Here is a 115,343-nt window from a genome sequence, read left to right as displayed (position 1 = left end):
GAACAGGCTATTCAAATCTGAAACCATCCCCCGCGTTTAATTTCCGGATTTTACCCGGCAATGTGGCCTACGTGCAGCTCAACAACTTCGAAAATAACCAGGCGCTAAACGGTTTCAAAGCTGCATTTGACTCTATTGCCACGACCAATGCGCTCATTCTCGATATCCGGCAGAACGGCGGAGGAGATAGTGGGTACGGCTGGAATGTGTTGGGTTATCTGACTGATAAACCGATGAAAACGGGTTCGTATTCGTCGCGGCTATACAGTCCATTACGGCGAGTACGTGGCGAATCCGTCGTTTTTGAACCCGTTGAAGATGATGGCGACGGTTGGCCTGCCAATGGCAAAAATCTCTACACAAAACCAGTCGTTGTGCTCACCAGCGGCCAAACCTTTTCGGCCGCCGAAGATTTCGCCGTCGTATTCGACGCCATGAAACGGGGTACAATTATCGGCGAGCCTACCGGTGGCAGTACGGGCCAGCCGTTAGCCTTCTCACTTCCCGGTGGGGTAATGGCCCGTGTTTGCACCAAGCGAGACATGTATCCCGACGGTACCGAATGGAATGGAAAAGGTATTCAGCCAGCGATTCTGGTAAAACCCTCAGCCGCCGACTGGCAGGCCGGTCGTGACACGGTGCTGGAAGCGGCTCTGAATCATCTGGGTGTGAAGAAGCCGGTGGCTGCACCTAAAAAGAAAAAATAACTACCTCACCCCCAACCCCTCTCCTGAAAAACAGGAGAGGGGGGCAGTTTAGTCTGGAATCTAATTGAGAAGGTAATGAGGCCCCCTCTATCGCCTTTTAGCCCCTCCCCTGCTTTCAGGGGAGGGGTTGGGGTGGGGTTACGCTGTCCACCAGCGAACAGCTATTGTCCGTTGACGGACAATCCCCACAAGCATCAAGAAATATAGACAACTGACTACTAATCATTTACCTCACTGGCACACCGCTTGCTACCCTACTATTACATCTGTATCCGTTGCTAAAAGCAGAAGAAATTCAACCTCATGCAACCTTCGTATCCAGACTAGCATCTTTGCTGTATAAACAAGACAAATCGTATGAAACGCAATCAGTTCTTCCTAACTCTACTGGGCGTAGCCACTTTCTCGCTGACAGCCCTTGCCAATAATCCTAAAGACGACCGGGATACACCCTACCAAGTCAAAACGTTCTCGGGCAATATTAACTCAGTACGCGCCGAAACCTCTGGCGGTAGCTTAACCATTGAAGGCGGTACCGATATGAACGCCAAAGTGGAAATGTACGTCCGTGGCAACAATGGAAACGGCAACCTCGACAAAGCCGAAATCGAAGATCGGCTGAAGGATTACGATATTACGATTGCTCAGGAAGGCGGCACCATCGTTGCCACGGCCAAACGCCACAATAATCTTAACAACTGGAAAAACAGCTTAAGTATCAGCTTCAAATTCTACACACCTCGCAAAGTAACTACTGATCTCCGCACCTCGGGTGGCAGCATCCATCTGGCCTCTCTGAGCGGCAACCAGAAATTCCGTACCAGCGGGGGTAGCCTGCACATGAACGATGTAGACGGCGATATTAACGGACAAACTTCAGGCGGCTCTATCCACTTCGATGGTTGCCAGGCGGGTAATTCAGGACGGCTGGATCTACAAACTTCAGGCGGATCGATTGAAGGTAAATCCTCAACAGGCAACATGCGTCTGCATACCTCGGGTGGCAGCATCCGGCTTGCAGATTTGAAAGGCGATATCGACGCACAAACCAGTGGTGGCAGCATCAACGGCGAAAGCCTTGAAGGCGATATTAAAGCAGGCACGTCGGGTGGATCAGTACGGATTGCCAATATTGTTGGCAGTATCGACGCCAGCACCAGCGCAGGTGGTGTTGACGTGAGCATCTCGAAATTGACCGGTCCCGTTCGGTTATCGACCAGCGCCGGCAGCGTTCGCGTAAAAATGCCTCTCGATAAAGGCATCACGCTGAATCTGAGCGGCAACAGCATCAAGATCCCGCTGAACAACTTCAATGGTGACACCGAAAAAGACCGCATCAGAGGAACCCTGAACGGTGGTGGCATTCCTGTAACACTCACCGCCAGCAGCGGAAGCGTTTACGTGAACCAATAAAAGATGTATGATGTAGGATATATGGCGTATGATCGAAAATACATCATATATCCTACATCATACATTTTAACATGGCCACTCCCTTTTTTGACCGACGGCTATTTCTCAATAGTATCCTGACCTTACTCGGCAGCGCCCTTATTTTATACTGCATACGCGTTGCCATTGCTGCCCATCTCCCCTATCTGGTAGCCACTATTCTAGCCACAACCCTCGGTTTTCTAGAGCCTCGCAAAGGTTGGTTTCTAGCTTTGATTCAGGCCGGTTCGATCTGGATCGTTTACATGTTCTTTCTTGAACACCCCACCAATTCCTTTCACATTGAACTCGAAAACTTCGGTCTCTACGGTTCCATGATTTTGTCATTTGTCGGTAGTTTCGTTGGTGGGCGATTAAAACGAATCCTAGATAGTGGCAAATCGGGCAGAAGGAAGTCATAGGGGTATGAAGACATCTGCAAGTCCCTACGAGCGTAATGCAAATCGCCTGACGATCTTCCTGCTTATTACGTTAGTTGGTGTATCTGTCACTGGCTCAATCTTACTTACCGGCCCTATACCAACCCATTTCAATGGAAACGGGCAGGCTGATCATTTCGGCAGTCCTGACACTTTATTAATACTTCCTATTGTTTGCCTATGTATAGTTGGAGTCTTATGGGCAATTCGGTATACACCTACTGAACTGATGAATTTCCCTGGCCCACGTACGCCTGACAATACAGTCCATCAGCGGCAGAATTTCGATCAGTTATTTGCTACGATTCGGTTTTTAGTAGCAGGATTATTTTTGTGCATTGCGGGTCAAATAAGCTGGGCCAGTATCCATCACCAGAAGCAAGTCAGTCTCTGGCCATCCTTTCTTTTTATCGCCTTGGTTGGTGTCAGTACAGTAATTAGCGTGATTAGAGCCTATAAGTTGTCGGCCAGATAATACGGCGGCACTTTCAAAAACACAGTATCTCGTATCGACGAGTCACCCATGAAAATTCGCTCGTAATAACTCAGCATGCGTTGCTCATTCGCGCTAAGATCAGATACGAATAAATAAGGCAGGTTTTCGGCAAGTTTGAGTTCTTTCAACGCATTAGCAACATTCCCGAAGGTAGCCAACGAAGTAGGTTTTATAACAATAGCCACGTCATTGTCCTCAGCCGATTTCCCAACCGTTGCTAACAGTTTACGGATGCCTTCTGGCCTGAAATCCGTTTGCTGTAATTCAACCATATCGTCGCCATGCCAGTACTGCATAAACCCAATTCGGTTGTCGCCCATCAAAAATAACGTGACAATCTTTTTTGGGTAGGTTGGCAACTCATATTTACGGCAACCAGCGGGTACCGTAACGCCCATAATTACAGGACGCCGAATCGCTTTCGTGAACACAAAAAATACAATCAACAATAGGGCTACGCCCACGAAAGGAGCGAAATCAAAGCGTACGGGCGAGTAGGTTCGGCGTGTTGTCATGGCAGTAAATGGTTTTTGCAGATTGATGGCGGGAATAGCTTATTTCCACAAACGCACTTCGGTTTTTGTATCTTTATGGCCTGTTTGATGCCTACTCTGCTATGTTCCTGATAACCCCTAAAATCCCTTTCGCAACCTTACTTCCCTCCTTTGAGGGTGATTTGTATTTCGATGAATCGCCTGAACATACCGCCCAGCGAATTTTGTATGCAACTGATGCCTCCGTGTATCAGGAAATGCCAGTGGCGGTAGCGCTGCCCAAGTCCGTTGCCGACATCAAGCGGCTCCTTCGCTTTGCCCAACAGCATAACATCGGTCTGATTCCCCGAGCGGCTGGCACGTCGCTCGCCGGGCAGGTAGTGGGCAGTGGAATTGTCGTTGATATATCTAAGTATTTTGGAAAAATTCAGGAAGTCAATGCCGACGAAAAATGGGTTCGTGTGCAACCGGGCGTCATTCGCGACGATCTGAATGCCTTCCTGAAACCGCACGGTTTGCTATTCGGTCCCGAAACCTCTACGGCCAGTCGGGCGATGATTGGTGGCATGATTGGCAACAACTCTTGTGGTCTACACTCCATCATCTGGGGCACCACCCGCGATCACCTGCTCGAAGTACGGGTGGTATTGAGCGATGGTGCCGAAGTAACGTTCGGTTCGCTCAATCAGGCACAATTCGATGCAAAATGCAGAGGAGAAAATGTAGTAAGCCCGCTAGAACAGCGCCTATACGTTCAATTCCGCGACTGGCTCTCAAAACCCGACGTTCGCCAGCACATACGGGAAGGCTACCCTAAACCAACCGTTACACGGCGGAATACGGGGTATGCGCTGGATGCGATGGTGAAATTTTGGGAGGAGAAGGAGGAAAGGGACGAGTGGGAGAAAAGGGAGAATAATCAGACTGCCTCTACCGTTTCCTCCCCTTCGTCCATCTCCTCCCTTTCTTCCCCCCAATTCAACTTCGCCCAACTCATCGCTGGTTCAGAAGGGACGCTTTGCTTTATCACCGAAGCCAAACTTAACTTACTCCCGCTGCCACCGAAAGAAACGGCGCTGGTTTGCGCGCATTTCCCAACCATTCGGCAGTCGCTTGAAGCGAATTTAGTGGCGCTGGCGCATAACTGTTCGGCATCGGAACTGGTGGATGATTACATTTTGCAACTGACGAAAACCAACATCGAGCAACTCAAAAATAGGGAGTTCGTAGAAGGTGATCCGAAGGCGATTCTAATGGTCGAGTTTTTCGACGATACGAAGGAAGGCGTAGGAAAGAGGGCAGAGGGTTTTGTTACTGCTTTGAAACAAAAGGGTTTAGGTTACACCTATCCCATTCTGTTCGACGAAGACACCAAAAAGCCGTGGGCGCTCCGAAAAGCGGGGTTGAGTATCATGTACAACATCCCCGGCGATGAGAAACCGGCCAACGTCATTGAAGATACCGCTGTGGATGTTCATGATCTCCCTGACTACATCGACGAACTGGACAAAATGGCCTGGGAGAACCACGGCCTGAAACTGGAATATTCGGCTCATGCTGGTGCGGGCGAGATTCACGTTCTACCGCTTATCAATCTTAAATCCTCAAAAGGTCGGGCCAATTTCCGGGCGTTATTGCTGGATACGGCAGCACTCGTCAAAAAATACGGAGGTTCGCTCTCCGGCGAACATGGCGATGGGCGATTACGGGGCGAGTGCATCGCCTTTATGCTCGGCCCCGAAAACTTCCAGTTGTGCAAGGATGTCAAAGACCTTTGGGACCCGCACAATACGTTCAATCCGGGCAAGGTGGTCAATACGCCACCCATGAACGAGTCGCTGCGGTCGGAGGCCGATGTGATCATTCCGCAACCAAAGACCATTTTCGACTTCTCGAAGGATGGCGGGATGCTCGAACTGGCCGAAAAATGCTCCGGCTCCGGCGATTGCCGCAAGACCGAAATTTCGGGCGGAACGATGTGTCCTAGCTACATGGCTACCCGACGCGAGCACGACACCACACGCGCCCGAGCTAATATTCTGCGGCATTTCTACAGCAATCAGTCCACGCCTACGGAACAGGATTTCGAAGCCGTTAAAGACGTGCTGGATTTATGTCTGTCGTGCAAAGCCTGCAAAGCCGAGTGTCCATCGAGCGTAGACATGGCACGTATGAAAGCCGAATTCACGCAGCAGAAATACAACGAAAGTGGCATTCCGATGAGGGCGCGTCTGATCGGCAATTTCACCCGGCTGATGAAGATGGCCAGTCTCGTTCCCTGGGCCTACAATGGATTCTATGAAACCGCGTCCCTACGTCGAATCGCAAACCGTATTGTTGGTTTTCACCCCGACCGTACGATGCCAGAAATGGCAAAGACGACGTTGCGAAAATGGTGGTGGGAGCAGAAAAAGGAAGAAAACGAACGAATCGGACGCGAGAACCGGAATAACTATACTCCCGCTCTCCTCGCAGATTCGCCAGAACTAAAATCGGGTACTGTTCTGCTTTTTGCCGATGAGTTCACGAATTACAACGACGTAGAAGTAGGGCAAAAAGCGATTCAGCTACTGGAGCGATTAGGGTATACCGTCGCGCTCCCCGATCACGCTGAAAGCGGGCGAACCTATTTGTCCAAAGGGCTGGTAGATGAAGCCAAAAAATTAGCGATACGCAATGTTACAATCTTCAAAGATCTCATTACCGACGAAACACCGTTGATTGGTCTGGAACCGTCGGCCATTCTGGCTTTCCGGGATGAATACCCCGACCTTGTACCAGCAGAGTTAAAAGCGGACGCTCAGCGTATTGCCAAAAACGTCTTTCTGTTTGAAGAATGGCTCGCCCGTGAAGCCGACGCCGGTCGCATTGACCGGAGTTTGTTCACAGCTAAAACCGAATTGGTGAAGGTTCACGGCCATTGCCACCAAAAGGCGTTGTCCTCAATGATTCCGGTCAAGAAAGTATTATCGTTACCTCAAAATTATAACGTTCAGCTAATTCCATCAGGTTGTTGTGGCATGGCGGGTTCGTTTGGCTTTGAAGAAGAACATTACGAATTGTCGATGCAGATTGGCGAGTTAGTCTTGTTCCCAGCCGTTCGCAAGGCCGAAGATGCCATTATCTCAGCCGCAGGCACCAGCTGCCGCCATCAGATCAAAGACGGCACTGGTCGTAAAGCCCAACACCCCGCCGAGATTTTATTCGATGCGTTAAAGTAACGCGGACATCTTGTCCGCATAGCCCAATTGTAGCGCGGGTGGGTTGGCGTCCCAGCATCCTGTCCGCAATTAAACTATGCGGATAAGATGCTGGGACGCCAACCCACCCGCGCTACTTCAAAAACCTTTTGCGTTCCCAGTAGTTCTTTATATACCTCAAACATTCACAGTTATCATGGAAAATTCAAATTCATCAGCCCTTAGCGACGGCGCGCAACAAGCCAATCTGGTTTCCAACGAAAATGCGGAAGCGATGTTCGGTGCCGACCAGGCCGAAACAAATATGGTTAAACTCGTGGATGGCAAATTGACGCCTATTGGCGATACCGACGACGATGTAGTAGATGGTCAGCTTGCCAATCGGTACAGTTCCGACGAAGAGCGCAGCTTGCAGGGAGACCAATTGCGAGGAAAAACCTACGAAAATTCAGACTCAGCCCAATACGCTGATGCGGGAATCGACGACGAAGCCATCCCACATGCATCAAATACAACAGCAGACATTGCCGAAGCAGACATCACGGGTAATCCTGATGCTGGCGCAACGGCCAATACGGGTTTACCCTCTGAAGATTAACTCAACAAAACCATGAAGACCACATCAACAAATTCATTCGGTGGCTGGAGTGTCATTTCGGGAAGTACGCCAATGGGCGACATGATTCCTGAAACACCAGGTACCATTCCAGAAACGCCACAAGTACCTGGCCCAACGCAGCCTGGTGTTCCAGAAACACCACCTGGCCCACCAGTGCCCGGTCCTGAAATTCCTGATCTGCCAAGTACGCCGAAACCGACGATACCTGACATTCGAGATAATCAGTCGACGGGATTAACTACGTTTACAACGGCGACTCCCGGTGTTGTGCCCAGCAATGGTCCCAAGCCAGAAAAAAAGGTAGGCGAAACAAAGTACGAGGGCTTGCCGGAGGCAGCAAAAGCTGTTCCTGGAAGCGAGGAAGGCATGGAAGACGAGCCTGATACCGGCGACTCAGCCCGTCCTTACGACGTAAATGCGAAAGACTCCGCCGAAAATCAGCCAGGAGAGCGGCCAGAAGAAGCTAAAGAAGCGCAAAAATTTCCCCGCGAAATGGCCGACGAAAGTAGTATAGCCGCTCAGGATATGATTTCAGGAACGGATCGTTCCGACCAGAAATCAACCGAGGGCCTCGACCGGAAATACAATGACCCGGAAGCCGCCCGCGAAATGGCAAGTTAATATTTTTTAAACCGCAGAGAGCGCAAAGGATAGCGCAAAGACCGCTGAGAAAAAACTCTTTGCGACCTTTGTTTCTCCTTTGCGCTCTTTGCGTTTAAAACATACCTTTAACTGAAAATTCTAAACTCGATGAAAAAATTACTTTTACTAGAGTTGGTGTATTGCCTGTTTGCATTCATCGCTCCTCCAAAATGGACATCCTTGTTCGATGGGAAGACTATAAAAGGCTGGCACAGCTGGCACAAAGATGGCGTTGTGGGCTGGTACGTTGAAGACGGTGCCCTGACTCCCGACGGTACGGGTGGCGATCTGGTAACCGATAAAGAATACGAAAACTTTGAGTTGGAGTTCGAATTCAAAATTCCGAAAGGCAGCAACAGTGGCGTTGTCTATAAAATCATCGACAGCCCCGATATTAAATCGACTTACATGTCGGGACCCGAATATCAGGTGATCGACGACAAAGGCTATCTGGATGGAGATGGCAAGCCTTACAAATTGAAAGACACACAGTTGTCGGGTGCCAATTACGACATGATTCCACCATCGGATATGAACGCTATAAAGCCAGCGGGCGAGTGGAATAAAGGCCGGATTGTGGTGAACAATAACCATGTTGAGCATTTCCTGAACGGCAAAAAAGTATCCGATTACGAATACGGTTCCGATGCCTGGAAAGCCTTGGTTGCCAAGAGCAAATTTGCCAACTGGCCCTACGCAACCCCACATGCGAAAGGAAAAATCGCCCTGCAAAACCACAGTCCCAAAGAGCGCGTCTGGTACAAGAACATCCAGATTCGGGAGTTGTAGTTTATCTGAATTCCAATAAAAAATCCGCCATGACTCTATTCATGGCGGATTTTTTATTAAGAAGCTGTTTAAATTTCTCATTTTATAGAAAAGTTAGGCTGTTTTTCTGTCATCCCGACGTCAGGAGGGATCTCAAGCTTGACTAATACGGAAGCTTGAGATTTCTCCTCCGTCGAAATGACAAAAAAGCAATTCGGTTTTAACAGAATTTGGAAAGTTAAAACAGCTTTCACATAGCACACCAAGGCTTCATTAAGTATTTTTCCAGTTATTGATTTCTGCCGCAAAGCATTGGTAAGATTCAGGCAATAGGGTAACAAGACGGGCGTCTTCTCTTTTGTTGTCATGATCACTATCGTACAGCAAGCGCATCGCCATCCGACGAATACGGCGATTCTATCTGGTGGGCAAACCCATACGTACGCCCAACTATTGGCTTATTCGGAGCAATTCGGGCAACAATTATTGACTGGTCGGACTGACCTGGCCGAAGCTCGCGTCGCGTTTATGGTAGAACCAGGATTCGACTATGTGATGGTTCAATGGGGAATCTGGCGGTCGGGTGGCATTGCCGTTCCGCTCTGCACGACCTACCCGCCCGCTTCGCTGCAATATGTCATCGACGATACGGCGGCTGAGATCATTGTAACGTCAAGTCGATATGCGTCCATTCTTCAGCCCATCGCCGAAACCCGAACGATTCGGTTTATTGAACTGGGGTTATCTGATGATCATTCCTCCAGCGTTTTGCCCGATGTCGATCCGGCACGGGGAGCCATGATCCTGTATACCAGCGGGACAACGAATCTGCCAAAAGGGGTTGTCAGTACACACGCCAACCTTGACGCGCAAATGTCGACGCTCATTGCGGCCTGGGAATGGCAATCGACCGATCATATTCTTTGCGTATTACCGCTGCACCACGTTCATGGCATTGTCAACGTAATATGCTGTGCGCTCTGGGCCGGAGCCTGTTGCGAATTTCTGCCCGAATTTTCGGCAGGTGCCGTGTTTGCCGCTTTCCAACGGGGCGCAATCAACCTGTTCATGGCGGTACCGACCATTTATTTCAAACTGATCGCCCATTGGGAATCCCTGCCCGAAACTGAACAACAGACACTTACGGATACCATGCGCACTTTCCGGTTGATGGTGTCCGGTTCGGCGGCTTTACCCGTAACGGTTATGGAAAAATGGGAACGTGTCAGCGGACACACCTTACTCGAACGCTACGGCATGACTGAAATCGGCATGGCAATCAGCAATCCATACCGGGGTAAACGGGTTCCGGGCCACATTGGCCAACCACTGCCGGGCGTTGGTGTTCGATTGGTTGATGAGCAGGATGAGCCAGTCGATGAGGGACAGCCGGGTGAAATTCAGGTGAAAGCAGCCACGGTGTTTCGGGAGTACTGGCAACGTCCGCAGGCTACACAGGATGCCTTTACAGACGATGGCTGGTTCCGTACGGGCGATGTGGCTGTACTGGATGAAGGGAGCTACAAAATTCTGGGTCGCAGTTCAATCGATATCATCAAGTCGGGAGGCTACAAACTGTCGGCGCTTGAAATTGAAGAAGTCCTCCGAACGCATCCGGCTATCGGCGATTGCGGTGTAATCGGATTGGCCGATGAAGAGTGGGGTGAAATTGTAGGCGCTGTTCTGGTAGCAAGCGAGACAGTTGATCTGGCCGAACTCAACCAATGGATGCGCACCCAGATGGCCGCCTACAAAGTGCCCCGCCATTACCGCATTGTTACCGAACTCCCCCGAAACGCAATGGGTAAGGTGACGAAAAATGACCTAAAAAAACTCTTCTAACCGCCGACCTATGGACTTCCTGACCGCTTTCCCCTACTGGTTCATCATCGTCATCATGATCCTGAACGCCATCGCCGTACAATTCATGAACATCGACGTCCGGGATGAAGAGAAAAGGGAGTAAGGGGAAGAGAGGGAGGAAGGAGGAAAGGGTTTGACATTCCTTTACCCCCACTCTTCCCACTCTTCTCTTTACTCCCTCTTCTCCCACTCTTCCCCCTAATCCCTTTCCTCCTTCCCTATGTCCTACTTCTCCGAACATGCTACTGTGCTGCTTTGCATGGTTGTGTATCTAATCCTACTGATTACGTTTGGCTGGTATCTGCAACGACAGGCTAGTAAAACTGTCGGCGAATATTACGTGGCTAACCGACGGATACCCGGCTGGGTAGTTTCGCTGGCCTTCTTTTCTACGTTTGTCAGCACGAATACCTACATCGGGCAAGCGGGCGAGTCGTTTCGGTATGGGTTATCCTGGACGTGGGTGGGCGTATTCTGGGCTGTTTTCTGCATCATTTCCTGGCAGATTTTGGGGCCCCGAATGCGTAATCAGAGTATCCGGCTCAAGTCGTTTACCGTGCCCGATTATTTCCAGTTGCGCTACCAGAGCCAGCTTTCGCGGAGTATTCGGGTCTTGTCGGCCGTGATTATTCTGTTTGCCACGGTCTGGTACATGACCGGCATTGCCAAAGGATGCGCCCATTTGCTTCACACACTTTTAGACATCCCTTATGCCTACGGAGCGGCATTTATGCTCTTCTTCACCTGCTTTTACACCATTGCGGGCGGCATGTACGGCATCATGTGGACCGACGCGGTTCAGGGTATTCTGATGTTTATCGTTGCGATTGTGATGATCTCCCTCCCCTTCGTGTATGTGGGTGGATACGACGTCCTGATGGCCAAAATCGCGTTGGTCGACCATGTTTCTAAAAAGGGGACGCCTATTGGTAACGGCCTGGTTACGTTCGGTCAACTGACATCGTTTACCTATATCGTCGGCATTGGCCTGTCGATAGGAATGAAACAGATCTCCGAACCCAAACTACTGATTCGTTTCTATACGGTCAAAGACAAAGCGGGCATGAAATTCGCCATGACCTGGACACCCATTTTCATGGGGGTTTCGCTGGTGTGCGTAATGGGATTGGGTGCACTGGTACACGGGATGGTAACCACCGAAGAAGCCGCGCAACTCATCAATAACACCGACGAAGTGGTGGGCTTCATGCTTAAAAAATTCAATAATCCACTTATCAGCGGCATCTGTCTGATGGGACTTTTTGCTGCGGGCATGGCCGCACTGGCGTCAGTAACGCTAGTGGTTGGGACTACACTCGTTAAAGACATGTGGAATGTCTGGAAACCCATGCCAACCGAACGGATCATTCCTCGAACGAAGGTTGTGATGCTGCTCTATTGCGTTATCGTCTACTATTTCACGATTTTTCCACCTGCCGATGTTGTCGAACTGTCGGCCTTTGCCGGCTCGGTTTACGTCGCCAGTTTCTTCCCGACCATCTTCGGGGGATTGTATTTTCGCTGGGGCACTGATCTGGGCGCGATAGCCTCTATGGTAGCGGGCATCGTCGTCAATATCATTTGGCGATTCGGTGTCCGAACCCGTTACGAAAGCCTTGGTGATATTCATGAGGTTTTCCCAGCTTTTATCGCTTCATTTATCGCCTATGTGCTGGTGAGTAAGCTCACCGCTCAACGCAAACCTAGCCCCGATCATCTAACCACGGTTTTCGGTACTGAGCCGACAGTTGACTATGTAAAGGGGTAGTTGATTGAGCTGGCATTTCATTCTCGCCGGGTTAAAACCCGGCGCAACACACAAAATGAATGAACTGCGCCGGGTTTTAACCCGGCGAGAATGAAAAATAAAAAGAGGTATTTCTTCAATTAACGGCGCATTGATTTTTACCATATTGTTAGCATCGGCCCGTGTCCATAACATGTTATGGACACGGGCTATTTTTCGTACAAAATAGCCTGTTCGTACCCGAATCCGGTATATCAAAAAGAGGCTACTAAACTCATAATCACCGTTTTCTTGTATGAAAAATAAATCCCTTTCCTTTGCCATGCTCATGGTGGGCTTGTCGCTCGGAACAGCCTGGGCCATTCGCGGGCAATTTGGCCATGAATACGGTGCTGCCTGGGCGGGTGCCATTGGTTCACTGAGCGTTTTGCTTGTCGCCAAACGCACCGATTGGTACGCCAAGGTGTTTGCGGTCACCCTGGCTGGCGCTATTGGCTGGGGCCTGGGTGGACTGGCAAGCTATGGCATTGTGGTAGGGTATGGTCGAGATACCGAATTTATTAATGTGTTCTACGGGCTGACGATGCTGTTTGTCATCGGAGGATTGTATGGTTTTCTGGGTGGGGGGTTATTTGGGTTAGCCCTAACCGACTCGGCGAACAAACCCGTGACGTGGTCTCAAGTAATCGTTGAAATGGTTGTCGGCGCAGTGGTGTTTTACTTTTTCATCATTGAAGAATTCGACTGGCGCATGACCCCACCCCGTTCCGAAACGTGGGCAGCCTGCTTCGGAGGGGCAGTGGCACTGACCTGGTATCTGGTACGTCAACGATCCTATTCAGCTTTGCGCGTAGCCGTATTTGCCGGTTTAGGCGGGGGTTTTGGTTTTGCTTTCGGTAATTTTCTCCAGGTTCTTGGTCATCTGACCGAAATCAAATTCAATTTCTGGAACGTTATGGAATATTCGCTGGGCTTTTTCGGTGGCCTGGGTATGGCGTACGGAACCCTTACCTCCGAATGGGAACCGAACGAACCGACACAGCCAAAAATACAGGTCTGGTTTCCTTTGTTGATGGTGATGCTGGTGATCCCTTACGTCGTGTGGCAACAATCATTTGATTTAGAACGCCTTCAGGGGATTTTCAGCAAAATCGAAGTAGCCCCGGAAAGTCCCATTCTTTGGGGTGTTCAATTGGTATCGATTGGCATGGTGCTCTCCATGACGGTCTGGTGTTGGTTCCATTTTTATCAGAATAGATCTAGTCCGGTCTCTTACTCACAAAATGATGTTTTTGCCCTCTTTCTTGGCCATTGGGGTCTGTACATCCTATTCAGTTTGTTGATTACGGGTGCCTTTATGAGCGGCTATCGAATTGAGCAATACCTATACATCGCCAACTGGCTAGTAGTCGCCTTTTTGATCGGTAAAACCCAATCCATCTTTACACCGAAGCCCCTTGCGCCTAAAAAATGGGCGATCAATTTTGGTGGACTACTGGCGTTTTTCGCCTTGCTTACGTTTCTCCTTATCCATTCGCACGGAGAGTTGAAGGGTTCACAAAAGCGATTCGGTGTGCCCTCTCCTACTGAAAGTTCGCAGTAGGGTGCTTACAAACCTATAAGGTCTTTGAGACCTTATAGGTTTAAACGGTGTGATCACTTCACCTCAAACTGATACGTTCCCGCCTGCAATTGTTGAGCAGCCGACGCCCCCGGCAGTTTGAGCGTAGCGGTCGAGTTGGGTGGAACAGTTACGGAATACGAGACGCCCTGCCCTACCCGTTTCCAGGACGACCGAATGGTACCGAACGGACTGTTGTGTGTAGCCTCAAAATGATCGAGACCTGCTACGAAATGGGGTTCCAGCAGTACGTTTTTGAATCCCGGATGCGCGGGATCAGGTTTAATACCACCAAGAGCTTTATAATACCAGGCGCCGATTTCGCCAAACATGATGTGATTCATCGAAATATCGCTTTTCGCGTCAATTGGCCAGTTTTCATAGAGCGTTGTAGCGCCATTGGCAATCCACCAACCCCAGGATGGAAACGTTTCCTGCGAAGCCACTTTATACGCCAGATCGGCATGACCGTTTTCGCTGAGGGCGTTCAGAATTGCTTTGGTCCCTAAAAGGCCAACATCGATGTGCGAATTGTCGGCTTCGACCCGTTTGGCGAGATTGGCCGCTACTTTGGCTTTCAGTTCATCCGGTACTATGCCCCACTGCAAAGGCACGCTCAGTTCGGTTTGCAAACCTGTTCCGTAACTTCCCGTCTCCTTATTCAGATATTTCGAATTGACCGCTTTTTTGATCTTCGTCGCCAATGCCGAATATAGATCCGCATCGCTTTGTTTGCCCAGCAGCTTCGCCGTCTTCGCCAGAATCGAAGCATCGGTGAAGTAGTAAATGGACGATGTAAACTCTACCGGCGATTTCGATTTCACGGGCACCCAATCACCTAACCCCCAGGATGTCAGGCCCGACGGACTTTGCTCGTTGATATGATCGACGTACCGTTTGATGTTGTCGTAGTTGTCGGCCAGTATCTTTTTGTCGCCGTAGAACAGGTAAATATTCCAGGGAATAATGGCGATGGTGCTTGTCCAGTCAGGGCCGTTGGCCCATTCGTAACCCCAACCACCGGTTGGGATGATGGCCGGAAGCACACCATTCGGCTGTTGTTCATCACGGTGATCGGCCAGCCATTTTTCGTAGATCGTGATGCCGTCAAAATTATACAGACCCGTTTCAATGGCAATTTGTCCATCGCCCGTCCAGCCGTTTTTCTCCCGTTGCGGGCAGTCCGTTGGGTAACCAAACAGATTAGACAAATACGAATTATTAGTAGCCCACCAGATTTTGTCCAGCGTTGGGTTGGCCGACTTCACCTGCCCCACAACCGGCACATCGCTATGCATGAAATAACCCGTCAGGTTTTCTTTAACTAAATTAATGGGGGTATTGCTGGTTACCTCTACATACTGAAAGCCTTTATAATTGAAGTGTGGTATAAACGTTTCTTCACCTTTGCCACTCAGGATAAAGATGTCAGTCTGGAACGGATCGCTGGTACCAACCGGGCGGTAGTGCGCATCTATATTCGACTGATCGACATGACCATCTTTATGCAATCGTTCAGCGTGTTTCAGGCGCAAGATTGTACCCGCCGAACCTTTCACCCGAAACTGACTCACTCCCGAAATGTTCCGGCCTAAGTCATAAACAAAGGTGGTGTCGTTGAGTTTGGTGATGCTTTTCGTCGGAATTGTCTCCACGTTTCGAATTGGATGGACGGCCTGTGTGACGATGTTCGTTGACGGAGCAGCCCGCATAATGGGTTCCTTCCATTTCGAATCATCAAAATTCGCCGTGTTCCAACCGGGTTGTTCCAGTCGGGCATCGTAATGTTCTGCCGTGTAGATACTGTTGAAAATGATCGGGCTCAGGGCCGTTTTCCAGTCTTTTCCTGAGGTAATTGTTTCGACAGAGCCATCCTCATACGTAACACGCAGATCCAGACAGAACGTAGGGCGTGCCCGCCAGGGAGCTTTGTCAAAAAACCAGACCGCTGTTGATTGGTGATTATACCAACCGTTTCCAAGCAAAATACCAATTGCATTTTTGCCGCTTTGCAGCTGGTTCGTCACATCGTAAGTAACGTACAGCGTCCGGCGGTCGAAACGGGTGTACATAGGATCGAGCCGGTGATTCCCGATTTTCTGCCCGTTTAGATACAACTCATACAAACCGCCAGCCGCAATGTAGGCTCGCGCCGATTTGATTTTCTTTTTCGCATCGAAGGCTTTCCGAAAATAGGGCGCCGGTTTCAGATCCACATCACTAATATCACTAATCCACGCCCCCTGCCAGTTTTTGCTATGCATCAAACCCGTTTCAAAACTCGCCACCGACGAAGCCGACGGTTTGCCATCTTTATCCCAAACCTCCACCTTCCAGTAGTATTTGGTGAAGGGTTGTAGAGCTTTTCCTTCATAGGCAATAAGCTGACTATCTGACTGTAACTTGGCCGTTTGCCAGCTACTACCCTTACCCTGACTCACCGCCATCGAATCGGTACCAACGTATATTTGATGGGCTGTTTGCTTCGCTCCTTTCCGGGTATCGTCCAGCCGCCACATTAGTCGGGGAGCCGGAGCATCGATGCCCAATGGGTTAACTAAATGCTCGCATTGAAGGCCAACGGGTGTGCAGGGTGCTGCGAAGATTGGTAAGGATCGTAATAGAACAAGTAGTAAAGGTAGGATTCGGAGGAAAGGCCGTTGGGTCATGAGGTCTCTATTAATTCGCAGCAATTTCTGTATTTATCATCGAATAAGAATCCTATACTTTCCTGTATCGATAGCACGCGGATTCTTATGACTAGGTTATGATTAGACAAAGAATCCGTTTGACATTTCATCATAACTAATCCATCATATCATAAAAATCAGCGTTCTATCCTTTTCAGTGCGGAACGGGATAACTATAAAACTCCCGGCAGAAATCCTACCGGGGCTTTACGAACCAACCTTAACCTATTGTAAAAAGCTCTTTGTTTTTCGCTAAATCGATAAAAAGCCGAGCCACGGTTCTTACATGGCGTTTAAATAAACCGTGGCACGGCTTTTTATCGATTTTAGGGCAGGGCAAAGGCAACGTAACTATCGCCTTTACTAGTGCCTAATTTTGTTCCTCCACAAGCGACTACAACGTATTGTTTCCCATTCACGTCATAGGTGCTGGGCGTCGCAAAACCGGCTGCTGGCAGTTGTGTCTGCCAGAGTAACTGTCCGGTTTTCTTGTCGTAAGCCCGGAACATCCCATCTTTAGTGGCCGCAATAAATAACAGCCCACCCTTTGTAATCACCGGACCTCCGTAGTTCTCCGTTCCGGTTGGCAGAATTCCTTGCCGGGTTAGTTCAGTGAACTCGCCCAACGTTTTTTGCCAAACCTGCCGCCCTGTATTGAGATTGATAGCGGTTAATGTGCCCCAGGGTGGCTGAATAGCCGGAAACCCTTTACTGTCTAAAAATTTCGTGTACCCGTTGAAGCGGTACGGAACGTAAGTTCCCTGTTTAGCCGTCGGTCCGGGCGTTGTAGCAACGGTTTCCACTTTCTCATCGTTAAACAAAAAAGCCAGGAGTGCCTGCTTCTGCTCGGCTGTAATACCCGCGAAACCGGGCATCATTCCCTTCCCACTTGTAATCAGTTTGGCTACATACTCCCGATCGCGCCGTTGACCGATGTTTACCAACGATGGATAGCCACTTGATGGATTCCCTTTTCGATCAGTACCATGACAGGCGACACAATAACTCGTATACAGTCGATTACCGGGACTTAAATGCGCCAATGCGTCTGCTTTAGGGGTAGCACTAAGACTGAACATCCAGGCCATTTCATTGGCATTGACATACATAATACCCTCGGGATCAACGGCAGCACCACCCCATTCCGGGCCGCCATCGGCCCCTGGCAGCAGCAGCGTTGGCGTTTTACTCAGTGGTTGAAACTGGCCTTTTCCCGCCCGGCGATATTGAGCAGTCAACGAATCACGATTTGTAGCATAAGGACTTAACTCCGTTTCGGCAATGGTTTGCCGGGCAAAAGGCGCGGGTAAAGTCGGAACGGGTTGCGTTGGCCAGGCCGCTTCATCGGGCAAAGGCGATTTAGGAACAGGCACCTCCCTGATTGGAAAAAGCGGCCTACCGGTTACACGATCAAAAATAAAAACATGGGCACTCTTGGTTACCTGAGCTACTGCATCGATTACTTTACCATTCATTTGAAGGGTAATCAAATTTGGTGGAGCGGGTAAATCACGGTCCCAGATGTCATGATGAACCAGTTGGTAATGCCAGATACGCTTTCCGATTCGGGCATCCAGCGCTAGTAAACAATTGGCGAACAGATTTTGACCTTTGCGATTCCCGCCATAAAAATCAAACCCAGCCGAGCCCGTCGGCACGTAGAGAATCCCGCGTTTGCGATCAATTGCCATACCCGCCCAGTTATTAGCCGCGCCTACTTCGGTATTTTTATAGACCTCTTTGGGCCAGGTTTCATAGCCGTACTCACCCGGATGAGGAATCGTGTGAAATACCCACGCCAGTTTGCCCGTTCGCACATTAAAGGCCTGAATAGAACCAGGGGCACCATCCGCTCCTTCCGAAACACGTAAAGGCATGAACAGTAAATCCTCGAAGAGTGTACCCGGCGTGTTCGAAATAACAAATTTGTCTTTGGCCGACTCCCCTAACCCGGCTTTGAGGCTAACCCGACCGTTCTCTCCAAAGCTGGAGATCGGTTGCCCGGTTTGCGCATTGATCGCGTAAAGCCAGGAGCCGTACGCATACAGGATACGCGCTGGCTCGTTATCATCCGCTCTAGTACTTTTCCAATACGTAACGCCCCGATTCGTGTTGAACGTTTTGGTACCTGGCTCTACGTAGCGCCACTTCTGCTGACCCGTAGCGGCATCGAGCGCAAAAATCTGATTCGATGCCGTCACTCCGTAGAGTGTGCCATCAACAATAATCGGGTTACACTGTATCTGGCCTGAGTCGCGGGAGTGGTATTCCCAGGCTACTGTAAGTTGGCTAACATTACCTGTGTTGATCTGAGTTAATGTTGAATAATGATTGCGATCTGGCCCGCCTAAATACTCGGACCATTCGGTACTCGAATCAGATTTCCGATCTGTATACGTCAGTTGAGCAGCCATTAAGATAACGGCTGACAGGAAAAGAAGAGGAAGAATAGTACGTTTCATTAGGTCTGACGTTTTTTTGTGGTGTCGGTTTTGAGAAACCGACACCACAAAAAAACTCTCGATTAATAGCCCGGATTCTGTTTTAGTGTTGGCTGGCCACCTACAAAACTCTGCGTGATGGCATAGTCTGGAATGGGCTGATATTCGCTCTTGTTCTTCGTAAACTTAACCCCGCCACCTAGCGCCAGCGAACGACGCACGCTTTCTTTGGGTAAATACTCGGAGTTGATAACCTGATCGGCAATTCCCCAACGAACCAGATCGAAGAAGCGGTGACCTTCCATCCCTAATTCGATTCTCCGTTCAAAACGAACGGCCTGACGGGCAACTGCCTGACTCGCCCAGGCGGTTGTATAGGGATTAACCACATACTTGGCGGCATTGGCAGTTCCGTCTATTGTTTTGATAGGTGAAGCCGCAGCTCTGGCCCGAACCCGATTGACGTATTCACGCGCTTTATCCAAACTACCGACTTCTACTTCGCATTCAGCCGCCATCAACAGCACATCGGCAAAACGCATCAGGTCATAATTCAGCGCACTGGCAATGCCAAAACTGGCACGAACCACTTGCCCCGAACTATACTCGGTCGATGAAAAAACATGCTTCTTACCCGTAAATGGACCTCCATTCGTGATCGACTCGCCCGGAGGAGCCGTAAAGGCTAACCCACTCATCAGGCCCCAATCCAGATACGGTATGCCCCGGCGACCTACTGTGTGATCTAAGCGCGGGTCCAGATTGCCAGCATAAGGTGTAAACGGGCTGGCATCTGGCACCGTTTCATTCGATGTAACATCCACATCGTTATAGGTATCGAGCAGGGGCAGACCATTTTCGTCGGTGCGGAACGCATTGACCAGATTTTGAGAAGGTCGATAAAACCAGGAGTTTGTACCCCCTGCAATACCGTTGGGATAACACAGAATCGCTTCCCGAAATCCGTTCGTATTGTCGCTGGCACCATCGCCAATGGCACTTTGCACTTCCAGCATCGCTTCCTTACTATTCTGCGTTGCGATACGGAAATTCTCCCCAAAGCTCGTGGTTAAGTCCAGTTTTATCCCCTGACTGGTTTTGCCCTGGCCGATAATAACGTCAAAGAGCGCTTTGGCCTCGGCGAATTTATTTTGATACAAATAGGCTTTTGCCAGATAAGCCCCGGCAGTCCATTTATTGACCCGGCCTTTACCCGTTTTCACTTCGTCCAGATTATCGTAAGCGAATTTGAAGTCTGTTTCCAGCTGGGGCCAGATATTGAGGTAATTGCCACTCGCATCTGTATTGGGGATTTTATAGTCGGTGGCTTTCTCATCCACAAACGGAATGTTGCCAAAGATTTTCTTTCCCTCAAAATGGTGGAAGGCCCGCAGAAAACGAGCTTCGGCAGCTACCTGTTTTTTCAAGGCATCGGTTAAGGCCGGATCGGTTGTTTTGGCCAACTCCTGCAACACGATATTGGCACGCCCAATGCCATCGAAAATGCCATTCCAGCGGGCGAGTAACTGCGAATTTGTGGTGGGCGTGGCATACTGCATCACCTGGTTAATTTCGCTTTGATCGGTGAAGTTGGTACCTCCCTTGTACGCATCGCCCCCCGCGATACTCCCCCATATCCAGTTATAGGTGCCACTGAGGCCCAGAAAATTGGCCGATAAATTCCCATCCAGCGTAGCATAGGCATCGATCAAAAACCCATCGATACCCTTTTTACTAAGTAAATCGCTTTCTTTATAAACACCCTGGGGTGCCAGGTCAAGAAATTGTTGCTTACAGGCCGAAAGCGTAACCGCCGAAAGCAGCAAGGTAAATGCAGTATGTTTTAGGATTGGTTTCATAGCAGAAAAGCGGGGTTAGAAGGATACATTTAAACCCAGTAAGAACTGGCGTGGATTGGGGTAACCTGAGTAATCGACGCCCAGATTCTGGTCGCTGCTGGCTGTTTGTTCAACCGATGCCCCCGATACTAAGCCTAAATCGGGGTCGGCTCCGCTGTATTTCGTAATGGTGAAGAAATTCTGTGCCTGCGCATAAACCCGCAGGTTGCTCATTTTAATTGTTTTCAGCCACGCCTTGGGAAAGCTATAGCCCAGCTGAATGGTTTTGCCCCGCAGATAAGACCCATTTTCCACGTAAAACGAACTCGAATTGCCCGTCACAAAAGCCGTATAGCCATTGGCGGCACCTACGCCCAATTGAGGTGTTTTAGCAGTAGCCGCCGTTTCGGGAGTCCAGGCGTCGTATAATTTACCGGAAGCAACAGAGCCGCCTAACACGCCCATGTAGGTAAAGTACTTGGTGTAGTTATAGAGTTGATTCCCCTGATTCCAGAATACAAAGCTGCTGAGATCGAAGCCCTTCCAGCGGAAACCAAGGTTCAATCCCATCTGAAACTTAGGATGGGGTGACCCCAGTACGGTTCGGTCGGCAGTGGTGATGTTACCATCGCCGTTGATATCTTTATATTTCCAGGACCCAACCACACCGGCTGCCCCGTTGATTTTAGGCCCCGCATCAACCTCCGCCTGATTGTTGTAAAATCCATCGATTTGATACCCATAAAAGGACGAAACGGCCTGTCCCTGCGTCGTAATCAGGGCATTGGTTATCCGACTGGCCGCTACCAGTTGCGCCGTGTTTTCGTTGTTTAGCTTGGTCAGCTGGTTTTTGTAGTGGGTAAAGGTCAGAGTTGCATCGTATTTCAAATCGGAGGTGATCTGGCCCTGATTCGTGATTTGCAGGTCAATGCCTGTATTCCGCATCGTTCCCAGATTGACCAATGGTTTGGTCACCAACAGTTCAAGTCCATTGCGTAGGCTGGGAACCAACAAATCGCGTGTGTTTTTGGTGTACACATCGACGGCTACACTCCATTTTCCTTGCAGAATGCTGGCGTCCAGACCAATATTAGTCGTTTCGGTAGTTTCCCATTTGGTTTGTAGATTCCCTTGAGAACTAGCGCCATAGCCCTGCGTTGAGCCAACATTAACCCCGTTGATGTCGTAGTAATTACTACCCGGCGCAGCGCTGTACGTTGAGTACTGATTGAAGGCGGGCACATTAGAAATGCTGCCCATTTGCCCCCACCCTGCTCGTAATTTTAACTCATTAAGCCAGCTAAACGATTTCATGAACGCTTCGTCGGAAATACGCCAGCCGACGCCCAGCGACGGGAAATTGGCATAACGTACGTCAGGACCGAACAGCGATGAACCATCCCGGCGAAACGTAGCATTAAACAAATACTTGTCTTTCAGGATGTAATCGAGCCGACCGAAATAAGAAAAAAGCGAGTTGCTGAATAGCAGTGCATTCCGGTTAATATCGGCATCGTTGGCACTCACATCGCCCAACGACTGCGGCAAACCCGTATTAAGTGACAGGAAACTATTGGATTCAAAATCATAGTTGCTCTTGGCCCCAAACAAACCTCGCCCGGTATTTTTAATCGCTTCGGTGCCCACCAAAACCTTTAGATCATGAATCTGCCCAATCTTTTTCTGGTACGTCAGCGTATTACTCCACGTCCAGCTCAGGTAATTATTTGAGGCTTCGGTCAACTGGGTTACTCGCCGGGACTGACTGGCTTCGTATTCTTTTAAAAAAGCGCGCTGAAGTGTTCCGTTGCGGGCATCAATACCGATGGATGTTCGTAGCGCCAGGTCTTTGCTGATGTTCACCTGCGCAAAAACATTCCCGAACGCCCGCAGATTTTGATTAACCCAGTCTTTCCGCCGTTCCAGATACGATACTGGATTATACCCTACCCCGGCAGTGCCGCCCACCAGAGAGCCGCCGTAGCCCCCTTTAATGTCGTAAACGGGTATAAACGACGCACTCCGAAGAGCATACGCCCAGGCACTGGTTTCGCCAATTACGGTGGCATCACCCCACCGATTGTCGTACGATACCTGAAGATTTTCGCCTATCGTCAAAAAATCGGTGGCCTTAAAGCTTGAGTTAAGCCGCATCGAGTACCGATCATAACCCGTGTATTTGAAGGTGCCCTGCTGGTTAAAATAATTCAGGCCCAGCGAAAAAGTCGATTTGTCGTTGCCTCCGCTAGCGGTAAGCTGATGACTCTGAATAATGCCCTTTTGCGACATGGCATCGAACCAGTTGGTGCCCGGACTGGTCTGAAAAATCTGGTATGGATTGGTGTAGTCGGCAATGGTGTATAGATCAGGATTCGCGCGGGGATCACTCGCCGAAACGCCCCCTTTGAAGCTATTACTGACGATATAGCGCTCGGGAATGGCAAACGAACCATGCTGTCCGAAAATTGGGTCCACAAACGTGCTCGCGGTCGTTTTATCTAGGTACGTCAGTAACTCACTCGTGTTTAACAACTTAGGAATTCGGTTGAGCGGGGTCGACTGGATACCATAATACGTATCGTAGGTTAGCGTCGTTTTTCCCGTTTTACCACCTTTGGTTGTTATGATAATGACTCCATTGGCGGCTCTGGCTCCATAAATAGAGGCCGAAGAGGCATCTTTCAGTACCTGAATTGACTCTACATCCTGCGGATTAATGCGCGAGGCATCGGTTGTTGGAACACCATCGATTACATACAGTGGATTGTTGTTTCCATACGACGCAAACCCCCGAATACGAATGGATGCCGAGCTACCGGGATCGCCGGTGCTACTAACGGTAACCCCCGCTGCCCGCCCCTGTAACTGAGCAACCAGATTGGCCGATGGCGTAACATTCAGGTCGCTGGCTTTCACGACGGATACGGCCCCGATGATGTCTTTTTTCTGCTGGGAGGTATAACCCGTTACCACAACTTCGGTAAGTTGGTTATTACTCGCTTCCAGCTGAACATTGATTTCTGACCGATTGCCCACCGTAACGTCTTTCGCGTTATAACCGACGAAGCTGAACGTTAAAATGGTGTTCGCATCAGGAACCCCAATTCGGTATACACCCTGCGCATCGGTTGTTGTACCACGGGTAGTTCCTTTAATCACCACCGTAACGCCCGGCAATACTTCACCCGTCTCGCCTTTGACTATACCAGAAATTGGTTGCTCTGCCACAACGGGTACAGTTGCAGCGGGTGTTCCAACATCGCCAACATCATCGGAAGTTGGACCTCGCACAATGGCGATCTGGCTGCCCGTAACCACATACCGAAGTTGTAAGGGTTTCAGCAGCCGTTCAAGCACATCGGCTAGTTTTTCTTCGGTGGCCGATAAGGATATCTTCCGGTCGATCTGAACAATCTGACGGCTGTAAACAAATTTGACATGCGCCGTTTTTTCCAACGTCAGCAACGCCTGTCGAATAGTGTGATTATCCAGTCGCACACTTACCCGCTGGTCGAGGAGTTCCTGCCCCTTAGCAGCCAACGCACCATTGACCAGCACAACCGTAAGTAACAATTGGAGTAGCGAGATTCGCATAAGTACCCGAATCGTTTCGTGGTTAATAAACTTGTACATAACTTGTGGTAGGTTTAGTTATTCCGGGCAAAGGAGTAGCTACACCGATCGGCGATGGCCCGAAACTGCCGCCTGATCGGTCAATTGTTCCCGCTATGTTCGCAGCATAGCGGGCTTTTTTTTTAGAAATTAATAATGTAAAATGGAGAATGAATAATGAGGATCGAGGCAGCTCGTTCGGCAAAATGGAGGCTGAATAACGGAGAATTTGGAGCGCCCGTTCGGCAAAACAGGAACCAGATTACATACTGATAGCCAAACACTTACCCATTATCCATTTTACATTATTCATTACCCATTATCCATTCACTTACGAGCAGCCCTTACTGCTGATGATGATTCGTGTATCGATCACCTCGTAGGAGGCACCAATAGACGCACACAGCAACTGGAGTTGATCGAATAAGGAAACACCTGCCAGCGATGCCGTGAGCGTACAATGCTGCAAGGCCGACGCATCATAGATGATTTCTACCCCATAGGCTTTTTTTAATCGCTCGAAAACAGTTGGGGCGGGTGTATCCTCAAAACTGAAGCTTTCCGAATTTTCTGATGACGGTATAAGGAGGGGTTTTGGTACGAGTTCTTTCTGGTAGCTGTTCTCGCTGGCATTGTAAACTACCTGCTGGTTGGCCGTTAATACGACGCCCGCTTTAGACACACTGAGCGATTTTCGGAACGAAATCCAATCCTTCTGATCCATGACCGATACTTTCCCGGAAATCACCGACACCATCATCCGGGCATCCCCTGGGCGAGCCTGAACCCGAAACTGGGTACCCAGTACACGCGTGACCAATGTGCCACTATAGACCAAAAAAGGCCGCTTTCCTTCATGAACAACTGAAAACAGCGCATCACCTTTCAAGTAAATTTCCCGCTTATCGGCGTCGAATGCTTTGGGATACGATGCCTGGCTATGCGGCATCAGCGTCATCTGGCTCCCATCCGGCAACGACAGACGAACCGGTTGTGAGGTGCCATTCACCTGGTTTACCCAGCGCTCACTCGAAGAGTTGTCCGGACTAAATGGTTGGTTTAGTTGGGCAACAGACGATCCTGACTTCTGGCTTGCCACAAACCACCAGCCTGCTCCCACAAACAAGGCCACTAAAGCCGCAGCCAGCCAGTGATACTGATGCAACGAAGACTTAAGAACCACCCAGCGCGACGGCGAGGCTACGTGGCGGGTTAGTTTAACAATCCGTTCCACTTCCAGAAGCTCCTGCTCTACGGATAGGGCATGCGGGCGATTCCGAAGTGCTTCGGCCATATCCTTAGCCAATAGCAATGTATCTCGTTGTTGCGGATTCTGTTGTTGCCATTCTTCCCAGAACTGGCGCGCTTCGGGCTGGTTGTGTTTTACCCAGGCCAGAAACCAGTTATCGGTAAGAAAGTCTTCGACGGTGTAGTGTTGATACGTTTTCATAGCGCGTACGAGCAATATCAGTTCGGTCGTTAATAGGCGTGTTGGCGGAAAGTCATACTCAGCGCAAAAGAATTATTTCGTAAACGTTTCGTTCAGCAGCCAGCTTCCAATCAACGATAGCAGCGATGGCCAGCTTTCCCGTAGTCGGGTTAATCCCCGATGCAACAGGTTTGCTACCGATTGTTTATTGACCGCCAGTACGTCGGCAATTTCATCGTTGGATAGTTCGGCGTAGAATTTAAGGTGGATAGCCTCCCGCTGGCGATCAGACAGTTGTGCTAATAATGCATTCAAACGTGCTGTCTGATACTCAGACAATTCGGTGCGAATCAAGGCTTGTTCGGCGGTAATTTCTTCCGAACTAACATCATCGAACACCATACTTTCCTCGCTCATCGTTGCCGAATGGCGCAGTACTTCCCGGTGGATTTTCCGACGTAACGATTTGTAGAGATAAGGCCGGATATAGGGCGTCTGGACAATCTTGTGCCGGTACGTCCATAAGTCCAGAAAAAGATCTTGCAGGCAATCTTTTAACAGATCAGAATCACGCGTAAAACGCCCGCCATAAAAGTGTAATTCCCGATAAAAATGCTGGACCAGCTCCTGAAAAGCATCTTGTTGCCCTTCTCTGAATTGTTGCCAGAGTAAGGTCTCATCGGTTTTCTCCCAGATGCTTTGTGGCTGATGGTTTATGTCGGGCTTCAGCATTGTCTCCTACGATTTACCAGCGATTGAACTAAGTAGCCTCACAAGTACGGATGCTTGTGGGCACGCTGATTAATAGGGGAGATAATTCAAATAATACTCAGTATTATACAAATTTATTTAAACGACTATTTTCTCTTGTGACTTTCACTTAAAGCCGTGCCACGGTTTGTTTGAGCTGCATTAGTAACCGTGGCACGGCTTTAAGTGAAAGTCACAAGAGAAAATAGTCGGTCGTTATCCTGCAAAGCTTCTACTGATCTAACCAGACTACTTTCTGTTGGGACGCATGCTCCTGCCCCAAAATATCTTTATACAACTGTGGTCGCCGAGCATTTCGGTAGCGATACCCGCCGGCCTGCTGTAGTTTTTCGGGTGTACAAGTTGCTATAACAACATCATCATTCAGGTTCCGGCATTCGGCCAGAATATCCCCAAACGGGTCAATAATCATTGAACAGCCGTTTTTGAGCTGATCATCGTCCATGCCAATTGGGTTGGCAAACACTACGTAAATGCCATTGTCGTAAGCGCGGGCGGGCAGCCATTTCATTAACCAGGAACGGCCTTTCATGCCATCAAACTCTAATCGTAAGGACGTCGGATCGTTCAGCCGATTATACCAAAGTGCCGGATCGACAAAGCCAGCGCCTGGTCGCGTCGAAGGCGTCAACATCGTCACATGAGGCATAAAAATAATGTCGGCTCCGAGTAGCGTAGTAGCCCTTACATTCTCGATGATATTGTTATCGTAGCAAATCAGAATGCCACATTTCCACCCCAGTAAATCAAATACCACATAGTGGTCGCCGGGCAACAGGTGCGGATTGATAAAGGGGTGAAGCTTACGATACTTGGCAATCAGTCCATTTTTATCGACACATACATAGGCCTTAAAGAGCTGATTCTGTTCATCTTTTTCAAACAATCCGGCCAACACCACAATATCATACTCACGAGCGATCTGGATCAGTGCCTGAACACTAGGTCCATCTGGAATTACTTCTGCCACCGATGTGAGTTGCTCTCTGGATAAATGACGAGCAAACGTATAGCCCGTAACCGAGCATTCATGAAAGGCGATCACCTGGGCTCCCTGCTGGGCAGCTTGAGCGGCTAAACGGCGAATTTGTGCCAGATTATAGGCTTTATCGCCACTAGCATTTTCGAACTGGGCGGTTGCAATACGAAGCGTTTCCATGCCGACTGTAAAGTTTGTTGGGCAAAAGTAGAGACTTTGGCAGGCCGTAAATTGTAAAAAACCGACAACCTGATTCGGTATTACGTCAGTGACCGATTGGCATCAGATTCACAGCTAATCGATTGGGATTTGCTTCGTACTGTTTGGGCGTCAGACCAACGAGTTGATTAAATTCCCGGATGAAATGAGCCTGATCGTAATAGCCAGCGCAATAGGTTAGCTCGGTTAAGTTTAGTGTGGGCTTTTGGCGATGAATTCTAAGACTGTTCTGTAAGCGAATAATGCGCGAAAACTGCTTGGGGCGCAGTCCGATTACCTGCTCAAAACGACGTTCCAGACTCCGTTCTGTTGTTCCCAAACCCTGGAGTATTTGCTGAATAGGCTGCATTCCATTGGTTTGGCAAATCTGCTGGACTGCTTGTTGAACAAAACGGGTTTCAGGCGTCAACGCTGATGGGCTAAGCTTACTCAGAAACTCTTCGATTTGCCTGATCCGTTCCAGTGGTTCTGAACAGTCTCGTTGTTTGGCTTGCTGTACATCGACCGATACTGGCGCCAACAAAGTATCCAGACTCAGTCGCGTATTTCGGGTTTCAATACCGGGTAGTCCCGAAAGGACGTGTAATCCCCAGGGTTGCAGAACAACAACGAGTAAACCAATAGTTTTACCGGCCTTCAGATCGTGGTACTGATTGGCCTGCCCATAAAAAAAGTTGTGGTATTGGTTGGGTACCGCAGCGAAATCATGCCCCTCGGTGAATGGATCTGCATACGAAAAAACCAGGCCTGGATTGCCATCGGGGAAGAATCGATACGTCTGCTCGTAAGACGACGTATTCTCTAAAATCAGGTAGTGCTTGACTAGATGAGCAAGTTTGGGCGATGGATTTACCTGCATAGCGCTACACGGTTGCTAGCTCTTTAGAAAATGGGCTAATGACGTTTACTTCTACAATAATCGTAAAAGGAACCTATTTAAACCGCTAACAATGATTTTGATTCGCTAGTTTTTTTGTCATTCCGACGCCAGGAGGAATCTCAACGTCGCTTATTAGTCAAGCTTAAAATTTTTGTTGAGCGTAGTCTCTGGACTACGCTCAACAGCGGGGCATATTCGAAACTCCGTTAGGAGTGACCTGTTAATAGAAAACAGTGGATTGTCCATAACCTCAAGCGCCGTAGGTGCGACCGCTAACTTGCTTAGGTCGCACCTACGGCGCTTAGGACTCTTAATAAGCAACAATAGCTATTGACAGGGCGCCCTTACAGGGCTGATAAGATTGAGCCCAATCACTCAATAAAATTACTGACTCACCCGACCAGCTTCGCGCACGTTGGCGCCTGTTCGTTTCTGAATATCATCGCCCAGGTCGGCACGAGCTTCTTCGGCTAGTTTTTCCAGTTTGGCAACGATCTCGGGATGTTGTTCCCGAACGTCGTAACGCTCACTTGGGTCACGTCGGAGGTCGAATAAACCCGTTGGAAATTCATGCGTCTCGGTGCTAGGGCCTGGCTTGCCATTCTGACCTGGAAGGAAACCTTCGTACGTACGACCGGGGTGAGCAAATACCAGCTTCCAATCGCCCTGCCGAACTGCCTCCAGGCTATTCTTGCGATAATAATAGTAAAAATGATCGCGGGGCGTTACCGTGTTGTCGCCCTTCAATAAGGCAACCCAATCAACGCCATCGATGTGCTGTTTGGGCAATCGGGCTCCGCAAATTTTGGCTACAGTTGGCAAAATATCCATTGTAGTCAGGAGCTTATTGCTCACTCGACCAGCCGGCACAACACCTGGCCATCGAACCAGGCAAGGCACCCGGTGGCCTCCTTCAAACGATGTTCCTTTCCCTTCCCGGAAACCACCTGCCGAACCAGCATGATCGCCGTAGTTCAGCCAAGGACCGTTGTCGCTGATGAAAATAACCAGCGTATTTTTATCCAATCCCTGTTGTTTCAACTCAGCCAGTACCTGCCCAACGGCGCCATCCAGTTCCGTCATCACATCGCCGAAAATTCCCCGCGCACTTTTCCCTTTAAACTTGGCCGAAGTCGCCAGCGGGACGTGTGGCAATGGGTGCGGTATGTACAGAAAGAACGGCTTGCTTTTATGTTTCCGAATAAAGGCCAGCGCATGATCCGTAACGGTCGAGGTAATCAGCCCCGCATCGTCCAGATCCTTGATTTCCTGCTTCGGTTCGTTTCCTTCGATCCAGTGCAGGGGCGGGTATTTGGCCTGCGCCTGAGCAGGGTGCAATGGCCACATATCATGCGAGTAAGGCACACCATAATACTCGTCGAAGCCTTGTTGCAGCGGCAGAAACTGTTTTTTATCGCCCAAATGCCATTTTCCGAAAATACCAGTGGCATAGCCCCGCTCTTTCAATAGCTCAGCCAGTGTCTCTTCATTCGGATTCAGACCGGTGGGTGAATTAGGGCCGAATGCCCCCGAAATACCTAACCGATTGGGATAACAACCCGTCAGCAGAGCTGCCCGCGATGCGCTACACACGGCCTGCGCGGCCAGAAAATTAGAGAAACGAGACCCTTCGGCGGCCATCCGATCCAGATTGGGGGTTGTGTAGTCCAAAGCTCCCGTCACCGATAAATCGCCGTAGCCCATATCGTCCATGAAAAACAGAACGACATTAGGAGGGGTTGGGGCTGGTTTTTCAACCCAGGCGCTAAGTAGCAAGCCAAGGCCAATCAGCGAGAAGACACTCAATACGAGACGGGATGAACGTTTTGGAATGAAAGTCATAGCGTTTTTTTGTTAAGTGATCTGGCGCGGGTTTGAACCCGTGCCGTTTTATAATGCCAGCATTCGCTGGCGTATCAATCAGTATGTCAGCGAATGCTGACGATATACAAAGGCACGGGTGAATACCCGCGCCAGTATTCCTTAGTTAGTTGTGGTTTTAGGGTTTACAATTTCCCACTCGTTGACATGCGTAGGGCTGTGTTCACGAGCAACGATAGCGTCGAACTGTCGGAGCAGTTCAGGGTGTTGGGCTGCCAGGTTGGTACTTTCGCTGACATCATTCCCCAAATCATACAGTTCCCACGAACCTGTCCGGTTCTTACGCACATTGGTTTTTACGCCTTTCCAATTGCCCATCCGAATGGCCAGTTGACCGCCCTTTTCGGGATATTCCCAGTATAGAAAAGCATGTTGTTTTTGGGAAGCCGTTTTCCCCAGTAACGTTGGCAAAAACGAAAGGCCATCGGTCGTGATGGGTTGCTTATACCCGATTAGCTCGGCGAGGGTAGCCAGCAGATCATATTGCACGGAAACATGGCCCGTAACCTGACCAGCCTTTATCTTTCCGGGCCAGCGAGCCAGCATCGGCTCCCGGATACCCCCTTCGTATACATCCATTTTCAAGCCTCTCAGGTTAGCGACACTATTGAAATAAGCAGCCTCTACGCCCCCATTGAACGTAGCCCCATTATCACTGGAGAACATGACAATCGTGTTTTCGTCAATTTTCAAGTCTTTCAGCAATTGCATCAACTGCCCAATCTGCTTATCCATATAGGTAATCATGCCTGCATAGGTGGCCCGTGGATACGGTGTTGAAGCATATCCCTGTTGGCCTAAATAGGGCCGATTGTCATCGAATTTCCCAATATACTCCTTAACGGCAGCTTCTGGTGCCTGTAACGAAACGTGCGGTACCGTGAAGGGCAGATACAGAAAAAATGGACGGTTTTTATTCTCGCGCACAAAGGCCTGCGCTTTCTGAGCCATTTTGTCAATAGCGTAGTCGTTGCCCCGATAATACGCAAAAGCTTCCGGCGTGGCGGTTTCGGGTGTCAGCTTTCGATGTACATCAATGACCGGATTATTCAGGCGATCGGGTTTGCCGTTTTCCCACAGGTGCGTGGGGTAGAAATTATGCGCCTGTTTCTGATCCAGGTAGCCGTAGAAATAATCGAACCCCTGCTCGTTCGGATTACCCGTGGTATTGGCCATTCCCATTCCCCACTTACCGATACAGGCCGTTTTGTAGCCCGACTGCTGGAGCATTCGGCCCACCGTAAACGCACCCGGATACAGCGGCATTTGTCCACCCTCCAACGAATCGGCAAAGCCACCCATTTCGTAATTTCCCCGTATGTACGAATGTCCGCCATGTTTGCCTGTCATCAGCATACAGCGAGCGGGGGCGCAAACGGGCATACTGGTATAGTGTTGCGTAAACCGCATGCCCTCACGAGCCAGCTGATCCAGGTATGGCGTTCTGATTTTCTGCTGGCCATAGCATCCCAACTCAGCGTAGCCCATATCATCGGCATAGATGTAGATGATATTTGGCCGAATAGGGGTTGCTTGTTGGGGTATAAAGGACGGGAATAGCCCTCCAGCCACGAATAGACCCAATACACTGAATACAATGAAACTTGGCTTCACGACAGTTAGGTAATAATTATGATTAGATTTTGTCATGCTGACGAAGGAAGCATCTTAAAGCTTCATACTATTTTTGTTAGGATACTTTAAGATGCTTCCTTCGTCAGCATGACAAAAAAAGACTCTGACACAACAACTGATTAATCATCCAATCTCTTTTACCAGCCGGGATTCTGCGAAAGCGTTGGCGTCAGATTGCGCTCTTTCTGTGGAATAGGCCAGAGATAATGCCGGGACGCATCAAAAACACGGTTAATACCTACCACCTGAACTGTGGCCAAAGCGCCACTGGCGTCTTTATAGGTAATGCCATAAATAGGCCCCGGAATTACCGTTGCAGCAGTTTTCCACCGACGAATATCGAAAAGATGCTGTCCTTCAAACGCTAATTCAACTGTTCTCTCCCGACGAACAATAGTCCGTAATTCAGCTTGTGTTGCGGTACTGCTGATCGATGGCTGTTTTACATCAGTACGGCCATTGCGAACCGTGTTGATGGCCGAGAGTACGCTCGCATCGATCTGATTCAACTCGATTTTGGCTTCAGCATAAGTCAGCAAAATTTCGGCGTAGCGCAACAGAATAATGTTGACTCCATTATTAGCCGGGTTAGCGTAATCCTCCGCGTTGACATATTTTTTGATGTTAAAGCCCGTCGTAGAAGCAATGTACGTATTCCCAACTGCGTCGGCAGTTCCACTGGTTGGCTCGGGTCGGAAAGTGATCCCACTTGGCAAAACATCGCCTGTCAGGAAAACCGAGAACTTAAGACGGGGATCGCGGTTCGCGTACGGATTGGCAGGATCATAGCCGCTGGTGGCATCGGTAATGAGCTTTCCAGCCGTTGTTTCATACATATCTACCAATGCTTTTGTGGGCACATAGGTACTCTGGGCACTTTTCTGGCTATAAGGTGCTAACAGGTTAAAGACATTGATGGGATAGGTGTCTTTAATGAACTGTCGATCCAACAGGACTTCCTTGTTGTTTTCGGCGGCCACAGTGAATAGCTTTTCATAGGTGTCATTCAGCCCATAGATGCCTAATTTCATGACCTGATCGGCGGCATCGGCAGCCTGTTGGTAACGGCCAGCCAGCAAATTAGCCCGCGCCCGTAAACCCAGAGCCGCTCCTTTCGTAAACCGGCCTTTGTCGGCAGCGGCATAGGTGGTAGGTAATAAGCCAGCAGCATCCGAAAGCTCTTTGTCGACAAAATCCCAGATCTGAGAAATGGGCGCGCGAGCCAACGCACGACTTTCGTCCAGCGAAATAGCCTTCGTCACCAGCGGTACATCGCCAAACAAACTGGCCAGTTTTACATACTGATAGGCCCGTAACGCCCGCGCTTCGCCTTTGAACTGATTGATCAGCGTTGTGTTGGTCGACGTTACTTTATCGATGTTTTCCACCAAATAATTGCAGGCCCGAATGCCCTTGTACGCTTTTGCCCATTCGCCAAAAACCTTGGCACTCGTAGCATCGTACTGGCCTAGTTCAACATAAGCCTGCACATCGAACGGCTGGTTGGTATGCGCAATATCGGTCATCGCATCCCAGCTAATGAGATTCGTACTGTCGAGATCCGTATAGAGCGAATTGGCCGCCAATCGGGCATCGTTCTCAGTTTTCCAGAATAGACTTTCCGATAGGCGATCGTTCGGAACGGTATCTAATAATTCCCGGTCGCAGGCGGTTAGCGTTACGCCAACGAGTGCGACACCAAACGCGAGTAAACTATAATTTATTCGTTTCATGAGTTTTCTGAGAGTAGGTGGATGGCGTTAGAATTGCAGGTTGAGTCCGAGCGTATACAGCGACGTTTGCGGGTAATAAACCGCCCGACCCGATCCAGCTTCCGGGTCCAGATTCCACTCATTCAACTTCGAGAAAGTAAGCACGTTCGTAGCCGACACGTAGGCTCGAATGCGATTCAGACGCACTTTAGACGCAATAGCCGATGGTAGCGAATAAGCCAACTGAATGTTTTTCAACCGAACATACGAGCCGTCGATAATCAGTCGGTCGGAGGTAGCTACATTCCGTAAATCAAACTTCAGGGGCCGGGGGAAGCGAGCGTCGGGATGGTCGGGCGTCCAGTAATTGTTGGTGTAAATCGAAGGCGTAAATCCTTCCTGATTGCCCATTTCGGCCAGTGCACCCGCCAAACGCGTAGCTACTTTGGCAGCTCCCTGAAACAGCAGGTTCAGTTCGAAATTCCGGTATGAGAAATTCGAGTTAAGACCAAACGTGAATTTAGGAAAGGTGTTCCCGATGTTCGTCATGTCATTCGCGTCGATCTTACCATCGCCGTTTGCATCAATGTATTTCACATCGCCCGGCTTCGTGTTGGCCGCATACGTAGCCTTGTAATTGGTGATCTGCTCCTGCGTCTGGAACAATCCGTCTGTTTTATAGCCCCACAATGTGTTGATCGGCAGGCCAACCGCAATGATATAGCGTGGATCAATATCCGACCCCAAGATGTAAGGGCCTGTACCTTTCAGATCGACAACTTTATTGCTATTGATGCTCAGGTTGCCTCCCAGATTATACTGAAAACCCGATGCACTTTTAGCTCCACGATAATTCAGACTAAACTCCCAGCCTTTGTTTTCTACCGAGCCTGCATTTTGGGGAGGAGCTACCAGACCAATAGTGGCCGGGATGTCGAGGTTCAGCAGAATATCGTTGGTCAATTTTCGGTAATAGTCGACGGTTAAATTCAGACGTCCGCGCAGAAATGACGCATCTAACCCTAAATCCAGTTGGGTGGTCGACTCCCAGCCCAGATCGGTATTGGCCAATGTCGTCTGCCGATACCCTTGCACAGCCGCTCCGTTGAAGTCGTACCCGCTGGACGCGAGTGCAGCATAATAACTGTACAGATTTACCGACTGGTTACCCGTTATCCCCCAGGAACCGCGCACTTTCAGTTCACTCACGGTTTGCTGAAGACTCTGCCAGAAATTTTCCTTCGAAATGCGCCAGCCTCCCGAGAACGACGGGAAGAAACTATACTGCTTGGCCCCTGTAAACTTGGATGAACCGTCGTAGCGTCCGTTTACCTCAACCAGGTATTTTCCGTTGTAATCATAATTCACCCGACCGAAATAAGACCGCAACCCATAAATAGCATCGCTACCAGAGTTGTTTTTCGTACCATCGTTTGCGCCCTGCCCAATCGACTGGATATCGTTGTTATAAAACCGTTCGCGGTAGGCGCTCAGGAAGGTTTGCGTATTCCCGATTTGAGAATAACCCAGGAGCGCCTTAAAGTTGTGGTCGCCAAATCGCCGTTCGTAGGTCAGCAAGTTGATCAATGTATACTCCCGCAACGTATTGCGCACTTCGGTCAGGGTGTTGTTCGCTACCGTCTTCGTGATGTTGGTGTTCTTGTCGGTGTTGACATACGAATTGGCGAAATTCTTTTCCTGCGTAAAAAAGCCCCGTCCCGCAATCTGCGTTGAGAATGTCAGCCCATCCGTAATCTCCCATTCGCCTTTGACATAACCCGCCAGATAATCCGTCGACCGTTTCGAATCGCCCCCAATTTCGGCGTACATCAACGGGTTGTTACCCTGTGTACTCAAGCCATACGTGCCATCGGCATATTTGGGCACGGCCCAAAGCGAACCATGCAGTAGAAAATTGATGGGATCGACGGTTGGCGCCTGCGAGTAGTTGTAGCGGTAGTTAATATCGCCACTGAGACGCAGTTTCGATGAAATCGTGTAGTCGGTATTCAGGCGAATTTCACCGATTTTGCTGCTATAATGGGTGATAATACCCGCCTGATCCTGATACCGCATACTTAATCGGGTGCGTATCGATTCATTGCCTCCCGACACCGCTATCGTATGATTTTGCTGCGGAGCTGCGTGCAATACGGTTTGGAACCATGTATTGGGCAAGGGGTATTTCTCGCGATCGGTGGCTGTAACATACGCCTGGATAGACTGCTCCGTAAAACGGGCGGGCAAAGCCGAACCTGCGTTGGTATAAGCAGCAACCTGCATCCGCATGTAGTCTTCAATGCCCATCATATGGGGCTTGTTAATCGAATTCTGGATGGCGTAATAGCCATTATATTCAACCTGTACTTTGCTGCCTTTCGCCCGTTTGGTTGTCACGAGCACAACCCCGTTTGTCGCCCTTGAGCCATAAATAGCTGTAGAAGCCGCATCTTTCAACACGCTAACGGTCTCAATATCATCCGGGTTAATATCCGACAGACGCTGCTCAATTCCATCAACAATCACGAGTGCATCGTTTTTGGTCATGTCATAACCGCCTGATCCATTGTTGGTACCGGCTGTGTTACCAATGCCATTGATATTGAAGGTGGTAATCCCACGAACTCGAATGGAGGTATTGGAACGACCGGGCGATCCACCCTGATCGAGTACCGTAACGCCGGGCAACTGCCCCTGCAACGACTGCTGGATGTTCGAGACTGGCCGTCGGGCAATCTCTTCGCCCCCGATTTGTGATACCGAATTGGTCAGGCTTTCGCGCTTTTGCGTACCGTAACCCACGACCACCACCTCATCGAGCTGTTTATTGTCGGTCACCAGCGACACGTCAAGACGGCTACGACCGTTTACAGGTACCTCTTTCGTCACAAACCCAATACCCGAAAAAACCAGAATGGCCGTGGCTGGTACGTCGAGCGTAAACTTGCCGTTAGCATCGGTAGTCGTCCCTTTCGTCGTATTCTTGATAACGACATTGACGCCGGGCAGGGTTTCACCAGATTCGCTTTTTACCGTACCTGTAACCGGCTGATCAACGGCTACTTTTGCATCTGTTTTAACCAGTTCGAGTCCTGAACCTGACGGCAGTTTCGCGGTCGACTCCAGTTGAGTACTTTGCTCCTGATTGAGGGTAGACTCCGAGTGCTGGTCGTCAAGAAAAGCTACTTTCTTCACCTTTTTATCGCCCAGAATCAGGTACGAATTGTCGTTTACTTTTTTGTAGCGCAACCCCAGCGGACGTAACAGGCTCTCCAGGTTTTTATCGAGCGTTGATTTGCTATTCAGAGCTTCGGGCGATACCGACAGGCCGTCTACCGTTCGCAACTCGAACATAATATTTACCCCATACTGATTTTTCAGGTCGTTGAGTACATCCTTAAGCTGGCGGCCGATTGCTTTGCTGGTTTCGGGTCGCTTTTGCTGAACATTGCTGGCCAGAACAACCGACTGCGACCAGCCGGGATGAAACCCAACCAGCAACAACATCGATAGCAGACTCACATTGGAGACGTTTCGTAAATGATTTGTCATAATAATGAATGAATTGATTGGTGATTGTCCATTTTCTGGACATGGTTAGGCGAGTAATTGGCGGATTTTTGATTCGTAGTGACCTGCCAGCATTCTATTGGCTGGCCTGGTAGAATAGTTGAGTAACTGCATTGAAGAGCGAAAAAACGAACTAGTATTGTTAATTGATCGACAAAGGTTGGTGTAGGCAATCTCTTTTCCAAGAGAAAATTAATTTTTTGACTATCAGCCTTTTACCTAATAGTCTATCGAGAATTACTGTTAGTCAATGTCAACTTGACGTGTAAAAAAGGCATTCCTATGAGCCTGAAGCGGTTAAGTCGCCTTAGCTATTTCTCCATGATTTGGACATGATTTCCCTGGCGAACCACGTTGATGTCTAACAGCTCTGAGATGGATAATAGAAGTTGATCGACATTGTCCGCCTGGAACGAACCCATCAGTATACGTTGCGCCAGTGCCTGATTTTTAATGTCGACCCGAAGCCCATAATTTTCTTCCAGCATATAGGCCACTTCTTCCAGAGTGGTTTCCTCAAATACAAATCGCTTTTCCTGACTAGCCGTAGGGAACTGCGACTGTTTGAACGTTTTCAACGCGATATGATTCTCAGGGTCGAGCGTAACGAAATCGCCGGGCTTCATCGTTACCTGTTTCGCGATTTTATTCTCCTGATAATGAAGCTGAACTTTTCCCTTATTCAGCACAACTCTGGCTCCTCGTTTTCGGGTAAAAACAGTAAACTCCGTACCCAATACAACTACGTCTAGTCCTTTGGCAGTCTTCACGACAAACGTCTGATCGTCAGCCGTGTGAGTAACTGAAAACTTGGCTTCACCAGCTAACAGGACTTCGCGGGTGGTACGCCCAAACCCCCAGCGGGGTACACGAAGGCTGGAGTTCGCATTCAGAATAACCTGGCTTCCATCGGCCAGCTTTATTGATCGCGTTTCGCCAAACGCTGTTGAATAGGTCTGGTAAATGAGCTTGTCGCGAAACAATAGGCCAGCCATACTGGCAATCAAGACAACAGACGCTGCCACTAACCAAAATGGCCGATTCCAGGGCCGCGACACAGCGTAAGTGACTGCCGTTTCACTGGACGGGTGTTCATGCGTATGCGGATTCGCAGCCAAAAACGCTGTGTATGCCTCAATACTCTGCTCCGTTTGCGCCAGATATTGCGGATGTCCACTCTCCCACTCTTCTAGCCACTCATAGTACTGTTCCTCATTCGCTTTGTCGCGAACCCACTGGGCTATCAGTTCGCGTTGAAGCGGAGAAACTTTCCGGGCGAAATGACTAAATATCAACTCTTTATTAATTTCTGATTCCATGGCGTGTAGCAGCTTGCTTATTGATGAGACAATTTCTGGAGAACGTTCTCCTAACCGACCGGCAGTTAATCAGACAGGCAGCCAATACCCGATTGTTATCAGCGTGAGTAACCAGTGGTCTTTCAGACCCTTCCGGACGGTGTTGAGTGCTTTGCTAATGTGGACTTCCACCGTTTTGATCGACAGCCCCAATTCGTTCGCAATGGTTTGGTATTTCTTTCCTTCAAACCGGCTCAGCAAAAAGACTTTACGGCATTGTGGCGAAAGCGATTCGACCATTTCTTCCACCCGATGCATTACTTCGTCGAACTGGACAATCTGGTCGGGGCGCTGGCCGGAGGCACTTTCCTGAACGTCGGCGGTTTCGATATCGTCCAGTTCCTGAAATTCTAATCGGAGGTAGTTGTAGGCTTCGTTACGAACACTACGAAACAAATAGTAGCGATACGACGACGTTACATTTTCGTAGGCCTTGGTTTTCCAGAACTTGCAAAAAACATCACTCACCAGATCTTCGGCCGTTTCTTTCGAATAGACGAACCGGATAGCATGGCTGCAAAGCGCCTGGTGATACCGGCGGAAGAGTAGTTCACACCCTTTTTGTGGGTTTTCGGCAAACGTCCGCCGAATGAACAGCTCCGTATCGTTGGCAATGGTTTTATCGTCTGTTGGCTCAACGGGTTCTCCGGCCGGACTCGGGGGTATCGAGTTAGCCGGAAAAGGCTGGTTTAAAGGATCAGTCAGTTGACGTACTTGCATAGCCTATTGGTAAATGACACCGTCTTTACATGGAGTTGGTCATTTACTAGGAAAGACAACTTTTCGCGAAAACCCCCTTAGTTGATTTTAATTATTTCTAAAATAAAGCCAAAAAGCATCAATAATCGACTTTCCGGCGGTTGACTTTCGTATCACCTTTCTGCTTTTTCTGGGCAATACGCTCTTCAATGGAGGCTTTTGAGGGCTTCGTGGCTTTTCGAGGTTTGGGAACTTCGAATGCTTTTTCAATCAGTCGATAAAACTTCTTTGTGACCTTCTCCTTGTTGGCCAGTTGCGTACGTTCGGTCTGGTGAGTCAGTACCAGTTCGCCCTCAGTAGTCAGTTTAGTCGCTAATTTTTCTTCCAGAATAGCCCGTTCGTCATCGGTAAGCAAAAGCGAATTCCGCACATCGAAACGCAATTCAGCCTTTGTCGCTACTTTATTCACATTCTGTCCACCTGCTCCCCCACTACGGGCAAACTGGTATTGCAATTCGGGTTGTAAACGGGTGGCATCCATACTTGATTAACCTGGCTTTTTACAGAAAACCTCTCTCCCACACAAACATTCAGGACGAGAGTCGGTTTTTTTTCAAAACTAACTCATTCGGTGTTATGGCTCACAACAGACGAGTCATTGACATGAATTCAACAGCAAAACTATAGATAGCCATGACACAAAACCAGCCAATAAATCCAGAACCTACGGTTGATATGGACGATACAACGGGAAGCAACGGAGGACCCGCCAGTGAACGATTTTCAGGAGAAGGCGACAATACAGAGGAGCAACAGGGCGATGATTACACGCATTCAGCAGCGTATAATAAATCCCGAAGTGATACGGCACGAATTGATGGCTCAGGTATTTCGGGGGGTACCGACGATACCGATTCAAGTCAGTCAGGCGGGCGTTCGCAATACTAATGGGGTGTCGGAAGGCAATTTATCAGTAAACAAACCGCCCTCAACTGGGTTATTTTAAGAATAGCAAACCAGTTGACTGGCAACTTTAGTGACGATGGGATCGAACAATCTGGAAGAGCAGGCGCTCAATAATACACTCAGTGCATTCCGCCATAATGGCCACATAGAAGCTATTTCGCCCGAACAGGGTATCAAATTGCTTGATAGCTGGCTTCAGGCGCTACAGGGTGATCCAAATATTGACCAGCTAAAAGGCCAGCTTGCTGAGCTTCGCACAGCACTCCAGGCAACTCCCCCCCGACGATCAGTACATTCGAGATTTGCTGCTAAGTTTAGCCGATAAAACGCAGGCTGTAGCCGAAGACGCCAACTCCGAAGGCACCTGGACGGGTGGTCTGGAGAGTTTGTCGAAAATTCTGCGGGATTTCGGCAGTAAATCCTAAGGGGGTGCCGTGTTTACGGGTCAATAAATCACTACTAAAAACTAATATTCACTACATAATCATGGAAGGAACCGGAACTACACTTGAACATCGAATGCTCAATGATACATTGGGCGCTTTGGGCGATGGTACGCATGCTACTCTTTCTGCCGAACAGGGCATATTACTACTTGAGGGCTGGTTAAACGCGCTTCCGGGCGATGTTGGGGCCGAGCGTATTCTTGCTGAAGTAGCCGCCCTGCGTGACCACCTGAAAACAGGCAACCCCGACGGCGAAAAAATTCGTCATTGGCTACTTAGCATGGCTAGTCATACGCTGGCACTCTCGCACGAACCATCGGTTGATGCGGCCACGGAAAGTCAACTGAAGCAACTGGCGACTGCGCTGCGTGCTTTCACTAACCAGATTTAATATGCTAACTCCCGAAGAATCCGCTGAACTCCTCGACTCGACCATGGACGTTCTGGAGAGCGATTTGACAACGGCTACCCCACAAAGTGGGCTAGGCATTATTGATCAGTGGCTTGCACTGCTCCGTCAGGCCGAAAACGCAAAGGACATTACCAATACGCTCGAACAAGTAAAAACGCAGCTGGAAAGTGATGAGATCAATTCTCCTGAGCTTATTCAGTTGTTCGATACGCTGGCTACACAAACAACTGAATTTAGCACTCGGGTAGGATCGGAAGGCGATATGGCTGTTCGGCTCGAAGCCGTAGCCTCAACGCTCCAATCGCTGGCCGGGCAGTTGGGAAATTCGTAAAGTTATCTGAACGTGATGTCAGCGGGGCCGCCCGCGCGGTGCTTACATCTAGTGTATATACACATCTTTTGAACCTGTTCGAAACTCCGTTAGGAGTGGCCTGTTAATAGAAAACACAGGATTAGATATAACCTTAAGCGCCGTAGGTGCGACCTAATGTTGTTCATATCGGTCGCACCTACGGCGCTTAAGGTTTCTAATAAGCAACAATATCTATTGACAGGACGCCCTTACAGGGCTGATTAGCCTGCTTTAGAGATGTGTATATACTCTAGATGCTTACATCTGACACCTTTAGGTTTTGAGAAACCTGAAACTTTGAACAAATTACGGTATCCGTTGATTCCAGTAAATCAACACGTTAAGCGTGGCACGGCCTGAGGCAATGACATCTAAATCTCCGTCGCCATCCAGATCGGCGGCTTGTAAATCTTCGCAGGCCATTCGAACGCTATCGTCGAGGGGATAGCCTTTCCAATTCTTGACTTCATCAGGTTTAAACAAGCGAATACCGACTTTTTTGTAGGCGTTTGGATTGCGCCAGCCCGCTATAATCTGATCGCTTCCCAGCCCTAAAAAGTCACCACACACCAAGGCATGCCCCTGGCTCATCATGTCGCTCAACACATCAATTTGTTTGTCGCCCCCCAGTTTCCGTGGTTTTCGAAGCGAATAGAATCCGCTTTCTACCTGAAGTAAATTCCCGTGCATCGGCTGGATAGTCACAATGCGTTTCCCATTATCCAAGCGTCTAATTTCGCCAATGCCCGCCACGTCGTTGGTCAATAAGGGCAATGAGTTACTCGCCGATTCATCATCAACAGATTGCCATTTCTTCTTCCGCCACTGGAAAATATTTCCCCCTTCTTTACTGGCCACAATCACCCCCGTTGCCGAACCATTATCGCCATCTTCCCAAATCTCGAAGTTGTGGGTTAAATGCATGGTCGAATCAACAAGGTACCGTTTCCAGGCAGCTTTGGGATTTTTTGGAAACTCATAGCCCCAAATCCGAACGCCCCTACCCTCTCCATTTTTGTTACCCAGACCATGCAGCGGTACCACAATCAGTTGGTAACTGTCTTTCCCAACTTTTGCCCAACGCATCCGGTGGGTAGTCACTTCGTGCGGCAACCGAACGGGTTCCCAGCGCTGAGTTGGGTCCTGTGGACGAATGAGGTAAAATACCGCGCCCGATTTGGTGCTATCATTGGTCTCGGCAGGATTCCACCCAGCGCCAACGGCCACTTCAACAAGCCCATCACCATCCAAGTCGCGGGCGGCAATACAGACATTGTCCTGCGGGGTCAAATTCGCAGCCATCACGTATCGCGGCCATTGACTGGTTTTATCGCCAGGATTTTTATACCAGACAATCTCTTTCTGATCGGCCAGCAGAATATCTGGCTTTTTATCACCATCAACATCACCAACAGCCATACCGTAGCCAATGCTGATCTGATTATCCACCACCTGAATTTTAAAATTCAGTGCAGCCAATTGCGTTGTATCAGTTTGTGCCAGTAGTGGCGAAACGGCCAACAGACAAAAGAATAAAGCATTTTTCATGGCAGTTAGTGGCTATTAAAACTTTTCTCCAGCAAGAAAATGAATCATAAAAATCTGTGTTCTATTATTCCAAACCAGCTTCTACCGACTTATACTCACTCGCTCCCCCAGTTGCATCACTTGGTACGGCGTGCCATACTGTTCGCAGGCATGTACAAAATCGGCTGGATCGGCTGTGTTGAATTCAAATAAATCGTAGTGATGCGGGATAACCAGTTTCGCACCAATCTCCCCGCCCAACCGAGCCGCTTCGTCGGGGTTGAGATTACCGGCTACTCGTCGCTCAGGTTTATTGCCATTGATAGGCAGGAATGCCACGTCTACCTCGAAAGGGCGCAATATATCAACCATGCCCTCATACCAGAGCGTATCGCCCGAATGGTAAATCTTGTAAGGCCTTTCGTGGCCCGGACCAATCTCAACAACAAAACCCATAAACTTGCAACGCCCTTCGGCATCGCGTTCTAATTCGTTATGGGCAGCCGGAACCCCGTGAATTACAAAGTCATCAACAAGAATTGTCTGTCCATCGGTTACGCCAACAGGCCAGGCCAAATCGGTTTTAAGTCGATCGGCAATGAATGTTCTATTGGCCTCAGGTATTATAAATTGCATCGTCGGATTAGCAGCCATAAGCGGCAACAGCGTTTCGGCATCCAGATGATCGGTATGGTTATGACTCGACGTTACTACATCGATCATATCTAATCGAGCTGGGTCGATCACAAGCTCTGAAATCCGTACGTGCGGCTTATCGGTATCGGCATATTTTCGACTTAGTGAGTCGGAGAGATACGGATCGAACAACAGATGCTTGCCTTGGTACTGAAGTAAAAAGCCACTTTGGCCAAGCCACCAAATGTGTAATACATCCTGTTGATTCCGAGCCGATTCGATATCGGCGATTAATACTTCGTTTTTTTGAAAAGCGGGTTTTAGCATAGTCGCATCACAGAAAAAAGTCCTATTTTAAACACAGAGATACAGAGCTCACAGAGCGATTAAATAGTTTATAGCTAATATCTTACACCTCTGTGTAGTCTGTGCCTCTGTGTTTAAATTCTTTGTGCTGGCTTTTGGCCACTAAATTCGCTCCAGTACCCAATCCAGCACGCGAGCGGGTAATAATCGGGGCAAAATCCAGCCCATAAACTTGCCGGGCACCAATGCATAACGAATACGAGGTCGGTCAGTTTCATAGATTTCGACCAGGCGCTCACCAAGGTAATCGATGGTGAAGCCTTTGCTTTCTGAGACTTCGACCTGTTTCAGAAAGCGCTGCATGGCCGGGTAATAGGGTGTGTTTTTATACGGACTCATATCCGTTCCTTTACCCCAAATCGGCGTTTTAACAGCTCCCGGTCCCACAATAATCACCTTGATTCCCAGTAAACTCAGTTCACGGCGCAAACTGTGCGACAAACCCTCGACCGCATGTTTAGACCCAACGTAAGCACCCATAAACGGAATGGCAACCTGCCCATTAACCGAACTGATATTCAGAATCCGCCCCGGCTGAACCGGGTGATTATCGCGAGCTCCTAACAGCGGCAGGAATGCCTGCGTAACCTGAATTAATCCGAGTACGTTGACCTCAAAATGTTGGCGAATGGTGGAAATTGGCTGATCTTGCAACGGTCCACCAATGGCCATACCCGCATTATTGATCAATCCACCAAGACCGCTACCAGCCAATTGAGTAGTAAGAAATTGAGCGGCTTTGGCAACAGCGTCCGCATCTGTTACATCAAAGAGTAAAGGGATGAAAGCTTCTCCAAACTCTAGCTTCAATCGATCGGCATCTTCCTGCGTCCGAACGCTTCCAAAAACAGTATAACCTCGTTGAAGAAAGTGCTTTGCGGCACCGTAGCCGATACCTGTTGAGACACCGGTAATCAGAATAGTTTTGGGAGCAGATTTCATTCTGTAAACATACCTATTCTCTACCTTAACAATCACCTATAGGTTAACGTTATGTTTTTTATAATGAGTGAATGAGGAAGTAAAGGAATGAGCGAATAACTTCGACTCGCCTATTCGCTCATTCACTCATTCATCAATTCACTCATTGAATTATGCAGGATATTGAACCCTTCTATGGCTGGGAGAAGTACTATAACGCATCGGAAGATGAGCGATCGCCGTTCCACGAACGGGAGTACAATATGCAGCAGTATGAAAATGATATTTATGGCTATTACATTCATCCGCTATGGGATGAAATAGGCTCAGAAACACTCTATTGCAAGATTCTATTTGCCAATTACGACCGGCAATTTGTAGTTATCGAACTGTTTGGCGAATGGAATGATACGCTGCATAACGATATTATGTACCTTAAACGTCAGGTAGTAGACCCGCTCGTACAGGAAGGAATCAAGTATTTCATTCTGATTAGTGAGAACATTCTCAATTTTCATGGCTCCGATGATAGCTACTATGAAGAGTGGTTTGAGGATGTAGAAGATGGCTGGATTGCGGCTATTCACTCGCCCGACTTCATCGAACGGGAATGGAAGAAATACCACCTCGACTATTACATCAATTTCGGTGGTACGCTCGACATTGCCAACTGGCGAACACTTAAACCAGCGGGCCTTTTTGAGTTAGTCAATAATTTGATTGTGAGAAGGCTTGGTTGAACTGAAAGAAAGGTCTGAAATGGATTTTGCTCTTTTTATCCTCCGTTTCGTCCCTTTACTCCCTCTGCCTCCCTTTCATCCAATTCTACACAGTTTTTCCCCCAATTTTCTCAACTTCACTCAAAATCCCACGAATAGATACAATGGAAAACAACGAAAAATCAAAAGCAGCCGCCGATGTTCAGGCAGCCAAAGCAACAACCGCCGAAAAACTCGAAGCCTTTAAAACCGAAGCCAGTCAACACCTGGACTCAGCCGCTACTCAACTCGACGAGTTGAAGGATAAGCTGGTAGCGCAGGCGCAGGAATTTGGGAAAGATATAGATGTTGATGGCCTTAAAGCGAAAGCAACCGAGCATTTCGAAGCGGCAAAAGCGTCTACTGCCGAGAATCTGGCCAATCTGCAAGCACAAGCCGAAACCGCGTTTGCCGCAGCCTCTGCCAAAGTCGATGAACTGTCAGATGTAGCCGAAGATAAGTTTGATGAAATGAAGGCCGAAGCGGCCGTACAACTAGCAGCGGCTCAAGTTAAACTAGACGAGCTAAAAGCTGAAGCCGCTCTTCAGATTGAAGTTGCCAAAGAAAAAGCCAAAGGCGTTTGGAACAGTTTTTTTGGCGAATAATTGAGCGTAGAATCAAAAAAAATAGCCGCCCGTTCGAAACGGGCGGCTATTTTTTTTGATTAACCGTGTTTTGGGCCACGTGGAGGACCTCCAGGGCCACCTGTACCACTTTGTGGGGGCGTGCCTGTTCCACTATGCGGTGGCGTATCTGTGCCACTGTGTGGTCCGGTAGCCGTACCACTATGTGGAGGCCCAGCCGGAGGGGTGCCTGTACCACTATGGGGTGGTGTGTTTGTACCACTGTGCGGGCCAGTAGCCGTACCACTGTGTGGCGGGGTGCCTGTACCACTATGCGGTCCGGTAGCCGTACCCGATGAGGTAGATGACGCACGAGCCGACGCAGTTGCGGCATCGGGCGTAAGGTCTGAACTCTTTGTACAGGCATATCCGCCCAGTAGTGTTGCTACCACGCAACCAGCCATAATTAATTTCTTCATCAGATTATCTGTTTAAGAGACTAAAAATCATTTTAGGTTTCAAAAAGCCATACGCTACTACTTAAAAAATCGTGGCAGCATTAATGAAATTTTAATCCCTTATTACTTAGAATTAATTTATTGATAATGAGCTTATTAATAATTAGTGCACTAAGTAATAATCCCTAATAGGGAAAAGAGTCATTCCAACCGCTCGATCGTGTATGGAATCATTGATTTAAAGACTAGATATTATGAATCGCTGGCCCCTCATACTGAGCTTATTAGTCATACTTAGCAACTGCCACTCCAACAATTCGATAACTCCTGTGTATGGCCAAGGATTATCAGGAAAATGGCTACTAGTCGAACAAGGGTATTCGCCGGGTGCTGGCTATATCATCGATAAAATTCCGGCAGCATCCCAACAAATACTGGTGTTTACGGATGATGGACGCGTACAGGCGCAGGGCGATAAGTTGAAGTCGTATCAATCCTATACTCAATTTCGCCTTGATACAACGAATCAAGTAGTCCTTATTCATTTCAGTCCCAGCACAACTGGTTATTCAGAACAGGTTTCTCTTAACAGCGGTACCCTGAAATTATACCAGCCCTGTGTCGAGGGTTGTCATTTAGGCTTTGTGCGAATCAAGTAGGTTCCCAGGGTGGCAAACAATACCAGCAGACAGCTACGTTACAAAATTGATTTCTAGTCAAAATCTCTACCTTTGTGCTCCGTTGCCCCCTTTTTATATCGTGGATTCTATTCGTGTATTTGCTCCCGCTACCGTTGCTAATGTAGCTTGCGGATTTGATATTTTTGGGTTTGCCGTTGATAACCCCGGCGACCAGATTACCCTTACGGCCAGCGATGAGCCAGGCGTCCGAATTATCGACATTATTGGTGACGAAGGACGTTTACCCCGCGAAGCAGGCCGCAATACGGCCAGTATTGCTATTCAAACCTACCTCAAACAGATTAACCGACTCGATGTAGGTTTAGATGTTATTCTGCATAAGCAAATGCCATTGGGTAGTGGTTTGGGCTCCAGTGCTGCCAGTGCCGTAGCGGGTGTTTTTGCCGCTAACGAGCTTCTGGGTCGCCCTTTGCCCATTATGAAATTACTGCCGTTTGCCATGGAAGGCGAACGAATTGCGTGCGGATCGGCCCATGCCGATAACGTGGGGCCGTCGTTGTTGGGTGGTTTTGTGGTGGTTCGGAGCTATCAGCCGCTCGATGTTATCCGTATCGATACACCAGCCAATTTGTTCTGTACGCTCGTTCATCCCGATATTGAGGTAAATACGAAAGACGCCCGGTTTATCCTTAAAAATGAAGTTTCGCTAAAAAATACCATCACCCAGATGGGCAACGTAGCGGGCCTGATCGCCGGTTTAATGACCCCCGATTATGATCTGATCAGCCGTTCGCTTGTTGACGTGATTATCGAGCCAGTACGTTCGATTTTGATTCCAGAATTTAATGAAGCCAAACAGGCAGCTTTGGATAATGGCGCGCTGGGATGTAGTATTTCGGGTTCAGGTCCATCCATGTTTGCCTTGTGTCGCGATGCTCAAACCGCCGAACAGGTTGGTGCCGCTATGCAGCAGGCCTTTTTATCCGTAGGCATCACCAGCGAAGCCTACGTTTCCCAAATCAATAAGCAAGGACCGAAAATACTTTGATTATTCTCGCCAGTACTGTGATGTCGGCTATAAGCATCTAGAGTGTATACACATCTCTAACACAGGTTAATCAGCCCTGTAAGGGCGTCCTGTCAATAGATATTGTCGTTGATTAAGAGCCCTAAGCGCCGTAGGTGCGACCTAATTATTGATATATGGGTCGCACCTACGGCGCTTGAGATTATGAACACTCCTCTGTTTTCTATTAACAGGTCACTCCTAACGGAGTTTCAAACAGGACCCAAAGATGTTTATATACTTTGGATGTAAGCGTCTGACACCACAATCATTCTTCACTTTTACAACAACTCCCAACTCAACTGCCAGCCTTCCAGCCTCGATGGAAGCGTAACACCGGGTTGTTTAGGTTGCTCAGTCGCCACTAATCTGATAGAAATTTTCTCCTGTGTTTGAGCGGTAGTTAACTGGTCAGTGCGGAGAAAAACCCGTTTTGAACCCGCGTCAATGATTTCGATATGTGCCTGAATCATATCGCCAACCGCAAATGTTCGCCCATTCAACGTAACCGGCTGCACCACCTGAAACAGGCATAATTTCCCTTCAGTTAATGAACCCTCACTCAGGCTACGCGTTACTAACCGAATTGCGGAAGACGCTATTGGTTCAACTGACTTCGTCTGCGCAATGGTCGGTGTCGGTGCAGATGCAGACTTTTCTGGGCTAATTTCTTCCTCGGTTTCCTCATCATCGAGTAACACGACGGTCGTTGTTGAGTCCGTAACAAAGGTTATTCCTTTTTCTAAAGCCTGCTCATCAACACCCATACTATTTAGAGTAGCTCTGGCTGCATCGCGCTCATCCATATCAAACGAAGCCAATATGGCAGCCCGTTCGGTAGCGGCAACGAGGTTAGTACCCTCACTTAATGCTTCCAGATTTCGAGCGCTTAAACGGTCACTATAAATTCTGGGTCGGGTTAGCAGCTCTTTAATAGCAACCGTCTGAAATAGATAGGCTTTCGTTTCGGCCGCCCGGTACGGCAATGCCATTGGGTGCATATCGGGATGTCGGCGTGTAAGCTGCTGAATGTAATTAGGGCCAGCATTATAAGCCGTTGCAACCAGCATCCAGGAGCCCAATTGCTCGTAGAGTTCGTTGATGTACTTACAGGCAGCATGGGTTGCTTTCAGCAGATTGAAACGTTCATCGTGCCGATGCGATACGCTCAATCCAAGCGATTGGGCCGTTCCCGGCATCAGTTGCCAGAAACCAGCCGCCCCCTTCCGCGAAACAGCCCGATTGGTAACAGCACTTTCGAGTAGCGGCAAATATTTAAAATCCATTGGAATCTGATACTGCTTCAGAATCGGCTCGATGATCGGGAAGACAACTGAGGCCCGACGTTTCAGTATAGCCAGATCGGCCGCTAAAGCTGCTTGTTGATTAAGGGTTCGGGTCCATCGTTCAACAATAGCCGGATGGTTTGTGGGTATGTTCTCGCCACAGAAATGAACGGGGCTTTCTTCCAATGTAGCCGAAACCAGCCGATTGGTTATTGCCTTAACAGGAGCCGCAACGTTTAGTGCGATCAGTTGGCTGGTTTGGGCAACCGCCGAGGAGAGGTAGAGGAAGGAACAGCCGAATCCAGCCGACACTATCAGGAATAGTTTCGTCATTAACAGTAATGGGTTACGGTGGGTACGCTACTACGCCATCCTGATGGAATGGCACTCGATACTCAGCGGCTTCACACTTCTGTTCTGACTCTACTGTACTAATCTAACAGCCGCACTATAAAATTCTTTAATGAGTTGTGCTTCACTATTTTTACTAAGCGACCATTCTGATAAATATAATCATCTTCCCGGTCACTTACCGTAGCGTGGTATGTTCCGGCTGCGGTTTTATTGAAGGTGAAATAGTCGCCAAAATACTCGGCATAAACCTTGTTTCGCCCTACTGGTTCGTAAAAGTACAAAAGAGAACTTGAAAAATCAATATTTTGCGTTTCGGTCGTCTGTCGCTTATACTTATACTGGTCGGCCACGATATCGTAATGGTCTCCTTTCCACTCTGTTTTCGATGTATACTCGCCCCGGTTTGTGCGCACATCTACCGTTGAAAACATCAACTTTTTCCCTTCAAATCGGTTGATAACCTTGTAATAAATCTTCACCGTATAAACCAGCAAATTCACCTTTACATCGCTGATAAGCGTATAGATCGTTTGGTTATCGGGTTGTGACTGACGCACGGCAGTCATCGTCCCAACGCGAATTCCGGCAATTTCAATTGCATAATGATGCGTTTCGGCAGGCGGAGTATCTGCGGTTGTTTGCGCCAGTGTGCAAAAGCTGTAAACACAAAAAAATAATATCAATAATGATTTCTTCACGTACCCAAATGAGTTGTTTGGCTAGCGCACAACAAGGTTCGGCCTTTTGCACGTTTATAGCTTGAATTGGCAAGTTAGTAGTCAATCACAAAATTTTCCTATGCTTACCCGCTTATTGTTTATTGCTGCGTTTAGTTTGCGGCTCCTAGTTGCTTCTGGTCAATCCACCGATCGCTATACAATTATTCCCCGTCCGGTGCAGCTTGAACCCCGCGCCGGAGAATTTCTTGTCAGTCAGCACACAATGGTTATGGTGCCGTTTGCGCAAGCCGATCTAAAAGCCATTGCCGAGTCGTTTGTCAATCAGATCAAGCTCAGTAGCGGCATGAGTCTTAGCCTCCGAACGCTGGACAAAACACCCGTATCAGGCGCAAATGCAGGCGCAAACCTGATTCAGTTCCTTCCCTTACGCGATACAACGATGGGCGATGAAGGTTATCACCTTACAGTAACTCCTCAGTTGATAACCATTGAAGCCGCCGAACCCAAAGGATTCTTTTACGCGGTTCAGACGCTCTATCAGCTATTGCCTCCGTCGGTTCTGGGCAAGGAGCACGGAGCTGGGAGCATGGGATCTCTAGTTGGCCCTGCCTCGCGCTCTGCACTCCCTGCCTTACTCGTTCCCGCCTGCCGGATTCAGGATAAACCGCGCTATGTTTATCGAGGTATGAATCTGGACGTGAGCCGCCATTTTTTTTCGGTAGCCTTCATCAAGAAATATCTTGACCTGATGGCGCTTCACAAATTCAACAATTTCCACTGGCACCTGACCGATGATCAGGGATGGCGCATCGAAATCAAAAAATATCCGAAACTAACCCAGATCGGCTCCCGCCGACGTGAGACTCTTGTGGGTCATTACGACGATTTCGATCCGCAAGTGTTTGACGGCAAACCCTATAACGACTTTTATACCCAGGATGAAATTCGTGAGGTTATTCGTTACGCAGCCACAAAATACATTAATGTCATACCCGAAATCGAACTACCTGGTCATGCGTTGGCAGCCTTAGCATCTTATCCTGAACTGGCTTGTACAACGGGGCCGTATCAGGTAGCAACCAAATGGGGCGTGTTCGACGATGTCTTCTGCCCAACCGAAAAGACGTTTACATTTTTGCAGGATGTGCTAACCGAGGTGATCGAGCTGTTTCCGAGCAAGTACATTCATATTGGTGGAGACGAATGCCCGAAGACCGTCTGGCACCGAAGTGCATTTTGCCAACAACTCATGAAGCGACTGAAGCTTAAAAATGAAAATCAGCTTCAGAGTTATATCATCACCCGAATCGATAAGTTCGTGACATCCAAAGGACGCCGAATTATTGGTTGGGATGAGATTTTGCAGGGTGGCTTGTCGCCCAATGCCACCGTTATGAGTTGGCGTGGCATTAACGGTGGCATACAGGCGGCCAAACTGCACCACGATGTCATTATGACGCCGGGTCAGTTCTGTTATTTGAATTTTTATCAAGGCGATTTTTCGCAGGAACCAGTTGCTTTCGGCGGCTCGCTACCCATCGATAAAGTGTATTCGTATGATCCGACACCCGCTGGCCTGTTGCCCACGGAGGCAAAATACATTCTGGGGGCACAGGGAAACGTTTGGACGGAATACATTGCAACACCCGATCAGGCCGAATACATGATATGGCCCCGTGCGGCTGCTATGGCCGAGGTCGTCTGGACCCCTCTAGCTCAGAAAGATTATAATGACTTTGCCCGCCGATTGCCAACGCACTTCGAACGGTTATCGCACCTGAACGTGAACTACGCCCGTACGTTTTACGATGCCCAATTCTCGGCTAAACCAACGTCGGAGGGTCACGTAGAAGTAACGCTGGCTCCGAATATTCTATCGCCCGACATTCGTTATACGCTGGATGGCAGCATTCCATCTGGTGAATCAGCCCGCTACGAGAAACCAATCCTGCTTACCCGGTCGGCCACAGTCCGAACCGCTACATTTCAGAACGGAAAGCCGTTGAGCCAACTGGCGAAACTAGAAAAGGACTATCTGGTATCGAAAGCCACTGGCAAATCGTATACACTGCTGAACGCACCGACCAGCGGCAGGCCCGACTCCAATTATAACTTAACCGACGGAACAACCGGCGGCATTGGGGGGTACGAGATTTCGGGAGTTGTTGCGTTCAGAAATGACCTGAATGCTGTGATTGATCTTGGCAAACTGGAGCCGGTGGAAAGCGTTCGGATTGGCTTCCTGAAATATACAGCGAAGAATATATGCCTTCCCAAACAGGTCGAAATATCCGTTTCGGAAGATGGCAAAGTCTTTAAACCCGCCCTGACCGCCCGAACCAATGCCGCCGAAAGTGGCAAACGAGCCATTGTCCGGCTTCCATTCGACTTCACCACGACCCACGCCCGCTACATTCGGATCATTGCCAGAAATGTGGGTAAGGTTCCAGTGGGGTTGCGTTACCCAGGAAAGGCAGCTCAATTAGGAATCGATGAGATTGAAGTGAGGTAGTTTATAGTAACCGAATTTGCCTATTTTGCGCGGCAAAACTCCTTACTCATGAAACGGGCTTATCTGTTCCTATTCCTTCTTTTTCAAATAACCTTATCAATGCAAGCCGCACCCGGCGACACCCATATTGCCATTGAAACCCAACAAACGGCACTGGTTATTCGAATTGATAAAGACCAAACACCAACCATTGTCCACTTGGGTCCTCGGCTTCACAAGGCCGCCGAATATGCCGCGATACCCGGCAACGGCAAGCGGGGTGAAGACTATACGGGTCTTTATAACTCGGTGTACACGCCAGCCGGGGGCCGCAACCTACTGGAGCCCGCTATTCAGGTGACTCACGCCGATGGCAATCCCTCGCTCGATCTCAAGTATGTTCGGCACGAGACTCAGTCATTGGCGGATGGGGTCGTGCTTACGAAAGTTTATCTGAAAGACCCGCAATACCCGTTTGAGGTAACGCTCTATTACAAGGCCTACCAAAAAGAAGATGTCATTGAACAATGGTCATCAATCCGGCATACTGAAAAGAAGTCGGTAACGCTACAGAAATACGCGTCGGCCAACTTGTATATTCCTGCACAAAACTACTATCTGACACATTTTCACGGCGATTGGGCCAACGAAATGAACCCGTCGGAAGTACTATTGACCGAAGGCATCAAAGTGCTGGATTCCAAGCTAGGCACACGGGCAGATCTGTTCCAGCCACCCTCCTTTCTGGTCGCTCTCAATCAACCCGCCGACGAAGATCAGGGTGAGGTTATAGCTGGTACGCTCTCCTGGTCGGGCAATTACCAACTGGCATTTGAAGTTGATCCACTGCATAATCTGCGGATTCTACCCGGCATCAATCCTTACGCGTCGGCTTATACGTTAGCGCCCGGAACTGACTTTACAACACCCTCTTTTTTGTTTACCTATTCCAACAAAGGCAAAGGCGGAGCCAGCCGAAGCCTGCATCGTTGGGCACGTAAACATCGCATTCCACAAGGACAGGGCAACCGATTAACACTCCTGAACAACTGGGAGGCCACTTATTTCGATTTCAATGAAGAAAAACTAAGTGCCCTTTTCAAAGACGGCAAAAAACTTGGCGTTGATTTGTTCCTGCTCGACGACGGTTGGTTTGGCAATAAATACCCTCGGAACGATGATCACGCTGGTTTGGGCGACTGGCAGGAAAACGTTAAAAAGCTGCCTCATGGGCTCGGCTATCTGGTAAAAGATGCCGAAAGTGCCGGCGTCAAATTCGGCATCTGGCTGGAGCCAGAAATGGTCAGTCCGAAAAGCGAGCTATACGAAAAGCACCCCGATTGGGTTCTTAAACTCCCAAATCGTCAGGAATATTATTTCCGAAATCAGCTCGTACTCGATTTGTCAAACCCTAAAGTGCAGGATTTTGTCTATGGGTTGGTAAACGATTTGCTTACGAAAAATCCAACGCTGGGTTATATCAAATGGGACTGTAACGCGGTCGTTTATAACGCCTATTCCGCCACAAATCCGAATCAGTCGAATCTCTACGTCGATTATGTACACGGGCTTTATAAGGTCCTAGAACGACTACGCGCCAAGTATCCTACCCTGCCTATGATGCTCTGCTCTGGTGGCGGTGGCCGAGTCGATTATGGTGCGCTGCAATACTTCACGGAATACTGGCCCAGCGACAACACGGATGCCCTTGAGCGGATATTCATTCAGTGGAACTACTCGTATTTTTTTCCCGCCATCGCCAGTTGCAACCACGTAACCGACTGGGGAAAACAGCCTATCAAATTCCGAACAGACGTGGCTATGATGGGTAAAATTGGGTACGACATTGTGGTCAGTAAGCTGAGTGAACCTGAATTACAGTTCAGTCAGGAGGCTTTGAAAACGTACGATCGAATCAAAACCGTTATCTGGCAAGGCGATCAGTATCGATTAGCTTCCCCCTATACCAATGACGTCGCATCGGCCATGTTCGTGAATGAGGGTCAGGATCGGGCGGTGTGGTTTACGTACCTCGTGAACAGTCGTTATAAAGCGGGTAGCGTTGCTCCCATCAAACTCAAAGGCTTGAATCCAGAGAAAACATACAAGATTCAGGAGCTGAATGTTTACCCAGGTACTAAATCAGGCATCAACTCATCTACAGCTACTTACTCAGGAAACTACCTGATGACCATTGGCTTTAATCCACAAGTAGACACCCGTCGAACGAGTGTAGTACTGGAGGTAACGGAAGTGAAATAAGTTGATTTGTTTAAAGGGGTTGATATGCCATATCTTGAAGATATGGCATATCAACCCCTTTAAACAAATCAAAGTAAGTAGTCTACAACTTACCCTCCCTTTCTCGTCGTAAGCTAACGTGATGCTTATGCGCGAAACTACAGATGTCATCATTATTGGTGCCGGTTTGGCGGGCCTGGTAGCGGCTGCCGAACTGGCCGACGCTGGCAAGCGAGTTATCATCGTTGACCAGGAGCCCGAACAGAACCTGGGCGGTCAGGCTTTCTGGTCATTCGGTGGATTATTTCTCGTAGATAGCCCAGAGCAGCGTCGCCTAAAAATTCGCGATTCGTACGAACTGGCATTAGACGACTGGATGGGTAGCGCGGGCTTCGATCGGCCCGAAGATTACTGGCCCCGAAAATGGGCCGAAGCCTACGTTGGTTTCGCGGCTGGCGAAAAACGTTCCTGGCTACATCAACAAGGCATACGCTTCTTTCCCGTCGTTGGCTGGGCCGAACGGGGTGGTTATGGTGCCATCGGTCACGGCAATTCGGTTCCTCGCTTTCACGTAACCTGGGGTACAGGTCCCGGCGTCTTGGCTCCTTTCGAACACCGCGTTCGGGAAGCCGTTAAACGGGGGCTTATTACATTAAAATTCCGACATCGGGTCAATGAACTGATCGTCACAAATGGGCATGTTGACGGGATTCAGGGCGATATTCTGGAACCTAGTTCCGTCAAACGTGGAGAGAAAAGCTCCCGTGTGGTTGTGGGCAATTTTACGTTTCATACACAGGCGGTTATTGTTACCTCGGGTGGTATTGGAGCCAACCATGAGCTGGTCCGCCAGAACTGGCCGGAACGATTAGGAACACCACCCAAACACATGCTCTCGGGTGTGCCCGAACATGTAGATGGACGAATGCTGGCCATCTCTGAAACAGCCGGAGCCAATCTGATCAACCGCGACCGGATGTGGCATTATACCGAAGGCATCCAAAACTGGGCTCCCATCTGGCATAAACACGGGATTCGCATTTTACCGGGCCCCTCCTCTATGTGGTTCGATGCCCGCGGGAATCGTCTGCCCGTTCCTTTGTTTCCCGGCTTCGATACATTAGGGACGCTAAAACACATCATGCAAACAGGGCACGAATACACCTGGTTTGTTCTTAATCAGTCTATCATTCGAAAAGAATTTGCCTTATCGGGTTCAGAACAAAACCCGGATTTAACCAATAAAAGCTGGCGACAGGTATTAGGCCGAGCCGTTGGTAAATCGGCCCCTGCGCCGGTCGAAGCCTTCAAAAATCAGGGTGTCGATTTTATCGTGAAGGACAATTTACCTGATCTCGTAGCTGGCATGAATGCCCTAACTGGTGATAACCTGATCGACTTACCTTCATTAGAACGCGAACTTGTTGCCCGTGACCGGCAGCTACTCAACCCATTCGGCAAAGATGCCCAGATTACCGCCATTCGGGGGGCGCGTCAGTACCTGGGCGACCGATTAATTCGTACTGCAAAGCCTAACGCCATCCTCGATCCAACTGCTGGACCGCTCATTGCCGTTCGACTTCATATTTTGACCCGCAAAACCTTGGGGGGCTTACAAACCGACTTATCGGGTCGCGTGTTAGGCAGCAACGGAGAGCCTATTCCCGGTTTATATGCGGCTGGCGAAGTCGCTGGTTTTGGGGGTGGTGGCATGCATGGCTACCGGGCTTTGGAAGGAACATTTCTGGGTGGCTGTATTTTTTCAGGGCGTACAGCCGGTAGGGCAGCGGCTCAGGAGGTTGGGTGAGAACAGGTGAAGCCCAATTGGCTTCGAGGGAGTATTTTGTTTATTTTTACAAATACGTAGTAGCTAATTAGTATGATTATGAACGTACAATATCTTTCTGATGCAGAGGGTAGACACACCGCCATTGTAATTCCTATTGAAGAATGGAATACCATAACGGCTAAACATGAGGATTTGAAGATGCTGGAAAAACCGAAGCAAAAACTATCTGAAAAATATGCAGGCAAATTACCAGCTACACTTGCCGACGAACTTCAAGACTATGTAACTCAAAGCCGTACCGAGTAAAATTGCGAAAGAATCCCCGCTCACAATTGGCCTGATATTTACAAATTCGTAGAGTTGATCAGTTATTACCTCGTATACTAAGAACATAACATTGAGTTTGGAAAACTGATCCCGTAGGGATTGCATGTTTATAGAAAAACAATCTGATTATCAGCAGCATGCCGTAGGTATGCAACGTTGCATACCTACGGCATGCTGGCCACATCTCTCCACTCTGAGTGCTATAAACATGTGATGCCTAACGGCATCCTAAGATGTCCTCTTAAGTTGGTACAAGCTATGCGTTTAACTTAAATACCAACACAACAGGTATTAGAATGACCCTCCTAAAGCATATCTTTTTCGTAGTAGCAATCTTACCTGCTCAACTCTTCGCACAATCCATTACCGCTCAGTTACAACTAAACATTATCCATATTGGCCGGTATATTCCGGTTTCGTTGGGAACGGGCGTTGAAGTGGGCCTTTCGCCTAAATCATCAATCCAACTCAACGGCTTGTAGCGTGTTGACAATGAGCTGGGCGATGTATTCACGAAAGGGCCGAAAGCTTATCTAGCTTATCGTTACTACATTGATCCGCAAGACAAAAACAACCTCGGTTATTATGTAAGCCCATTTTTGGGCTATGAAAGTCTACAATCGTATGACTATGAATCTAATCTCTTTCATCAGGCCCAGACCAACTACTAAAGGAGAAGTTAGTGGGCGTATTGCTCGGTTTTCAGCCTTATAAAAACCATCGCTTTACGGTCGATATGTATGGCGGGCCAGAATATCAGTGGCGCACCATAAAAAATACAAACTCTGCGCTGCCTATGCAGGAATCACATTCAGATCGACTATGGCTTAGAGTGGGCTTCTACTTCTGTTTCCGAATAAGCGGTAGCTCTCTTCATCTTTCAGTTTGATTACGACAAGCACAAAAATGGCCAGTCTCTACAGAAACTGGCCATTTCACTTACAGACCTACCTTCTTCTATCTAATTGCTACATTGAACGTACCATCGGTGAGTACTCGTTTTTTAGTACCCGTCACATCATAAGCCGTGAAGCTAAACGTACCGGTTATGTTCGTTGCGGTTTTTGTTTTGATCGTAACAGTGCCGGTGCCACCGTTGACCGTCGAAAAATCTTCTTTAGCGAAAGTTACCGACGCGAAGTTGACATTGCTCAGCGGATAAGTACCTTCGGCGGCCGTATTTGGCAGAGCCAGCACAACCACATCGCTGGTTTTACTATCCAGACCATAAATGGCGTAATAGTTATTGGTTCCGGGCGAGGTTGCCAGTGCATACGCGAAGTCAGGGGCATACGCCTGTCCATCGATTTTGACCGAGAAACCGGCCTGTGATTGCGTAGCTGGCGTAACACCATCATCCGACTTTTTGCTGCATGAGCTTAAACTAACGAGGCTAACAATAGCCAATAGCGAAACAAGTTGAGCGATTTTCATAAGTAACACAGACGTTTTAAACTGGATAATGATTAGATAATGAGCATCTTAACCGTTGAGCGACCATCACTCTGACAGATGCAAAAGAAATGTGCTGTTTGTCTTTTATTCCTTTGACATGTCAAAACTACGACAAGCCGAAGGGGCCTATTGATGAGAATCTACAGGGAGCAGACCTGACTTTACAAATGGAGGGAATAGCTCTAAAAGTGGCTGAAATGAAAAACGCCAACCCGGTAGTTATTCCCGGATTGGCGTTCATTTAACTGTATCTCGTTGCCTTAGACAGCTATCTAAAAATTAGTTTTTCATTCATTACCTTACCCCCAACCCCCTGAAGGGGGCTTATTCCCATGATGAACTAAGCCCCCTTCAGGGGGTTGGGGGTAAAACCGAGACTATTTTTATGAAATTTAGAGAGTCTCTTAGACGGCTATTTTCAATCGCTGCAAGATAGCTTTTACGGGTGTGTCAGAAATAACCCGCACCGTGTGTTCAAGATCAACCGGTACAGCCATATAATCGCCCGCAGAGAGTTGTACCAACTCGCCACCAATCAAGCATTCGCAACGCCCCTCCAGAATTAGAAAGCTTTCCAGTTCATCGTGATGCTCTTCCGGCCTGATCGAATGCTTGACCCATAGTAAAAACTGCTCGACCTGAGCATCTTTTTGGAGCACATGGCCAAATAAATTTCGATAGTCGTCAGGCGGTTGTATAGAGGCAACTGTCCGCTGCCATTGATCAGCGTCGGAGTACGCATTGATAAACGGCAGCGCACTCAGATCAAAAACAGGTGTTTCCTCCAGTTCACCGAGGGCCTTCATAATTTGAGTTTTCAGACCTGGTCTCGGCGCAACCGGTTCGGCCCGTTCAGATTCGGCTAATGTTTTTGTAATCCAATCTAGCTCCGCTTTAATAATTGGGTACTTACGCGCTAACTGCTCTACCTCCTTCGCTTCGCCGGGACTCAGTACGCCTAGTGCATACTGGTCAAGCAGGCCCGATCTTATATATTCCTGTTCGTTAAACTGCATCGCTAAATAGAGCTGTCAATCGGCACAAGCCGTTTCGGTGAGGATTTTTTACTGTGTAAAAGGCTGTCTAAAAATTAGTTTTTCATTTATTTACTCTACCCCAACCCCCTGAAGGGAGCTTAGTTCATCGTGGGAATAAGCCCCCTTCAGGGGGTTGAGGGTAAAACCGAGACCGTTTTTATGAAATTTAGACAGTCCCTAAAAGGTATGTTCAACTACTGGCAATAGTTTACCAACCGAAGTTGGGTCGAAAATAGATTATAAGTTGCAAAATAATAGATACCCACCTGTTTGTTAGGTAAGATTTAGTAATTGGTTCATTTTAACTAGACGATTTTGAATTTTACCGAAGTCCGTTTGCTTTTGTGGTCAATTGAACGCTTCTTGTAGATAGTTTTGAAACGACTATATCGGGCGAAATGAGGTTCATTTAAAGTTTTTCTGAACGCCCAACACAAATCAAGATACTGCACGACTTACTTCCTCATGGCCGAAAACCAACCGCTTTCTGTTCCATCTGACGATGTGGCTACCGAACCCACCGAATTTAAACGTTCACTGAGTCTGATCGATTCAACCCTAATCGTTTCCGGCTCCATGATTGGGTCCGGCGTTTTTATTGTTAGTGCCGATATGGCGCGCAACCTTGGTTCATCGGGTTGGTTGCTTATGCTTTGGGTACTAACGGGCGTGTTGACGGTAGCGGCTGCGCTCAGCTACGGCGAGCTAGCGGGCATGATGCCGAAAGCGGGCGGCCAGTACATTTACATTCAGCGGGCTTATGGCCACTTGACGGGCTTCGTTTACGGCTGGACAGTCTTTACCGTGATCCAGACGGGTACCATTGCGGCTGTTGCCGTTGCGTTCACGAAGTATACAGCTGTATTTATTCCAGCACTCGGTCCCGATAACGTTCTGCTTGCACTTGGACCAATCAAGGTCACGCTGGGCTCCCTCTTCGCTATTTCGAGCCTGGTGTTACTGACCTGGCTCAACAGTCAGGGCGTTCAAAGTGGCAAGCTCATTCAGAATGTGTTTACCTCGGCTAAGTTGATTGCCTTACTTGGGCTGATTATTATTGGTATTGCGCTTGGATTCAGTACGGGTATGCTGTCGACCAATCTTACCGATGCCTGGGCTGCCAGCACAACAACCGCAACGGGAGAAGTGCTACCGCTGACAGGTATTGCACTTATATTGGCCTTTGGCACTTCCATGATTGGTTCTTTATTCTCGGCCGATGCCTGGAATAACGTTACGTTCATTGCGGGAGAGATCAAAAATCCACGCCGAAATATCCCATTGGCGCTGTTCTTCGGAACATTGATCGTCACCACGATTTATTTCCTGGCTAACGTTTCTTATCTATCGTTGTTGCCGCTGAAAGGCTCACCATCGGGCACCGACATTATCAGTCGGGGTATTCAGTTTGCCACCGCCGACCGGGTCGCTACGGCCGCCGTCGAAACGATTTTCGGAAATGTAGCGGTTACGGTCATGGCTATTCTGATCATGATTTCGACCTTCGGTTGTAACAATGGACTGATTCTGGCTGGTGCACGCCTGTATTACGCCATGGCTAAAGATGGTCTTTTCATTAAGCAGGCATCTCATCTGAACAAAAATGCAGTTCCTGGTCGGGCATTGTGGTTGCAATGTATTTGGGCTTCGGTCTTATGTCTTTCCGGGAAATACGGTGATTTGCTCGACTATTGCACCTTCGCTTCATTAGTTTTTTATATGGTTACCATTGCCGGACTGTTCCGTCTCCGACGCACCGAGCCCAATACTGAGCGTCCCTACCGGGCATTTGGTTATCCTTTAGTCCCCGCTCTGTATATCATTGCTGCGCTGACCATCTGCGGTATTCTGCTCTACACCAAAACATTCAATACGGGAATGGGCTTACTCATTGCTGGTTTGGGAATACCCGTTTATCTCCTGACGAAACGAGGGCAGCAAACAGCTTAATAAAACGATACCTATTGGTTCATTACCCTCTAAACACAGATGCCTTAACCGATGGTTAGGGCATCTGTGTTTAGATAGCTCATAACTTATTGATCAGTCAAATCGTTTGTCTGACAAAAACTCAATAGCAGACGAATGGACAGTTGTATTACCTCATTCTTGTTCTCGCACTCCCGCTTAAAATATCAATGAAGCAAAATCGTTTACTACTATAGTATAAGTATGGTAATCAACTATTCGCTCCGTTTTCTTTCTGTAGGGTTGCTCATTGGCTGGTTTAGTGCCTGTACGGGTGTTGGCCCCACGGCAAATCTTTTCAAACCATCCTCACCCCATGAGCAATATGGTCAGTCGCTCAAGGAGGCCAAACTCGACCGCACCGCCCTGGGTCTTGACTGGCTCACGGCTGGCGAACAAGCGCTCCGCGATTCCTTGAAAATTACGATCCCATATCGCGAAAGTGGCTACTTCTCCGCGAATAAGGCCTTTGCCGTAGGCTATCGTCTGGATGCCCAGCGAGGTGACCGCTTTCTGATAAAAGTTGAAACGCAGGGAGTAAAACAAACCCAGGTGTTTATTGACGTATTTTCTCTTGACGACCGCAATCGGCTTAGTTTAACAGCAGCTTCAAAAGCTGATACAAACGTATTGACCTGGGAGCCACGGAAAACGCAATCCTATCTCATCCGCATTCAGCCTGAGTTGCTACGAAGTGGCAGCTATACCATCAACGTTACCCGAGAGCCCGCTCTGGCATTCCCCGTGAAAGGCCGCGATAGTCGTCAAATCAGCAGTTACTTCGGTGCTGTTCGCGATGGTGGGCGTCGGCGGCATGAAGGTGTCGATATCTTTGCGCCTAAAGGTACTCCTGCCCTGGCGTCGGTCGATGGCATCATTACAGGTGTAGGCACCAACACACTTGGCGGAAACGTCGCTTTTCTGACCGATAACGACCGGAATATTCGCCTTTATTATGCCCATTTGGACCGCTGGAATGTTAGCAACGGGCAGCATGTGTCAGTTGGCGATACCGTTGGTTTTGTTGGCAACACGGGCAATGCGCGCACCACCGGCCCTCATTTACATTTTGGCATCTATGGGTTCACCGATGGCGCCACAGACCCACTTCCGTACATTCGACTTGGCCGCGGCCCCGCCAAACAAACGTTACTCCCTCTGTCGAGGCTGGGCGATACGATTCGCGTATCAGCCCTTAAATCAGCAGTTCGGTTAGCCCCGCATAGCGATGCGCCTGTTTTACGGGAATTGCCCAAATCATCAGCGCTGACTATCGTTGGTGGTACCGAAGCCTGGCTGCGGGTAGAGTTACCAAATGGTTTGACTGGTTATATCCCCAGCGCGACGACAGAAGCCCAAAAACGCCCATTGTATCGCTTAACCTTAGCTACCTCTCAAAATTTATTAGATGCCGCCAATGCACAGGCAGGAGCCATCAAATCGTTGCCTGTTGGCTCCGCAATTGATGTGCTCGCTACAACGAATTCCTTTCAGTTAGTACGCAGTCTGGATGGCAAAACAGGCTGGTTATCTTTACCAATAGCCTCCAGCAAGCCGATAAATACGGGTGCTCGTTAAATCGTGATGAAAATATTGTTTAGACACTATCTAAATTAACCGTTACGTTATATCTTTGTGTATTCATTTCCGTAACCATGACGAGTAACGTACCAGCAACGTACCAGGAAGTATTTCGAACCGAGCGAGGTGTTGTTTATCAGTGCGATGCAAGCAATCGACTGATTCTGGAATTTTGGGATACACATACACAATTATCTGCCCGTGATTTTGTCCAGTTTCGGCGCATGGTCGAAACCATCGATATCCGTCAAATGGCGTTAAGTACAGCGGCTGCTCACGATGTTGAGATCCTGACTCCTCCCCGTTCCGAGCGGTGTTATGTACTAACACTTTGTGAAGTTGTTCATCTTCGCGAACTACTCCACGGCGCTAAAGTCATGCTGGAATTAAACGCTATGCTACGCGAATGTGGCTGCTCGGTAGCCGAATAGACATAAATAGACTTTTTCTAAATTTCCTGATAATCAACCGACACTGCAACATGGGTCGGTTTTTTTGTGTTGTTTTGTCATATCGATTTCTCACCGGCAACGGTTACGCATCATGAAAGATTTAGCAAGACTACGCACCTCGATAAAAGAAAGCGTCGAGCTGGCACTGAACCAGCAAATACAAATGGAATTGACTGCCTCTTCGAAATATTTGGCGATGGCAGGCTGGTGTGATCGCAGTGGTCTTGACTATTGCGCGGGCTTTTTCTACAAACAATCGGAGGAAGAACGTAAACACGGCATGAAACTATTCCACTACCTCTGCGATCAGGGTGCTACGGCTTATTCGCCCGAAATTCCAGCAGTTGGACAGGAATTTGATTCATTAAAAGCAGTTTTCGAAGCTACGCTGGAACAGGAAATCGCTGTAACGGATTCAATCAACCGAATCATCACGATCTGCCGTCGGGAAAATGACTACGCTACCGAAGAACTTCTGAAGTGGTATGTGAAAGAGCAAATGGAAGAAGAATACATTGCTCGTCGTTGCCTCGACCTGATTGATCAGATCCCAGCTGACCAAGTGTATTACTTAGATAAAAAGCTCTCTAGCGTTACGTACGAAGATAACGTCTTTGAATAACCAACCTATGAACACGTAAAAAAGCCTCCAAATTTGGGGGCTTTTTGCATTTTAGAGATTTAAGCTCCACAATAACTTTGTAACTGCCGATGGGTTCGTTCTGTCAAATCAATCTATTTTTACAGGATCAACATTAGTTCACCCAATGCCTTCTCTACCATGCGTTTACCTTCATTGGTGCTTCTCTTATTGCTAATTGGTAGAGGCCTATTCGCCCAATTAACGCCCAAAGCTGAGGACATAGCTGCTATTAAAGGCCAATGTGGTTGCCATGATGTTACCTTCTTATACGCTGAGACGTTTGCTCCCGATAAAACCTACACGTTTAAGGATCGATACAGCGCCAAAGGGACCGAATGGGTATTTGTCGATGAAGAGTCTGGCCCAACCTCTCGACCGAACAAAATCGTTATTCAGCACCTGCTGGTTATCAACGATTCCATGATTGTGAAGCACTGGCGCGAAGACTGGTTCTATCAGAATACCAGCTTGCTCAAATTTGATCAGAATACCACCTGGAAACGTTCAACACTATCGGCTGGGCAGGTGAAGGGCCAATGGACTCAGAAAGTTTTTGAAGTTGATGATAGTCCACGTTATGAAGGATCGGCAACATGGGTTCATGTGGATGGTCGACACTATTGGGAAAGTACCGCTGATGCTCCTTTGCCGCGTAGAGAATACACGAAACGTACAGATTACAACGTCCTGCGTCGTAGAAACCACCACGAAATCCTGCCAGACGGTTATATCCATGAACAGGATAACGACAAAATCATCCGCACTGAGGTAGGTGACCAAATACTAGCCTCCGAAAAAGGATTAAATGTCTACAAGCGCACCGACGATAAAAAATGTCAGGCAGCCAAAGGGTGGTGGGCTAAAAATCGAGCATATTGGGCCGACGTTCGCACTGTTTGGACTGAAATGCTAACTAACCGAGATACTGTGGCTTTTAAAGGACAAGTGAAAGGCAGTGTGCTAAGCCGAGAGTTGGATGAATTGGCTGTAGTTGCCCAGCAAACGCCCTATAATTCAGCTATAAGTCGCCAACTTATCCGTCAGACAATCGAAAAATTCTTGAAATAGGTTAAAGACCTGTTTACAAGCAGGTGTTTTCGTCAGCATGACAAAAGTTAAGGAACTTGAAACATTAAACCTGAAACATTTAATCACCATTCTGGTGACGGTGACTGGGATCGGCTAACATTTTGCGTCGAATCCGATGCTGTTGTGGAGGCAGCAGAATCCCATGAAGAGTCAACAGGAGCGGCAGGGGCAGGAACACTGGTTTGAATCGTGTCGCAGTTGGCAAGCTTTGACTGCAAATCCTCTATTTTATTTTCTTGTTGCGTAAGATTGCGCTGAAAGTCAATCGTTGCATCTTCGAGTCGTTGATGACGTTGATTGGCAACGCTAAGCAATGCCGCAATGCCCAACAGTAGTACGACGACTACTGCGATAAGCGAATAAATAATTCTTCGGCTTACAGCAGGCATAACAGAACATAAAGCCGCAATTTAACGAAAAGCTATGGCCATAAAAAAACCTGTCATCGGTGAGATGACAGGTTTTTCTTTAGTCATTAATTCTATTAGCGAGCGGCACCATAATCCTGGCCAGCACTCTCAGGGAAATTCTTCATAATACTAGTTACTGTTTCCCGGAAAGCCTGATCACGATCGCGCTCTTTGTTACGCGTATTTAACTGGCCTGTTGCCCAACCCTGCCAGATGATATCATTGGTTCGGGCATCCGATACGTTAACAACAACCCGGTTTTCTTCATACTGACGCGAGTATACGTTGTTGCCCATACCACCGTACCACCACGAATAAGGCGAGTACATGTTGTTGGACTGGATTTGCTGCTTGTCTTTCGAATCCATAAAGAACCGAACAACCAGATCAGCTTCTCCCTGCGTTACAGGCTTATAACCTCGCGCTTTAAGCGTTTGATCAAGCGCATCGGCAATCCGACGCTGGTTCAGGTTGCTACCCACAATTGGGTCAGCATTCCGCTGCCGGTCAGCTTCAATACGGTAAGTTGAAAATTGCCGAACGTTTACCTTAGGATCGTAGTCGTATTTAACTGTAATGGCTGGAGCGCAGGACGCCAGCGTACCGACGACGAACAAACTAGTGATTATGCCTTTGAATTTCATGTATTTTGAGTCGTTAATTGTTGTCAAACCGCTTAATAAACGTTGAAGAAACGAGCATTCGTATGTGACAATGAAATAACTAAAACTGGGTCATATTCGTTCCGATTTTAATCTTACAAAACCAGCATCAATATACTGATTATCAGTCGCATTTATTTGAATTAACTAAATTTAACGACCAATTAATCTGTGTCTTTTACAGAGCCAATTTCTGATCGATTCAACGTATTAATCCTTAGGTTAACCAGGTAAAAAATGGCGCTCACTAACCAAAGAACTTCAGTAAGCGAACTTACCTAGAAAATCCTTCCTGATTCCCTATCTATGACGCTCAAGTAAAGCAAACCGTTGCAATAGGTTCGCAAAAAATATGTTATATACGCAAGGAAGCCGCTCTCTGTTTAGAGAACGGCTTCCTTATGCCTAATTATATTTAGCTGGCTCTAAGCACTTGCTAATGCCTCTGCACCACCCACGATTTCAAGAATTTCCGTTGTAATAGCAGCCTGACGCGTACGGTTGTATACTAAACGCAGTTGTTTCAACAGTTCGCCTGCGTTATCCGTTGCTTTGTCCATTGCCGTCATCCGTGCACCATGTTCCGATGCATTGGAATCCAATACTGCTTTGTACAATTGAATTTTAATCGTTTTCGGAATTAACTCCGTTACGATTTCTACTTCCGAAGGCTCAAATATGTAATTGATCGAGCTGGTAGAACCGGCTGGAGGAGTTGTCGCTACAATAGGGAGCATTTGTTCTGCCCGAACGATCTGCATGGCAGCGTTCTTAAACTCATTGTAGATCACTTCAACTACATCATAGCGCCCGTTGGCAAATCCTTCCATCGCTTCTTCAGCAGCTTCCCGAACCCGAGAAAAGTTCAACGAGCCGAAGAACATCAACGTGCGACGTGTTGACTTTAAAGCCCCGGCGTTGGAACGCTTCTGCGCCCTTCTTGCCAATGGCCATAATTTCAACGTTGCCCGAACGAGCCTGCGACGAATATTTTTCGTCTATAAGCGCCAAAGCACCTTTCACTGCATTGGTGTTAAACGCTCCGCAAAGACCCCGATCAGAAGTGACGACAATGAGCAATACACGCTCAACAGATCGCTGCTGCTGATAAGGACTTTCTGAAGCCGTTTCTGCACCTGCCGAAACCGTTCCAAGCATCTGGCTCAGTTTCTGTGCGTAGGGCCGTAATTGTGTTATGTTCTCCTGTGCCCGGCGCAACTTAGCAGCCGCAACCATTTTCATGGCTTTCGTAATCTGCTGAGTCGAGTTAATCGACGAAATCCGCGCACGTACTTCTTTTAAACTGGCCATAGTATAGTTTACGGTTTATAGTTTACGGTTCACGGTTGGCTCATGCAAGAATGGATGCGTCAGCCAACCATAAACCGTAAACTGAAAACCTTTTTAATATTGGGCCGAGAGGTCAGCAGCTACTTTCTTCAATGTTGCTGTTGCTTCGTCGGTTAGTTTACCGGCGCGTAGATCACTCAGAACGGCTGGGTACTGTGCACTCAGTATCATTCCGAATTCACTTTCGAATTCTTTTACTTTATTAACAGGCACTTTATCAAGCAAACCATTGGTTGACGCGTAGATAATAGCCACTTGCAGCTCAACCGGAACTGGCGAGTACTGTGGTTGCTTCAACATTTCCTGGTTACGACGCCCCCGTTCGATGGTCAATTTCGTCGAGGCATCAAGATCAGAACCGAATTTAGCGAAGGCTTCTAATTCACGGAACTGAGCCTGGTCCAGCTTCAGCGTACCTGCCACTTTCTTCATCGACTTGATCTGGGCGTTACCACCTACCCGCGATACCGAGATACCTACGTTGATAGCAGGACGGATACCCGCGTTAAACAAGTTCGACTCCAGGAAGATCTGACCATCCGTAATCGAAATTACGTTCGTCGGAATATAAGCCGATACGTCACCAGCCTGGGTTTCAATGATTGGCAACGCAGTTAATGAACCACCACCTTTTACCTTGTCTTTCAGACTTGGTGGCAGATCGTTCATCGTTTTAGCGATGTCGTCGTTAGCGTTGACTTTCGCGGCCCGCTCTAATAAACGGCTGTGTAGGTAGAACACGTCTCCTGGGTAAGCTTCACGTCCTGGTGGGCGACGCAACAGCAGCGATACTTCGCGGTAGGCAACAGCTTGTTTCGACAAATCGTCATAAACAACCAGTGCAGGGCGACCTGTATCACGGAAATATTCACCAATAGCAGCTCCCGTAAATGGTGCGAAGAACTGCATCGGCGATGGGTCAGAAGCATTAGCCGCTACGATTACCGTGTAGTCCATAGCACCAGCCTTACGCAGTGTTTGCTCTACCATTTTCACAGTAGATGCTTTCTGACCGCAGGCAACGTAGATACAGAATACAGGTTGACCCTTCTCGAAAAACTCTTTCTGGTTGATAATCGTATCGATCGCCACAGCGGTTTTACCCGTCTGACGGTCGCCGATAATCAATTCACGCTGACCCCGACCAATGGGAATCATGGCATCGATAGCCTTAATACCCGTTTGCAGTGGCTCGTTTACTGGCTGACGGAAAATTACGCCCGGCGCTTTACGCTCCATCGGCATTTGGAACAGCTCGCCCTGGATAGGACCCATACCATCAATTGGCAGACCGAGTGTGTTCACTACGCGGCCAAGAATGCCATCACCTACGTTTACGTAGGCAATCTGATCAGTACGTTTAACGGTATCGCCTTCTTTGATTTCCGAATAATCGCCGAGCAATACAGCTCCAACGTTATCTTCTTCGAGGTTCAGCGCCATGGCCTGAAGCCCATTGTCAAACGACAGCAATTCGCCGGCCTGCACCTTCGAGAGGCCGTAGATACGCGCTACGCCGTCGCCGATTTGCAGCACCGTACCGACTTCCTCGAGTTCAGCCTCGGTTTGGGTTCCGGCCAGTTGCTGGCGCAGAATGGCTGATATCTCGTCGGGTCTTACGGATTCCATATGTGTATAATGAGATTTTAATGTTGTTTTTTCGGCCGCAAAGGTACGACTAAAATTTAATAAAAATGCGATGAAACACAGAATCAATGGCTGAATCTTAGACTTTTCCGATATACTATCGTCAAGTTATTAGCCACTGGGTAGGCATCCGAAACCGTTCATCCTAATTAACGGTACTTTAAGCAATCAAAATTGACATAAGCCAAATTTTCAACTACTTTTAATTGCTGAATTCGATATAGAATTATCGTATGATGGATGAGGCTTTCGCTAACTATTTTTTTTGCGAATTGGGCTATCGCTAAACTTTTATCCTATTCATTCACGTTTCAATAGCATTACCGTTCGTTTATATACATCACGTTTCGTTTTCGCATGAAGTTTAATCAATGGATGCTGGCCGGTATTGCGTCGGCCGTTTTTGTCGCTGGTTCCGCGACTGCACAAGTTAAGAAACCTGCCGCTAAAAAGCCGGCATCGGCTAAACCAGCCACCGCTGCTAAACCTGCCACTGCAGGAGCAACAATCGCTTCGACCCAAGATTCCGTTAGTTATAGTATTGGCGTGTTTATGGCTCAGAACCTGAAGCAACAAGGGATTACGGACCTTAACAACGCTTTACTAATGCGCGGGCTGGAAGACGCCTTAAAGGATCAGCCAACTCAGCTAACACAGGCGCAGTGCGGTCAGGTTATGAATAATTTCATGCAGAAGCAGATGGCAGCCCGCAATGCAGAAGGCATGAAAGCCTCAGCCGAAAACAAAAAAATTGGCAGTGCATTTTTGGCTGAAAACAAAACAAAAGCTGGCGTAGTAACGACAACCAGTGGCTTACAGTATTCGATTGAAAAAGAAGGCACAGGCCCAAAACCAGCCGCTACTGATCGGGTTAAAGTACACTACACCGGTCGGCTGATTGATGGTAAAGTTTTTGATAGTTCTGTAGAACGCGGCCAACCCGCCGAATTTGGTGTTACTGAAGTCATCAAAGGCTGGACAGAAGCGCTCCAACTGATGCCCGTCGGCTCAAAATGGAAGCTGTATATCCCCTCTGATTTAGCGTATGGCGACCGGTCAGCCGGTGCCGATATTAAACCCGGCTCAACATTAGTGTTCGATGTTGAGTTACTTGATATTGTTAAACAATAACTAAAGAGTGAAAGAACGAAAGAGTGAATGAGCGTATTGACAACCAGATAGTTTTCGCTCATTCACTCTTTTGCTCTTTCGCCATTAACCTGGGTAATATAGATGAAAAAGTATCTGGTAACCCTATTGCCCGTGCTGATGCTGAGCTTTCAGCCGGACTCCCCTTCGAATGGTGCCCCAGGCGGTGTGTCGTCCTTACAGGCATTGTCAGCCTCAGATGCTGCTGAAGATCTGAAACCATCCATTTCACAAGAGAAAGTCGAAGCACTGGTCGCTAAGATACTGACTCAATATCACTACCGGAAAGTGCGGTTGAACGATTCGCTGTCGTCGGTAGTGTGGGATAATTACCTCAAAGAACTTGATGGCAACAAAACGTATCTGTTAGCCTCAGATGTAGCGTCTTTCGAAAAGTACCGCTATCAGATCGATGAAGCACTCGTCAATGGCGATCTGACAGCGGCTTTTGACCTGTACAACGTTTTCCGTAAACGGTACCAGGAACGCAGCGCATTTATTAAGGAGCAGATCAAGAAGCCATTTTCGTTCACCGAAGATGAAAGCTTCAATACTGATCGGGAAAAGGCAGCCTGGCCTAAAACGGTAGAAGAGCAAAATGATCTGTGGCGCAAAATCCTGAAAAATCAGGAGTTAGAACTTAAGCTAGGCAATCGAAAAGATAGCGTGGTGGTGGCAACTATGACCCAGCGTTACGCTAATCTTGACAAAGCGTATAATCGGATCAAAAGTGCCGACGTGTTCCAGATTTACATGAATTCGTTCGCCGAAGCCCTTGACCCACATACCAACTATTTTTCGCCGACCAACGCCGACCGTTTCAATCAGGAAATGAGCCAGTCGCTGGAAGGGATTGGGGCTATGCTCCAGGAAGATGGCGAATACATCAAGATTACCAGCGTTTTACCGGGTGGGCCTGCCTTTAAGAGTAACCTGGTTAAGGTCAACGACAAAATTGCGGGTGTAGCCCAGGGTGACAATGGCCCTATGGTGAATACCATGAACTGGCAGGTTGATGAGGTTGTCAAACTGATTAAAGGACCCAAAGGTACGGTCGTACGTTTACAGGTTGTTTCGCCAAACGCATTGGCGGGTGCTCCACCTAAAGAAATCCGGCTGGTTCGCGAGAAAATCAAACTGGAAGATCAACGGGCTAAAAAAGAAGTCATTGAGGTAACTGATAACGGAAAGACGTTTAAAATTGGGGTCATTAACGTCCCGATGTTCTACCGTGATTTTGAGGGTGCCCGCAAGCGTGAAGAAGGCTTTAGCAGCACAACAAGCGATGTCAAAAAATTCATTGATTCGCTAAAAGCCGAGAAAGTAGCTGGTATCGTTATCGACTTACGCGATGATGGAGGTGGTTCATTAACCGAAGCCATTAACCTGACAGGTCTGTTTATCCCAAAAGGTCCGGTTGTTCAGGTACGTGAGTCAAACGGCGAAACGGAAGTATATACAGATCCAGATCCGTCTGTCACTTACGATGGTCCGCTGGCCGTTCTAGTAAACCGTTTCAGTGCATCGGCTTCCGAAATTTTTGCAGCTGCCATTCAGGATTACAAACGCGGTATTATCGTTGGTGGCCAAACCTTCGGTAAAGGGACGGTACAAACCCTGATCGACCTTAACCAATGGTTACCTAAAGAGCCAGAAAAAGTAGGTCAGGTGAAGATGACGATTCAGAAATTCTATCGCATCAACGGCAGCAGCACACAGCACAAAGGCGTAACTCCGGATATCCAGTTCCCATCGGCTTTCTCGGCGGAGGAATATGGCGAAAGCTCACAGCCAAGCGCCCTGCCCTGGGATCAGATCAATTCGACCCGCTATGAGCAATCTCATGGTCTTGATGATAAAATTTTGGCACGATTACGCGATCGCTTTGATCAACGTCTGAAATCAGATCCTGAGTTGAAACAACTAGCGCAGGATTTAGCCGACTTCAAGAAAGCGAAAGAAAACACGGTTGTTTCATTGCAGGAATCGAAACGCCGGAAAGAGCGTGAAGAGGCCGAACGGAAACGCGCAGCCGCCAATAAAGTATCGCAGGCATCGGCTCCAATTGATGAAACCGGGACCCCATCGCCCAATGCGCCCAAGAAGAAAAAAGACCTCTATCTCAATGAGGCAGGTCTTGTTCTTGCCGATTACATTCTGGCTGTCAACAAATAGTTTTAGTTAGCAGGTTACCAGGATTGATCACCATAAAACCCCGCGTAGCAATTTGTTACGCGGGGTTTTATACTAAATCGTAAATCACAAACCGTAAACCATCAATCAGTACGTGTGGTATTTTCTCATTAAGCAAGGTGATCTTGATACAAAGCAATATCAGAACCTACAAAAACAGGCATTGCTAACTGAGGTTGAACGATTCAACGAGCCTTACGAAAGCTGGTACATCTTTTCGGTCGAGAAAGCTGACTATGCGGATTTTATGAATCTGCTGGATCGGGAAGGTATTGCGTATGAACTCGCTACAGAACGACCGACGCGGGCAGAAATGCTGGAGGCCATGAAATAGACTCTAGTGGGTCATGACGTCAGTCGTGTTTGTTAGCGTCAAATTAACCCGTTTGATCTGGTTGAAAAATCGCCAGGTTAACAAAATGGCAGCTATACTTAGGCCCGTTAGTAGTCCAATCCAGACGCCAACAGCGTCCAGCTTACCAGGGAAAGCGAGGACATAACTTAATGGCAACGCCACAACCCAGTACGAAAACAGGGTAATCAGGGTCGGAACATTAACATCCGACAAACCCCGCAAACTGCCTAACGCAACAACCTGGACCCCATCGGAAAGCTGAAAGAAACCAGCGATGATCACTAATGAAGCTGCGATTTGCATAACTGCCGGATTGTCCCGAATATATAAGGTAACCAGCCAGTCGTTTGCGGTTAGAAACAACAAGGCCATCACACCCATAAAACTGACGGAAAGCATAAACGCGGCTACCCCAGCCCGCCATACGCCCTCGCGGCTACCCCGACCAACGGCGGCACTCACCCGAATCGCAGCCGCCGACGAAATCCCTGTAGCCATCATGTAGGTAACCGACGCCATATTGATCGCAATCTGGTGAGCCGCCAGTCGATCTTCGCCAAGCCAGCCAACAATCACCACGGCCAATGCAAAAGTCGCTACCTCAAAGAAAAACGTGAGGCCACCCGGAATACCCAGACGCAGAATCTCCCATACGTATTCAGACGTGGGTAACGAACGATAAGCCGTTGTCAGGTACTCTTTAAAGCGCTCAGCCCGATAAATGTAGAGTAGCATTACGCCAGCCATAAACGTTCGGGAGAGAAGCGTAGCCAGGGCAGACCCCATAAGTCCTAGTGTCGGAAACGGTCCTACCCCTTTAATCAACACATAATTAAAAAGAGCGTTAATCAGCAAAGCTGAAAGCGTAATAGCCATGGCCACTCGTGGATAACGGAGGCCATCGCAAAGTTGACGGGCGGCCACGAACACCATCAGCGGCAGTAACGATGCACTCAGAATGAGCATAAAATCCCGCGTCAGCCGTGTCACCTCTGGCGTTTGCCCAAACAACTCAAAATTAAATGCCAGCAGTGCCGAAAGTCCTCCTAGTACAACGCTTAGTAATAAGGCAACCCGAAGTCCAGCCCGAAACAATCGGTTAATGCCAGCCACATCGCTTTGGTTGTACGCCTTGGAAACTAAGGCCGCCACAACCGACAACCCACCTACCCCAATGCTCGACATCAGGAATGAGAGCGAATTAGCCAATCCAGCGGCTCCTAATGGTACTGCGCCCAGTAATCGCCCAACAAACAAGTTATCGGTAACCCCCATTAACACCACCCCTAATTGAGCAATAATAATCGGTATACTCAATCGAATCGTGTCAGAAAGTTCGGTGCGAAAGTTGGTTAGCATGGGACGAGGTGCAAGGAGCACAGAGCAGGGCGCAAAAATAACATATTCTACCTAACAACTCCGCTTACCCTGCTCCGGGCACCTTGCACCTCGCTCCTTTCTTTGTACTTTTGTTTTTACTATCACAAATCCGACAAGGACTTGAAAGAATACGGCAGTAGTATCCAAAAGTTGGTTGACAACATGGTCAACATCGAAGATCGGGAAAAGCGCACCCGATACGCGCATATCCTGATTGAATTGATGCGGCAGATTCACCCCAACATGAAAGATGGTCAGGATTACTACAACAAGTTGTGGGATGACCTATATATAATGTCTGGTTTCACACTGGATGTTGACAGTCCTTATCCACCTCCATCCGAAGAAGCACTCGGCAAAAAACCGCAGCGAGTTCCCTATAATACGCACCATTTGAAGTTTAAACATTTTGGTCGTAATGTAGATTTATTGATTGCTAAGGCCATCTCGCTGGAAGAACCCGATGAACGACGGGCTTTTGTCTCTTACTTAACACGCCTGATGCGTACGTTCTATCAGGCCTGGAACAAAGAATCGGTTGAAGACGAAACCATTTACCAGAGCTTAATTGAGCTCTCGAATGGTAAGCTTTACGATGATATTAAACTGATTCGGGAAGAAGGCCTTGTTGAAGCGACTCCCCGTGAGCGCACCGGCGACCAACCACAACGCCTGGGCGGTAATACGTATCGGAACGACCGGAACCGCGACAACCGCAATGACGGGTCAGGCATGAATCAGGGGCGCTCAAACCGTGATGGGGGACAGCGTAATTTCAGCAACCGAAACAACCGTAGTGACGGACCACGTGATGGAGGATCAGGTTCGAATCAGGGCGGGCGACCAAACCGAGACGGGGGTGGTCAACGCAACTTCGGCAACCGAAATGGCGGACCCAATCGGAATAACGACCGGAACCGGAACGACCGCGATGGGGGATCTGGAAATGGTTCTGACAACCAAAGACGGAGACGATAATTTTCCAATGATGAATTATAAATGATGAATGCATACATAATCAGCCTAACTAATCATTTATAATTCATCATTCATCATTCATCATTTTACAAATGGCATCTTTTCAAATTACAGGAGGGCGTAAACTCAAAGGCGAACTTATTCCGCAGGGCGCAAAAAACGAAGCGTTACAGATTCTTTGCGCTGTACTCCTGACCAAAGAACCCGTTATTATTCATAATATTCCAGGCATTCGCGATGTCAACCAGCTTATCGACTTGCTGGGTGATTTGGGGGTTTGGGTAACCAAAATTGGCGAAAGTTCTTACCGTTTTCAGGCCAGTGATGTTAATCTGGACTATCTGGAAACCGATACTTACAAGCGCAAAGCCGCTGCCCTTCGTGGATCGGTGATGTTACTTGGCCCCATGCTGGCCCGGTTCAAAAAAGGACGTATTCCCCGGCCTGGTGGCGACAAAATTGGCCGTCGGCGGTTAGATACGCACTTTTTAGGTTTCGAAAAACTGGGAGCTCAGTTCAACTATGACGCCAATGACGGCGGCTATTACCAGGTTGATGCCAGTAATCTGCGTGGTACCTACATGCTCCTTGATGAAGCGTCAGTAACGGGTACCGCAAACATCCTGATGGCCGCTGTTATGGCCGAAGGAATTACAACCATTTACAATGCTGCCTGTGAGCCTTACCTGCAGCAGTTGAGCCGGATGCTCAATTCGATGGGCGCAAAAATTTCTGGCGTTGGCTCCAATCTGCTTACGATTGAGGGTGTTACGGAGCTGAAAGGCACCGAGCATACCATGCTGCCCGATATGATTGAAATTGGCTCGTTCATTGGTCTAGCGGCCATGACGCAATCGGAAATTACGATCAAAAACTGCCGGATTCCTGAGTTGGGCATCATTCCTGATCAATTCAAACGGTTGGGTATTCAGATGGAATTTCGGGGTGATGACATTTACGTTCCTGCTCAGGAGCATTACCAGATCGAAAGTTTTCTGGATGGCGGCATGATGACTGTTGCCGATGCTCCCTGGCCTGGATTCACCCCCGACTTACTCAGTATTGTTCTCGTAACCGCCGTTCAGGCGCAGGGAACGCTACTTATCCACCAGAAAATGTTCGAAAGTCGGCTGTTTTTTGTGGATAAACTGATCGACATGGGTGCTCAGATTATTCTCTGCGATCCCCACCGAGCTACGGTTGTTGGCTTAAATCGTCAGGTTCCGCTAAAAGGCATTCGCATGTCGTCGCCAGATATTCGGGCGGGGGTTGCGTTACTAATTGCGGCTATGTCGGCCAAGGGAACCAGCATCATCGACAGTATCGAGCAGATCGACCGGGGTTATCAACATATCGACACGCGTTTGAATGCGATTGGGGCAGAGATTATCCGGTTGTAACCAAATTTTAATTAGTTTTGAGCCTAGTGTATTTACATGCACTAGGCTTTTTTGTTTAGCAGATGTCCTACATTAATGTCTTATTCTGGAACGTTCAAAAGAAAAATCTAACTCCGCAGATTGTCAATCTTGCGCATAACAGAGGCATTGATATTCTGGTACTGGCCGAGAATCCAGTCAGTTCAGTACAACTTATACAGGCGCTGAACACAACTGGGCCACACTATTTTCAGAATCATCCGTTGTCTCAATGTAAAAAGATCACAATCATTACCAAGTTTCACTACAATTCAATCGCACCAATTGAAGAGACCGCCCGGCTTACGATTCGACACATTCACTTACCAACTGGTGAAGATTTCCTGCTCACGGCTCTCCATTTAGTCGACAAGGGTAATTTTACGGCAGAAAGCCAGAATGAAGCGGCCTCATTAACAGCAGATCAACTCATTAGAGTTGAGAATAGACTCCAGTTTGACCGCCATATTGTACTCGGCGATTTCAATATGAATCCATTTGAGACTGGCATGATAAAAGCCAATGGATTTCACGGTACTATGTCAAGTGAGGTGGCAAGCCTTGGATATAGAACTGTGCAAACACGCGAATATCCCTACTTTTATAATCCAACCTGGAGTCTGTTTGGCGATTTGAATAAAGACGTTTCTGGAACGTACTACTACAAACACGCTGAGCATGTTTGCTATGAGTGGAACGTATTTGATCAGGTATTGATACGTCCTAGACTAGTGCCTAATTTTGTAAAAGATAGTTTAGAGATTATTCAAACTGATGGTGTAACTTCACTGATAACAACGCGAAATACACCCAACCAGAGTACTTACTCCGACCATTTGCCGTTATTTTTTACGTTGAAATTTTAAGGAATATGGAAACGCAAAACCTTTGGCCTGATTTTGTCATCGATAAGACGAAGAGCCCAAAAGCAATTTTAAAAGAACAGGCAGGCTATTTGATGGTAAAAACTAACAACGTGCTTTCAGCGGAGATTGAAACGACTCAAGAGTTTGGTCAAATAGTACATCATTTCTATGTAGTCGCTCCTGCGATAAATAATTACCGTTATAAGCTTTTTTCGGTTAGCCATAAGATCGTGGAGTACTATCCTCTTACTGTCATGACCGACATTGAATTGGACGATGAGCCTTTTGAGAACCATAAAGTAGCAAGAGATGAAAAGGAACTCATAAGTCTACTTTCTGGAATATTTAACAATTCTGAAAACACTAGAATTATATCTTCGCTTCTCTCTCAAAGCCTAGCAGAATAGCGATAATTTAATGAAAGATATTTTTTCAAGAGGGGCATATTTTGCCCCTCTTTTGTTTGTTGTAAGCTATCTATCTTCCTGCTGCTAAGGCACATTCATTAAACCTTCTGGCCTAATTCTTGTCTTTAGAGTATAACCCGCTTACTTTAACGGCAAAACATAGTCCATTAGATCAGTACACACAATGAAAACGTTCCAATCTAATTTATCCCTTTGGGCAATTGCGGCCCTGCTAGCCGGTGGTTCTTTAACAGCCTGTGCCCAGGCAACAACTGGCTCAACCGCAGCGACTAGTACAGCTAGCGATCCTGCTAAAGCAACGCTTCTAACACCTTTACAGCAGTCCGTTACGAAAATAAAAAAACTGGTAGCTACGGGTGACCCCGATTTCGATTACTCTTTTCAGGCAAAGCTTCATGCCCAAGGTGTTCAGGATTTACTGAAACAGGAAATTCAGAGCGGAAAAGACACGGCCTTGATAAAAATGGCCAAGACTATGCTTCCCACCGTTGATGCCGACGTAACGCTACTGGATGGCACCATGCGTCAGCTGAAGCCAACGCGCCCTAACCAGGCTTACACCCAGGCCCAAGGTCGTAATATTGAGGCTATGAGCCTGAAGTTACAGCAAACAGGTAGCAGTGATAAACTGACCAGTAATCTGGATAAAAACTTTTCAACCTTACTGATGGATCAACGTCAGGATGCGATCGATATGGCGACTACCTACCTGAAATATGGTAATAACGCTACATTGAAAACATACGCTCAGGGATTGATTGATAAATCGACCCAACAGATTGCCCAAATTAAGGCGACAATTAAATAAACAGAGCGTTCTTATGGGCGTTTAGAAATGGTAGGTATATTCAGGCCTACCATTTCTAGTTTTATGGAAGTAACAAATACATTCATACCAACAGCGGGTACCGTTGGTATTTTTTCGATGGTCACGTACTTTTTCTTGGTCGTGGCCGCGTTTGCTTTTCTAGGCACATTTATAATTTCGCTTATCACGCCAAGAATTTCTTCTCCAGAGCAACGCAACTCACTAGAACCCAATAGCTTCATTCTGACTACAATTAGTACGGCTATAGCGGGCCTTACCTACTATCTGATCCAGTCGTACTATCACGATATGCTGGCGGAGATGGCCACCGTAAGCGATGCAAATGATCGCCAAACCCTGATTCGGGAATCCTACAATGCCATTGGTCAATACCGATACATAGCCTGGTTTATCACGACTCCTTTGCTGTTGGTTCAACTAATCGCGCTACTTCGCCTTCCGTTCAACACTTACAAACGGCAACTGCTGGGATTAATAATGGCGACTATATTTATGGTTTTTGCCAGCTATATTGGTCATGAGCAACTTTCCTTTGACAATGAAATAGAAACTGTACCTAAATTAGTCTGGGGCCTCATCGCCCTAATCGACTACGTTACGATTGCCTTTACACTCAATAAGCTCTGGAAAGAAGCTGGTAGCCAGGCTCATCCCGCATTCCGGCTATCGGCCCTAACCGTTGCTGGGACTTGGGGAATTTATTTCATTGGCTATTTCCTCACCCTTGCTCCTATTGATTTCAACTGGATACATGTGGTGTTTACGATCACCGACCTTATCAGTTTGATTGGTATAGGGATAGTTGTTTATTTAGTCAACTCAAACCGTTGGCAGACTAACACCTAACTTTATTCACCACTCACTCCTATGCATATCATTTACAGGCTTATCCTTGTATTCGCCTTAGTTACCCGGCAGGTAGCACAAGCTCAAAATGGCATTGTAGTTTTTCAGTCTGATTTTGGACTGAAAGACGGGGCTGTTTCGTCAATGAAAGGAGTGGCTCTGGGTGTTTCGCCAACACTCAAGTTGTTTGACCTTACACACGAAATACCAGCCTACAACATCTGGGAAGCGGCTTATCGACTCTACCAAACAGCCATCTATTACCCCAAAGGAACTGTATTTGTATCGGTATGCGATCCTGGTGTGGGTACTGAACGACGTTCGGTGGTGCTGTTAACAAAGTCTGGACATTACATTGTGACGCCCGACAACGGCACGCTCACGCTGATTGCCGAGCAACTTGGTATCCGGGAGATTCGGCAGATTAACGAAGCGATCAACCGACGCAAAAATTCGAACGAGTCGTATACGTTCCATGGCCGTGATGTATACGCTTATACAGCCGCCCGACTGGCATCTCACACGATTACGTTTGCGCAGGTTGGAGCCAAACTTCCAAATGAGGTAGTACGCTTACCGTATCAGAAAGCCGAATACAAAGATGGGCTGGTGAAAGGGACCATTCCCATTCTCGATATTCAGTACGGCAACGTTTGGAGTAATATTCCCAAAGCCATGATTGAGCAACTAGGAGTTAAACCGGGCGAAATGCTTCGAATTCAGATTTTTCAGGATGGCAAATCAGTCTACGATAAGTCGGCCCGATGGGTAAATACGTTTGGTGAAGCACCCGTTGGCGATGATGTAGCGTATATCAATAGCCTGATGGATTTTTCAATTGCGGTCAATCAGGGCAATTTTTCGGAGAAATATAAAGTCTCTAGTGGCTCAGCCTGGACGATTATTGTGAGTAAGTAAACTCTGGCGCGAGCATTTGCTCGTGCCCTTAATTTTAGCCAGCATTCGCTGGCCCAAGGGTTATTTATGATGCGCCAGCGAATGCTGGCTAGATTAAAAGGCACGGGTAAATACCCGCGCCAGCATCTAACTAAACGTGCTGCATTGTATTTAATTTCCGGTAGAAGCCTTCCTCTAAGGTTAGCAGTTCGTCGTGCCGGCCCCGTTCTACAATACGGCCCTGATTCACAACCAGAATGACATCGGCGTGTTGAATAGTGCTTAGTCGGTGAGCAATTACGAGCGTTGTCCGATTAGCCATCAGGCGAGTTAACGCTTCCTGCACTAACTTTTCCGATTCGGTGTCGAGCGCCGACGTCGCTTCGTCGAGAATCAGAATAGGTGGGTTTTTCAGGATAGCCCGGGCAATGCTGATACGCTGCCGTTGTCCACCCGACAATTTACCACCCCGATCTCCAATGATGGTCTGGTAACCATCGGGCTGTGCCATGATGAAATCGTGAGCATTGGCAATCCGGGCAGCTTCCATCACCTGCGCTTCAGTTGCGGCATTCCCAAAAGCAATGTTATTAAAAATGGTATCGTTAAACAGGATACTTTCCTGGGTTACAATACCCATTTGTGATCGTAACGACGCCATACTACAATCGCGCAAATCCACACCGTCAATCAGAATTTGTCCGGCCGTGGGATCGTAAAACCGAGGAACCAGATCGGCAATCGTCGATTTACCCCCTCCTGATGACCCAACCAACGCTATCGTTTTGCCTTTTGGCAGGTCAAAGCTAATATCCTGCAAAACCGGTGTGTCGGGATTGTAAGCAAAGGAAACATGTTGCATCGAAATCCGATCCCGGAAATCCGTCAGCGTTATAGCATTGGGTTTGTCCTGAATAGCCGGGGGTGTATCGATCAGTTCCAGAACTCGTTCGCCCGAAGCAAGTCCCCGTTGCGAGGCACTGAACGCGTTGGAAATGTCTTTAGCCGGACGCGTCACCTGCGAAAAAATAGCGATATAGGTAATGAATTCAGCCGCCGTCAACTCCGACTGTCCGCTCAACACCAGCGATCCGCCATAGAATAAAATACTAGCAACAACCGCTACCCCGACTACTTCCGAAAAAGGAGACGCCAGTTCGCGCCGATTTGCCAGCGAGCGGACAGCATCCCGATATCCTTCGTTTTCCTGACGAAATTTATCCAGAATAAAGCCCTCTGCCACAAAGCCTTTCACGACACGCATGCCACCAAACGTTTCATCGAGCAGACTCAATAAGCCGCTCAGTCGCAACTGAACATCCTGCGCATCCCGCTTCATCCGCCGAACAAGCGTGGCAATGAATATACCCGAAACGGGAATCACGAGAATAGCGAACAGGGTCAATTTCACCGAAGTCGCGAGTAAGGCAATAATGTAGCCAATTAGCAAAAAGACCTCTTTCGAGGCAGCAGAAAGCGTATTGGCAATTGAGTTTTCTACCTCCTGAACATCGGTCGTAGTGCGTGAAATCAGGTTTCCTTTCCGCTCATTCGAGAAAAAACCGAGGTGTAATTGAAGCGTTTTGGAAAATACCGCTTCACGCAACTTGGCCACCATCCTCGCCTTAAACGACTCCAATTGCCTTACTGACAAATACTTAAACAGATTATTGAACAGTACAGAAAGGACAATCACAAAGCAGACGAATTGCAAAGCGCCCACTTTGCCATAGTCCTGAAATATCTGCGCGAGGTAGTATTTGAAGAAATCGGTAGGGCCACTTGTCAACGAAGGAGCAGGCTGACTTAAAAATGCCTGCATTTGCTTGGCATCGACCTTATCGAACAGAATACTAAGCAGCGGAATCAGTAATGTAAAATTCAACACGCCAAATACACTGGATAGCAGCGACGTCAAAACGAATGGCGTCAGGAATCGGCTCAGCGGTTTGGCAAACGAGAGTAATCGAAGGTACGTTTTCATTATCCTGCAAAGGTATGTCTGAACCGGGATTTTTATGATTTTACTGACCGACTATGATTTTTTTGCTTTCAAAGAAAGCTTGATGTGAAATCAGAGTAATCAATAAAATCCTAAAAATCTTGGTTCAGATTTAATACCTAAGATTTGGAGGTATGTAGATTTCTTTTGTACATTTGCCTTATGAACACGTCCAATAATTCCTCTTTATTGAAAGGTAGCCTATCGGTCATGATTTTACGGTTGCTGGAAGACCGCGAAAAAATGTACGGCTACGAGATTACGCAGAAAGTAAAAGACCTGACAGCGGGCGAAATGACCATTACAGAAGGTGCCCTCTATCCTGCCCTACACAAACTTGAAGCCGAAGGTCTACTCACCACCGAAACGCAAGTTGTGGACGGCCGCGCCCGCAAGTACTACTCGCTCACCAAAACTGGCCATACGGAAGCCGCCGGACGCATCGCTGATCTAACCTCGTTTCTGGAAAATCTGAACCTGGTATTGAAACTGAAACCAAGTATTTAACTATGCTCACTCCCACCCAACTCACCGCTATTGACATCCACTTGCGTAAGGAAAACTGGCTGCTCAATGAAGATTTGATTGCCGAACTCACCGACCATTACGTGGCGGGGATAGAAGATCGTCTTGTTCAAGGCATGACTTTCGAAGTGGCCTTACGGGAGATCCATTCAGGTTTTGGTGGCAGGAAAGGACTGTTAAAAATGGAGGAAGAGTATCAAACGCAGAAGTTTCATCAGACTAAACTGATGGAATGGCGACTGATTCAATCGTTTACTTATGGATCTCGCTGGTTCATTAGCGTTGGCATCTTTATAAGTTTTTTTATTTTAAATACCTCTTTGGACCAGCAGGAAACGGTTGAATCAGCTTTAAGTATGGGCTTTTGGTTTGTCACAAGTTCTGTCGTCGGCAATTTATTGAGCGGTTTACTCTTTTTCTACCAAAACCGACATGAGGTCAATCCGGTTAGCCTGCGTTCAAACTCTGCATTATATATAGGAGCTTATCTAACCAGTTTATCCTTACTCCTAGCCAACAAATACTTATTTCCGACCTTCTCTTTTGGCTTATCTGATAGCTCAATAGTACTACTAAATACCCTCCTGGAAACGCTTTGTATAGTTTACTACATAGCTGTAATCATTGCCCTTCGAACACTCTTGTTGAATAACCGCCAAAATTCCATCAAAAAAATAGCCTAATCACCATGCTCACTCCTGCCCAACAAGCCACCCTTGATTATCACCTTCGCGAAGCTAACCTACTCACCAACGAGGAGCTGATTCTCGAACTAACCGACCATTACTCGACTGATCTTACTGAACGAATAGCGCAGGGCATGACGTTTGAAACTGCCTTGACAGCTATACAAACTGCTTTTGGCGGGCGTAAAGGCTTGCAGAAAATGGAGAGAGCCTATAACCGCGTAACGTTCCGACATTATGACGAGAGCTGGAAACAGGCTTTGATCATTCAGTTTCAGAAGCCATTACTTTGGCGGCAAACAATACCATCGTATGCTGTACTTCTTGTGTTCTCGTTCTTTAGCATAATGACGAATTCAAGCGCCAGTTCAAAATGGGATGCCTTTTCTAATGGAACCTTAGGCGGAGTTATTGTGGGCTTTGTTATTAATCAGCTAGCAATATTATGGCCTTATCTAAAGTCTATAGTTCGGAACGGTATTCATAACATTCCAGCGGAGGGATTATATATGATGAAACGGCAGGGGCTATTAACAGCAACCCTATACACTTCCGGACTTTTAGGCTATTTATGGTTGCTTCCACTTTTGCCATCATCTATGCAGGCAGTCCTGGTATCAATATATCTGGCAAGTGTATGTTTATATATGCTAACATCGCACAAGATGCATGAATTGCTTTACGAATATGCGCCAGGCCGATGAGGCTACCATTACTTTAGTAGCCCTTCATACAAAGCCCAATATTCCTTTGCTACGCTTGGCCAACTGAAGCCAGCCGCTCGTCGGCGTAGGCGATCTTCGCGCAATGGATTTTGGCCAAAATCGTGGAGGCCATCGTGTAGTGTTTTGGCCATACTTTCCGGCTCGAAATTCTCAAAATAATAAGCCTCTTTACCCCCAACTTCAGGTAGACTGGTTAGCTTTGAAATGAATACCGGCTTACCAAACGTCATGGCTTCGGCAACGGGTAGTCCAAAGCCTTCGGTCAGCGATGGGAATAAGAACGCTTCGCAGTGGGCGTAAAGCCATAATTTAGTGGCTTCATCAACTGCGCCAGGCATCAATAAACGGTCGGCCACACCGAGTTTTTCTGCCTGTTCCCGAATATGTTGTGCGTATGGATGTTGGTCGGGACCGGCCAGCACTAATCGATAATCAGGGAACGCTTCGAGTAGCGGCAAAAGCGTTTGTACATTCTTCTTTGGATGAATGACACCGACGAAGAGAAAGAAAGATGATTGCGAGAATGAATGAATGAGTGAATGAGTAGGTAAGGCAGTAGGTGTATCCTTTGGATTGACGGCTACGCCATTAGAAATGACTTGTACAAGCTTGGTCGTCGAAAGCTTTTCCTTCACAATCGAAGCTGTATACTCAGAAATAGCCGTCAGAGCAGTTGCCCGAGCCACAACCTGCTGTAGTCGAGCAAGTTTTCGTGCTTTCTTTTCTTGACTATAATCGGGCCGCTCCAGAAAATTTAAGTCGTGGATTGTGAGAATTAGTTTTGTATGCTTCTGTTGAAACTGATTGGGTAAATAATCAGAATCCTGGTGCAGACAGTGCCAAACATCATATTGACCAGGAATCCAGAGCTTTCGTTGCCACGACGCTTCAATATAATTTACAGAGTCACCAAAAACGCCGGTTTTCCCTTTGGGGACCAAAAAGGTAATAGTCCACGATTCGCCTTCGGGGCGTTGGCGAACCAGTTCATGGCCAAGATGTAGGCAAACTTGTCCTAAACCACTGTTGAGGTCACGCAGGCGTTCAGCGTCAATAAAGAGAGCGGGCATTCGATTCAATTTTTGGCAAAGTTGAGAAATTCCAGGAGGATTCTGGCTAGGCCAGTAAGAAGTGACCCAAGCGCTGAGTTAACAAAATCAGATAATCACTTAAATCATAAAAAGCTGGCCGGGTTGCCGATGCAATTCAGATTATCTTTGCACCATGACTTTACAGAATGATTTGCTGCTCCGCACCGCACGGGGCGAATTGACCGAGCGCGTACCTGTATGGATGATGCGCCAGGCCGGACGCGTGTTACCTCAGTATCGGGCCGTTCGGGAACAGGCAGGAAGTTTTATCACGCTGGCAAAAACGCCCGAATTGGCCGCTGAAGTAACAATTCAGCCAGTCGACGCCTTCGATGTGGATGCCGCGATTATCTTCTCCGACATTCTCGTTGTGCCCGAAGCAATGGGACTGCCCTACGAAATGATTGAAAGTCGGGGTCCCGTTTTCCCAACTACCGTCCGCAACATGGCCGACCTGAGCCGTTTGCGCGTAGCCGATGCCGAAAGCGACCTGGGCTATGTATTGGATGCGATCAAGCTGACCAAAAAAGAGTTGAATAATCGCGTGCCGCTTATTGGTTTTGCGGGTGCGCCATTCACTATTTTCTGTTACATGACAGAAGGAAAAGGCAGCAAAACCTTCTCGGTCGCCAAGAAATTACTATATACCGATCCTGATTTTGCCCATGCGCTACTTCAGCAAATCACGGATAGTACCATTGCTTACTTACAAGCCCAAATACGGGCGGGTGCTGATTTAATCCAGTTGTTCGATTCGTGGGCAGGCATTCTCTCACCAGAGCAATACCGCACATTCTCGCTCCCTTACATTAAGCAAATCTGCGACCTCATTACGGAAGTACCCGTGACCGTCTTTGCAAAGGGAGCCTTCTTCGCCCGGCACGAAATTGGCCAATTGAGCTGCGATGTGGTAGGTATCGACTGGAATATGGACCCGCACGAGTCACGCCAATTGATACCGAACCGGGTCTTGCAGGGCAATCTTGACCCTTGTGTACTGTATGCAGATTTTGCCCAGATTCGGGCCGAAGTGAAGCAAATGCTCAATGCGTTTGGCCATCAGCATTATATTGCCAACCTCGGCCACGGCATCTACCCTGATACTGATCCAGATAAAGCAAAATGTTTTGTGGATGCAGTGAAGAAACTATCAATGTAAGTAGCGTGGTCGGACTGGCGTAACGCGGACATCTTGTCCGCATTGCTTATAACTATATTATCTAGCTATGCGGACAAGATGTCCGCGTTACGCCAGTCCAACCACGCTACATTACAAATTCTCTTTTGCTTCTTCCTTTAGCTGTGCCTTATCAATTGGCACAACGCCAACCGATTCACAGACTAATCCACCGCCGAGATTCGATAATCCTGCAATAATACTCGGAGGTTGTTTCAGCGCAACGCAACAGGCTGCAATGCTAATGACGGTATCACCCGCCCCCGACACGTCGGCAATCTTCCGAACATGAGCAGGGAGCTTTAATTTTTCGTCATTATAATCAATAAAAGCCCCTCGTTCTGAAAGCGTAATGAGCGCGCCTTTCAGGTTTAGGGTTTCTTTCAATTGGGTAACAACTGCCTGAAATTCCTCGGCATTGTCTACATCAAACTCTACTTTCAACCCTTCGCGAAGTTCTTTCAGGTTCGGCTTGAAAAGCGTGGTGTTCTGATAAGACAGGAAATTTCTTTTTTTAGGGTCAACTACCGTTGGAACCCCTCGCTCATTGGCAAAATCAGTGATTTCGGCAATGGCTTCTTTGCTCAGAACCCCTTTGTCGTAGTCTTCGAAAATAACGACATGGCAAGTCGGAATTAACTCCTTCGCTTTCGCAATGAGCAGTTTCCGTTCATCGCTTGTGATGTATTTATCTGTTTCTGTATCAACACGAACTACCTGCTGCGATCCGGCAATAATTCGCTCTTTAATGGTCGTAATTCGGTCAGCACTTCGGATGAGGCCATCGCAGTTTAACTCCCGATCACAGAGTTCTTTTTCAAGCTGATCTCCCGGCCCATCTATGCCAATAATGGAGCAAATAATGGCTTCCGCTCCGAGTGCCTGTACGTTCAGCAATACATTGCCCGCTCCCCCCAAACGCAACTCCCGCCGATCGACTGTCACAACTGGAACAGGGGCTTCGGGAGATATTCGCTCAACACGCCCCCATACGTAGGAATCGAGCATAACATCGCCAATAATCAGAACGCGGAGTTTATCGAATTGCTCAAACAATTCATCGATGGTCATATCCAGGACCGGATTCATAGGCACACAACAACTTATTGAAGCACAAAGAAACGAAAAAAGTCCCCTTTTTTGAGTAATCGTAGCCGTAGTTGAGCAACCGGGCATTGTTTACCAGTTCACCAGCCAATGTAGCAGGACTTCTGGCTTCAAAAATAAACCGACGATTGGTATGACTAATCCAACGCTCAACCAGACAGCAACTTTGGGTATTTGCGTTACCTGTTGGGAGTTTTCGGCAGATAAGGTGGGCCGAAAAAATAGCAGGAAAGGAATTTTGAGATAATAGACTAACGAGATCAGCGCGTTCAGCAAACCCAGCCCAAATAAAGCCAGCAGCCAGGAATTACCACTTTGCTGGTAAGCATCATAAAGCGCCGAAAACGATAAGAGTTTGGCTGTAAACCCAACCGTTGGTGGCAAACCGGTTAAGGCAAGCATAACTACTGTTAGCGCCACCGACAATAAGGGTTGCTTTGGGCCCAACCCCGCGAAGTTGCTAATCGTTAAATCTGAGCCAGCGCTCCTGGCTAGTAAGTCGACCAGGAAGAAAGCGGCCAGCGAAATAAACAAATAGGTGCCAACGTAGAAAAACACAGCCTCAAAGCCTGCCTGACTCATGGCCACAACCCCAACAAGAAGAAACCCCGCGTGAGCAATAGTCGAGTAAGCCAATAATCGCTTCGCATCGGTTTGGCGCAGCGCCGATAGATTACCAATCAGAATACCAGCCAGTGCCAGCACAGCCAATGGCGTTTGGAGCGAATTAGCCGGAGTCTCACCAAACACCGACTCGGCCGGGAGGGCTGTTACAATGCGCATGAGCACGAGTACTGCAGCCGCCTTAGGCCCAACCGAAAAGAAGGCCGCTACGGGAACGGGAGCCGCTTCATAAGCATCCGGCGTCCAGACATGGAACGGCACACCCGCCAGTTTGAAAAACAACCCGGCTCCGGTTAACAGCAAAGCGACTGTTGCTATAGCGCCATCTTGCCGGGCAAGTTCTGCGCCAAAAACATCGGCGGTCAAGTCTAGCGTACCGGTCATGCCATACAGCAACGACATGCCATATAGCATAATGGCCGAACTAACGGCCCCGAAAAGTAAGTACTTAACCCCCCCTTCCGATGCTTTCCGCTCCCTGGTGAGTGCCGTAAGTAAATAAGAACAGATGGAAACTAATTCGATGCTCAGGTAAATGCTCAACAAATTGACTGACATCGCCATTAGAAATAGCCCAAGTGTCATGGCAATCAACAGCGCATACCATTCAAGCGGTAATTTCGACTGTCCGTCAACTCGCTCTGACGTCGTAAAAGCTTCATATAGCAAAACAGCTACGGCGCTCAACGCAACAACTAATTGAATAAAAATCGCTTGGTTGTCAACGAACAACAGGTGCATGAACAAATACCCTCGCGTTGGCAATAGTACGGCCCATACTCCCGCTACCAATACGATCCCGACACTTAACCCAACTAACCATCGGCGAACTTTTGACAAGGGGGTTACTCGACCTAAAACAAGTTCAGCCACGAGCAGCCCACAAAAAGCCACCGATAACCACACCTCTGGTCCAAAACCACCGAGGCTGTTAATAATGTCGTTTAATTGATCGGTAAGGGACAACGTTTTTGCTTAAGGAGTGAGGAATGAGGAGCGAGAAACGAGAATGGCTGATGCACGCTTTTTCTGGCGGAGCATTCTCCCTTCTCGTTCCTCACTCCTATATACTACTATTAAATCATTCCGTCCTGATCGGGCTGGCCTTCGTAAGAATGCAGCTTAACGGGACTCTGTTTTTTGCGCAGCCGAATATTCAGGAATTCAACCAGCAGCGAGAAGGCGATGGCAAAGTAGAGATAACCTTTGGGCACAGAACCAACTTCCTGATTGAAAATTTCGACCTCCGATAAGTGAGCGCCTTCGGCTACCAGCATAAACCCGATCATAATCAGGAAAGCCAGCCCCAGCATTTGAATCGTAGGGTGTTCGTTCACAAACGAGCCGACCGGGCCAGCAAAGAACATCATGATCAGGATAGATAACACAACGGCTATCATCATGATGGCTACGTTCTGCGTCAGACCGATAGCCGTTAGAATCGAGTCGATGGAGAACACGATGTTGGTAATGGCAATTTGCGTCACCACGGTCGAAATAGTGGTCTTACTTTTTACAGTGCCCGTTTCCTCATGATCTCCCCCCCCTCCAATTTATGGTGAATTTCGGAAGTAGCTTTATAAAGCAGAAACAGCCCTCCGCCAAACAGAATCAGGCTTTGACCCGTAAAAGCCGCTTTGAACCAGCCCGCATCAACGTGCGTAAACGGCTTACTCAGTGATATCACAAATGAAATACCCAATAATAGTACCAGCCGGAATCCCATTGCTAACGCTAAACCGATATTTCGGGCTTTAGGCTGATCTTGTCGCGCAAGCTTGTTGGCCGCAATGGAGATGAAAATAATGTTATCGATACCCAGGACAATTTCTAAAAATGTCAGGGTTAGCAGACTGATAATAGATTCAGCAGTAAAAAGGTTGCTCATGGTTGAACCGAAGTGAAGCCCAAAATTACCCCCTGAGACTCGGGTCTGCAACAACTTGTTCAAGAAAGAGCCCTGGAACCGGACAAAAGGTTGCCTAACTAGCCAATCGGTTAATGTTCATGATTGACGTATAGCATAATAGTTCGTCTAATGTCGTATTAGTAATGAAGCAATGCTAAGCCACCTATTTGGTCATTTACAGGGTCAATTTGATAAATTGGAGATGTATCTGGACATTTAGCAGCTTTGGGATTATCTCGTAACATTTTCCGGCCATACTCGTTATGGAAGGAAACCCTTGTTTTCACTAGCAAACACTAAACCGGTTTCGTGGCAACCGGAAACTTAATTTATTGTGGCGAAACTGATCGTTCGTGTTCTTCTTGGTATCCTTGCCCTCGTCCTGTTGCTGGGAGGATTTGTGGTGCTTGTGGCTACGACACCCTGGGGACAACAGTTTGTAACGAAACAAGTAAACTCTTATCTCGCTCAAAAACTTCAGTCGCCCTTCCATATTGGACGTATTAAATACTCTATTCCCGATTGGATTGAACTGGAAGATGTGTTTTTCAAAACGCCCAAAGGCGATACCCTGCTGAACGGTGGCCGAATGCGCGTTGATCTCGATATGTGGGGGCTACTCAACAATCGGGTTGCTCTGAATCAGATAGAACTAGAGCACATCAAGCTGAATGTTACTCGTACACTCCCCGATACCGCGTTCAATTTCCAATACATTCTCAACGCTTTCATTACAAAACCCACTGGTACACCCGAGCCATCCGACACCGTGTCGACGCCAATGGCGATAAACCTGAAGGGAATTGCGCTTCGCGACGTTCGGATTAAGTATAAAGATGATGTAGCAGGAGCCGATGTAAATGCCTATCTGGATAGTCTGAAAGCAACATTCGACAAGACTGACGTAGCCAAATCGCAATATCATCTAGCCAATGTGGCTGCGAATGGTTTGAATATCTATACCCGTCTGTACGAAGGCTTGCCGACGCCACCAAGTTCCCCAAGCAAACCCGGCGATACGCTCGATCTGGCCTTGGGAAAATGGCAGCTCAATCACACAAAATGGGACGTTCGAGTTGAAACGGCCGACTTCAAAACCCAGGGAAGTGCCGATCAGCTCGCCATGGAATCCGATTATTTATACCTGGAAGGTGAAAAAATCGGTCTTAAATCGCTCAATCTCACCAATGCCGATATTGCCGCTACGTTAACCAAGCCAAGCAAGAAGCCGACTGCCACAACGCCAACATCAGCTACCACATCAACAGCGCCGGGCGAATCCACGCCGGGCTGGCAGGCGAAGTTGACCAACGTTCGTTTTGCGAACAATCGGGTTCGATTCGATGATGAAACGGCTCCCCGTCAGAAGCAAGGGCTAGATTATGGCCACCTTGATTTACAAAACTTAGGAATCGATGGTAAGTTTCTGGCTTATCAGGATTTAGGTAAGCGCGGGCAACGGATTAGTGGACAACTGCGCAACGGTCGTTTCCGGGCTGCTACAGCAAAGGCTGGCGATACTTTTGTACTTCAGCAGCTCGACGGAAATCTGCTTTACACCGACACTACCACAACGTTAACCAAACTCTATATCCAAACGCCAACCACCCTCCTTCGCGATCAGGTAGTGTTGCGTTATGACTCGCTGGCTCAACTTAGCAATCCACGCTTTGCGAAGCGGGTAAACGTCCGGGTAAATCTGCGCGACAGTCGCCTGTCGGTAGATGATGTATTGAAGCTAGCTCCCGATCTGGCCAACACGCCCCCATTTGCGGGGAATAAGGGAGGAGTTTTCAAAGCCAATGCACAGGCGGTTGGTACGTTGGCCGCCCTGAATTTACCCCGTATTGAGCTGACCATGTTGTCTGGTACCAGACTTCGTGCCAGTGGTAAGCTGACAAACGTAACCGACCCTAATCATTTGGGCGTAGCGATGACGGTGCAGGAAGCAACAACCAGTTTAGCCGATATTAACAAGCTGGCACCTAAAGGCTCTATACCTTCCTCAATTGATCTCCCTAAAACACTAAAACTGACGGGTAAAATCAATGGTCAGCTGAATGACCTTATTTTAGATACCAAACTGAATACGGAATGGGGTACGGCCAATTTCGATGGGCGACTGGCAGGCTTTGTTGCCGGGAAGAATCAAACCTATAAAGGAACACTCAACCTTAATCAGTTCGATGCAGGTAAGTGGCTCAAACAAACCGGAACGGTTGGTAAAATAACGGGCCGGGCCACTGTCAACGGACGGGGAATTGATGTTAAAACACTGACGACCAATTTTGACCTGGCCATACAATCAGCCGATTTAAACGGCTATGTTTACCAAAATCTTGATGCGAAGGGCCGACTATCGAATGGCCTTCTGAATATAACGGGTGCGCTTAAAGACCCTAATGCCAATCTGAGCATCGATACCAAAGTTGGGCTGAAAGGCGATTTCCCCAGTGTAGCTGGAGAAGTGGCTATACAGGAGCTGAACCTACAAAAACTCAAGTTTTATAAAGATCCGCTTTCGCTTAAAGGAAAGATTATACTCGACATGGCCTCAACCGATCCGGCGAAGCCTGTTGGTACCGTTTCGGCGAGCGATGCCGTTTTGAGTTTGAATGGGAAAAACTACCCAATCGATTCGCTTTATGCGAAACTAGCGGCTGATGGCAACACAAAGAACGTGGTTGCCCGCTTGCCGGGTGCCCAGCTTAAACTGAATGGTCAGTTCGACTATGCACAGTTGTACGACATTATTGCGGGCGAAATCAGCCAATACATTGCCTTACCATCGCTGGCTTACAAGAAAATTCCGCCCCCGCATGCGTTTACTATGTCGCTTAAAGCCTACCAGAATCCGTTGTTTCAGGCTTTTGTTCCGGCTTTAACGCGCTTGGATACCGTCCGATTCGATGCTTATCTGGATAATAACCGCGATACGACGCTATCGGCCGTCCTTCGCACGGGTGTCGTGGTGTACGATACAACGACGCTTCAGGGAAGTAGCTTTGCCATTCGGGGAGCCAATAATCGGTTGAAAGTAGATGGCCGTATTAATGGGATACTCTATAACGGCATGACCATTCGCCAGACGGATCTGAATGGTATAGCCGCTAACAACCAGTTCCGGTTTGCTGTCGTCAACAAAGATTCCATCAATCAGGATCTTCACGGCCTGGCAGGCACGTTGAGTATTGTTGACTCTAGTTATCGATTCCAGTTTGCGCCGAATGGGCTACTTACCAATTACGAACGCTGGAAAACGGATACCACCGGTTTTGCCCAGTACGGTAAAAATGGCGTACGGATCAACAACCTTCACCTGGAAACCGGGCAGCAATCGCTCGACATCAGCAATACCGAACAATACGAAAATGCGCCGATTCGCGTAACAGCACATGCCATTGAGCTGGCTAACCTGGCCCGGCTGGCTAATCAGGATACGACGCTGGCCAGCGGTCAGTTGAACGGCACCATCATTGTCCGGGATTATCTGAATACAACGAACAAGCTCTCCTTTATTGGATCGATTTACGTCGATAGCCTGAAGGTGATGCAGAAACCGATTGGTAACCTGACAGCCCGGCTGAGAAATGGCGACGATGGCCGTATTAACGTAAACACCACCCTTACGGGGCCGTATAACGACGTTACGGTTACGGGTTTTTATAATCCTGAAAACGCCAAGGAAGCACTCGACTTAGCGATTAATCTGAAACGGCTGGATGCCCGAACCATTGAAGCCTTCAGTTTTGGTGAGCTACGACAGGCGAAGGGTCAACTCGTTGGTGATTTTACCGTAGCGGGAGCCACCGACAATCCTAAATTAGATGGTAAAGTCGATTTTGATTCCGTTGCCTTTAACATCAAACAGCTCAATTCTACCTATCGAATCGATAAGTCGGCACTCGCTTTCTCGAATCAAACCATTACGTTTAACGACTTCAAATTGCGGGATACCCTGAACCGTACGCTGACGACAAACGGCACCGTTACCCTCAAAAACCTGCCCAACGTTGCCTACAACCTACGCGTTCAGGCCGATCATTTCCAGGTGCTCAACGCCAGCCGAAAAGACAATGATTATGCCTACGGACAGGCCGCTGTCAGTACTGATCTGCGAATTAAAGGAACAGGGTCCAATGCATCCATTAACGGTACGGTCCGGCTTGATGACGATAGCAAAATCTCGATGGTACTGCCCGACGAATCGGTGAGTGCAGATGAATCGAACGGAATTGTAACGTTTATCAACCACAACGATTCACTGGCGCTAACTAAATATTTATACAAGCCCAAAAAGGACACGCTTGCCCCCAAACTAGCCTTTGAGGAGTTAAGCAACTCAACCATTTCGGTCGATCTGGAAGCGGATGAAAAATCAGAATTGACTATTGTTGTCGATGAACTAAACGGTGATTACCTGCGGGCACGCGGCAACGCCCGACTCAATATAGGCGTCAATGCATCAGGACAGCTGACGGTGCTTGGTCGCTATGAAGTGACCGAGGGCGAATATTCGCTGACCTATCAGGTACTAAAAAGACAGTTCCAGCTTCAGAAAGGCGGTTACATCAATTTTACCGGCGATCCGCTCAAAGCCGACATCAATATGACGGCTGTCTACAAAGTTTCGGCTCCCCCTGGCGACCTGATTGGCAATGAGACATCATCCATCAATGCGGCCTCGCTCAAACGTAAGCTTCCTTTTGAGGTCGACCTTACCATTAGTGATAATCTGGCAGCGCCCAAATTGAGCTTTGATATTCGCTCTCCTGAGATAGAAAACAACAGCACAAGTCAGTATAGCGACCTGGGATCAACGGTTGAAGATAAGCTTAAGCTTCTCCGGCAAGACCCCGCGCAAGTCAACAAACAGGTGTTTGCCCTCCTGATTCTGAATCGATTCCTACCCGAAAACTCGTCGGACTTCTTCTCCGGCTCGGATAATGGCGGGTTGAATACCCAGGCCGAAAACATCGCTCGTAGCAGTGTCAGTAAACTAATCTCGGACCAACTGGGTCGGTTGGCGTCGGGTGTGTTGAAAGGGTTCGATGTCGATTTTAACTTATTATCGCAGGCAGGTAGCTCCAATACGGGCGGCACTACAAACGGCTCCCGCACCGATCTGAACGTAGGGTTATCGCGTAGTTTTCTGGCTGGTCGCGTCACCGTTTCGGTCGGCAAAAACTTCGTTCTGGACAACTCGGCTCAGGCCGCAGTGCCCAGTCAGAATCAGGTATTCGACAACGTGTCGGCCAATTACAACGTTACCCGCGATGGTCGTTATGTATTGCGGGCGTACCGACGCAATGACTACCAGGCCGTATTGGATGGCTATATTATCGAAACGGGAGTTGGGTTCATCATCTCGATGGATTATAACACACTGTCCGAAATTTTCCGTCGGTCATCGCCAGGCCCCGCGCTGAATTAATTCGTTATGAGATACCTATCGCTGATAAACTCTTTTTTCAACGGGCTGTTTTTTACCTTGCGTATACGGGTAAAGAACCGTCGATTAGCCACTTCTTTATTACCGTATAGCTTATGTATTTTACTCAGTGCCTGTAACATAGCCAAGCATTTACCATCGAATGAGCGGTTGTACATGGGTACCGATATTACTATTCATGCCGATTCAACCGTTTCGGCCACGGAGCAAGCTGGCCTGAAAGAACAGTTAACAGCCCTGGCTCGCCCTCGTCCCAATAAACAGCTCTTTGGCTATCCCTACAAAGTTGGTTTGTACTACCTGTTCGGAGAGCCCAAAAAACCGAAAGGGTTCCGGTCGTGGTTCCGGAAAAAATTTGGGCAGGAGCCTGTATTGGCCAGCGCTAAAGCCATCACCTCCAATATTCCGGTTTTCAAGGCAACCTTGCAGAATCAGGGTTATTTCGGGTCTGATGCTACCGGAAAGCTAACCGAAGATGGCTATAAGGCGCGTGGTGCTTATGAGGTAGATGTTAAACAGCGCTTTTTGATCGATTCAGCGGGCTTTCTGGTTGACTCCACCCCCGTTCGTAAAGCATTGCTGGCATCGGCCCGACGAACGGTTATCAAAAAAGGCGATCCTTATGTGTTCGACAACATCAAACTAGAGCGCGAACGCATTAGTCAGTCCATTAAACAACGTGGCTTTTATTATTTTCTGCCTGACTATATCGCTGTAATTGCCGACAACGATACGGCACGGCACCGGACAAAATTGTATTTCGCGATTAAGCCCGATATGCCCGAAGCCGCTGGCGTTCCCTATTACATTCGCGATATTTTCATTTATCCGAATTATAATCTGTCGACCGCCAGAAATGATACGAATCGACGACGGGCTTATACAACAGAAGAGCAATTCCAGGTTATCGACTCCACCCGACGGTTCGATCAGAAATTGTTTCGCGACATTGTAACGGTGAAACCCCATACGCGCTACAACAGCCGCATGCAGGACCTTACCCTTTCCCGGTTCATTAATGTCGGTGCGTTTAAATTTGTGCGTAACCGATTCGAGCCTGACCAACAGGGCGACTCAGCCGTCCTGGATGTCCATTATTACCTAACGCCCTATCCGACAAAATCGGTACGGTTGGAGATTGATGGAACGTCTCGTTCGAATAACTTCAACGGTACACAGGCCATCGTGAGCTGGCGAACCCGAAATGCTCTCAAACGAGCAGAATTACTGACCATTAATGCCAATGCCGGGATTGAATTTCAGGTCGGCGACGCTGGTGAGGGGGTAACTAATTATCGCTTTGGCCTCGATGCAAGCCTAAGTTTTCCACGACTGGTAGCTCCCTTCCGGTTCAAATATGATCAGCGGCAGGCCCTACCTAAAACAAATGCAACCATTGGTTATCAGACAATCCTTCGAGGGGGGTTGTATCGGATTAATTCAGCCCAAACAACCTTTGGGTATGCCTGGCGACAAAATCAACAAGTTGAACACGTTTTTCAGCCGTTCAATATTAACTATGTGTTTGTTCCCCTAAATCAGGTCACCGACCGCGTTTATGAAATTCTTGCGGACCCTGATGTTGCTCCTATTGTAAAGCAGCAGTATACCAACACGGTTTTCCGATCCGATCAGCTCATTTTAAGCTCTTTATACACGTTTAATTTCAACTCCCCAATCCGTTCACTCTCCCCTACCAGCTATCGGATAAGTGCTAACGCAGAAGTGGCGGGCAATCTGGCGAGTCTTTTCTTCCGAAAGCCGTTAGAAAATGATGATCGGAATGGAATTTTCGGGGTCCCTTACGCACAATACCTCCGACTCGATGTTGACGGGCGATTGTATCGTAAGTTAACCTCAAAAATAACCTGGGCGAACCGCCTGTTTGCGGGCGTCGGGATTACGTATGGTAATTCAAAAGGCAAATCATTGCCATTTACCAAACAGTACTTTGTTGGAGGGAGTAATAGTATTCGCGCATTCCGGCCAAGAGCCATTGGACCCGGCTTGTTCACGCGCGATACCTTACGGAATGTTCCCATATTTCAGGACGGCGGTGGCGACGTTAAGCTGGAGGCTAATACCGAACTCCGGGTTAAATTCAACAAGTACCTCGAAGGAGCTGTTTTTGCCGATGCCGGAAACGTCTGGTCGTACTCAGACATAACCACATTTGGTCCTGAAGCCCAGTTTCCCAAACGGTTTTACGAACAGATTGCCATCGGAACGGGGGTCGGTGTTCGGATTGATTTATCGTTCTTTCTGGTCCGCCTTGACATTGCCACTCCCCTACGCAAACCTTACCAGACAGACGGCAGTGAGTGGGTCATCGATAAGATGGCCTTCGATAAAACCGACTGGCGCAAGCAAAATCTGATATTTAACATTGCCGTAGGTTATCCGTTTTAGTAGCCTGGACGTCCACGTCCGGGTGATCAACTTACTCCCGAACGTGGACGTCCAGGCTACTTCAATACCGGCCTAAGCACTTCCCAAACCGTATTAGCCACAATTTTATGCCCGGCAGGGGTTGGGTGAATACCGTCGGGCTGATTCAGTTTCGGGATGCCGCCAACGCCTTCGAGCAGAAAGGGAATCAGAATAAGCTTGTTCTTATCAGCCAGTTCTTTAAATAGCTCCCGGAATTCTTTCGAGTACGATGTTCCCATATTTGGCGGAATCTGCATGCCAGCCAGCACAATAGTAGCCTGCGGACTTTTCAGCCGAACGGTATCGACGATGGCCTGTAAATTCTGGCGGGTGGCAGAGAGAGGAAGTCCTCGTAATCCATCATTCCCGCCCAACTCCAAAACGAAAACGCTTACCGGCTGACGCATCACCCAGCTAATCCGGCTTTTGCCACCGGCCGTGGTTTCGCCACTCAATCCTGCATTAACAACCGTGTAGTTCAGTCCAGCGGAGTCTATCTTCTGACCTACCAACGCCGGAAAGGCCTGCGACGGCTCAACGCCATACCCAGCTGTCAGGCTATTGCCATAAAACAGCACAATTTGTTTTTTGGTCGTGGCAACGGATTTCGATTCAGGTTGCGTGGCTGTTGTAGTCGTTGCAGTTGTTTTTGTATCGGATGAACCACATCCCCAGACCGTTAGGAGCGTCAGCAGGCCGCTTATCACAGAATAGGTCGTTTGTCGATTTAGGCAGAACTTCATTGGTTTTATGACGGTTTGATTTAAACACAGAGAACACTGAGGATTCCACGGAGTTCACAAAGCCTTTCTCCTCTTCTTGTTCTCCGTGTAAATCTCCGTTATCTCCGTGTTTAGAACAACCTTTTGTTTCAATGAGTATTCTGCGCGTCGAAAATCTTACTAAAACATATTCAAGTGGTGGCCGTGAGCTGACCGTACTTCATAGTGTAAACTTCACCCTCGAACCCGGCGATACCTTCTCGATTGTTGGTCCATCAGGAAGTGGCAAAACCACTTTATTAGGCTTGTGTGCCGGATTAGATCGGGCTTCATCGGGCAGTGTTTACCTCAACGATATTCGGCTCGATACACTCAATGAAGATCAACGGGCCGCTATCCGTAACCAGCACGTCGGATTCATTTTCCAGAACTTTCAGTTATTACCCACACTCACGGCGCTCGAAAACGTGATGGTGCCGCTGGAGTTACGGGGTGAGAAAGGAGCGGCTAAAACAGCGCAATCGCTGCTCGACCGAGTCGGTTTAGGCCAACGCGGACACCATTATCCAACCCAGTTATCGGGCGGTGAGCAACAGCGCGTTTCACTGGCTAGAGCCTTCGCGAATCGTCCTAAACTGCTCTTCGCCGACGAACCAACGGGAAATCTGGATGCCGATACCAGCGCGACTGTTGTCGACCTTCTTTTTGAACTCAACCGCGAGGCTGGCACCACGCTCGTTCTCGTTACGCACGATATGGAATTAGCCGCGCGAACGCAGCGCATCATTCGTATTAAGGGAGGTATGGTAGTCAATGATAGAATGACCGAATTATTGAATGATTGAATAAATAGGCAAGATCACTTTCTATTCACCGCTTCGGCGGCCCGGTCATTCTATCATTCAATCATTCAACAGTAGATGAACACCTCTTGGCTCTTCCGAATGGCTTGGCGCGATAGTCGCCGGAGCCGTCAACGATTACTCTTATTCATGTCGGCTATTGTGCTCGGCATTGCGGCTTTAGTCGCTATAAATTCCTTTGGCGACAACCTTGCCCAAAGCATCGACGATCAGGCCCGCGAACTTCTGGGTGCCGATCTCACGGTGTCCTGGTCGCGCGCGCCATCGCCTAAAACACAGCAGTTATTAAAAACGACAGGCCGTGATCGAGCGTATGAAGTCTCGTTTGCGTCGCTGGTGTCTATACCTAAAACTGGAGGTGTCCGACTGGCGCAGGTAAAAGGGCTACAGGGTAACTTTCCATATTATGGGACCTGGGAAGTGCAGCCGGCATCGGCTATTCAAACGTTCCGGCAGGCCGCCGGTCGTGTGGCCTTAGTCGATGATGGACTTTTGGTGCAGTTAGGTGCTCAGGTTGGCGATTCAGTTAAAGTAGGAAATCTGTCATTTTTGATTGCAGGTCGCGTGACTAAAACGCCCGGCCAAGCTGCCATTGCCGCTACTGTTGCGCCAACGGTCTTCGTTCCTAGTCAATTTCTGGCCAATACGGGATTGTTACAGCGAGGCAGTCGCGTGGCCTATAAATATTATTACCAGTTTGCGCCGGGCACCGATGTGGAGAAATTCGTAAAAACGGTTTCGGGTCGATTGGATAAAGAAGGGGTTAACTACGACACAGTCGAAGGTCGTAAAAAACAAACCGGCCGTTCCTTTGGCGATCTCACCAAATACCTAAGCCTGGTTGCCTTTGTTGCCTTGTTGCTTGGTTGCGTAGGCGTTGCCAGTTCGGTCCAGTTATACGTAAAAGAGAAAGTAACGTCGGTTGCCATCCTGCGTACATTGGGCGCTAGCGGTCGGCAGGCATTTCTGATTTACCTGCTCCAAACGGCTCTAATGGGGTTGATTGGGGCAACAATTGGGGCGCTGGTTGGGTCGGTCGTGCAGTTAGTATTACCCCGTATTTTTGGAAATTTCCTACCGATCACCGTCGAAACGTCTTTGTCGGGGCCAGCTATTCTGGGGGGTATCGGTACGGGTTTATTAATTTCAATCCTGTTTTCGCTGCTCCCTCTACTGGCTATCCGGAACGTTTCACCCTTGCGAACGTTGCGGACATCGTACGAAGACGACTTAAGCGGTCGCGACCCGCTGCGGTGGCTTGTGTATTTACTCGTTATTGGCTTCATCGTTGGGTTCGCCTATTTACAGACGAAAAACCTGATGCTGGCGCTTGGCTTTACGGCTGGTTTAACCGTGGCGTTTGGCATTCTGACAGCTCTCGGCCTGGGGCTCATCTGGCTGGTTCGCCGATTCTTTCCAACATCCTGGAGTTATGTATGGCGACAGAGCCTAGCCAACCTTTATCGGCCCAATAATCAAACGCTTATTCTGGTAATGTCCATAGGACTAGGGGCTTTCCTGATTGCCACGCTCTACCTTACGCAGGGCTTGTTACTCGGGCGAGTAGAGTTATCAGGAAGCGGTAAACAACCGAACATGGTACTGTTCGACATTCAGAATGAGCAACTTAGTGGCGTTCGATCGCTGGTGACTGGTCAGAAATTACCTATTTTACAGGAAGCGCCCATTGTTACGATGCGGCTGTCGGATATCAATGGAAAAACGAACGAATCGATCCGCAAAGATACAGCGTCCAGACCTCCGAAGTGGGCGTTTACCCGTGAATACCGCGTTACGTACCGTGATTCGTTGATCTCGTCAGAAAAACTGGTATCAGGCAAAGCGCCATATCAGGCCGACGGCAATGTGTACGTATCCATCGACAAAGACTTCTTCGAGCGAATGCACCTTAAGCTTGGTGATACGTTAAATTTCAACGTGCAGGGAGCGCCTATTCAAACCATTGTGGGCGGTACCCGCGAGGTTGAATGGAATCGGGTGCAGACTAATTTTCTGGTTGTTTTTCCGGCAGGTGTACTGGAACAGGCTCCGCAATTTCATGTACTGATGACCCGAGTGCCGGACAACAACGTTTCAGCTATACTTCAGCGCAACCTTGTCAGTCGATTCCCGAACGTATCGGCTATCGATCTCGGTCTGATCTTAAAAACGGTTGATGAAATTCTGGCGCAAATTTCGTTTGTGATTCAGTTTATGGCCTTGTTCAGCATTCTGACCGGACTATTGGTACTCGCCAGCTCGGTAGTTATCAGCAAATACCAGCGCCTGCGCGAAAGCGTATTGCTTCGAACACTGGGGGCCAGTCGGGAACAGATTTTGAGCATTACGGTTGTCGAATATGGCTTACTGGGGCTTTTATCGGCACTATCGGGCATTCTGTTGTCGATTGTAGGCACCTGGGCCTTAGCCCGATTTGTGTTCGAAGTCCCCTATCGCCCCGATGCAGTTCCCCTACTTATCGTTACAGCAGTAGTAACCATTCTGACCGTGCTCATCGGCGTCTTCAACAGCCGCGACGTATTGACAAGACCACCCTTGGATGTATTGCGGGCCGAAGCGTAAACAAGTCTAACAATTTGCGTTTCGGCACAAAATAATTAGCATTTTTGCCGCATCTACGGTTCGACTTATGGCTATTAGACACGTATCGATAGGCAAAGAATTTCCTTTGTATGTTGACAATGAAGACGCCTGGCGAGTCGATACGGCGGCCCAGCTTTGGGCTGTTGCTGATGGTGCGGGTGGAACAGGATTATATGCGGGCGAGTGGGCGCAGTTTTTGGTTGAGCAGGTGCCTGCTCAACCATTCAGGGAGGTTGCTGAGGTCGCTCAATGGTTAACTGATCAATGGGGTCGTTTTTTTGATGAATTTCAGGCGCAGGCAGGCGCCAATTATCTGACCGAACTAAAGTTTCTTAATGAAGGCTCCGGGGCCACGCTCGCCACGCTACATCAGCAGGGCTCTTTACTGCACTGGTCTGTATATGGTGATGCCCTGGTGTTGTCTTTCAATCCAGCAACAGGGCAACTCCTAGCGTCGAACCCAGCCTTAAGCCAATTTACGGAAGCCCCTTATTTGCTAAACTGGTTGCTCCCCTGCTCGGCAGAAGGGTTCCGAAGAGGTACCTGGATTAAAGAGCCCGGTCAGCAAATTGTGCTGTGTTCTGATACCCTGGGGCAGTATTTACTCATGGGATATAAAGCACTTCAGGGCGACCAGGACGAATTAGCCATCGTAAGTCAGTTGCCTACCGGCTTGGGTACCAGAGCCGTAACTCACCAAGCCTTTTGGCAAGCTGAAGCAGGCAATTTTAATGAACAGGTATGGCAGCCACTCTGGCAAGCCCTGGCGTCGACCGACACGTTTCTGCAACATACCCAATACTTACGTTCGGCTCAATTACTTGGGGGGGATGATTATACCTGTATTTTGATTGAATTCTGATCTCACATGTTGCCTTCTATCAGCGAATACATACAGTCCATCGAACTCTCCGGCGAAACCTTAAATCGGTTGAGGCAGCTGGTGCCCGTTCGAAAGGCAGATGGGCAGGTCTATTTCAGTAGTGGAAATTTTGCCGTGGTCTTTCGCATGCAGGATAGTCAAACGGGCAAACAGGTTGCCTTGCGTTGCTTTCTGCGAGAAGTTCCCGGCCGACGGGAACGGCTTCGGGCCATTGCACGCTACCTAACCGAAAACCCATCGGACTATCTGCTCCCGTTTACCCTTCACCTGAACGAAATCTGGGTCGACACTCGCTTTGGTAAAGAACACGAATTCGACGTGGTGGTGATGCCCTGGGTAGAGGGACAAACGCTGAGTCAGTATGTGGCCGATTGTTGCCGTAACCAGCAACACCAAAAGCTTACCGCACTGGCTCATCGGTTCGATGAACTGGTGCGATGGCTGCTCAATCAGCCAATGGCCCATGGAGATTTAAAAGCAGATAACATTCTGATAAGACCCGATGGACGATTGATCCTTATTGATTACGATGGCTGTTTCGTACCCGCACTGTCGGGCAAGGAGGCTACCGAAACAGGCACCCTGCCGTATCGGCACCCTGCCCGAACGCCCGCTCACTTCGACCGTCATCTGGATGATTTCAGCTTGCTCGGCCTTTCTCTTGAACTCCATGCCTTGAGTCTGTCTCCGGGATTGTACACCGATAGCGATACATTACTACTCAGCCTAAGTGTCGTTAATGACCCCTTCCATACTGACCAGTGGAATCTGTTTCGTCGGTTATCGTCGGCTAACGTATCACTCCGGGCAAGCCTGTTGGAGCACGCTATCCATTGCGCCCCCAAACCTATTCCTGGTCTCATGGACTTGCTCCATATGCCAGAATCTGACTCCGTTACGATAACCACAAGGCCAGAGACACTTATTCCATATCTTCAGAAAAGGCAGTGGCGATTCGTTAATCAGTCGGGTGAATTTGTCGGGTCTGGCGAATGGGAAAGTGTTGCCCCTTTTACGGAGGGGCTGGCTCCTGTTCGGAAACAGGGCAAATGGGGATTTTGTAATGTACAGGGGCAGTTAGTCATTGATTGTCAGTTTGATGAAGTCCGGGAATTCAGAGCCGGTTTGGCGGTGGTTCGGCAATTAGGTAAATATGGATTTATTAACCCGGAAGGGCAGCCAGTTATCCCCTGTGCCTATGACGAAATCGGCTATTTTGCCGAAGGCCGCGCGCTGGTCCGTCAAAACAATACCTATGGCTTTATTGATGAACAGGGCGAATTGGTCATTCCCTTCCAGTTTGAGTCGGCCGCGCCCTTTGCCGAAGGATTGGCCAGGGTTAAATTAGGCGGAAATTACGGCTTTATTGATGTAGCAGGCACCTTGCAAATACCCTGCGAACTACCCTTTGCAGACAGTTTTTCGGAGGGTTTGGCCGCTGTTGAAAAAAACGGACAGTTTGGGTACATCAATCAGGATGGACTGCTCACGATTCCGTACCAGTTCGACTTAGCCGGTATTTTCGCCGAGGGCCTGGCTTCGGTGAAAAAAGCGAGAAAAATGGGCTTTATCAATCACGAAGGGGCACTCGTCATTCCCTTCGAATTTGATGAGATTCTGTTCAGTTCGGCTTTGCCCTTTACCGAAGGGCTGGCGTTGGTTCGAAAACGAAATTTATTCGGTTATATCGATAAGCAAAACCAGCTCGTCATTCCCTACCAATTTACCGATGCAGATAATTTTTCGGAGGGGCTGGCCGCTGTTCAGCTAGGGGGCAAATGGGGCTACATCAACCAACAGGGCGACCTCGTCATCGCTTGTACGTTAGATCACGCTTATCGTTTTCATAATGGATTGGCGCTGGTTCGCAAGAATAACCGGCTGATCTACATTGACCAGACTGGCCATATGTACTGGGATAAGATATAAACGAATTTACGTCAATTAAACACAGAGACACGGAGAGCACAGAGATTTAAGTAGTCCTGCATAAGTACTATGGCATTTTACCCCACCCCCGGCCCCTCCCCTGAAAACAGGAGAGGGGTTGGGGTGGGGTAAAATACAACAAATCAATCAGGCCAACTTGTTGAATAGGGCAACCCATTTCTGAACCGTTTCTGCCTGGAGTCTGGATGCCATACTGTCAAAAGTTTTAGCCACGTTTCGGGCGAGGGTCAAGCGCCAGTCTCCAGGTAAGGTGTATCCATTAGCGGCAGAAAATGATTCCATCTGACGGACAATAGGTTGATCAGGAAGTGCCAGATAATCAAAGTCATCCGTTTCCATACCGCGGTACATCCGGGAAAAATGGCGGGCCATATCATGAACAGGAATTAAATCCTCCAGCGTCTGTTCTTCCGTAGGTGACTCGCTCAGCGTGATGATCCGTGTAGGCAATTCTTTATATCCCGTGTGGCGTAAGCTTTGAGCTACTGTATGCCCTGAAATCGTACCCTCAAGCAGTACATAGGGCATCGACCCAAGTTGTTGAAACAGTATCTGCGATAAGGGTTCCGTATCGGATAACGAGGGTATAAACAAAAGGTCTTTGGTGGGTGGATGTACGCCCGTTTTCAACAAATAAGATTGAATGAGTTGCAGGTAAATCTGACTGGCAACGTCATTCACCAGAACAGGTAAGCGCGCGGTCAGCAACTGTTCTGATATACCTAAATGTAAGGCGGCCTGTATTGGATAAAACGACGCGCTGGCATCCGACTTGCCTACCCGGTAATCGTTGGAAATAACCGAGTCGCCATGAGGACCCACGTACACCATTTTAAGGTTATTGAGCATCCGGCTACCGATCATGAAAGGCGAATGCGTTGTGTAAATAAGTTGGTTACTATGAGAAAGAGACTGAAGAAACGTCAACAGATCCTGCTGAGCAACGGGATGCAGAGAAAGACCCGGCTCATCAAGTAACAAAATACAGTTGGAATGGCCGTTGGCCTGCTCGGCCCGGAAGGTTAAAAAGAAGCTAAAGAACCATTGCAGCCCTTTACTGCGTCCGTCCAGCTCAATTTCTTCAGTACGTTTTTCGTCGCTTACCCAAATCCGAAAGTGGTTCCCGTCTGCCTGAAATCGAAAGCGATAAGTTGCCTGATGCCACCACTCCTGAAACGCCTTCGTGAGCTGAACAGAAGCCGCCTGAAGGATAACTTCCCGTTTCTTTTTGTTTTCCCGTTCCTGATCAACTGTAGTTTCTGGCGCAGTTTCTACCACTGTACTATCAATCCGACCGTACGAATCGCGAGTGATGACCCGTGTCTGGCTCACCTCTGATCCTAATTCCAGAATTTCCTCTGGTCTTAACTTCACGAAGTCAAACAGCACCTTTAACGTTCGCACTCTGGCCTGTTCCCGTAAACCAAGATCCTGTCGGATACTATTCTGGATAACATGGGGGAGGTAAATTTCTGCATCCAGATTGCCATATTCCGAGTAATAGACAAAGCGTGGCAATTGCTCCAGAAACAACTGCTGCTGATCGGCTGATAGTACAATCCGCTTGTTGTTCAGCAAGCGGGCAATGTTTTCGAGGGGGGCTTTCAGGTGTTCGTCGGCAAAAAGCCGGAACGGTTGCCGACGGGAATATTTAGTCGTAATAAATTCATCGATCTGCGCGATCAGGTTATACACATCATACTCACCTAGACTGCCTGATTCTGGTAGAAGTGCGATCAGTCGATCCGTAAACTCCCGGAACTCCTGTAAGATTTCTTCCTTGTCCTTGATAATCAGATCGCTTGTCAGATACTTTTCCAGAAAGGCGCTGAGTAGCGTATGGATATATTTGTTGGGATACTGCGCAAGAAAAGAAGCCGGGAAATTGACATCGTATAAGCCCGTGTAGAACCGAGCTACCTCAACCGTTGCCAAAAGCTCCGTCGAATAGCCTAATGTTGACGCCAATTGCTCCCGAACCAAGGGGGCTATGGTAAAGGTTGCCCGAATGAAAGGCTCCGTAGCGGAGTTCGTATCGTAGCTGGCGTATTGTTTCCGTGGGTAATCCGTCAACGGGTCAATGCGTGCCTCATCAGCCGGATTTAATTTATGCAACGCAACCAGCAGGTTTGTTTTACCTGATTCATTCGTACCTACCAGACAGGTACAATCGCTTATATCTAGCTCACCCGAATCAACAATCGATCTAAAATTAGTAACCCGGAATGATTGCAATATAAAGGGCATTACGTAATGGATTTTAATTGTCAACGCTAAACGACGCTACAACTATAGACAAATCCACCCAATCTTACGCACTCTAAATTCCTTTATTAGAAAAAATGCTTACCCGAAGTATGACATATGGTTGCTTTGGTAAATTCTCCTACCGTCTGTTTGAAACTGCTTGACTTTCCTGATTCTCAGAAATAAATATGCAATCTTCTTCATGGGTCTCCAATTCAGCTCAGCCTTTATGATTTCACCTATACGACGGCTTCTATTCATCCTGATCATTTCATTACTGCACTTTACGGGTACGCAGGCACAGCAATTAAGTATAACTTCTGTTACCCCCAACCCCGTCTGTGCCAACTCGTCCATCATCGTTTCCTACAGTTATACCGCGGGGGATGCAGGTACCTTGTTCCTATACCTTAATGGGCCTGGTACAGCCGATGTGGTTATAGGTGCTGCATCAGTTGGCGGAGGGAATGGTAGTCTACAAGGTACAATTCCGGCTAATCGAACCACCGGCACGTACACGGTTAGGCTGATCCGTATATCGGGCACACCGTCGGGGAATGTAAATAGCCCAAACAGCAACGGCTTTACGGTTACTGCGTTGCCTTCAGCGCCTACAGTTTCGAATGTGGCTTACTGCCTGGGGGCTACTGGTATTCCTCCTCTGACCGCTACGGGCCAGAACCTAACCTGGTATCCAGCTTCGACAGGTGGCGGGGGAACAACGGTTGCACCCACCCCGCCCACCTCAGCCACAGGCACCACCAATTACTATGTCAGCCAGACCGTCAATGGCTGCGAAGGCCCCAGAGCTACTCAACAGGTAACCATAAATCCGCCACCGGCTAAGCCGACTGTCGTTTCGTCGTTGTCGTATTGCCAAAATAGCACTGCTCCTTCATTAGCGGGAGCCGTTACCTCGGGCAGTAATCTGAAATGGTATAGCTCAGCGCTCAGTGGCAGTGGCTCTACCATAGCACCCACTCCCTCCACTTCCAACGTTGGGTCGATTACTTACTATGTGAGCCAGACGAATTTCAGTAATCAAAGCGATGGGAGTGCTTGTGAGAGTGATCGGGCAGAGATTACGGTAACCGTTAAAGCGGCTCCTGCTGCCCCCTCGGTGACCACTCCAGTAACCTATTGTCAGGATGCGGTAGCGAGTCCATTAACGGCTAGCGCTGTTAGTGGTGGAACCCTGAACTGGTATGGACCGTCCAATAATGCCCTGGGCAGTACGGCCCCAACGCCACCCACAACGGCCCCAGGCACAACCTATTACTCCGTCAGTCAGACGTTTAGCGGTTGTGAAGGACCGAAGGCTACTATTCAGGTAACAGTTAACACCCGACCGGCCGCACCCACGACCACGCCCGTGAGTGTTTGTCAGAATACAACGCCCGTTTCCTTAGCCACAGGGGTTACATCGGGTACGAACCTGCGATGGTATATAGGTAGTACGGGTGGTAGTGGTTCAACAGTGGCTCCAACACCCTCGACCAATGCAATAGGGCAAACCCTTTATTATGTGAGTCAGGTTGACAACAACGGTTGTGAGAGCGATCGGGCGGTTATTACCTTCATTGTTAATGGATATCCGGCGGCTCCGGGTGTTAGTTCTCAGGCATATTGTCAGAATGCAACCGCGACATCGCTAACGGCCACTGCTGCCACGAATGCCACCTTAAACTTTTACCTTGGCTCTACGGGTGGAACAAGGTACGCTAGCCTGACTCCCTCAACGACTTCCAGTAATAATTACTACGTTAGCCAGACGCTGAATGGGTGTGAGAGCCCAAGGGCAATCATTACGGTCAGCATCAGATCCCTGCCACCTAGCCCGGCCGTAACTATACCGGCTGCCTACTGCCAATTTGCGACCGCGGCTCCATTAAGTGCTACCGCCAACACGAACTTCTCGCTGAATTGGTATGGCACCAATGCTACGGGTGGGACGGCATCGGCCCAGGCATCCACACCATCAACCAGTAATGCCGGAGCCTTTCATTACTACGTCAGTCAGTCAGACCCATTTGGTTGCGAGAGTATTCGGGCAGATATTCCCGTTACGGTGAATGCTAAACCAGCAACGCCAACCGTGACCAATGCCAGCGCCTGTTTGAACTCCGTTCCCAATTCTTTGTCATTATCCGTTGGCGCAACGGGTACGCTGAAGTGGTATACGGGCTCGACGGGTGGAACGGGCTCTACAGTGGCCCCAACGCTCTCGACCACAGCGTTAGGGACTAGCACTTATTATGTTAGTCAGACGTCTGGCGACGGTTGTGAGAGTGATCGGGCAGCAATTACCTTCACGGTTAATCCGAATCCAATTGCGCCAACGGTTGCTACTTCCTTTCTGTTCCTTTGCCAAAATTCAGTCGCTACTTCGTTAACGGCAACGGGTACGAATCTGAAATGGTACACGATGAATTCGGGCGGTGTGGCCTTGACAAATCCAGTCACTCCATCGACGGATGTAGCGGGCCCTCCGGTTATCTATTATGTAAGCCAGACAGATGCCAACGGTTGCGAAAGCCCCCAACTACGTTGACGGTGACCGTCATATCCAGACCTGTTCCGCCAACGGTTAGTTCAACAATACTCACTTATTGCCAGTATGATTCGCCAGCCCCTTTGTCGGCGACGGCTATTATAGGCAATACCCTCAACTGGTACGGGACGAATGAAACGGGAGGAGTGGCATCGTTAAGTGCAACCATCCCTTCGACCAACACGCCCGGTTCTACCCGTTACTACGTTAGTCAGTCGGATGGCAATGGTTGTGAAAGCAGCACCCGGGCATTTATTTCTGTTACGGTGAATGCCAAACCTGTGGCCCCCACCACAAATTCTATCATCCTTTGCCAGAATGCCAATAGCGTTTCGTTACAAACAGGAGTTACCTCTGGCAGTAATCTGAAATGGTATAATGCCCAAACTGGCGGTACGCTATATACTGGTACGCCTGCCCTATCTACCTCTGCCGTAGGAGTCACTACCTACTACGTGAGCCAGACTAGTAATGGCTGCGAGAGCGATCGGAGTGCCGTTGTAGTGACGATTAAAGCCCTTCCTGTGGCACCTACCGTAACGCCAAATCCCCAATTGCTCTGCCAGAGTTCTGTACCGAGTTCTTTGACGGCTACAACAAGCACAGGTGGTACACTGAACTGGTACACAATCCAAACGGGCGGCAATCCATCAAGCGTAGCCCCTATTCCGTCAACTTCGAACGTTGGTCCTCAAACATACTATGTTAGCCAGACTGTGGATGGCTGCGAAGGACCCAGGGCGGCCCTGAATATTGTGGTGATCGCCAAACCAGCTATCCCTACAGTAGTCAGTCCGATGGCGGCCTGTCAGTTGTCAACTCCGGTTACGCTGGCTGCTACAGGAACAAACCTGAAATGGTATGCCGATCCATCCACTACGACGACCATTCCAACACCCACTCCACCAACGACTACCCCTGGAACCACTGCGTACTATGTTAGTCAAACAGACGCCAATGGCTGCGAAAGTGGTCGCGCTTCCATTACGGTCATTATCAATGCTTCTCCGAATGCCACGCTGGTGAGCAGTGGTACGTTGACCTGCGCCATCACCAGTGTGACGCTGACCGCCGGAACGGGCGTTGGCTATAGTTTCAGTGGGCCAGGCATTGCTAGTCAGAATCCCATATCCGGCACAGCAGTAGTTACGGCTGCTGGTGTCTATTCGGTAACGATTACCAATGCCAATGGCTGCGCTGCCATGCAGACTACATCGGTTCAATCCAACACAACAGTGCCTGTAGCGACCTTAACCCAAAATGGTCCGCTAACGCCGGGTACCCCCAGTGCGACGCTGACCGCCGGTGGAGGCAGTTTATACGCGTTCAGTGGACCGGGTCTTGTCAGTCAGAATTCTATAGCGGGAACTGCGGTGGCCAATGTTTCGGGCACTTACTCCGTAACCGTTACCACCGCGAATGGCTGCTTCTCAACAGCCAGTGTAGCGCTGGCGGGTACTGACTTAACACCCATCATCATTATGCCGCAGGCAAACTTCCCGGCAGCGGGTAGTGTCGTTGACTTTCTGGTACGTGTGTCTGAAGTATCTGGTCTGCCGACCTCTATGGGTAATGTTACTATTGTTATTACGGCTCCGGTGGGCTATATGATTTTGTTTAATCAGTTCATTAGCAATATTGATGTATCGGGAGGAAACGTCAATGTCCCCGTGAATAACGTTAACTGGAATACAACGGCCGATCTGGCTGGTCGGCAACTCTCTCTAACGATGAAAGCTGGCCAGTTTATAGAAGCAGGTGGGGCATCTATCCTGGGCGTAAGTATCATCCGAACGACAGCCAGCTCAGGAAGTATTTCCAATATCAGCGTAGCCGTGCAGAATGATATCTCGAAAGAATATGATGGCGTTCTTTCCAACAATGTATATGCTCGGGTGATTAATGGTTTATAAAACTTCTTATCCACAGCTTGTTTATCGGCCACTATCTATCAGATAGTGGCCGATTTTTTGTCCGTAAAAGAAGCCTCGAAAGTGGCCTTTCAATACCATAATGCAAAAGGGAAGGTAGCCCCTATAATCCCTTCTTTTTCAGAAAACACTCGCATGATACAAGATACATGTGAGCTTTCTCAAATTCACCTACCGCCTGTTTGAAACTGCTTGACTTTATCGGCCTTCCGGGGATAATATGCATGGTTATACTCCTCTGACAAGATTATACGGTGTGTACTCTCAATACACCAAAAGCTAACTCAATTTATGATTTCGTACATACGTGTATTGATATGTATACTAATCGTCTCGCTGCTTTGCACTACGATTACCCTGGCTCAACAATTGACCATTACCTCGGTCACACCGAATCCCGTTTGCGCCAGCTCGTCCATCACCGTTTCCTACAGTTATACCGCTGGTGATCCGGGTACACTTCTTCTCAATTTAAATGGACCGGGTACAAGCGATGCATTTATAGGGAGTACAGGAGTCGTCAGTGGCGGTAATGGCAGTATGCAAGGCACGATTCCGGCGGATCGCACCACCGGTACTTACACGGTCAGGTTGATCCGCATATCAGGCACATCAGGAGCGATTGTAAATAGTCCACCCAGCAACGGCTTTACGGTTAATGCGTTGCCCCCAGCACCTACGGTCTCGAATTTGGCTTACTGCCTGGGTGCTACTGGCATTCAACCCCTGACTGCTACCGGTCAAAACCTAACCTGGTATCCGGCTTCGACAGGTGGCGGGGGAACAACGGTTGCACCCACCCCGCCCACCTCAGCCACAGGCACCACCAATTACTATGTCAGCCAGACCGTCAATGGCTGCGAAGGCCCCAGAGCTACTTTGCAAGTAACCATAAATCGACCACCGGCTAAGCCGACCGTCGTTTCGTCGTTGTCGTATTGCCAGAATAGCACCGCTCCTTCGTTAGCCGGAGCTGTTACCTCGGGCAGTAATCTGAAATGGTATAGCTCAGCAATGGGGGGCGTTGGCTCTACCGTAGCGCCCACACCTTCCACCGATAATGCAATTTCGACTACCTACTATGTAAGCCAGACGAATTTCAGTAATCAAACCGATGGGAGTGCTTGTGAGAGTGATCGGGCTGAGATTACAGTGACCATTAAAGCGGCTCCTGCTGCCCCCTCGGTCACCACTCCAGTAACCTATTGTCAGGATGCGGTAGCGAGTCCCTTGTCGGCTAGCGCTGTTAGTGGTGGAACCCTGAACTGGTATGGGCCGTCCAATAATGCCTTGGGCAGTACGGCTCCCACGCCCCCTACTTCCTCGCCGGGCACTACCTTTTACTCCGTTAGCCAGACAGTCAGTGGTTGTGAAGGCGCGAAAGCCACGATTCAGGTAACGGTCAACACCCGGCCAGTTGCTCCAACAACCACGCCCGTTAATGTTTGTCAGAATACGACGCCCGTTTCGTTAGCGACGGGCATTACCTCTGGCACGAACCTGCGATGGTATCTGAATTCTACGGGTGGGACTGGCTCCACGGTGGCTCCATCGCCCGCGACAACCACGGTGGGATCAACTCCATATTATGTGAGTCAGGTTGACAACAACGGTTGTGAAAGCGATCGGGCGGTACTTACCTTCATTGTCAATGGGTATCCATCGGCTCCTACCGTTAATCCAAATACCCTAACGTACTGCCAAAATGCAACAGCGGCATCATTAACGGCAATTACGACCCCATCGCCCGGTGGAACGTTAAACTTCTATCTTGTTTCTACAGGCGGAACACCTTATGCTGACCTGACTCCTTCAACAGCAGCCAGTAATAACTATTATGTTAGCCAGACCGTGAAGGGGTGTGAGAGCACGACTCGGGCAACCATTTCGATCATTGTCAATACGTTGCCTGCAGCGCCAGCTGTAACAACACCAGTTACCTATTGCCAATTCACGGTGGCGGCTCCGTTGAGCGCTACAGCTGCCACGAATAATACGCTGTATTGGTACGGCATGAACTCCTCCGGCGGATCTGGTTCGACAACGGCACCAACCCCACCGACTAGTGCTGATGGTACTTTCTTCTACTATGTTAGCCAAAAAGATCCAGTTGGTTGTGAGGGTAGTCGATCACAAATCAGTGTTACCATTTATCCTAAACCAGCGGCTCCTGCCGTAACTAACGCTAGTGCCTGTCTGAGCGCTGTTG

Annotated in this window: 89 protein-coding genes and 2 pseudogenes (2 of these 91 running past the window's edge); 54 read left to right on the top strand and 37 right to left on the bottom strand. The window is 48.4% G+C overall.

All coding sequences use genetic code 11. The features are described 5' to 3' along the window. The 4 genes from H3H32_RS35390 to H3H32_RS35375 form a co-directional block, all read left to right on the top strand. On the top strand, nucleotides 1-707 hold the 3' portion of the coding sequence (locus H3H32_RS35390) for a S41 family peptidase (RefSeq protein WP_182460392.1). 1,048 nt of this gene lie to the left of the window's left edge; only the last 707 of its 1,755 coding nucleotides appear in the window; its start codon lies off the left edge, out of view; its stop codon occupies nucleotides 705-707. 357 nt (nucleotides 708-1,064) lie between these two features. After that, on the top strand, nucleotides 1,065-2,120 hold the full coding sequence (locus H3H32_RS35385; protein ID WP_182460391.1) for a DUF4097 family beta strand repeat-containing protein: 1,056 nt from the start codon (nucleotides 1,065-1,067) through the stop codon (nucleotides 2,118-2,120). A 71-nt stretch (nucleotides 2,121-2,191) separates the two neighbouring features. After that, complete coding sequence (locus tag H3H32_RS35380) at nucleotides 2,192-2,560, top strand: hypothetical protein (RefSeq protein ID WP_182460390.1); 369 nt, start codon at nucleotides 2,192-2,194, stop codon at nucleotides 2,558-2,560. A 4-nt stretch (nucleotides 2,561-2,564) separates the two neighbouring features. Then, nucleotides 2,565-3,053: a DUF1648 domain-containing protein gene (locus H3H32_RS35375; RefSeq protein WP_182460389.1), complete on the top strand. Its 489-nt coding sequence runs from the start codon at nucleotides 2,565-2,567 to the stop codon at nucleotides 3,051-3,053. On the opposite strand, the gene H3H32_RS35370 is transcribed toward H3H32_RS35375, so the two are convergent. Then, nucleotides 3,032-3,589 (bottom strand): biopolymer transporter ExbD, encoded by a 558-nt coding sequence (locus tag H3H32_RS35370; protein WP_182460388.1) that lies wholly within the window; start codon nucleotides 3,587-3,589, stop codon nucleotides 3,032-3,034. The two genes, H3H32_RS35375 and H3H32_RS35370, sit on opposite strands and share 22 nt — an antisense overlap. Nucleotides 3,590-3,690: 101 nt before the next feature. Between H3H32_RS35370 and H3H32_RS35365 the strand changes: the two genes are divergently transcribed. The 4 genes from H3H32_RS35365 (at nucleotide 3,691) to H3H32_RS35355 (ending at nucleotide 8,818) form a co-directional block, all read left to right on the top strand. Continuing rightward, on the top strand, nucleotides 3,691-6,789 hold the full coding sequence (locus tag H3H32_RS35365; RefSeq protein WP_182460387.1) for an FAD-binding and (Fe-S)-binding domain-containing protein: 3,099 nt from the start codon (nucleotides 3,691-3,693) through the stop codon (nucleotides 6,787-6,789). A 175-nt stretch (nucleotides 6,790-6,964) separates the two neighbouring features. Then, complete coding sequence (locus H3H32_RS38085; protein WP_309547127.1) at nucleotides 6,965-7,366, top strand: hypothetical protein; 402 nt, start codon at nucleotides 6,965-6,967, stop codon at nucleotides 7,364-7,366. Between the two features lie 12 nt (nucleotides 7,367-7,378). Then, on the top strand, nucleotides 7,379-8,008 hold the full coding sequence (locus H3H32_RS38080; protein WP_309547126.1) for a hypothetical protein: 630 nt from the start codon (nucleotides 7,379-7,381) through the stop codon (nucleotides 8,006-8,008). A 129-nt stretch (nucleotides 8,009-8,137) separates the two neighbouring features. Then, nucleotides 8,138-8,818: a 3-keto-disaccharide hydrolase gene (locus H3H32_RS35355; protein WP_182460386.1), complete on the top strand. Its 681-nt coding sequence runs from the start codon at nucleotides 8,138-8,140 to the stop codon at nucleotides 8,816-8,818. A 77-nt stretch (nucleotides 8,819-8,895) separates the two neighbouring features. Here the strand turns inward: H3H32_RS35355 and H3H32_RS35350 are convergent, their stop codons facing one another. Then, nucleotides 8,896-9,165 carry a hypothetical protein gene (locus H3H32_RS35350; protein WP_182460385.1) on the bottom strand — a complete coding sequence of 90 codons (270 nt, stop codon included), beginning with the start codon at nucleotides 9,163-9,165 and terminating at the stop codon, nucleotides 8,896-8,898. Here H3H32_RS35350 and H3H32_RS35345 point away from each other — a divergent pair. The 3 genes from H3H32_RS35345 (at nucleotide 9,164) to H3H32_RS35335 (ending at nucleotide 14,010) form a co-directional block, all read left to right on the top strand. Next, a complete protein-coding gene (locus H3H32_RS35345; protein ID WP_182460384.1) occupies nucleotides 9,164-10,639 on the top strand; it encodes an acyl-CoA synthetase in 1,476 nt (491 codons plus the stop codon). The two genes, H3H32_RS35350 and H3H32_RS35345, sit on opposite strands and share 2 nt — an antisense overlap. Nucleotides 10,640-10,880: 241 nt before the next feature. Further along, the gene (locus tag H3H32_RS35340) at nucleotides 10,881-12,428 is read left to right on the top strand and encodes a sodium:solute symporter family protein (RefSeq protein WP_240543589.1); all 1,548 of its coding nucleotides are present in this window, start codon (nucleotides 10,881-10,883) and stop codon (nucleotides 12,426-12,428) included. A gap of 274 nt (nucleotides 12,429-12,702) precedes the next feature. After that, complete coding sequence (locus H3H32_RS35335; protein ID WP_182460383.1) at nucleotides 12,703-14,010, top strand: photosystem II biosynthesis protein; 1,308 nt, start codon at nucleotides 12,703-12,705, stop codon at nucleotides 14,008-14,010. Between the two features lie 53 nt (nucleotides 14,011-14,063). On the opposite strand, the gene H3H32_RS35330 is transcribed toward H3H32_RS35335, so the two are convergent. From H3H32_RS35330 to arfB, 15 genes are all read right to left on the bottom strand, one after another. Further along, nucleotides 14,064-16,697 carry a glycoside hydrolase family 78 protein gene (locus H3H32_RS35330; protein ID WP_182460382.1) on the bottom strand — a complete coding sequence of 878 codons (2,634 nt, stop codon included), beginning with the start codon at nucleotides 16,695-16,697 and terminating at the stop codon, nucleotides 14,064-14,066. Nucleotides 16,698-17,044: 347 nt separating this feature from the next. Further along, complete coding sequence (locus tag H3H32_RS35325; protein WP_182460381.1) at nucleotides 17,045-19,180, bottom strand: outer membrane protein assembly factor BamB family protein; 2,136 nt, start codon at nucleotides 19,178-19,180, stop codon at nucleotides 17,045-17,047. Between the two features lie 62 nt (nucleotides 19,181-19,242). Further along, complete coding sequence (locus H3H32_RS35320; RefSeq protein ID WP_182460380.1) at nucleotides 19,243-21,018, bottom strand: RagB/SusD family nutrient uptake outer membrane protein; 1,776 nt, start codon at nucleotides 21,016-21,018, stop codon at nucleotides 19,243-19,245. A gap of 15 nt (nucleotides 21,019-21,033) precedes the next feature. Next, nucleotides 21,034-24,630 carry a TonB-dependent receptor gene (locus H3H32_RS35315; protein ID WP_182460379.1) on the bottom strand — a complete coding sequence of 1,199 codons (3,597 nt, stop codon included), beginning with the start codon at nucleotides 24,628-24,630 and terminating at the stop codon, nucleotides 21,034-21,036. A 310-nt stretch (nucleotides 24,631-24,940) separates the two neighbouring features. Beyond that, complete coding sequence (locus H3H32_RS35310; protein WP_182460378.1) at nucleotides 24,941-26,059, bottom strand: FecR family protein; 1,119 nt, start codon at nucleotides 26,057-26,059, stop codon at nucleotides 24,941-24,943. Between the two features lie 72 nt (nucleotides 26,060-26,131). Continuing rightward, nucleotides 26,132-26,770, bottom strand: coding sequence for an RNA polymerase sigma factor (locus H3H32_RS35305; protein WP_182460377.1), 639 nt, complete (start codon nucleotides 26,768-26,770; stop codon nucleotides 26,132-26,134). A gap of 250 nt (nucleotides 26,771-27,020) precedes the next feature. After that, on the bottom strand, nucleotides 27,021-27,968 hold the full coding sequence (locus H3H32_RS35300; RefSeq protein ID WP_182460376.1) for a nitrilase family protein: 948 nt from the start codon (nucleotides 27,966-27,968) through the stop codon (nucleotides 27,021-27,023). Between the two features lie 85 nt (nucleotides 27,969-28,053). Then, the gene (locus H3H32_RS35295) at nucleotides 28,054-28,866 is read right to left on the bottom strand and encodes an AraC family transcriptional regulator (protein ID WP_182460375.1); all 813 of its coding nucleotides are present in this window, start codon (nucleotides 28,864-28,866) and stop codon (nucleotides 28,054-28,056) included. 405 nt (nucleotides 28,867-29,271) lie between these two features. Continuing rightward, nucleotides 29,272-30,729, bottom strand: coding sequence for a sulfatase family protein (locus H3H32_RS35290; RefSeq protein ID WP_182460374.1), 1,458 nt, complete (start codon nucleotides 30,727-30,729; stop codon nucleotides 29,272-29,274). Nucleotides 30,730-30,870: 141 nt separating this feature from the next. Then, on the bottom strand, nucleotides 30,871-32,382 hold the full coding sequence (locus tag H3H32_RS35285) for an arylsulfatase (RefSeq protein WP_374191799.1): 1,512 nt from the start codon (nucleotides 32,380-32,382) through the stop codon (nucleotides 30,871-30,873). A 158-nt stretch (nucleotides 32,383-32,540) separates the two neighbouring features. Next, nucleotides 32,541-34,136, bottom strand: a complete 1,596-nt coding sequence (locus tag H3H32_RS35280; RefSeq protein ID WP_182460372.1) for a RagB/SusD family nutrient uptake outer membrane protein — start codon at nucleotides 34,134-34,136, stop codon at nucleotides 32,541-32,543. A 27-nt stretch (nucleotides 34,137-34,163) separates the two neighbouring features. Next, nucleotides 34,164-37,667, bottom strand: coding sequence for a SusC/RagA family TonB-linked outer membrane protein (locus H3H32_RS35275; protein ID WP_182460371.1), 3,504 nt, complete (start codon nucleotides 37,665-37,667; stop codon nucleotides 34,164-34,166). A 329-nt stretch (nucleotides 37,668-37,996) separates the two neighbouring features. Continuing rightward, nucleotides 37,997-39,004 (bottom strand): FecR family protein, encoded by a 1,008-nt coding sequence (locus tag H3H32_RS35270; RefSeq protein ID WP_182460370.1) that lies wholly within the window; start codon nucleotides 39,002-39,004, stop codon nucleotides 37,997-37,999. Nucleotides 39,005-39,073: 69 nt separating this feature from the next. After that, a complete protein-coding gene (locus H3H32_RS35265; RefSeq protein WP_182460369.1) occupies nucleotides 39,074-39,763 on the bottom strand; it encodes an RNA polymerase sigma-70 factor in 690 nt (229 codons plus the stop codon). A gap of 118 nt (nucleotides 39,764-39,881) precedes the next feature. Then, on the bottom strand, nucleotides 39,882-40,283 hold the full coding sequence (gene arfB, locus H3H32_RS35260; RefSeq protein ID WP_182460368.1) for an alternative ribosome rescue aminoacyl-tRNA hydrolase ArfB: 402 nt from the start codon (nucleotides 40,281-40,283) through the stop codon (nucleotides 39,882-39,884). A 152-nt stretch (nucleotides 40,284-40,435) separates the two neighbouring features. Here arfB and H3H32_RS35255 point away from each other — a divergent pair, with 152 nt between their 5' ends. The 5 genes from H3H32_RS35255 to H3H32_RS35240 all read left to right on the top strand — a co-directional run bounded on the left by H3H32_RS35255 (nucleotide 40,436) and on the right by H3H32_RS35240 (nucleotide 41,897). Continuing rightward, a complete protein-coding gene (locus H3H32_RS35255) occupies nucleotides 40,436-40,690 on the top strand; it encodes a hypothetical protein (RefSeq protein ID WP_182460367.1) in 255 nt (84 codons plus the stop codon). A 94-nt stretch (nucleotides 40,691-40,784) separates the two neighbouring features. After that, nucleotides 40,785-41,033, top strand: coding sequence for a hypothetical protein (locus H3H32_RS35250; RefSeq protein ID WP_240543588.1), 249 nt, complete (start codon nucleotides 40,785-40,787; stop codon nucleotides 41,031-41,033). Then, the gene (locus H3H32_RS37950) at nucleotides 41,011-41,133 is read left to right on the top strand and encodes a hypothetical protein (RefSeq protein WP_256432933.1); all 123 of its coding nucleotides are present in this window, start codon (nucleotides 41,011-41,013) and stop codon (nucleotides 41,131-41,133) included. The genes H3H32_RS35250 and H3H32_RS37950 overlap by 23 nt, the downstream gene beginning before the upstream one ends. Before the next feature lie 61 nt (nucleotides 41,134-41,194). Continuing rightward, nucleotides 41,195-41,545, top strand: a complete 351-nt coding sequence (locus H3H32_RS35245; RefSeq protein ID WP_182460366.1) for a hypothetical protein — start codon at nucleotides 41,195-41,197, stop codon at nucleotides 41,543-41,545. A gap of 1 nt (nucleotide 41,546) precedes the next feature. Further along, on the top strand, nucleotides 41,547-41,897 hold the full coding sequence (locus H3H32_RS35240; protein WP_182460365.1) for a hypothetical protein: 351 nt from the start codon (nucleotides 41,547-41,549) through the stop codon (nucleotides 41,895-41,897). Nucleotides 41,898-42,224: 327 nt separating this feature from the next. On the opposite strand, the gene H3H32_RS35235 is transcribed toward H3H32_RS35240, so the two are convergent. The 3 genes from H3H32_RS35235 to H3H32_RS35225 form a co-directional block, all read right to left on the bottom strand. Next, the gene (locus tag H3H32_RS35235; RefSeq protein WP_182460364.1) at nucleotides 42,225-43,466 is read right to left on the bottom strand and encodes an FG-GAP repeat domain-containing protein; all 1,242 of its coding nucleotides are present in this window, start codon (nucleotides 43,464-43,466) and stop codon (nucleotides 42,225-42,227) included. Between the two features lie 81 nt (nucleotides 43,467-43,547). Beyond that, nucleotides 43,548-44,408, bottom strand: a complete 861-nt coding sequence (locus H3H32_RS35230; protein WP_182460363.1) for an MBL fold metallo-hydrolase — start codon at nucleotides 44,406-44,408, stop codon at nucleotides 43,548-43,550. 141 nt (nucleotides 44,409-44,549) lie between these two features. Further along, nucleotides 44,550-45,389, bottom strand: a complete 840-nt coding sequence (locus tag H3H32_RS35225) for an SDR family NAD(P)-dependent oxidoreductase (protein WP_182460362.1) — start codon at nucleotides 45,387-45,389, stop codon at nucleotides 44,550-44,552. A 152-nt stretch (nucleotides 45,390-45,541) separates the two neighbouring features. On the opposite strand from H3H32_RS35225, the gene H3H32_RS35220 reads away from it, so the two are divergent. Beyond that, nucleotides 45,542-46,108 (top strand): hypothetical protein, encoded by a 567-nt coding sequence (locus H3H32_RS35220; protein ID WP_182460361.1) that lies wholly within the window; start codon nucleotides 45,542-45,544, stop codon nucleotides 46,106-46,108. Between the two features lie 143 nt (nucleotides 46,109-46,251). Beyond that, on the top strand, nucleotides 46,252-46,731 hold the full coding sequence (locus H3H32_RS35215; protein ID WP_182460360.1) for a hypothetical protein: 480 nt from the start codon (nucleotides 46,252-46,254) through the stop codon (nucleotides 46,729-46,731). Between the two features lie 59 nt (nucleotides 46,732-46,790). Here the strand turns inward: H3H32_RS35215 and H3H32_RS35210 are convergent, their stop codons facing one another. Next, on the bottom strand, nucleotides 46,791-47,168 hold the full coding sequence (locus H3H32_RS35210) for a hypothetical protein (protein WP_182460359.1): 378 nt from the start codon (nucleotides 47,166-47,168) through the stop codon (nucleotides 46,791-46,793). Nucleotides 47,169-47,401: 233 nt separating this feature from the next. Here H3H32_RS35210 and H3H32_RS35205 point away from each other — a divergent pair, with 233 nt between their 5' ends. Next, on the top strand, nucleotides 47,402-47,806 hold the full coding sequence (locus H3H32_RS35205; RefSeq protein WP_182460358.1) for a hypothetical protein: 405 nt from the start codon (nucleotides 47,402-47,404) through the stop codon (nucleotides 47,804-47,806). A 100-nt stretch (nucleotides 47,807-47,906) separates the two neighbouring features. Continuing rightward, nucleotides 47,907-48,836 (top strand): homoserine kinase, encoded by a 930-nt coding sequence (locus H3H32_RS35200; RefSeq protein ID WP_182460357.1) that lies wholly within the window; start codon nucleotides 47,907-47,909, stop codon nucleotides 48,834-48,836. Nucleotides 48,837-49,135: 299 nt separating this feature from the next. Here the strand turns inward: H3H32_RS35200 and H3H32_RS35195 are convergent, their stop codons facing one another. Both H3H32_RS35195 and H3H32_RS35190 read right to left on the bottom strand, forming a co-directional pair. Further along, nucleotides 49,136-50,473: a lytic transglycosylase domain-containing protein gene (locus tag H3H32_RS35195; RefSeq protein WP_182460356.1), complete on the bottom strand. Its 1,338-nt coding sequence runs from the start codon at nucleotides 50,471-50,473 to the stop codon at nucleotides 49,136-49,138. 98 nt (nucleotides 50,474-50,571) lie between these two features. Continuing rightward, on the bottom strand, nucleotides 50,572-51,192 hold the full coding sequence (locus H3H32_RS35190) for a DUF6134 family protein (RefSeq protein ID WP_240543587.1): 621 nt from the start codon (nucleotides 51,190-51,192) through the stop codon (nucleotides 50,572-50,574). Nucleotides 51,193-51,292: 100 nt separating this feature from the next. Here H3H32_RS35190 and H3H32_RS35185 point away from each other — a divergent pair, with 100 nt between their 5' ends. From H3H32_RS35185 to H3H32_RS35165, 5 genes are all read left to right on the top strand, one after another. After that, complete coding sequence (locus tag H3H32_RS35185) at nucleotides 51,293-53,686, top strand: glycoside hydrolase family 20 protein (RefSeq protein WP_182460355.1); 2,394 nt, start codon at nucleotides 51,293-51,295, stop codon at nucleotides 53,684-53,686. 99 nt (nucleotides 53,687-53,785) lie between these two features. Next, the gene (locus H3H32_RS35180; protein WP_240543586.1) at nucleotides 53,786-55,927 is read left to right on the top strand and encodes an alpha-galactosidase; all 2,142 of its coding nucleotides are present in this window, start codon (nucleotides 53,786-53,788) and stop codon (nucleotides 55,925-55,927) included. Nucleotides 55,928-56,054: 127 nt separating this feature from the next. Next, on the top strand, nucleotides 56,055-57,713 hold the full coding sequence (locus H3H32_RS35175; protein WP_182460353.1) for an FAD-binding dehydrogenase: 1,659 nt from the start codon (nucleotides 56,055-56,057) through the stop codon (nucleotides 57,711-57,713). 78 nt (nucleotides 57,714-57,791) lie between these two features. Next, on the top strand, nucleotides 57,792-58,001 hold the full coding sequence (locus H3H32_RS35170; protein WP_182460352.1) for a hypothetical protein: 210 nt from the start codon (nucleotides 57,792-57,794) through the stop codon (nucleotides 57,999-58,001). Between the two features lie 317 nt (nucleotides 58,002-58,318). Next, a complete protein-coding gene (locus tag H3H32_RS35165; protein ID WP_182460351.1) occupies nucleotides 58,319-58,504 on the top strand; it encodes a hypothetical protein in 186 nt (61 codons plus the stop codon). Between the two features lie 475 nt (nucleotides 58,505-58,979). Here the strand turns inward: H3H32_RS35165 and H3H32_RS35160 are convergent, their stop codons facing one another. Continuing rightward, nucleotides 58,980-59,456 carry a DUF6252 domain-containing protein gene (locus tag H3H32_RS35160; protein WP_182460350.1) on the bottom strand — a complete coding sequence of 159 codons (477 nt, stop codon included), beginning with the start codon at nucleotides 59,454-59,456 and terminating at the stop codon, nucleotides 58,980-58,982. 113 nt (nucleotides 59,457-59,569) lie between these two features. Here H3H32_RS35160 and H3H32_RS35155 point away from each other — a divergent pair, with 113 nt between their 5' ends. Continuing rightward, nucleotides 59,570-59,722 (top strand): hypothetical protein, encoded by a 153-nt coding sequence (locus H3H32_RS35155; protein ID WP_182460349.1) that lies wholly within the window; start codon nucleotides 59,570-59,572, stop codon nucleotides 59,720-59,722. Between the two features lie 159 nt (nucleotides 59,723-59,881). Here H3H32_RS35155 and H3H32_RS35150 read toward each other — a convergent pair whose 3' ends face one another. Continuing rightward, a complete protein-coding gene (locus H3H32_RS35150) occupies nucleotides 59,882-60,493 on the bottom strand; it encodes a cupin domain-containing protein (RefSeq protein ID WP_182460348.1) in 612 nt (203 codons plus the stop codon). A 486-nt stretch (nucleotides 60,494-60,979) separates the two neighbouring features. Here H3H32_RS35150 and H3H32_RS35145 point away from each other — a divergent pair, with 486 nt between their 5' ends. From H3H32_RS35145 to H3H32_RS35125, 5 genes are all read left to right on the top strand, one after another. Continuing rightward, nucleotides 60,980-62,464, top strand: a complete 1,485-nt coding sequence (locus tag H3H32_RS35145; RefSeq protein ID WP_182460347.1) for an APC family permease — start codon at nucleotides 60,980-60,982, stop codon at nucleotides 62,462-62,464. 222 nt (nucleotides 62,465-62,686) lie between these two features. Further along, nucleotides 62,687-64,060, top strand: coding sequence for a peptidoglycan DD-metalloendopeptidase family protein (locus H3H32_RS35140; RefSeq protein WP_182460346.1), 1,374 nt, complete (start codon nucleotides 62,687-62,689; stop codon nucleotides 64,058-64,060). Nucleotides 64,061-64,137: 77 nt separating this feature from the next. Further along, the gene (locus H3H32_RS35135) at nucleotides 64,138-64,494 is read left to right on the top strand and encodes a hypothetical protein (protein WP_182460345.1); all 357 of its coding nucleotides are present in this window, start codon (nucleotides 64,138-64,140) and stop codon (nucleotides 64,492-64,494) included. A gap of 112 nt (nucleotides 64,495-64,606) precedes the next feature. After that, entirely contained in the window at nucleotides 64,607-65,137 is a 531-nt protein-coding gene (locus H3H32_RS35130; RefSeq protein ID WP_182460344.1) for a ferritin, read from the top strand. Nucleotides 65,138-65,296: 159 nt separating this feature from the next. Beyond that, a complete protein-coding gene (locus tag H3H32_RS35125; RefSeq protein ID WP_182460343.1) occupies nucleotides 65,297-66,226 on the top strand; it encodes a DUF6607 family protein in 930 nt (309 codons plus the stop codon). An 83-nt stretch (nucleotides 66,227-66,309) separates the two neighbouring features. Here the strand turns inward: H3H32_RS35125 and H3H32_RS35120 are convergent, their stop codons facing one another. The 4 genes and pseudogenes from H3H32_RS35120 to atpA form a co-directional block, all read right to left on the bottom strand. Beyond that, nucleotides 66,310-66,636: a hypothetical protein gene (locus tag H3H32_RS35120; protein ID WP_182460342.1), complete on the bottom strand. Its 327-nt coding sequence runs from the start codon at nucleotides 66,634-66,636 to the stop codon at nucleotides 66,310-66,312. Between the two features lie 95 nt (nucleotides 66,637-66,731). Beyond that, nucleotides 66,732-67,301, bottom strand: a complete 570-nt coding sequence (locus H3H32_RS35115; RefSeq protein ID WP_182460341.1) for a DUF4136 domain-containing protein — start codon at nucleotides 67,299-67,301, stop codon at nucleotides 66,732-66,734. A gap of 443 nt (nucleotides 67,302-67,744) precedes the next feature. Further along, nucleotides 67,745-68,630: pseudogene (atpG, locus tag H3H32_RS35110) on the bottom strand (ATP synthase F1 subunit gamma). Nucleotides 68,631-68,723: 93 nt separating this feature from the next. Continuing rightward, entirely contained in the window at nucleotides 68,724-70,298 is a 1,575-nt protein-coding gene (gene atpA / locus H3H32_RS35105) for a F0F1 ATP synthase subunit alpha (protein ID WP_182460340.1), read from the bottom strand. Between the two features lie 375 nt (nucleotides 70,299-70,673). On the opposite strand from atpA, the gene bamJ reads away from it, so the two are divergent. From bamJ to H3H32_RS35090, 3 genes are all read left to right on the top strand, one after another. Beyond that, on the top strand, nucleotides 70,674-71,447 hold the full coding sequence (gene bamJ / locus H3H32_RS35100; RefSeq protein ID WP_305791857.1) for a BamJ family beta-barrel-assembly machinery protein: 774 nt from the start codon (nucleotides 70,674-70,676) through the stop codon (nucleotides 71,445-71,447). Nucleotides 71,448-71,549: 102 nt separating this feature from the next. Further along, nucleotides 71,550-73,640, top strand: a complete 2,091-nt coding sequence (locus tag H3H32_RS35095; protein WP_182460339.1) for a carboxy terminal-processing peptidase — start codon at nucleotides 71,550-71,552, stop codon at nucleotides 73,638-73,640. A 112-nt stretch (nucleotides 73,641-73,752) separates the two neighbouring features. After that, nucleotides 73,753-73,992: a hypothetical protein gene (locus H3H32_RS35090; RefSeq protein ID WP_182460338.1), complete on the top strand. Its 240-nt coding sequence runs from the start codon at nucleotides 73,753-73,755 to the stop codon at nucleotides 73,990-73,992. 3 nt (nucleotides 73,993-73,995) lie between these two features. Here H3H32_RS35090 and H3H32_RS35085 read toward each other — a convergent pair whose 3' ends face one another. Further along, nucleotides 73,996-75,372, bottom strand: coding sequence for an MATE family efflux transporter (locus tag H3H32_RS35085; RefSeq protein WP_182460337.1), 1,377 nt, complete (start codon nucleotides 75,370-75,372; stop codon nucleotides 73,996-73,998). Nucleotides 75,373-75,513: 141 nt separating this feature from the next. Between H3H32_RS35085 and H3H32_RS35080 the strand changes: the two genes are divergently transcribed. From H3H32_RS35080 to H3H32_RS35050, 7 genes are all read left to right on the top strand, one after another. Then, entirely contained in the window at nucleotides 75,514-76,371 is an 858-nt protein-coding gene (locus tag H3H32_RS35080) for a DUF4290 domain-containing protein (protein ID WP_182460336.1), read from the top strand. Nucleotides 76,372-76,463: 92 nt separating this feature from the next. After that, nucleotides 76,464-77,771, top strand: coding sequence for a UDP-N-acetylglucosamine 1-carboxyvinyltransferase (gene murA, locus H3H32_RS35075; RefSeq protein ID WP_182460335.1), 1,308 nt, complete (start codon nucleotides 76,464-76,466; stop codon nucleotides 77,769-77,771). A 62-nt stretch (nucleotides 77,772-77,833) separates the two neighbouring features. Continuing rightward, nucleotides 77,834-78,655: an endonuclease/exonuclease/phosphatase family protein gene (locus tag H3H32_RS35070; protein WP_182464605.1), complete on the top strand. Its 822-nt coding sequence runs from the start codon at nucleotides 77,834-77,836 to the stop codon at nucleotides 78,653-78,655. Between the two features lie 5 nt (nucleotides 78,656-78,660). Then, nucleotides 78,661-79,062, top strand: a complete 402-nt coding sequence (locus H3H32_RS35065) for a hypothetical protein (protein ID WP_182460334.1) — start codon at nucleotides 78,661-78,663, stop codon at nucleotides 79,060-79,062. A gap of 184 nt (nucleotides 79,063-79,246) precedes the next feature. Further along, nucleotides 79,247-79,891 carry a DUF305 domain-containing protein gene (locus tag H3H32_RS35060; protein ID WP_182460333.1) on the top strand — a complete coding sequence of 215 codons (645 nt, stop codon included), beginning with the start codon at nucleotides 79,247-79,249 and terminating at the stop codon, nucleotides 79,889-79,891. A 63-nt stretch (nucleotides 79,892-79,954) separates the two neighbouring features. Then, a complete protein-coding gene (locus tag H3H32_RS35055) occupies nucleotides 79,955-80,758 on the top strand; it encodes a bacteriorhodopsin (RefSeq protein WP_182460332.1) in 804 nt (267 codons plus the stop codon). A gap of 21 nt (nucleotides 80,759-80,779) precedes the next feature. After that, nucleotides 80,780-81,676: an SAM hydrolase/SAM-dependent halogenase family protein gene (locus tag H3H32_RS35050; RefSeq protein ID WP_182460331.1), complete on the top strand. Its 897-nt coding sequence runs from the start codon at nucleotides 80,780-80,782 to the stop codon at nucleotides 81,674-81,676. 130 nt (nucleotides 81,677-81,806) lie between these two features. Here the strand turns inward: H3H32_RS35050 and H3H32_RS35045 are convergent, their stop codons facing one another. Then, nucleotides 81,807-83,639: an ABC transporter ATP-binding protein gene (locus H3H32_RS35045; protein ID WP_182460330.1), complete on the bottom strand. Its 1,833-nt coding sequence runs from the start codon at nucleotides 83,637-83,639 to the stop codon at nucleotides 81,807-81,809. A 180-nt stretch (nucleotides 83,640-83,819) separates the two neighbouring features. Between H3H32_RS35045 and H3H32_RS35040 the strand changes: the two genes are divergently transcribed. Genes H3H32_RS35040 through H3H32_RS35030 form a run of 3 tightly spaced genes read left to right on the top strand, consistent with a single transcriptional unit; the run spans nucleotide 83,820 to nucleotide 85,572 of the window. Beyond that, a complete protein-coding gene (locus tag H3H32_RS35040; protein ID WP_182460329.1) occupies nucleotides 83,820-84,164 on the top strand; it encodes a PadR family transcriptional regulator in 345 nt (114 codons plus the stop codon). Between the two features lie 41 nt (nucleotides 84,165-84,205). Beyond that, nucleotides 84,206-84,865 (top strand): hypothetical protein, encoded by a 660-nt coding sequence (locus H3H32_RS35035; protein ID WP_182460328.1) that lies wholly within the window; start codon nucleotides 84,206-84,208, stop codon nucleotides 84,863-84,865. A 5-nt stretch (nucleotides 84,866-84,870) separates the two neighbouring features. Continuing rightward, nucleotides 84,871-85,572: a hypothetical protein gene (locus H3H32_RS35030; RefSeq protein ID WP_182460327.1), complete on the top strand. Its 702-nt coding sequence runs from the start codon at nucleotides 84,871-84,873 to the stop codon at nucleotides 85,570-85,572. Between the two features lie 8 nt (nucleotides 85,573-85,580). Here H3H32_RS35030 and H3H32_RS35025 read toward each other — a convergent pair whose 3' ends face one another. Continuing rightward, nucleotides 85,581-86,663 (bottom strand): glycosyltransferase family 4 protein, encoded by a 1,083-nt coding sequence (locus H3H32_RS35025; protein WP_182460326.1) that lies wholly within the window; start codon nucleotides 86,661-86,663, stop codon nucleotides 85,581-85,583. 154 nt (nucleotides 86,664-86,817) lie between these two features. On the opposite strand from H3H32_RS35025, the gene hemE reads away from it, so the two are divergent. Next, nucleotides 86,818-87,843 (top strand): uroporphyrinogen decarboxylase, encoded by a 1,026-nt coding sequence (gene hemE / locus H3H32_RS35020; RefSeq protein WP_182460325.1) that lies wholly within the window; start codon nucleotides 86,818-86,820, stop codon nucleotides 87,841-87,843. 111 nt (nucleotides 87,844-87,954) lie between these two features. Here the strand turns inward: hemE and H3H32_RS35015 are convergent, their stop codons facing one another. The 3 genes and pseudogenes from H3H32_RS35015 to H3H32_RS35005 all read right to left on the bottom strand — a co-directional run bounded on the left by H3H32_RS35015 (nucleotide 87,955) and on the right by H3H32_RS35005 (nucleotide 91,480). Then, complete coding sequence (locus H3H32_RS35015; RefSeq protein ID WP_182460324.1) at nucleotides 87,955-88,950, bottom strand: bifunctional heptose 7-phosphate kinase/heptose 1-phosphate adenyltransferase; 996 nt, start codon at nucleotides 88,948-88,950, stop codon at nucleotides 87,955-87,957. 90 nt (nucleotides 88,951-89,040) lie between these two features. Further along, complete coding sequence (locus H3H32_RS35010; protein ID WP_182460323.1) at nucleotides 89,041-90,558, bottom strand: NADH-quinone oxidoreductase subunit N; 1,518 nt, start codon at nucleotides 90,556-90,558, stop codon at nucleotides 89,041-89,043. A 110-nt stretch (nucleotides 90,559-90,668) separates the two neighbouring features. Next, a pseudogene (locus tag H3H32_RS35005) lies at nucleotides 90,669-91,480 on the bottom strand (TerC family protein). A 355-nt stretch (nucleotides 91,481-91,835) separates the two neighbouring features. Here H3H32_RS35005 and H3H32_RS35000 point away from each other — a divergent pair. Together H3H32_RS35000 and tamL are read left to right on the top strand one after the other, a co-directional pair. Continuing rightward, nucleotides 91,836-96,935 carry a translocation/assembly module TamB domain-containing protein gene (locus H3H32_RS35000; RefSeq protein ID WP_182460322.1) on the top strand — a complete coding sequence of 1,700 codons (5,100 nt, stop codon included), beginning with the start codon at nucleotides 91,836-91,838 and terminating at the stop codon, nucleotides 96,933-96,935. Between the two features lie 6 nt (nucleotides 96,936-96,941). After that, on the top strand, nucleotides 96,942-99,362 hold the full coding sequence (gene tamL / locus H3H32_RS34995) for a translocation and assembly module lipoprotein TamL (RefSeq protein WP_182460321.1): 2,421 nt from the start codon (nucleotides 96,942-96,944) through the stop codon (nucleotides 99,360-99,362). Nucleotides 99,363-99,418: 56 nt separating this feature from the next. Here the strand turns inward: tamL and H3H32_RS34990 are convergent, their stop codons facing one another. Continuing rightward, on the bottom strand, nucleotides 99,419-100,126 hold the full coding sequence (locus tag H3H32_RS34990; RefSeq protein ID WP_182460320.1) for an arylesterase: 708 nt from the start codon (nucleotides 100,124-100,126) through the stop codon (nucleotides 99,419-99,421). Between the two features lie 131 nt (nucleotides 100,127-100,257). Here H3H32_RS34990 and H3H32_RS34985 point away from each other — a divergent pair, with 131 nt between their 5' ends. From H3H32_RS34985 to H3H32_RS34970, 4 genes are all read left to right on the top strand, one after another. After that, nucleotides 100,258-100,950 carry an ABC transporter ATP-binding protein gene (locus tag H3H32_RS34985; protein WP_182460319.1) on the top strand — a complete coding sequence of 231 codons (693 nt, stop codon included), beginning with the start codon at nucleotides 100,258-100,260 and terminating at the stop codon, nucleotides 100,948-100,950. A gap of 99 nt (nucleotides 100,951-101,049) precedes the next feature. Continuing rightward, complete coding sequence (locus tag H3H32_RS34980; RefSeq protein WP_182464578.1) at nucleotides 101,050-103,551, top strand: ABC transporter permease; 2,502 nt, start codon at nucleotides 101,050-101,052, stop codon at nucleotides 103,549-103,551. A 67-nt stretch (nucleotides 103,552-103,618) separates the two neighbouring features. Beyond that, complete coding sequence (locus tag H3H32_RS34975; RefSeq protein ID WP_182460318.1) at nucleotides 103,619-104,434, top strand: hypothetical protein; 816 nt, start codon at nucleotides 103,619-103,621, stop codon at nucleotides 104,432-104,434. Nucleotides 104,435-104,440: 6 nt separating this feature from the next. Beyond that, nucleotides 104,441-106,384: a WG repeat-containing protein gene (locus H3H32_RS34970; RefSeq protein ID WP_182460317.1), complete on the top strand. Its 1,944-nt coding sequence runs from the start codon at nucleotides 104,441-104,443 to the stop codon at nucleotides 106,382-106,384. Between the two features lie 147 nt (nucleotides 106,385-106,531). On the opposite strand, the gene H3H32_RS34965 is transcribed toward H3H32_RS34970, so the two are convergent. Next, nucleotides 106,532-108,652 carry an AAA family ATPase gene (locus H3H32_RS34965; RefSeq protein ID WP_182460316.1) on the bottom strand — a complete coding sequence of 707 codons (2,121 nt, stop codon included), beginning with the start codon at nucleotides 108,650-108,652 and terminating at the stop codon, nucleotides 106,532-106,534. 229 nt (nucleotides 108,653-108,881) lie between these two features. On the opposite strand from H3H32_RS34965, the gene H3H32_RS34960 reads away from it, so the two are divergent. The 3 genes from H3H32_RS34960 to H3H32_RS34950 form a co-directional block, all read left to right on the top strand. Then, nucleotides 108,882-111,203 carry an Ig-like domain-containing protein gene (locus H3H32_RS34960; RefSeq protein WP_182460315.1) on the top strand — a complete coding sequence of 774 codons (2,322 nt, stop codon included), beginning with the start codon at nucleotides 108,882-108,884 and terminating at the stop codon, nucleotides 111,201-111,203. A 2-nt stretch (nucleotides 111,204-111,205) separates the two neighbouring features. Then, entirely contained in the window at nucleotides 111,206-113,116 is a 1,911-nt protein-coding gene (locus H3H32_RS34955; RefSeq protein WP_182460314.1) for an Ig-like domain-containing protein, read from the top strand. 309 nt (nucleotides 113,117-113,425) lie between these two features. Continuing rightward, nucleotides 113,426-115,343, top strand: the start of a protein-coding gene (locus H3H32_RS34950; RefSeq protein WP_182460313.1) for an Ig-like domain-containing protein. It continues 6,173 nt past the right edge of the window; only the first 1,918 of its 8,091 coding nucleotides appear in the window; its start codon is at nucleotides 113,426-113,428; its stop codon lies off the right edge, out of view.

It is taken from the genome of Spirosoma foliorum (genome assembly GCF_014117325.1).
GTDB lineage: Bacteria > Bacteroidota > Bacteroidia > Cytophagales > Spirosomataceae > Spirosoma > Spirosoma foliorum.
Note: the sequence above shows the minus strand (reverse complement) of the source record. Positions and strands in the feature narration are given on the sequence as shown.

Bases quoted from the DNA above. Each gene is read 5' to 3' on its own strand.
- H3H32_RS35140 (WP_182460346.1), top strand. From the start codon at position 62,687: ATGGTAATCAACTATTCGCTCCGTTTTCTTTCTGTAGGGTTGCTCATT.
- H3H32_RS35130 (WP_182460344.1), top strand. From the start codon at position 64,607: ATGAAAGATTTAGCAAGACTACGCACCTCGATAAAAGAAAGCGTCGAG.
- H3H32_RS35115 (WP_182460341.1), bottom strand. From the start codon at position 67,301: ATGAAATTCAAAGGCATAATCACTAGTTTGTTCGTCGTCGGTACGCTG.
- hemE (WP_182460325.1), top strand. From the start codon at position 86,818: ATGACTTTACAGAATGATTTGCTGCTCCGCACCGCACGGGGCGAATTG.
- H3H32_RS35160 (WP_182460350.1), bottom strand. From the start codon at position 59,456: ATGAAAATCGCTCAACTTGTTTCGCTATTGGCTATTGTTAGCCTCGTT.
- H3H32_RS35330 (WP_182460382.1), bottom strand. From the start codon at position 16,697: ATGACCCAACGGCCTTTCCTCCGAATCCTACCTTTACTACTTGTTCTA.
- H3H32_RS35315 (WP_182460379.1), bottom strand. From the start codon at position 24,630: ATGTACAAGTTTATTAACCACGAAACGATTCGGGTACTTATGCGAATC.
- H3H32_RS34990 (WP_182460320.1), bottom strand. From the start codon at position 100,126: ATGAAGTTCTGCCTAAATCGACAAACGACCTATTCTGTGATAAGCGGC.
- H3H32_RS35145 (WP_182460347.1), top strand. From the start codon at position 60,980: ATGGCCGAAAACCAACCGCTTTCTGTTCCATCTGACGATGTGGCTACC.
- H3H32_RS35305 (WP_182460377.1), bottom strand. From the start codon at position 26,770: ATGCTGAAGCCCGACATAAACCATCAGCCACAAAGCATCTGGGAGAAA.
- H3H32_RS35340 (WP_240543589.1), top strand. From the start codon at position 10,881: ATGTCCTACTTCTCCGAACATGCTACTGTGCTGCTTTGCATGGTTGTG.
- H3H32_RS35040 (WP_182460329.1), top strand. From the start codon at position 83,820: ATGAACACGTCCAATAATTCCTCTTTATTGAAAGGTAGCCTATCGGTC.
- H3H32_RS35150 (WP_182460348.1), bottom strand. From the start codon at position 60,493: ATGCAGTTTAACGAACAGGAATATATAAGATCGGGCCTGCTTGACCAG.
- H3H32_RS35365 (WP_182460387.1), top strand. From the start codon at position 3,691: ATGTTCCTGATAACCCCTAAAATCCCTTTCGCAACCTTACTTCCCTCC.
- H3H32_RS35380 (WP_182460390.1), top strand. From the start codon at position 2,192: ATGGCCACTCCCTTTTTTGACCGACGGCTATTTCTCAATAGTATCCTG.
- tamL (WP_182460321.1), top strand. From the start codon at position 96,942: ATGAGATACCTATCGCTGATAAACTCTTTTTTCAACGGGCTGTTTTTT.
- H3H32_RS35055 (WP_182460332.1), top strand. From the start codon at position 79,955: ATGGAAGTAACAAATACATTCATACCAACAGCGGGTACCGTTGGTATT.
- H3H32_RS35220 (WP_182460361.1), top strand. From the start codon at position 45,542: ATGCAGGATATTGAACCCTTCTATGGCTGGGAGAAGTACTATAACGCA.
- H3H32_RS35165 (WP_182460351.1), top strand. From the start codon at position 58,319: ATGACCCTCCTAAAGCATATCTTTTTCGTAGTAGCAATCTTACCTGCT.
- H3H32_RS35065 (WP_182460334.1), top strand. From the start codon at position 78,661: ATGGAAACGCAAAACCTTTGGCCTGATTTTGTCATCGATAAGACGAAG.
- H3H32_RS35135 (WP_182460345.1), top strand. From the start codon at position 64,138: ATGACGAGTAACGTACCAGCAACGTACCAGGAAGTATTTCGAACCGAG.
- H3H32_RS35295 (WP_182460375.1), bottom strand. From the start codon at position 28,866: ATGCAGGTAAATCCATCGCCCAAACTTGCTCATCTAGTCAAGCACTAC.
- H3H32_RS35370 (WP_182460388.1), bottom strand. From the start codon at position 3,589: ATGACAACACGCCGAACCTACTCGCCCGTACGCTTTGATTTCGCTCCT.
- H3H32_RS35320 (WP_182460380.1), bottom strand. From the start codon at position 21,018: ATGAAACCAATCCTAAAACATACTGCATTTACCTTGCTGCTTTCGGCG.
- H3H32_RS35290 (WP_182460374.1), bottom strand. From the start codon at position 30,729: ATGACTTTCATTCCAAAACGTTCATCCCGTCTCGTATTGAGTGTCTTC.
- H3H32_RS35045 (WP_182460330.1), bottom strand. From the start codon at position 83,639: ATGAAAACGTACCTTCGATTACTCTCGTTTGCCAAACCGCTGAGCCGA.
- arfB (WP_182460368.1), bottom strand. From the start codon at position 40,283: ATGGATGCCACCCGTTTACAACCCGAATTGCAATACCAGTTTGCCCGT.
- H3H32_RS34965 (WP_182460316.1), bottom strand. From the start codon at position 108,652: ATGCCCTTTATATTGCAATCATTCCGGGTTACTAATTTTAGATCGATT.
- H3H32_RS35375 (WP_182460389.1), top strand. From the start codon at position 2,565: ATGAAGACATCTGCAAGTCCCTACGAGCGTAATGCAAATCGCCTGACG.
- H3H32_RS35335 (WP_182460383.1), top strand. From the start codon at position 12,703: ATGAAAAATAAATCCCTTTCCTTTGCCATGCTCATGGTGGGCTTGTCG.
- H3H32_RS35265 (WP_182460369.1), bottom strand. From the start codon at position 39,763: ATGCAAGTACGTCAACTGACTGATCCTTTAAACCAGCCTTTTCCGGCT.
- H3H32_RS35185 (WP_182460355.1), top strand. From the start codon at position 51,293: ATGCTTACCCGCTTATTGTTTATTGCTGCGTTTAGTTTGCGGCTCCTA.
- H3H32_RS35240 (WP_182460365.1), top strand. From the start codon at position 41,547: ATGCTAACTCCCGAAGAATCCGCTGAACTCCTCGACTCGACCATGGAC.
- H3H32_RS35025 (WP_182460326.1), bottom strand. From the start codon at position 86,663: ATGCCCGCTCTCTTTATTGACGCTGAACGCCTGCGTGACCTCAACAGT.
- H3H32_RS35180 (WP_240543586.1), top strand. From the start codon at position 53,786: ATGCAAGCCGCACCCGGCGACACCCATATTGCCATTGAAACCCAACAA.
- H3H32_RS38080 (WP_309547126.1), top strand. From the start codon at position 7,379: ATGAAGACCACATCAACAAATTCATTCGGTGGCTGGAGTGTCATTTCG.
- H3H32_RS35120 (WP_182460342.1), bottom strand. From the start codon at position 66,636: ATGCCTGCTGTAAGCCGAAGAATTATTTATTCGCTTATCGCAGTAGTC.
- H3H32_RS34985 (WP_182460319.1), top strand. From the start codon at position 100,258: ATGAGTATTCTGCGCGTCGAAAATCTTACTAAAACATATTCAAGTGGT.
- H3H32_RS35300 (WP_182460376.1), bottom strand. From the start codon at position 27,968: ATGGAAACGCTTCGTATTGCAACCGCCCAGTTCGAAAATGCTAGTGGC.
- H3H32_RS34980 (WP_182464578.1), top strand. From the start codon at position 101,050: ATGGCTTGGCGCGATAGTCGCCGGAGCCGTCAACGATTACTCTTATTC.
- H3H32_RS35235 (WP_182460364.1), bottom strand. From the start codon at position 43,466: ATGAAAAATGCTTTATTCTTTTGTCTGTTGGCCGTTTCGCCACTACTG.
- H3H32_RS35245 (WP_182460366.1), top strand. From the start codon at position 41,195: ATGGAAGGAACCGGAACTACACTTGAACATCGAATGCTCAATGATACA.
- H3H32_RS35170 (WP_182460352.1), top strand. From the start codon at position 57,792: ATGAACGTACAATATCTTTCTGATGCAGAGGGTAGACACACCGCCATT.
- H3H32_RS35270 (WP_182460370.1), bottom strand. From the start codon at position 39,004: ATGGAATCAGAAATTAATAAAGAGTTGATATTTAGTCATTTCGCCCGG.
- H3H32_RS35195 (WP_182460356.1), bottom strand. From the start codon at position 50,473: ATGACGAAACTATTCCTGATAGTGTCGGCTGGATTCGGCTGTTCCTTC.
- H3H32_RS35015 (WP_182460324.1), bottom strand. From the start codon at position 88,950: ATGAATCCGGTCCTGGATATGACCATCGATGAATTGTTTGAGCAATTC.
- H3H32_RS35225 (WP_182460362.1), bottom strand. From the start codon at position 45,389: ATGAAATCTGCTCCCAAAACTATTCTGATTACCGGTGTCTCAACAGGT.
- H3H32_RS35230 (WP_182460363.1), bottom strand. From the start codon at position 44,408: ATGCTAAAACCCGCTTTTCAAAAAAACGAAGTATTAATCGCCGATATC.
- atpA (WP_182460340.1), bottom strand. From the start codon at position 70,298: ATGGAATCCGTAAGACCCGACGAGATATCAGCCATTCTGCGCCAGCAA.
- H3H32_RS35175 (WP_182460353.1), top strand. From the start codon at position 56,055: ATGCGCGAAACTACAGATGTCATCATTATTGGTGCCGGTTTGGCGGGC.
- H3H32_RS35205 (WP_182460358.1), top strand. From the start codon at position 47,402: ATGAATCGCTGGCCCCTCATACTGAGCTTATTAGTCATACTTAGCAAC.
- H3H32_RS35325 (WP_182460381.1), bottom strand. From the start codon at position 19,180: ATGAAACGTACTATTCTTCCTCTTCTTTTCCTGTCAGCCGTTATCTTA.
- H3H32_RS35085 (WP_182460337.1), bottom strand. From the start codon at position 75,372: ATGCTAACCAACTTTCGCACCGAACTTTCTGACACGATTCGATTGAGT.
- H3H32_RS35250 (WP_240543588.1), top strand. From the start codon at position 40,785: ATGGGATCGAACAATCTGGAAGAGCAGGCGCTCAATAATACACTCAGT.
- H3H32_RS35050 (WP_182460331.1), top strand. From the start codon at position 80,780: ATGCATATCATTTACAGGCTTATCCTTGTATTCGCCTTAGTTACCCGG.
- H3H32_RS35355 (WP_182460386.1), top strand. From the start codon at position 8,138: ATGAAAAAATTACTTTTACTAGAGTTGGTGTATTGCCTGTTTGCATTC.
- H3H32_RS35125 (WP_182460343.1), top strand. From the start codon at position 65,297: ATGCGTTTACCTTCATTGGTGCTTCTCTTATTGCTAATTGGTAGAGGC.
- H3H32_RS35345 (WP_182460384.1), top strand. From the start codon at position 9,164: ATGATCACTATCGTACAGCAAGCGCATCGCCATCCGACGAATACGGCG.
- H3H32_RS35255 (WP_182460367.1), top strand. From the start codon at position 40,436: ATGACACAAAACCAGCCAATAAATCCAGAACCTACGGTTGATATGGAC.
- H3H32_RS34975 (WP_182460318.1), top strand. From the start codon at position 103,619: ATGGCTATTAGACACGTATCGATAGGCAAAGAATTTCCTTTGTATGTT.
- H3H32_RS35385 (WP_182460391.1), top strand. From the start codon at position 1,065: ATGAAACGCAATCAGTTCTTCCTAACTCTACTGGGCGTAGCCACTTTC.
- H3H32_RS35030 (WP_182460327.1), top strand. From the start codon at position 84,871: ATGCTCACTCCTGCCCAACAAGCCACCCTTGATTATCACCTTCGCGAA.
- H3H32_RS35060 (WP_182460333.1), top strand. From the start codon at position 79,247: ATGAAAACGTTCCAATCTAATTTATCCCTTTGGGCAATTGCGGCCCTG.
- H3H32_RS35215 (WP_182460360.1), top strand. From the start codon at position 46,252: ATGGAAAACAACGAAAAATCAAAAGCAGCCGCCGATGTTCAGGCAGCC.
- H3H32_RS35310 (WP_182460378.1), bottom strand. From the start codon at position 26,059: ATGAAAACGTATCAACACTACACCGTCGAAGACTTTCTTACCGATAAC.
- bamJ (WP_305791857.1), top strand. From the start codon at position 70,674: ATGAAGTTTAATCAATGGATGCTGGCCGGTATTGCGTCGGCCGTTTTT.
- H3H32_RS35350 (WP_182460385.1), bottom strand. From the start codon at position 9,165: ATGACAACAAAAGAGAAGACGCCCGTCTTGTTACCCTATTGCCTGAAT.
- murA (WP_182460335.1), top strand. From the start codon at position 76,464: ATGGCATCTTTTCAAATTACAGGAGGGCGTAAACTCAAAGGCGAACTT.
- H3H32_RS35275 (WP_182460371.1), bottom strand. From the start codon at position 37,667: ATGACAAATCATTTACGAAACGTCTCCAATGTGAGTCTGCTATCGATG.
- H3H32_RS35095 (WP_182460339.1), top strand. From the start codon at position 71,550: ATGAAAAAGTATCTGGTAACCCTATTGCCCGTGCTGATGCTGAGCTTT.
- H3H32_RS34970 (WP_182460317.1), top strand. From the start codon at position 104,441: ATGTTGCCTTCTATCAGCGAATACATACAGTCCATCGAACTCTCCGGC.
- H3H32_RS35280 (WP_182460372.1), bottom strand. From the start codon at position 34,136: ATGAAACGAATAAATTATAGTTTACTCGCGTTTGGTGTCGCACTCGTT.
- H3H32_RS35210 (WP_182460359.1), bottom strand. From the start codon at position 47,168: ATGAAGAAATTAATTATGGCTGGTTGCGTGGTAGCAACACTACTGGGC.
- H3H32_RS35070 (WP_182464605.1), top strand. From the start codon at position 77,834: ATGTCCTACATTAATGTCTTATTCTGGAACGTTCAAAAGAAAAATCTA.
- H3H32_RS34960 (WP_182460315.1), top strand. From the start codon at position 108,882: ATGATTTCACCTATACGACGGCTTCTATTCATCCTGATCATTTCATTA.
- H3H32_RS38085 (WP_309547127.1), top strand. From the start codon at position 6,965: ATGGAAAATTCAAATTCATCAGCCCTTAGCGACGGCGCGCAACAAGCC.